Consider the following 114207-nt stretch of genomic DNA (forward strand, 5'->3'; position numbering starts at 1 on the left):
AGGCCAGCCAAGCCCCACGACTGCCTCAACACGCGAAAAGGCGCCACGGAAACCACTCCGTAGCGCCTACTCGGCGTGCCTGCCGGGCGCGCCTAACGGCTGGAAGGCGCCGGCACAGGGTCGGTCGCCTCCACGGCCGGGGTCTGGTCGGCCGCTGCCTGCCGGTTGGTGAGGGCGCGTTTACGCCCCCGCAGGGTTAGGGCCACTCCCCCGGCGGCCAACGCCAGGTAGAGGGCGACGGTGAGGGCGGTGGGCATCGTGAAGCCAAAGGCGTTCTCCGCCCCACCCACGATGGTGCCGACATTCAGCAGCACAATGGCGGTGCCCACGAACCCGCCCAGCAGGATCGGGTTGAGGCGGCTAATCAGCCACGCCGCGACCGGCGCGGTCAAGCTACCGCCGACCAGCAGCGCCACGACGGCGGCCGCGTTCGCGACCAAGTCGTCCCACAGACCCACCACGAAGCCGAGTGTCGCGCCGAGGGTGACCAGAAACTCCGCGGTGTTGACCGTGCCCACGATCCGCCGCGGCTGCTGCTTGCCCAACGACAACAGCGTGGACGTCGTGACGGGTCCCCAGCCACCGCCGCCGGTGGCATCGACGAAGCCGCCGACCGAGCCCAGCCCCAGCAGGAACGGGGTGGAATGCGGGGTCTCGGTGAGCTTACGCGTGACCCGGCCGCGGGAAAAGCGCCAGACCAAGTTCAGGCCGACGGCAAAGAGGATGGCCGAGGTAATCGGCGCCGCAACGTCCAGCGATAGGCTGGAGAGCACCGTCGCGCCGGCAAACGCCGCAATCGACCCCGACACCGCCAGGCGCACGACGGTCTTCCAGTCGATATTGCCGAAACGCCAGTGGCTAATCCCGGAGACCAACGTGGTGCCCAGTTCCGCGGTATGCACGACGGCCGAGGCCTGCGCCGGTCCGAGGCCGGCCAGGAAGATGAGGATGGTCGTCGAGGTCACGCCGAAGCCCATGCCGATACCGCCATCGACCAGCTGGGCAGCCGCACCTCCCACCGCAATCAAGAGCAATGCCGTCATCTAGACACCCGCCTTCAACAGTTCCCGTGCCGCCAGCTTGCCATGCTCCCAGTGCTGACCGTGCCCGTCGCACTTGCCGTGCTTGCCGTGCTTATACGCGGCACCGTACCGCGCCGCGACGATGCCCGCGAGCGCAGCGCCCAGCGGTGGTTGACAGGTCACGCTCGCGCCCGTCGCCGCCTCGATTTCCGGCACGGCCGCGGTCAGGCGGTCGAGCAGGAGGCCGTCGGTGACGAACATCGGCACCACGTGCAGGCGCGCGTGGTGCTGGGTGTGCTGCTGGGCGTGCTTTCTGCCCTGCTGGCGGGCTAGGTGCTGGACGGGCTGCTGGGCGTACTGCTGAGCCTGTTCCTCGGCGTGTTGGCGGGCTAGATGCTCCAGCCCGGTCACCCCGCGCGGGGCGTCCGGGGAGTCCTTCGTGGCAAAGAGCGTGGACCAGCCTAGCTCAGCCGCCAGGTCGGTCACGGCGGCGTTCGCCTCCGAGTCGGCAGAGCCCACCGCGTAGAGCACGCCGTGGTCATTTGCCGGGCAGCGCGGGGCCAGCACGTCGGCGAGATCCGCGCCCGTGCCGAGGCCGGTGGCGGCCTTGAGGGGCAGGCCGGTGGCTGCTTGGGCATCGGCGAGCACGGCCGGGTAGTCCACGCGCTGGTGGTAGCCGGGGGTAAACAGCAGCGGCACGACGACGGCATCGTCGGCCCCGCGGTCGCGCAGGCCGGCGGCGGCACCGGCTAGGTCGGGATCGTTGAACTCCAGGTGCGCGGCGGCGGACAGAGACACCCCGGCTCGGCGCGCGGCCGCGGCGGTAAGCCGCTCGATGCCGGCGGCCGCCCCCGCCCGGCGCGAACCGTGGGCGAGGGTGATGAGAGCGCGCTTAGGCATCGTTGGCCTCCTGCCGGGCCGTGGAGTGGCCACGCCGGCGCAGCGACTGCTGCAGCGCCTCCTGGGACGAGGGCGCAGGCGACGGGGCGACCGGCGAGTCGTCCTGGCCGTGGAAGCGCACCGAAAACACCCGGCGGCAGTCCTGGCAGTTCCAGGCAAACTCGTCCTCGGTGTCCGGGAAGAGCTGCGTGCCGGCGCAATAGGGGCAGTACGTCGGGTGGTTGCGGTTCGGGTTGGGCTGGCGGCGAAATCTCATTGCAGGTCCTCGTCCGGAGCGCGCAGCACCCACTGGCGGAACTGTTCGCCCTCGGTGCGCTGCTCCTTGAACTTGGTGACCAGGCGGATGACGTAGTCCGTGACCTCGTCGGCTAAGACCTTGTGCCCGCGCAGCTTGCGCCCGAAGTCTGGGTCCAAGCCCAGCGCACCGCCCAGGTGGACCTGGAAGCCCTCCACGCGGTTGCCGTCCTTATCGGTCAGGGTCTGGCCCTTGAAGCCGATGTCGGAGACCTGCGTGCGGGCGCAGGAATTCGGGCAGCCGTTGAGCGCGATGGAAATCGGCACGTCGAGATCATCGAGGGCGTCCTCGAGCTCGTCGACGAGCTGGATGGCGCGCGCCTTCGTGGTCACGTGCGCGAGCTTGCAGAACTCCAGGCCGGTGCAGGAGATGACGCCGCGGCGGAACTCGGAGGGGTGGGAGTAGAGGCCGGTGGCGTCGAGGGCATCGCTGAGCGCGGCGACCTGGTCCTCCGGCACGTCGAGGAAGAGCAGCTCCTTCATGGGCGTGGTGCGGATGCGGGTCAGCCCGAAGCGCTCGGCGACGTCAGCGATGGCGATGAGCTGCTCGCCGGTCGCGTGCCCCACGGTGGGCTTGACGCCGACGTAGTAGTTGCCGTCCTGCTGCTGGTGCACGCCCAGGTGGTCGCGGCTGCCCGGGTTGATGGGTGTGGGCACGCCGTCGGCTAGCGGGGCGTCCAGGTACTCGTCCTCGAGGACCTGCCGGAACTTCTCGACGCCCCACTGCGCCACCAGGAACTTCAGCCGCGCACGGTTGCGCAAGCGGCGGAAGCCGTAGTCGCGGAAGATGCCGACCACGCCGGCCCAGACCTCCGGCACGCGCTCCAGGGGCACGAAGGCGCCGAGCGAGCGGGAGAGCATCGGGTTGGTGGACAAGCCGCCGCCGACGAAGCAGTCGAAGCCCGGGCCGTAGTCCGGGTGGTTGGTGCCGATGAAGGCGACGTCCTGGATTTCGTGGGTGACGTCCTGGCGCGCGTTGCCGGAGATAGCGGTCTTGAACTTGCGGGGCAGGTTCTGGAATTCCTCGCGGAGGAGGTAGTCGTCGACGATTTCCTCGATGGCGGGGGTGGCGTCGATGATTTCGTCGGCCGCGACGCCGGCGACGGGCGAGCCGAGGATGACGCGGGGGACGTCGCCGCAGCCCATGAGCGTGGACAGGCCGACGGCGTCGAGGCGGTCCCAGATTTCGGGGACATCCTCGATGCGAATCCAGTGCAGCTGGATGTTCTGCCGGTCGGTGAAGTCCGCCGTGGAGCGGGCGAAGTCGCGGGAGATTTCGCCGACGACGCGCAGCTGCTGCGGGGTGGCGCGGCCGCCGTCGAAGCGGATGCGCATCATGAAATATTCGTCCTGCAGCTCGGAGTTGTCGAGCTGGCTGGTCAGCTCCCCGCCCAGGTTCTGCTTGCGCTGCGTGTAGAGGCCGAGCCACTTGAAGCGCGGGGCGAGGTCGTCGGCCGGAATGGAGGAGAAACCTTGTTTAGAATAGATGTCGATGACGCGCTGGCGCGCCGACATGCCCCCGTCTTCCTGCTTGATGACCTCGTCGTTGTTGAGGGGGTCCTGGCCGTCGATTTTCCATTGGCCCTCGGGCTTTTTCGGCCGGGCGGATCGCTTTCGCTCTTTGACGTCGGTTGCCATAGTCGTGTGCCTTTCCGTGTGGCGCGGGGCGGGAAAATTGTGCGACCAAAGTCTAGCGAACAAACAGGTACGGTCTAGCTAGACCGCTCGGTCTTAGATGGAGGCGGTGGATATATATGCCTTGCGCTGGGGTTTGGCAGGTGCTTTGGCTAGAAAATAATTAGCACGGCGGGGCCACCTGAATTCGGTTAGCCAAAAGTTACGCGGACCACAATAGCAAAAACCCGCCCTGCGCTGGGTTTATCAACGCCGGGGCGGGTTGGTCTAGACGGCTTGGTACGCCGCGGGGTGGGTGGTTAGCGCGGCAGGTGAATGCCGAACTTGTCCAGCTGGGCGGCGATGGTCCGCCAGTTGAATGCCAGGCCGATGCCCGCCGCCAGAGCGGCGATAATCGCGACGATGGGGCCGGCCTTGCTGGAGCTAGAGCTGGAGTCGGAGCCGTTGCTGGAGTCGGCATCGGTGGCATCGCCGGCGTTGTGGGCGCGGGCGGTCAGCCACTCTTCCTCGTCGAGGACGCTGTTGACCAGACGGGTCTCCCCGATCCAGCCGTACCACGGATCCTGTGGGCGCTTGTTGTCCATGCCCGCGCCCATGACCCAGCGCAGCTCGCGCGGCAGCAGGCCCTGCGCGCCGGCGGCGTTGCGTAGGATGGGAGCGCCGTTGATGAACATCTCGACGGTGTCGCGGTCCGGGTCGTTGACGACGGAGACATGCATCCACTCGTCGGTGGGCACCTCGTGGGACCAGACGGTGCTGCCGCTGCCCTCCTCCGGCTCGGCCCACCAGCGCAGCTCGCGCAGGTTGGACACGCCCATCATGACGGTCGGGTCGGTGTCGGTGGAGCCGTCGACCAGGTCGGCGATGGAGGAATCGCGCGCGATTGCGTTGCCCCAGCCGTGCTTCTCGCCGTCGAAGTCGGCCGGTAGCTTCACGAAGGACTCGAAGGTGTAGCCGCGGGAGGTGTCGACGTTGTTGATGGCGGCATCGGGGGCGGACTTGAACCAGGCCACGGCGGGCTTGCCGGCCGGGTCGGACCAGTAGAGGGAGCCGGTGTCAGCGGACAGCGGGTGGCGCTCGGTGCTGTAGGTAACGCGGTCGGCCAGGCCGGACTCGCGGGTGAGATCGCCGTCGCCGTGGATGTCCGGGATGATCGCACCGCGGCCAGCGGCCTCGCCCTCAGCCAGCTGCTTGCCGTCCAAGGTGGTCTGGCCCGGGCGCCAGTGGAAGACGGTGTCCTCAGCCTTAACGTAGTCCTGATCATCAATGGGCAGCTCGTCGTCGGTGATTTCATAGGGCTTGTAGCCCTCGGCGACGATCTCCTTGGCCTTGCCGGCCAGGTCGCCTTCCTGGCCTTCGCCGGCCTCCCACTCGGGGGCGAAGCCGGCGAAGCGCTCCTTGAAGTTCAGCGGGACGCGGTAGCTATCGCCCTCCCCTTCCAGGATGAGCTTGTCGAACTGGGTCAGCTCCTCGTGCGGCTTCTTGGCCACCCACGGCGACAGCGCGGCCATCTCCAGCTCGTTGCCGGACAGGTCGAATTCCAACACACCTAGCAGGCCGTTACCGCCCTGGTAGGCCATCTGGTAGTCCTGCAGGATGGAGACGACCTCGTGGCCGGCGTCGTTGGTGTCCACGCGGTAGCCGGCGCCGTGGTGGTGGCCGCCCATGGTCAAAAAGATCTGGTCGTTTTTGCGGATGAACTTGTCCCACAGGCCCTGGCCGTAATCGTCGGAGTAGAAGACCTGGCCCTGGCCGTCGATGTTGAGCGCCTCGTGGGTGGTCAGGATGACCGGCAGGTCGGGGTGGGCGTCGATGACGCCTTGGGCCCAGTCCAGGGTGACATCGTTAGCACGCCAGGCCAGCGCCAGGACCAGGTACTGCTGGCCCTCGGCCTCGAAGATGTGGTATTCGGACTCCTGGTTGGGCACCTCGTGGCGCTCGCCGAAGGTGTCGTTGCCGGCGGCGCGGGAGGCCGGGAAGTGGGTGCCAAACGGGTCATCGTCGGCCATGTCGTGGTTGCCGGGCAGGATGGAGTAGTTCAGATCGGAGTCGTCCAACACACGCATGGCCTTGTCGGCGACGTCCCACTCGCCGGCAACGTCGGCCTGGTCGACCACGTCGCCCAGGTGGGTGGCGAATTCCATGTTGAGCGCGTCCTGGTTGTCGGCCAGCCACTCCATCTGGGACTGGTAGGGCTCGCTGCCGTAGCGCTCGCTGGCCAGGTTGCCGGTCTCCGGGGTGGAATAGCGGGAGTAGAACTGGGTGTCCGGGATGACGCCCAGGGTGAACCGGGAGCCGGCATCCTCGGCGGCGGTAGCAGGGGCGATGACGACCAAAGAAGAAGCCACCGCGGTAGAAACCACGGTGGCGGTGAAACGACGGTTCGGCATGACGGCCTTTCCTTTTACTAGAACGATTCAATACGCGATGAATATTAAAACCGCCTAGTAAACGGCTGGGGACACCCGCGTGAACAGGAGCTTATGCACGGATGAAGCTTAAGACGTCCTGGACGATGCCGTCTACCTCGTCCTTGCTCGGTGCCTCCACGTTCAGGCGCAGCAGCGGCTCCGTGTTGGAGGCGCGCACGTTGAACCAGGCCGGGGTGCCCTTGAGATCCACGGTCACGCCGTCCAGGCGATCGACGCCGGCGATCTTGTCGGCCATGCCGGCCAGCACGGCCTGGGTGGCGGCGTCCTGGTCGTCGACGGTGGAGTTGATTTCGCCGGAGGCCTCGTACTTAAGGTAGTCGGCCATGAGCTCACTGAGCGGCTTGTCGCTAGCGCCCAGGGCGGCCAGCACGTGCATGGCGGCCAGCATGCCGGAGTCGGCGTTCCAGAACTCCTGGAAGTAGTAATGGGCGGAGTGCTCGCCGCCGAAGACGGCGTCGTGCTCGGCCATCTGGGCCTTGATGAAGGAGTGGCCCACGCGGGTGCGCACCGGAGTGCCACCGTTGGCCTCGACCAGCTCCGGCACGGCGCGGGAGGTGATCAGGTTGTGGATGATGGTCGCGCCCGGGAACTTGTCCAGGTAGCGCTCGGCGACCAGCGCGCAGATGGCCGACGGGGAGACCGGCTGGCCCAGCTCGTCCACGACGAAGCAGCGGTCGGCGTCGCCGTCGAAGGCCAGGCCGATGTCCGCGCCTTGGTCCTTGACGAAGGCCTGTAGGTCCACCAGGTTCTTCGGATCCAGCGGGTTGGCCTCGTGGTTGGGGAAGGTGCCGTCCAGCTCGAAATAGAGCGGGCGGATGTCCAGGTTCAGCCCCTCCAGGACGGCGGGGACGGTGTGGCCGCCCATGCCGTTGGCGGCATCGACAGCGACGACAAGGGGACGGGTGGCGGACAGGTCGACGAGCTTGTTGAGGTAGGCCGCGTAGTCGTCCAGGACCTCGCGGGCAGTGGCCGCGCCCGGCTCGCCGTCGAAGTCGGGCACGCCGGCGGCCAGCATGTCCTTGATGTCGGCCAAGCCCGTGGCCTCGCCCACCGGCTTCGCGCCGGCGCGGCAGAGCTTGATGCCGTTGTACTTGGCCGGGTTGTGGGAAGCGGTAAACATCGCGCCGGCGCAGTCCAGGTCGCCGGAGGCGAAATAGAGCTCGTCGGTGGAGGTCAGCCCCAGCATGACCACGTTGAGGCCCTGGGCGTTGACGCCCTCGCCGAAGGCGGCGGCCAGCTCGGGGGAAGACGGGCGCATGTCGTGGCCGATGGCGACGACGTGCTCACTCTCGGAGCGCATCAATGCCGCAAACGCCGCACCGACCTCGCGCACGAAGTCGACGTCGATGTCCTCGCCCACCACGCCGCGCACGTCATAGGCCTTGATTACTTGGTCCAGCTTTTCACGGTCTCGCATAAATACCCAGTCTAGTCCGCCGCCGCGGCGGTTGAGTCACGGGCCGGGCTCCCCATGGGTTACTGGTAGCTAACTCACAGGCAACGGGAGGCTAGCTATTGCTGCCCGGGTCTGGGACCACGGACAGGTGGGCGCGGCGCTGCTGCTTGGCGGTGGCCACGCGGCGGGTGCGGAAGACCGGGTGGTTGGAGCGGGCCGGATCGGCGCCGTCGAAGGTGGGCGCGTAGTCGATGGGATCCGCGCCGGAGCCGGGCTCGCCGCCTTCGACCAGCCCGGTGGTCACGCGCCCGCCCTCGCGGACGGCCTCGGCTAGGGCCAGGAGATCGTCGTCGTCCTCGATGTCTACCTGGTCGACGCGCAGCATCTCCCAGCCCTGCGGGGCGGTGATGCGCTCGGCGTGCTCGGCGCACAGATCCCAGGAGTGTGGGTCTTCTTCTTCCACGAGCGGGCCGACCACGGCGGTCTGCTCGGCGTAGGCGTAAGTCAACGTAGCCACGGCTTCACGGCCGCAGCCGGGGCGGGAACAACGTCGAAATTCAGTCACAGCCACACAGTCTAGACCTCAAGTAGTCATTTAGACAGTCCCCTACCGGCGCGCCCCGAAAAAATCCGCCGCGCGGCATCCTAGAGTAAGCCTCATGCCCGCTACCCCGCCGCTTTCCGTCCGCCGCGACCGCCACGGCCGCGGCCAGCGCGGCCCACTGTTACCGCAGCAGACGCCGCGCTTCCGCACGCGCGCCCAGAGCTTCGACATGGCCGTGCTGGAGGCCTACGCACCCATCCAGAACGCCTTCGCCGACCAGCTGACCACCCTGGACCTGGCCGTCGATACCGTCCCGCGGATGCGCCTCCGCGCCGACATGACGGTGCTGCCCGACGAAATCGTCGCGGACGGACCCGTACCCCTGGGGCGGATCGTGCCGGCCGGCGTGGATGCCAAGGGCCGGCCGACGCGCTCGCGGCTGGTGATTTTCCGCATGCCCATCGAGGCCCGCTGCGCTACCCGCGAGGAGCGCAGCGAACTCCTGTCCACCGTGCTGACCCCCCTGGTGGCCAACTACTTGAACCTCAGCCCGCAGGACATCGACCCGCGGTTTAGCTGGTAGCCGGCACGGGCGCGCACCGGCCTAAAAAGCGCCCCAAAATCTCAAAAATCCCAGCCCGGCAGGCTGGGAGCGGGCAGCTACCCGCGACGGACAGGCCAGGTTAGTTAGCTGATTTCTCGCTTCAGGCGGCGGCGTTCGCGGTCGGAGAGGCCACCCCAGATGCCAAAGCGCTCGTCGTGTTCGAGCGCGTATTCCAAGCATTCATCCCGTACGGCGCAGGCCTGGCAGATTCGCTTCGCTTCCCGAGTGGAGCCTCCCTTTTCCGGGAAGAATGCCTCCGGATCGGTTTGCGCGCACAGCGCCTGGTCTTGCCATTCTTGCTCGACCGCCCCGAAAAGCTCGTCGATGGACATCTCTGCAGCAGCACCGCCACGGGGAATGGCGCCGTTAGCCATGTCTTTCACGCCTCGTCCTTCCTCCGTAGTTTGCAGTAGTTAAAAGTTCAGTCAGTTCAGTCAGCCTTAGCCAGCCCGGGGGGCCGCGCCAAGTGGTTTCTTACACTGTTGTTATTTCACACTGTATCACTAAATATCGTCAACCCATCGGGAGCTAAATTAGCGAAAAGATCCCGAAACCCCACGTCACTATTCACATTCTTCACACAGATCACAGACGGGACTTCCCCGGGGGAGATGGCGGGGGTACTACATATAGGGGCCACCCCGATCCCTGTTCACAATTCACAGGAATCCCCGGCGTGTCGCTACCCTTTTGCCAGGTTTTGATCCTGGCGGCCACGGACGAGGCAGTCCTGGCTGCTCAGCTCGCCCAACCGGCCCGGGCAGCCCGGCAACCTAGCCGCCTGGGCGGCCCAGACAATACAGGGAGCGCCGCCAGCGCAGGTGGCATCGGCAGTCCGAGGCGACCGCGGTGATGGGGGCTGCGGGGTGGAAGCAGGTGGCATCGGCAGCACGAAGCGGGCCACCAGCCGGTGGCCCGCCAGGCAGGTTTAGGCGTCGGAGGAGAAACGGACGCCGCGGTCCGGGATGACAACGCCCGGGAAGATGCGCATGCCGCCTTCCAGCTCGCAGCGGGCGCCAATCTGGGCGCCCTCGCCGATGACGCAGCCGTCGATGTGCGTGTTGGCGCCGATGTGCGCGCCGGAGGCGATGATGGAGTTCGTAATCACTGCGCCCGGTTCGATGGTCACGCCGTCGAAGACCACGGTGCCGTCTAGGCGGGAGCCGGCGCCAACCTCGGAGCCGCGGCCCACGGAGGTGCCGGACAAAAGGAGCGCTCCCCCAGCCACGCCGGCGGAATCATCCACGATGGCCTCGCCGGTGCGGCCTGCCAGCAGCGGCGACGGCGCGATCCCGCGGACCAGGTCGGAGGAACCGCGCACGAAGTCCTCCGGGCGGCCCATGTCGCGCCAGTAGGAGTTGTCCACATGCCCAATGACCTTGCGTCCAGCCTCGAGGACCTGCGGGAAGGTCTCGCGCTCGACGGAGACCACACGGCCGGCTGGGATGGTGGCGATAAGCTCCTTGTCGAAAACGTAGCAGCCAGCGTTGATCTGGTTGGTGGGCGGATCCTCAGTCTTTTCCAGGAAGGCGGTGACCTGGTCGTCGGCGTCGGTGGGCACGCAGCCGAAGGCGCGCGGGTCGGCGACCTTGAGCAGGTGCATGGTCAGATCCGCTCCCTTGGAATGATGGGTTTCCAGAATGGAGTTGAGATCCATGCCGGAGAGCACGTCGCCGTTGAAGACCATGGCGGTGTCGTGCCGCAGGTGGTCGTAGACGTTGCGGATGCCGCCGCCGGTGCCCAGGGCTTCTTCCTCGACGACGTATTCGATCTCCAGGCCCAGCTCAGAACCGTCGCCGAAGTATTCCTCGAAGACCTCGGCCTTGTAGGAGGTCGACATGATGACGTGGGTGATGCCGGCGGCCTGGATGCGCGCCAGCAGGTGCTGCAGGAAGGGATAGTTGGCCGTCGACAGCATGGGCTTGGGCGTGCCGATGGTCAAGGGGCGCAGGCGGGTGCCGCGTCCACCGACGAGGATCACGGCATCAGTAACCGCGCCCAGATTGTCTGCTGCGGCAGTCTCGTGGTCGGCCATAGAATCCATCTTTCTTTGGTTTAGTTAATAATATTCTCGCCCGATTGTAGAGCCCGGGCCCCAGCCGCCGCGCCTCGCCACGCGCGTGCCACCGCCATTTTTCTCGGCCGCCGACACCGCTCTCTGGGGTGTGACCACGACCTAGCAGGCACAACGCCGATAAAGGCGGGCGCTAAACTTTGTCTGTACCTTTCGCCACAGCCAGCCCGGCGCGCAGGCGCAGCCCCGCCCGCAGCAGCCAGCGCAGGGGCGCTTGCCACGCCGCTGGATGCCGGTCCGCCTGGAAGCGATAAGCGGAGTCGTGATGAGCGCGCAGCATGGCCGCCGAGTGCGCCTTGGTGGAATGCCCCTGGGCGTGCGTGATGACCGCCTCCGGGCAGAAGACGTTACGGTAGCCGGCGCGCGCCAGGCGGTCGCCCAGGTCCACGTCCTCCAGGTACATGAAGTAGCGCTCGTCGAAGCCGCCGACGGCTGCGAAGGCCTCCCAGCTGACTAGGAGGCAGGAACCGGACAGCCAGCCGGCCTCGCGCTGGCGGGCCATGTCCTCGCCCGCCCGGTAGCGCGCCGACCACGGGTTGGACGGCCAGATATCGGAAAAGACCGCGTGGCCAACCCCGGTCAGCAGGTCCGGCACCGCGCGCGCCGAGGGGTAGTTGCTGCCGTCTGGCTCAACGATGCGCGGTCCCACCGCCCCCACCCGGTCCCAGGCCCGGGCACAGGCTAGGAGGGCATCGAGGGAGCCGGGCGAAAAGGCCACGTCCGGGTTGGACAGCAGCACCCAGTCCGGGTCGATCTCACCGGCCGCACGCAGCTTCTCCAGCGCCTTGACGCCGGCGTTCATGCCGCCGCCGTAGCCCAGGTTGCCGCTGGTCGGCACGAAGTCGACGTCGTCGCGCTCGCGCGCGGCCGCCTCCGGCACACCGTCGGTGGAGCCGTTGTCAGCCAACACGACGTGGGTGGGCCGGCGGCAGGCCCCGGCCAGCGAATCCAGGAAGTCCGCCAGGAAAGCGCCGGGCGAGTACGTCACAGTCACCACGGCCAGCGGGGTTTGGTTCTGAGTAGTCACAATGGCTTCCACACTACCGACCCCGCCTGGCCAGCTCGCACGCGACACGACCCGGCGCGCCCAGCTCCGACCGCCAGGCCTGGGAAGCTTCGGCCCCGCCACAACGCCGGCAAGAAAGCGTAAAGGGCGCTGAAGGCGCGGCCGGCTTTCGGGGATTTACCCGCTCTCGCCTAAACTGAGTGCTATCATTTCCCAGTTCCAGTACCCCTCGCTACCAGCAGTCCAACGGAAGTCGAACTTGTGAACAAAGAACCCGCCCGTCCCGTGCGCGATATTCAGCCCGCCCCCACGCGCGGTCCGCAGACCGCCCAGACCGGGTCCACAGCGCTGAAGACCGTGCTGACCATCCTGTCGGTGGTAGTGCTGGTTATCAGCGGCATCGGTTATGCCACCATTGGCCGCCTGGGCGGGGACCTGTCTTCGGTGTCCAACCTGCAGCTCGGCGGCGGGGGCGGCTTTAAGGATAAGGACGCCGCGGACGGCGCCGTCGACATCCTGCTGGTCGGCTCCGATTCGCGCTCGGACGCCCACGGCAACCGCTTGAGCGACGAGGAGCTGGAAAAGCTCCACGCCGGCGTCGACGAGGGCGAAGAAAACACCGACACCATCATGGTCATCCGCGTGCCCAACGACGGCTCGCGAGCCTCCGCCGTGTCCATCCCGCGCGATACTTATATCTCCGACGACGAGCACGGCAACATGAAGATCAACGGCGTCTACGCCGCACACAAGGGTGCGATGACGGACCAGCTGCAGGCCGAAAACGACGAGGCCGAGGCCGCCGGCAAGTCCGCCCCGCACGACGCCAAGGAGATCGAGCAAAAGGGCATCGAGGCCGGCCGCGCCGCCCTGCTAGAGGAGGTCCGGGATCTCACCGGCATCGAGATCGATCACTACGCGGAGATCGGCCTGCTGGGCTTCGTCCTGCTGACCGAGGCCGTCGGCGGCGTGGACGTCTGCCTGAACGAGCCGGTCGATGATGAGATGTCCGGCGCCAAGTTCCCCGCCGGCGAGCAGACCCTGCACGGGGCCGACGCCCTGGCCTTTGTCCGCCAGCGCTACGGCCTGCCCCGCGGCGACCTGGACCGGATCACCCGCCAGCAGGCCTTCATGGCCTCCCTGGTCAACAAGCTGCTGGACGCCGGCACCCTGACCAACCCGTCCAAGCTGGGCAAGATTTCCGAGGCGGTGGAGCGCTCCGTCGTCATCGATGAAAACTGGGACGTGATGAGCTTCGCCACGCAGCTGGCCGATCTGGCCGGCGGCAACGTCACCTTCAACACCATCCCGGTCACTTCCGTGGACGGCACGGGCGACTACGGCGAGTCGATTGTCACCATCGACGTGGCCGAGGTCCACAAGTTCATGGACGATCTGGCGCGCAGCCAGGAGGAAAAGGGCAAGGAAGAGGCCCCGACCAAGGACTCCGGCGACGCCGCGGACGCCGGCGATACCCCTGCCCACGTCGACGGCGTCGAGGTCCACGTCCTTAATGCCGGCTCGGTATCCGGCCTGGCCGGCGGCGTGGGCTCCTTCCTGGAGGGCGAGGGCTACACCGTGGCGCGCACCGCGAACGCGCAGCCGGGGGTCTACGCCGAGTCCCAGGTGGTCGCCGCCGATGCCAATGATGAGAAGGCCAAGGCCCTGGCGGAGAAGCTCGGCGGCCTGCCCATCACCGTCAACGAGAGCTTGGATGATTCCACCCTCATCGTGGTCACCGCCGACGAGTACTCCGGCCCCTCCGATGAGGAGGCCCAGGGCCCGGCCGGCGAGGCCGACGCGAACGCCGATGCCCCCGTCGGCACCCCGGGCGGCGATTTCGGCACCGCCGAGGTCTCCCCGGAGATCGACGCCGGCGGCAACGGCCCGCGCTGCGTGAACTAGCCACACAACCACATCGCCGACGCACAGCCGGCACCGCCGCCTGCCACCGCCCCAGCGCCGTGGCGGGCGGCTTTTGCCTACCATGGGGTGCCATGGATTTCCTCAAAGCTTTGCTGGACCAGGATCCGGCCGCCCCGCGCATTACCGTCTACACGGAGGCCACCGGCGCCCGCCTCGACTTTTCCGCCCAGACCCTGCAGAACTGGGTGGCGAAGATCGCCAATATGCTGGCCGAGGAGCTAGACTTGGAACCCGGCGACACCATCGCCGTGAACCTGCCGGTCAGCTGGCAGGCCGCCGTCATCTGCCTGGGCGCCTTGGCCCGCGACATCGACGTCCAGCTGTCCACCAGCGCTAGCGCCGGCTCCGAGACCGCGCAGGTGGTCTTCACCAGCCCGGAGCGCTTCGAGGATTACCCGGGCCGCGACGTCGTCCTGGTCACCGAGGATCCTTTCGGCCGCGGCGTGGTCGAATCCGGCGGCACGCTGCCGCTGGGCGCCATCGACTTCGGCCCCACGGTGCGTTTCTACGGCGACCAGTACTTCGAGCCGACCACTCCCCTGTCCGAGCTCGTGCTAACTGACGCGGCCGCAGCCAACCCTGACAGCCCCGCGGGCCACGCCGGCGAGGCTCACAGCGGCCACGGCGGCCCCCGTGTGCTAAGCACCGGCTGGCACGATTGGGCCAGCTTCCGCGCGAACGTCTTGGAGCCGTTGGCACTGGGCGGGTCCGCGGTAGTGGTCTCGGGCCTAGCAGATGACCACCGTTTAGAGGAAATCCGGGCCAACGAAAAGGCCACTGAGCTGCGATAACAAAATAGTTTTTACTTTGGGCGTGCATTCTTTGCCGACCTACGTTAGTATCGTAATCGCGAGGCAGCGTGGCGCCGGAACATCACCCCCCGAGCGTTCCGGCCGCCCCACCTCGCACCCGTTGCCCCTCTGCCTATCACCCCCCCCGAGCAGGCAGAGGGGCAACTTCATGCCTTCAGCCCTCAGGCAGCGAACTCCCGCTTGCAAAGCAGTGATATATACCACCGGCACGGGCTTTTATTCTCCGGCGCACAGCGTATATTTCCTTCTCATAGCAATGCATCTTCCCCGCCCGCACAAGCCAGTGCGGAGGGACAATTTTTCCTCGCAACCTATTCCTGAGCGCACCTACCCGTGGTGGCAGGTGATGTGCCTGTCCGGAGTGGACTATTTCTCCACGCTGGGATACCAGCCCGGCATTGCGGTGCTGGCCGCCGGCGCACTCGCCCCGGCCGCGACCCTCATCCTCGTGGTCGTCACCCTGGCCGGTGCGGTGCCGGTCTACCGGCGCGTGGCGGCGCGCTCGCCGCACGGGCTGGGATCTATCGCGATGATGGAGGCCCTCACCCACGGCTGGTGGGGCAAGCTGCTTGTGCTGGTGCTGCTGGGGTTTGCCGCCACGGACTTCATGGTCACCATCACGCTATCGGCCTCCGATGCCTCCGCACACCTGCTCGGCGCCGCCGACAGCCCGCACCAGCTTCCCGTGACCATCGCGCTGGTGTGCGTCCTGGCCCTGGTCTTCCTGGTCGGCTTCCGTGAGGCCGTCGGTGTGGCCGTGGCCCTGGTCGTCACCTACCTCTCGCTAACCCTGGTGGTAGTGTCCGCCGGCCTGTGGCAGCTGGCCACCCACCCGGCCCTCCTGGGCGACTGGGCCGCTACCCTCCACGCCCAGCACGCGCACCCGGTGGGCATGGCCGTGCTATGCCTGATTGTCTTTCCGAAGCTCGCCCTGGGGCTGTTCGGTTTTGAGACGGGCGTGTCCGTCATGCCGCTTATCCGCTCGCAGTCCCTGCCGCAGCGCATCAGGCGGGCCCGCCGGCTGGTGACCACCAGCGCGGTGATTATGAGCCTTCTACCTGCTGGCCTCCTCCCTGCTGGTGACCACGCTGATCCCCGCCGACCAGTTCGGCGCCGGCGGCAGCGCCGACGGGCGGGCGCTGGCCTGGCTGGCCGAGCACTACCTCGGGGCCTCCTTCGGGCAGTTCTATGGATACGTCACCACGACCATCCTGTGGTTCGCCGGTGCGTCGGCGATGTCGGGCCTGCTCGCTTTGATCCCGAAGTACCTGCCGCGGTTCGGCATGGCCCCGGAGTGGGCCAAGCGCTCCCGGCCGATGGTACTGTTGCTCAGCGTTATCGCCATCGGCATTACGTACCTCTTCGACGCGGACGTGGACAAGCAGTCGGGGGCCTATACCACCGGCGTGCTGGTGGTGATTTTCTCCGGCGCCGTGGCGGTTACCTGCACGGCGCGCGCCAAGGCCTGGTTCGCCACCATCGCGGTGGTTCTGGGGCTGACCCTGGCCGCCAACCTCGTGGAGCGCCCCGACGGCCTGCGCGTGGCCGGCTTCTTCATCGTGGCCATTGTCTTGAGCTCGCTGGCCTCCCGCACTGTGCGCTCCTACGAGCTGCGTGACAACGGTACCTCCTGGGACGCAGCCGCCCTAGAGTTGCTCGAGGTCCCGGGCCCCAGCATCCAGCTGATACCGGCAGCCCCCTGCCCCGACCTGAGTACTAAGAAGCAGCGCGTTTGCCGCGCCCACCACCTGGCCGGCACCGCGGACATCGTGGCGCTGGAGATTTCCGTGCGCGATCCCAGCGCCTTCGCCGAGCCCTATACCGTGCGCGGTGTGGACGGCGCCCTGGTGGCCGAGGCCGCCTCGGTCTCCAACGCGGTGGCCGTTATCGCCCTGGACATCCAGCGGCGCACCGGCAAGCCGGTGGAGGTCTACTTCGAGTGGGCCGACGACGGCCCGCTCAAGGCCGCCCTGCGCACCGTCCTTCCTGGGCCGTGGCCAGGTCGCCACCGTCACCCGGGAGATCCTGCGCCGGACAAGCCTGGACACCGGCCAGACCAGTCCCAGCGTGCACGTGGCTTAAGCAGGCGGCACACAGCCGACTTCACCGCCCCCCAAACCCCGTCCCCCACCCGCACAGGGTCGCGCATGGCAGTAAAGCCGCATAACTCACGGCAGCCTGCCGCCTGCGACGGGCGAAACACCCCGAAACAACTGTCCCAGTGCCCAGCTAGCCCTATGATTGCACATTTTTTATCACTTCCCACCCATCAATGGAGGCCAGCCTAACCGGAGTGATGCAGTTAACCTCTAGTTAACTTGACGCGTAAACAAAAACCAGATCCATTCTCCCTACGTCAGGCGAGCTCCAGCTCAATAACGCTTTTAACACTGTTTACCGGCCGGCGGCGCCTGAGAATTTCCTGATTTTTCACCCCCCATTTCACCCCCACCCAAAGGTGTCAGATCTTGCTCGTAGTTTTTGTTGTATACACTTTTTAGCCCTAAGTGGATAATGATTTATCCCGCCGTAGCCAGCAAATCTGTAGAAAAAACTCAACAAAGGATGGGCCGGATGTCCGAGCCTCAAAAACAATACTTTGTCTAGACATCTGACTATTGCGGTTCTTTGCAGCGGCCTTTACGTTGGATTGCATCACGCCATGAGGAATGCGTGTCGTACTGTCAAAACCCATCCCCTACTTCAGGAGATTTTCCTTATGAATATCCGTCGTCGTTTCGCCGGCCTGACCGCTGGCATCATCGTTGCGGGTACCGCCCTGACCGCCCCGGTCGCCGGTGCCGCTACCCAGACCGAGTCCTACCCGGAGACCCCGGCGCTGAACCCGAAGCTGCCGATCATCCACACCACCCACGGCTCCGACCACATGAAGGCCAACGTGCTGAACCCGCGCCCGGTCTGCAACCCGTGGGAAGACCACCGCACCGTAGTCTACAAGGCCACCGACACCTTCATGCCGGCCGGCACCATCTCCACCACCAACCAGACCAAGAAGGACATCCCGCTCAGCCAGGACCTGTCCAAGTCTCAGTCCATCAACGTGGAGATCAACGGTGACCGCACCTCCACCACCTCCATGAACCTGGGTGGCGGCTACTCCAAGGATGGCGGCGAGTCCTCCGTGGGTATCTCCCAGTCCATCGCCACTAAGATCGGTGCTTCCGCTTCCTACTCCCTGTCCTGGGACGCTGGCCAGACCATTGGCCCGTACGACGTTCCGCCGAACCACACCGGTGAGGCCACCTACGGCTTCCGCGTCCTGAACATGACCGGTACCCAGCAGTACTGCAAGCCGAACGGCACCTGGTCCACCCCGACCTTCTGGTCCGCTCTGCAGCCGGTCAAGAACGAGGTCCGCGTCAAGCTGTACGACGACCTGGCTGACTCCTTCGCTCCGAACAAGGACGCTCAGAACACCACCGACGTCAACGACCCGAAGGTTGTTGAGGAAGACAAGGACCCGAAGGCTGACGCCGAGGTTATCGCCGAGAACGAGAAGCCGGTTGAGGAAGAGGTTGCTTCCGAGGCTGAGGGCGACAAGGAAGAGGCTGCTGACAAGAAGAAGCAGGAAGAGGTCGACAAGGGCGAGGCCGCCGAGGAAGGCTCCGAGCTGGACCTGAAGCCGTTCATCAAGACCTCCGGCGCTAAGCACGCTGGCTTCGCCGGCACCGTCGCCGTCGGCGCTGAGAACGTTGGTTCCAAGCGCTACTACGGTGATTTCCCGGCCGTTCAGTTCCGCGTCGATGTCAAGACCGATGAGGGCCCGGAGGGCGTTGACCGCCTGATCACCCCGCGCTCCACCAACGGTGCCCACATCCGCGACCTGGGCTTCGATGAGAAGACCTCCACCCGCTCCTTCGAGGTCAACCTGTCCAACCCGATCAACAAGGGTGACAAGCAGGAGCTGGCGTTCTTGGACTTCGGCGACGGAGACACCAAGGAAGGCCGCCTGAAGAACTACATCACCGTTACCCAGACCTCCCGCCTAGACGGTGACAACTCCAAGGGCAACGACCAGAACGTTGACTCCCGCAAGGTTGGCACCAACGACTTCGGCAAGAAGCACAGCGGCCTGTACTAAAGACCACTAAGTTCCTTCGGGCCGAAGGAACTACATGGGACTAACTGCTCATCGGCTAAAGCGGTGATGCTATAAACTCCCTTGGCAGCGCATTGGGAATGTGATTCCTTCTAGCGCAACCAAGGGAGTTTTCTTTTTGGGACAAGATTGAATTGAAGGTCGAGATAGCTAATGGAGATCCCAATTCTTTATGACCTTTTGTGGATTGTCATCCCCCTCATTTGTATCGTCCTTACTGTTGTCGTCTTCCTTTGGGAGAGACGACAAGGAAGTCCTAGCGTTCGGATTATTCTTTGGTGCCTTGTCCAGTTCGGGTTACCGCTGCTGGGCTTCTTGCTGTGGCTAGTCCTCCGCCGTTTTCCCCGAGGTCACTCAGCCGGCCCGCAACGCTAATTTAGACCCACTGCCCGGTCTGCCTGACATCTCACTGAGGTGTCGCAGACTGGGCGGCGCCTTTTTGTTTTCTTCCCAATTGTCTTGGCCCGGCTCGCCTGGGGCCATAAAATTGGTTCCATGTCCGATAACACTAAGAACCCGCCGCGCATCCTGGCGATCACCGCCTGCCCCACGGGCATCGCGCACACGTATATGGCGGCCGAAAACCTCACCGCGGCCGCGCAAGAATTAGGTTTCGATCTCCAGGTCGAAACGCACGGTTCCATCGGCGTCGAGGGTGCATTTACCCCCGCTGATATTGAGGCTGCCGATGCCATCCTCATCGGCGCCGATACCGTCATCAACAAGGAGCGCTTCGTAGGCAAGCGCCTGCTGGCCGCCGGCGTCGACGACGCCATCAAGCGCCCGAAGGAGCTGCTGCGACAGTCCCTGGAGGCCAACACCTTCACCGACCGCCAGCTGCAAAAGCAGCAGGCCGACCAGCCCGGCCCGGACGCAGGCGCCACGTCCTCATCCTCCGGCATCGCCGGCGTGGGCCAGACTATGTACAAGGCCCTGATGAACGGTGTCAGCCACATGATCCCGTTCGTGGTCACGGGCGGTCTGCTGCTGGCTGTGGCCCTGTCGGTCGGCGGCACGCCCACCCCGGAGGGCCTGGCCATCCCGGAGGATTCCTTCTGGTTCACCATCTCTGAGCTGGGCACCCTAGCGTTTTCCCTGATGGTACCGGTGCTTTCCGGCTATATCGCCGTCGGCATCGCAGACCGGCCAGGGCTTGCTCCGGGCCTGATTACGGGCTTTATCGCCACCACCGGTTCTCTCTACGGCTCGGAGGCCGGCGCCGGCTTCCTGGGCGGCATCGTCACCGGTATCTTGTCCGGCTACGTGGCCCTGGGAATTAGGAAGATCCCGGTCCACAAGTTCATCGCGCCCATCTGGCCCATCATCGTCATCCCGATCCTGACCACGCTCATCGTGGGTCTGGCCTTCATCTGGCTCATCGGCGCCCCGATTGCCAGCGTCTTCGCCGCGTTGACCGAGTACCTCGCGGGCATGCAAGGTGCCTCGGTGCTGGTGCTGGGTGCCATCATCGGCGCCATGATGGCCTTCGACATGGGCGGGCCCTTCAACAAGACCGCCTTCCTCTTCGGCGGCGGCATGATCGCCTCCGGTAACGCGCTGCCGATGGGCATGGCCGCGGCCGCCATCGCCGTCCCGCCGCTGGCCGTGGGGCTGGCCACGCTTATCCGCCGCACCTGGTTTACCAAGGCGGAGCGCGACTCCGGCATCGCCGCACTGTTCATGGGCTTCTTCGGTATCACCGAAGGCGCCATCCCGCTAGCCGCGGCCCGCCCGCTGCAGGTCATACCGGCCAATGTCGTCGGCGGCGCCATCGCCGGCGCCCTGGCCGGTGCCTTCGGCGCGGCCGACCACGTCATGCACGGCGGCCCCATCGTCGCCCTGCTGGGGGCGGTGGACAACGTCGTCGGCTTCTTCATCGCCATGGCTACCGGCGTGGCCGCCACGACCATCCTCATCCTGGTCTTGGTGGGCCTCACCCAGAAGAAAAACCCCGCCGCCGAAGAGGCACAGAACACCGACGCCGACACCGCCAACACCGCCGATGCCACCGCCACCCAGCCCGGCACCGACACCACGGCTGCCGCGGTCCCGGCCGGCGCCGCGGGTACCGCCACTGCCGCCCCGAGCGCCACGGCGACCGCCACGACTCCCAGCACGCTCATCGACCCTTCGGTGGTGCTGCTGGATCCGGATACCGTCTCCAGCCGCGACGACGTCATCCGTGAGCTCGTCGCCGCCGCAGCCACAAGCGGGCGCATCACCGACGCGGATGCCGTAGTGGACGCCGCCGTCGCCCGGGAGGCCAAGCACTCGACCTCCGTGGGCAACGCCGTGGCCATCCCGCACGCCCGCGTGGCCGGCGTGGCCGCCCCGACCCTGGCCTTTGCCCGCCTGGACGAGCCCGGCATCCCCTGGGCCGCGGACGAAGACCCCTCCCGCCTAGTCTTCCTCATCGCCGTGCCCGACGATGCCGGCAAGCAGCACCTCAAGCTACTGTCCAAGCTGGCCCGCAGCCTGATGAAGCAGGACTTCCGCGATAAGCTCTACGCCGCCGCGGACCGCCGCGCCGTCGTCGCCCTCGTCGAAGAGGCAGTGACCTAACCACCGCACGACCCTGCCGGGCGCAGAAAAGCGGCCGAGGACCGGATCCACCATCCAGCCCTCGGCCGCTTTTGTCATTCCTGAGCCCGCCCCTGCCAGACATCCGTCGGGTCGCACGCCGCAGTCACGTTCAGCGCCGCCGCAAAGCGCCCACCTGGCAACCCGATCATGGCCTGCAGCGCCGGCTCATCGATACCCGCCCGCCGCAGGTTCTCCGCAATCCCCGCCGCAGCGGCCTAGCGTTCCTTGTTATTCAAACTCATGGGAGAAAGGCCACTCCGGTTTAGGGGGCTCCATTCCCTGTCGAACCGAGTGACGCCGCTGCCGGCGCGGTACGCGAACGAAGACGAGCTTGCGCGGGTGCACACCCGCGAGCACATCGCGGAGATGAAGCGGCAGTCGCAGCTGCTGCGCGGGGGTGACGCCGGCGACGACGCCAGTCCGTTCGGCCGGGGTGGGTTCGACATCGCGCGCCTAGCCGCCGGCGGGGCCATCCGTACGGTGGAGGCCGTGGTCACCGGCGAGGTGGGTACGGCCTACGGGTTGGTCAACCCGCCGGGTCATCACGCCGAGCGCGCCCGCGGCATGGGCTTTTGCCTGTTCGGGAACGCCTCCGTGGCGATCGCGCACGCGCGACAGACGCTGGGTGTTAAACGCGTGGCGGTGGTGGACTGGGACGTCCACCACGGCAACGGCACCCAGGACATCTGGTGGGCGGACCCGGAGGTGCTGACCATCTCCATCCACCAGCACAACAACTTCCCGCCGCGCTCCGGGCACCGCGAGCACAACGGCACCGGCGCAGGTCAGGGCGCGGCGTTGAATATTCCCCTGCCGCCGGGCAGCGGCAACGCGGTCTACGATCTAGCGTTCGCCGACGTGGTGGTGCCCGCGCTCGAGCGCTTTAGGCCGGAACTTATCGTGGTGGCCAGCGGCTTTGATGCCGCCATCATGGATCCCATGGCGCAGATGATGGTCACCCAGCGCGGTTTCAAGGCGCTTACCCGCCGGCTGCTGGCGGCTGCCGATGCCCTCTGCGGCGGCCGGATCGCCTTCCTCCAGGAGGGCGGCTACAGCCCGTACTACCTGCCCATCTGCGGGCTGGGGGTTATCGAGGAGTTGACCGGCCGCGAGTCCGGCTTCGGGGACCCGCACGCGGCGAACCTGGACACCAAGGGCGTGGACGAGCTCTACGAGCACCAGCGCGCCGAGATCGCCCGCGCCGCCGCGCTCGTCGAGCAGGTACCGGCCGGCTAGCACCTGACGGTTGTCTCCGGGGCTTTCCCTGGGCGCGCCCCGGGCGCGGGGTGCGCCCGCGAGAGTTAACGCGAAGTTTCCTTTACTGTCATCGTCCCGAGATGTTTGGAGTTTAGAGTTTCTTCACGTGCGGCTGTGAACGCCCTGTCAAAACCATAACGCCGCCCTTGGCGCAGCATGGGGATGAAGGCCACCACCGCCCGTACGCTGTCTCATCTTGTCTCTCTATCTCGTCTAAGTGAAGGACCCTTCTCATGCGTTTTTCTCTGCGCGCCGGCTCCGTGGCCGTTGCTGCTTCCCTGATCGCCGCGGGCGTTGCCCCGGCCACCGCCCAGGAATCCAACGGCCCGAAGAACATCATCTACATGATCGGTGACGGCATGGGCTACGGCCACGTCGCCTACAACAACCTGTATGAAACCGGCCAGTCCAAGTACCTGGTCGACGGCGAATTCAGTGAGGCCGGCCCGCAGGAGCTGGACGGCGAGCCCGTCCAGTCCTACGAGGACTTCAACCGTCTGTCCATGTCCACCTACTCCCAGGGCGGATCCTACGACCCGTCCCAGGCCTGGGCCACCCACGAGTACGTGCAGAAAGGCATCATCACCGACTCGGCCGCGGCAGGTACCGCCATGGCCACTGGCATGAAGGTCGAAAACGGCATCCTGGGTATGTCCAACTACGGTATGGCCCAGAAGAACTTCCAGGAGACCGCCATCGAGCAGGGCAAGTCCGCCGGCGTGGTGTCCTCCGTGCCGTTTTCCCACGCCACCCCGGCCGCCTTCGCCGCCCACAACCAGGACCGCAACGCCTACGGCGAAATCGCCGAGGACATGATCGACTCGGACCTGTCCGTGGTCATGGGCGCTGGACACCCGTTCTTCACCGATGACAACCAGCCGACGCAGACCGGTTCCTTCGGCTACATCGACGAAGCCGACTACAACCGCCTGGCCGAGGGTGAGAGCGACTGGGAGTACTTCGACTCCAACGACGGCTTCGCCAGCCTGGCCGAGGGCAACGTGGAAGAGGGGAAGAAGTACTGGGGCCTGGCTCCGGTCCACTCCACCCTGCAGCAGTCCCGCTCCGGCGAAGGCACCACCCCGTACTCCGATCCGCAAAACGACGTGGTTGACCTGCCGACCATGACCACCGGCGCCCTGAACGCCCTGGGTCAGGACGCCGACGGCTTCTCCGTGATGATTGAGGGCGGCGCCATCGACTGGACCGGCCACGCCAACCAGTCCGCCCGTGAGATCGAGGAGATGCAGGACTTCAACGCCTCCGTCGACGCCGCCATCAAGTGGGTCGAGGAGAATTCCAACTGGGAAGAGACCCTGCTGATCGTCACCGCTGACCACGAGACCGGCTACCTGTCCGGTGAGAACGAGCCGGACGAGGGCCGCTTCAACAAGATGGCCGGCGACGCCGAGTCCCTGCCGAGCCACCAGTGGTACTCCGACGAGCACACCAACCAGCTGGTTCCGTTCTTCTTCAAGGGCGCTGGCTCCGAGGACATCATGTCCCGCGTCAAGGGCACCGACCCGGTCCGCGGCGACTACATCGATAACACCGACGTCGCCCAGCTGGCCATGAAGACCTGGTGGTCGAATGGCTCCGAGCAGCCGGATGATGACAACCGGGACGACAACGCTGGTTCCTCCCAGGGCAGTTCCGACGCCGCCTCCGGCCTGGCGGGCGCGGGCATAGTGGCCGCCATCTTCGGCGCCATCTTCGCCGCCGCCCAGGCAGCCGGCATCCTGAAGTTCGACTTCTCCCCCATCCAGAAGCTGCTGCGCCAGATCGGGCTGGCTTAAGTTTTTTTTAAAATTCCCATCGCCTCGTTGGAGGTGATGGGAATTTTTATGCGCTTTTGCGTGCTTAAGTGCTGAGCTTAGCGCAGCGGGTCGAACGGATCCAGGATGGGATCGATAACACCAGTGGCGATCTGCTTGGCCAGCAGCTTGCCGGAAATCGGCCCCAACACTACGCCCCACATGCCGTGGCCGCCGCAGGTGTAGACGTTGGGCACCTGGGTCTGGCCGATAAGCGGCAGGCCGTCCGGGGTGACGGGCCGGGAGCCGACCCACTCGTCCTGGATGTCGTCCCAGTCGATGCCCTTGAACATCGGAGCGGTGACCTTGATCATCGACTCGATGCGGCCGGGCTGGAAGGCCTCGTCGGGGCCGCGGAATTCCATGGTGCCGGCGATCTGGAAGCGGCCGCGGGTAGGTGCCGGGGTGCAGGCCACGCGGGTCTCCGGGAGGTAGACCGAGTGCTTGGCCTCCTGCTCCGGCTTGACGGTGAAGGAATAGCCGCGGCCGGCCTGGACCATGGTGCGCACGCCCAGGGACTTGGCCAGCTTCGGCAGCCAGGCCCCGGTGGCGATGACCACCACGTCGGCGGGCTTCCACTCGCCGGTGGCCAGCTGGATGGCCGGCTTGCGGGTGGACTGGACGTCGGTGACCTCCGCGCCGGTGGTGATGGTGCCGCCGCGGGCGACGAAGGACTCTGCGATGGCCTCGCAGAAGTACTGCGGCTCGATGTAGCGCTGGCCGCCCAGCTTGTAGACGGTCTGGACGCGCTCCGAGAGCATCGGGGCGTAGTCCAGAGCCTCGGCGTGGCGGAGATTTTCGAAGGGGATCTCCTGGCCGTGGCGGATAGCGCCCTCGACCTCGTCCAAAAAGCCCTTGGCCTGGTTGCCGTTTTCGAAGCCGACGATGAACGGGCCTTCGTGGGTCACGGCGTCGACGCCGCCGTCGATGAGCTCGTCGTAAGCGCCCAGGGCGGCCTTGTCGATGGGGGTCAGGGCCGCCATGGTCTTGTCCCAGGAGCGTTGGTTGGCCCGGGCCATGAACTGGGCGACGAACGCCCACAGCTTCGGGTCGATGCGGGTGGGCACGCTCAGCGCCGCATCCTTATCGAACAGCGCGGTGGGGCCGTAGCCCCACAGGCTGGAATTGGACAGCGGGATGGTCTTACCGGGCGCCAGCCAGCCGGCGTTGCCCCAGGACGCGCCGGCGGCGACCCCGATCTTGTCCATGATTTCCACGTCGTAGCCGTGTTCCTGCAGGTACCACGCCGTCGACAGGCCGGTCATACCGGCGCCCACCACAATAGCCTTAGTCATGTGCTCCTCCTCACAGATGATTTGAATACCTATATCATCTACGGAGGATAGAGTGGGCGGGTACACATTGGCGGGATCCCCCAGAATCCGCCTCATTTTGCAAGCATCCCCCACCGTGGAGAACGAACACCCCCATGCAGCTGGATCAGATTGAGGCGGCCATCTGCCGCGAATTGGCTTCCGATGCCCGCCTGCCCATCTCCGAACTCGCCCACCGCATCAACGTCAGCGAGTCCACCGCCCACCGCCGGCTGAACTCGCTCATCGCCCGCGGGGTCATCACCGGCTTTTCCGCACACGTGGACCCGTCGGCCCTGGGACTGGGCACGGAAGCGCTCATCCACATCCGCCTCCACCCCGGCGCCCGCGCCGCCCTGCGAGACTTCTACCACTACCTGCTGGAGCTAGAGCCGGTGCGCCACGTCTATTTCGTGGCCGGTAACCAGGACTTTGTGGCGCACGTACAGCTGGCCAGCGCGGCCGGCCTGCGGGATTTCATCTCGGACGTGGTCAGCGCGCGCCCCGAGGTGGCCTCCACCAACACCTCCCTGGTCTTCGACCACCGGGCGGGCTAGCCGTCCTCGCGCTTCGGCTTCTTGAGATCCTCCAGCGTGGGCAGACCCAGCGCCTCGAGGATGCCGGCTAGGGCCGTAATATCGGCCTCCAGCTGGTCCAGGCGCGCGGCCTGGTTCTCGCTGAGCTTGCCGCGCAGGGCCTTCAACCGCGGGTAGCGGCCGGCCAGCAGGGTGCCCCAGTAGATGCGCAGGTCCAGGATCTCCTGGTTACCCGGCACCGGTTCGCCGTTGTGGAAGGCGACGATGTCGCGCAACTGTTCCTCCAGCATGGACAGGTCCATGTCGGCGCCGGGCAGGCCGGCATCGTGAGCATAGGCGTTGACACCGGTGGGCCGCGGCGGGTCCTCGGCGCGGTAGAAACGGTCCAGAGTCATGGCCTCGCGCGCCAGGACCGGGTCGTTGACGGGCAGGCGCGGGGCATCGTCCTCGCCCAGGAGCTGGCCGCGGCTTAGCCGTATGAACGTGCGCCGGTCCTCCATGCCAGGGCGGGTGCACTGCAGGCCCACGCCGAAGGACTCAAGATCCTCGGCCTGGAACATATATCCCAGGTAGCGGGCGCGCGAGTTGATCTCGAAGTCGTCCGGGGTCGCGCTCGGCAGGTGGAAGTCGACCTCGTGGAGGTAGTCGCGCACGCGCTGCTGCTGCTCGGGGCTTAGGAAAATGTCTTGGTATAACGCTCGTGACATGGTGTGTCCTCCTTAGAGCATCTGCAGGCGGTCGTAGGAATCGGTGTCCTCAAAGAAGCCGCCCATCCCGTTGCCGATGATGTCGAAGCGGTTGACCACCTCGATCCGGTCCAGCCACTTCGCCGAGCGGAAACCTGTGGAGGTCTCCAGGCGCAGGCGCATAGGCGCGCCGTTCTTGATGGGGATCTCGTCGCCGTCGTAGCCAATGGCGATCAGCGACTGCGGCTGGCGAGCCTCTTCCATCGGCATGGACTCATAGTAGTAGGAACCGTTGTAGTTGTCGTCGTCGCGGGTCATGTTCTGGAAGCTGTGGACCACCACGTCGCTGGCCCCGTCCAGCGGGCCGGCCAGGTCGAGCAGCTTGTACAGCGGCACGCCGTCCCACTTGCCCACCGAGGAAAAGCCCTGCACGCAGTGATGGACCGTGTTCTGCGAGTGCCCGTGGGCGATTTTGCGGATATCCGCCATGGTCAGGCGCATGGGCTTTTCGACGAACCCGCCGATTTCCAGCACGTAGTCGTCCTCGTAGTCGTTGCAGACCAGGGACATATAGGCCTCCGTTGACGGCGGCATGCCCGAGGCGCGGTGGTGCGGTGCCTTGGTGATCTCGGCATCACTGTAGCTGTTCTGGCGCGAGGGTAGCTTGCGCAGCGCGCGGGTCAACGGGCGGACCACTACGTTGTGCAGGCGCTCGATGACCTTCGGGCGCTCCAGGGAGGTCTTCGTGGCCCAGACGTGGAAGGCGATGATGCCGAACAGGCCCAGGGTGAAGATGACTCCGCCGGCGATCGGGTTCTCCGAGTGGCCGAAGACCATCTTGGAGACCTCGTGGCCGTAGCCGTGCAGCACCACCATCGCGACGTGGATGACAATGAAGACGACGTAGGCGATAAGGCCCCAGAAGTGCAGGGTGCGGATGACCTGGCGCCCGCCCATCAGCTTGGAAATGCGCGGGAAGTGGTTGTTGATGGCCGGCGACTGGAAGGCGCCGGTGATAATCATCCACAGCGGCAGGATGAGCACCACGAAACCGTAGGACAGCTGCTGGATGGCGTTGAAGGGGTAGCCGTCCATCGCGGGCGGGATCTGGAAGGCCAGGTAGTGGATGAGGTCGTCCCAGGCCTGCGCGAAAACGCCCCAGTCCTCCGGCCAGTAGCGGCGCCACTGCCCGGTGCCCAGCAGCAGGCCCCAGTAGATGATCATCAGCAACACCCAGCCCATCACGCTGATGAAGTGCCAGTAGCGGCCCTGGCCCAGAGCGCCGTGGCCCGGCAGGGAGATGATGGGCGAATAGTCGTCGTACTCGCCGGAGACCGGGAAGTACTTGCGCTTGCGCTTTTGCTTAATGGAAAACTGCGCCCACTGCCCGCCCAGCGGGGTGTGCACGGAGCGGTGCAGCTTGGGGAAGGTGCCCAGGATTTCGATACCGCTGCGGATAAACAGCGTCACGAACAAGATGTTGACGAAATGCTCGACGCGGAGCCAGACCGGAAATTCTTCTAGCATGATTAATCCTCAAATCCTTGGGTATCCGGGTATGCCACCAGAACGCCGTAGTTCAGCGCCCAGTAGATAACGCAGTAGGCCAGGCTGGCCAAGAACATGGTGTTCCAGCCGGCCGCGAGGTAGACGCCCGCGCCGTTGCCCACGAACGGCGCGTGCCCGAACAGGCCGCCGAGGTAAACTAGGATGCCGGCGGCCGCCACCACGGTGCCAAAGCCCCAAATGCGCCACTTGGTCACCAGGCCCAGCACTAAGAAGACAGCGCCCAGGACGATGACCAGGCCGAGTGCGATGTCACTGCCGGCAAAAATGTCGAAGCCGCTGGACAGCACGGCCCAGGCGCAGCCGCCGATAAGCGCCACGATCACCAGGATGGCGGCCTTGGTCAGGCGCGGCAGGTTGATGCGGATATAGCGGAAAAACGGCGCCCGCGTCTTCCCGGGTTTGACGTGGAGCTTGATGTCCTCGGTGTCCGGGTTCGGTTGCTGTGACACGGCTCGGCTCCTTTTCTGTTCAGATTGTTCTTTATTGACTTCGTCTGGCGGCGCTTCGCGTGTGCGCCGGCCGGTAACGTCGTCCGTTAGGTTAAAGTTCCGTTCGGATTGTGCGGGAGGTGTTGAGTCCTTCCCCACGGGCGCGAGGGAGGCTATGTTTGGTCTCCGTGCCCATAACCCCAAGGTAGTTTAAGCTGGGCAAACGCGCTGAATTGATCGTACGTTCAAGGGCGGGGCTATCCCATTTACCTGCGGTTTAGATCAAGCGTTCAAAACCGTATGCTCGTTCGACTTCCCATGGATTAAAAACCCAGCTTAGAGTCTATAAATGTAGCGCCCGCGGGGCGCTCCTGCGCGCGGCTAGTCGCGCTCCCATATCGCACACATTCTGAAAGGACCGTCGAACAATGTCAGCAATGGTCATCTTCGGGCTGATCGCCTCGGTCGCCCTGCTCTTCGCCTTCGCGATGCTCAACTTGGGCAAGTGGACGCCGGACGATTACCCCTACCAGATCCTGAACTTCGTCGGCGCCGGCTTCCTGACCGCCTCTGCCGCCAACCCGTTCAACGCGGGCGTGTTCTGGACCGAGCTCATCTGGTCCCTACTAGGCCTCTACGGCATCATCAAGATCTTCCTGAATCGCCGGAAGAACCAGTCCCAGTCCGCCACCGCCTAGTCCGCAACGAACGAAAGGAATACCCTCATGGCACTCTCCTACGAAATTGGCATCATCGCCGGCATCTGCTTCGTCGTTGCCTTCGGCCTGCTCAACTTCAAGGTCCTGACCGCTACCTCCCCCATCTACCAGACCCTGAACTTCTTGGGCGCGATGGGCTTCGTCTACACCGCCCTGTCCCCGTTCAACCCGGGCCTGTTCATCACCGAGGCGGTCTGGGCGATTGTCGCCCTCTTCGGCCTGTGGAAGATTTTCACCTCCTCCAGCAAGCGCAAGGCCGCCGAGGCCGTGCCGGATACCCGCCGCAACGAGGCCTAATTTCAACGCCACCACCCCCGACCCCTGCTTGCCGGCCCGGGGTGGGCAACTATAATTTTCCTAGCACACGGATTACTGCCGCGGCCGCCTGTTTCATTGTTGGCCGCGTTTCGGCTGCATTGAGGAGCGATGGTTGCCCAAGAATAACCCCCAGTACGGCCCCCGATTGCGCATTATCGATGCCGCCCTAGACTCCATCGTGCACAACGGAGTGGCCGGCACCACCATGCGCGTCGTCGCCGACAAGGCAGACGTGTCCTTGGGCTCCATCGCCTATTATTTCAACGACAAGGACGGCCTGCTGGCGGCCACCTTTTCCGTCTTCGCGGAGCGCTCCGTGGCGGATTTCGGGTCCTATTTCACGGGCATTCACAGCCTTGACGATGCCCGCGCCGCCCTGTCCCAGATGCTCATCGCGTCCGCGGCCTCCCGCAAGACGCTGATCCTGGGCACCGAGCTCTACACCCTGTCCCTGCGGCGCCCCCTGCACCGCATGAACCTGCTGGAGTGGACGCAGGGCTGCCGCAACGTGATGGGCCAGTACTTCGATGCCCACACCACCTACCTGCTCGACGCCTTCTACGAGGGCTTGCTGCTACACCGCAGCATGTCGCTGGGCGAGTTCACCGAGGACCGCATCAACCTGGCGATCACCCGGCTGACCCCGCCCGAAAGCTATATCGGGCCGGGTGCTTAAGGCGCTAGCCTTTCTCGCTTTTCTGGCCTCTTAGCCTTCCAGCTTGTCACTGACGGCGAAGTCCGCCGCGGTGACCTCGCGCACCGTCTCAACGGTCTCGCCCTCCGCGACCTCGATGAGGGTCAGCCCCTCCTGCAGGTCCACGTGGAAGACCGCGTAGTCGGTGATAATCAGGTCCACGCACTGCGCGCCGGTCAGCGGCAGATCGCAGGTATTGAGCACCTTGGACGCGCCATGCTTGTTGGTGTGCAACATCATCACCACGATCCGCTGGGCGCCGTGGACCAAGTCCATCGCCCCGCCCATGCCGCGGACCATCTTGCCCGGGATCATCCAGTTGGCCAGGTCGCCGTAGCGCGAGACCTCCATCGCACCCAGGATGGCCACGTTCACCGCCCGCGAGCGGATCATCCCGAAGGAATCCGAGGAGGAGAAAAACGCCGCCCCCGGGTTGACCGTGATGGTCTCCTTGCCGGCGTTGATAAGCTCCGGGTCCACCTCGTCCTCGGTCGGGTACGGGCCCACGCCCAGCACGCCGTTCTCCGAGTGCAGGATGACCTCCGAGTCCTCGGACAGAAAGCCCGGCACCAGCGTGGGCATGCCGATGCCTAAGTTCACGTACTGCCCGTCGGTCAGCTCCTTCGCCGCGCGTGCGGCCATCTGTTCCCTAGTCCAGGTCATTTACCTCACCGTCCTGTTTTCGATGCCCGTTTCCTGCGGTCCTACTTCCACCACCCGGTCGACGTGGATGCCGGGCAGGTGGACTGCGTCCGGGTCGAGCCGGTCGACCACGTGCTCGGCCTGCACGATGGTGGTCCGCGCGCACTGCGCGGCGTCCGGGTTGAAGTTGCGGGCGGTCTTGGAAAAGACCAGGTTGCCCCAGCGGTCGGCGGTGTGCGCGTGAACTAGGGCGAAATCGGCCACGATGGCCTCCTCCAGCACGTAGGTCCGGCCGTCGAAGACGCGGGTCTCCTTCGGCTCGGAAACCTCGGCGATGGTCCCGTCCGGGTGGTAGCGCATGGGCAGGCCGCCCTCGGCGACCTGGGTGCCCACGCCCGCGGTGGTGTAGAAGGCGGGAATGCCCGCGCCCCCGGCGCGCATCTTCTCCGCCAGGGTGCCCTGCGGGGTGAATTCCACGGTCAGCTCGCCGGCCAGGTACTGGCGGGCGTATTCCTTATTGGAGCCGATATAGGAGCCGATGGTCCGGGAGATCCGGCCGTCGGCCAGCAGGAGGCCCAGGCCGAAGCCGTCAGTGCCGCAGTTGTTGGAGATAATCGTCAGATCGCTAGCGCCCTGGTCGCGGAGCGCGTCAATGAGTCGGGCGGGGATGCCTACCAGGCCAAACCCGCCGACGGCCACCGATGCGCAATCCGGGATATCGGCCACCGCCGCGGAGATTTCGAGAAATGTCTTGTCAAACATGCCCCACAATGTACACTGAAGTTCGTACAGAGCACAAGGGTTCATCATGCGAACACACAGCGTACACGCTTAGGAGCAACCATCATGTCCACCCCGACCCCTCAGCCGGTCCAGTCGCTGGTCCGCGGGCTGCAGGTCATCCGGTCTTTCGGGCCGAACGCGCCCCGACAATCCCTCTCCGAGGTCGCCACCGCCACCGGCCTGGCCCGCGCCACCGCCCGGCGCTTCCTCCACACCCTGGTGGGGGAAGGATACGCCGCCACGAACGGCTCCGAGTTCTGGCTCACGCCGAAGGTTCTGGAGCTCGGCTACAGCTTCGTCTCCGGCCTGGGCCTTCCCGCGCTGGCCCAGCCCCACCTGGAGTCACTCTCCCAGACCATCGACGAGTCCAGCTCCCTGTCCGTCCTCGACGGCACGGACGTGGTCTACGTCTGCCGCGTGCCCGTGCGCCGCATCATGACGGTCAACATCACCGTCGGCACCCGCTTCCCCGCCCACGCGACCTCCATGGGCCGCGTCTTGCTGGCCGGGCTTGACGATGCCTCCTTGGCCCAGCACCTCGACCACGCCACTCTCGAACCGCTCACCCCACGAACGATTACCTCCCCGGCGCAGCTGCGCGAGATCCTGCACGAGGTCCGCCTGCAGGGCTACTGCCTGGTCGACCAGGAGCTCGAGCTGGGCCTGCGGTCCATCGCCGCGCCCGTGACCGACCCGGAAGGCAAGGTCGTCGCCGCGGTCAATATCTCCACCCAGACCGCCTCCTACGACCTCGAGCACCTGGAGACCACCCTCATCCCCGCGCTGCTGCGCACCACGCAAGCCATCAGCGCCGATATCACCCACGCGAAGGAGCCTTACCATGCCTAAGTTCACCGCCCACGACGCTAACGATGCCGACATCGTCATCTGCTCGCCCCTACGCACCCCGGTCGGCCGTTTCGGCGGCGCCCTGGCCGCCGTGCCGGTCCAGGATCTCGCCTCCACCGTCGTGCGCGCCCTGGTCGAGCGCACCGGGCTGCGCGCCGCCGACGCAGACGACCTCATCCTGGGCCAGGCCGCCCCGAACGGCGCCGCCCCGGCCCTGGGCCGCGTCGTGGCGCTGGACTCCGGCCTGGGCGAGGGCATGCCCGGCATGCAGTTGGACCGCCGCTGCGGCTCCGGCCTGCAGGCGGTGACCACCGCCGCCGCGCACGTGGCCACGGGGGCGGCCGACCTCATTATCGCCGGCGGGGCCGAGTCCATGTCCCAGACCGAATACACCGTCGACGCGGACATCCGCACCGGCGTGAAGGCCGGCAATATGGTCCTGCGCGACCGCCTGCAGCAGGCCCGCGAGACCGCCGGCGGCAAACACCACCCTATCCCCGGCGGCATGGTTGAGACCGCCGAGAACCTCCGCCGCGAGGCGGGGCTCAGCCGCACCGCCCAGGACGAGCTGGCCGCCGCCTCCCAGCAGCGCGCCGTCGCCGCCCAGGAAGGCGGGCTCTTCGACGCCGAAATCGTGCCGGTGACCGTGCCGGGCCGGCGCCGCAAGGACCCGGACGTCGTAGTCGACCGTGACGAGCACCCGCGGCCGGGCACCACCGCCGACAAGCTCGCCGGCCTGCGCCCGGTCATGGGCGCCCAAGACCCGGAGGCCACCGTCACCGCCGGCAACGCCTCCGGACAAAACGACGGCGCGGCCGCCATGATCGTCACCAGCCGCGCCCGCGCCCGGGAGCTGAGCCTGACCCCGGCCGCCTGCCTGCGCGGCTGGGCCGTCGCCGGCGTCGAGCCGGAGCGCATGGGTATTGGCCCGGTGCCCGCCACCGCTCGCGTCCTCGAGCGCTTAGGCCTGGACTTCGACGACCTGGACCTCATCGAACTCAACGAGGCCTTCGCCGCCCAGGCCCTGGCCTGCCTGCGCGAATGGGGCATTTCCGCCGACGACAAGCGCCTGAACCCGCTAGGCTCCGGTATCTCGCTGGGCCACCCCGTCGGCGCCACCGGCGCGCGCATGCTGGTTACCGCCGCCCACACCCTACAACGCCAGGACCTGCACACCGCGCTGGTGACCATGTGCATCGGCGGCGGCCAGGGCCTGGCCGCCATCCTCACCCGCGACTAGCTCCCCCGAAAGGATAAAACCATGACCGTATTGCACTACCACCACTTCCCCGCCGCCCAAGACACCTCCGCCCCGGTGGTCCTGCTAGGCTCTATCGCTTCTACCACCGCGATGTGGGCGCCGGTGGCCGACGAGCTAGCCGGGGCTCACCGCGTCATCGCCATCGACCACCGCGGCCACGGGCGCTCGCCGGATATCACCGAGCCGGCCAGCATGGAGGCTCTTGCCGCCGACGTACTGGAGACGCTGGATGAAGCCGGCATCGCTAGCTTTAGCGTGGTGGGCCTGTCCCTGGGCGGGGCGATGGCCCAGTACCTGGCCGCGACCTCGGAGCGCGTGGAGCGCGCCGCCTTCCTGTGCACCGCCTCCTACTTCGGCGGCCCGGACAAGTGGCTGCCCCGCGTGGAGCTAACCAGCCGCGAGGGCCTTGCCCCCATGGCCGAGTCCGTGGTGGGGCTCTGGCTGACCGATAAGTTCCGCCGCACCCACCCGGCCACCGCGGCCGCCTGCCTCGACATGGTCCTTGCCACCCGCGGATCTGGCTACGCCAGCTGCGCCCACGCCCTGGCCGGCTGGGACTTCACCGAGTGCTTAACCGACATCGCCTGCCCCGTGCTCACCCTCGCCGGGACCGACGACGCCTCCACCCCACCCGCCACCGTCCACTCCATCGCCGAGCGCGTTAGCGGGCCGGCCACCACCGTGACCGTGCCCGGCGCGCACGTGCCGACCCTGGAATCCCCCGCTGACGTGACGAAGTCGCTGGCAGACTTCCTGTCCGCCTAGTCGCGGGTGAAGAAGTCCACCTTGTCCCAGTCCGGCTCGAGCCCCAGGCCTGGGCCTTCGGGCAGCTCGACCTTACCGTCGCGGTAGACTAGGTCCTCGGTGGTGTAGGACTCGCGCAGCAGCAGCGGCCCGAACAGCTCGGAGCCGAAGTTAATCTCCGGCGTGGAGCACGCGAAGTGCAGCGAGGCCGCCGTGCCGAACGGGCCCTCCAGGCTGGTCGCGCCGTGGCAGGCCAGCCCCGCGGCCGCCGCGACGGCCACGGTCTTCTTCGACTCCTGCAGCCCGCCCAGCTTGGTGGTCTTAATAGCCACCACGTCGGCGGCCTGCTCGCGCACGACGCGCAGGGCATCGGCCGGCGAGCACACCGACTCGTCCGCCATGACCGGCACGCCCACCCGGGTGGTGATTTCCCGCAGCGTGGCCAGGCCGTCGGCCGGGGTGGGCTGCTCGAAAAGTTCCACGCCCGCCTCCGCCAGCCGCGGCAGGTAGCGCAAGGCGGTGAGCCGGTCCCAGCGCGCGTTGACGTCGATGCGCAGGCCCACCTCACCGCCCAGGGCCTCGGCAAGCTCAGCGATGCGCCCGGTATCCCGGTCCGGATCGCCTGCGCCCATCTTCAGCTTGAACGAGGTGTGCCCGAAGCGCTCGCGGCGGTCGCCAATCTCCTCCAGAGCCTCCTCCAGCGGCAGCACGCCGAGCGCCCAGGTCACGTCGATAGCCTCGCGCACGCGCCCGCCCAACAGGTCCGTGACCGGCACGTCCAGCGCGCGGGCCCAGGCGTCATGCATGGCGACGTCGCAGGCCGCCTTCGCAAAACGCATATTCGCCACGGAGCGCTCGAAATCCGCCACGATACCCGCCAGCTCATTGACCAGCCGGCCCTCCATGTGCGGGCGCAGGTGGCCGTCGATGATGACCTTCATTGTCTCCGCCGACTCCCCGCCCCACCAAGGACCGCCGGGCACCACGCCCTCGCCGTAGCCGACGATGCCACCTTTTAGCCGCACCATCACCAGCAGGATGGGCTGCGCCGTCGTCGTGTAGGTGGCAAAGCCGTGCGGGCGAAACAGCGGCACGTCCAGCAGGCGGGTTTCTACCTTGTCGATTAACAAATCACTCATTGCTCAATCCTCGCTTCTATTCCTAGGTTTAACGCACCAAAAGCCCCGCCGCTACTTCATGCGGCTGGGGCCAGGTGTGGTGGGGTGCTAATCCCTTAGGCTTCTTCCTTGTCGAGTGCGAACGGGTAGGTCACCACGTCGATGCCGCCCTCGCCCGGCTGCGGGTCCAGGATGAGCTCTGGCTTGACGGCGGTGGCGACGTCGTTGTCGACCCAGTCGCCGCCCTGGAAGTACAGCTGCGTGGTGATCTCGCGGTAGCCGGGGTGCTTGACGCGCAGGTGCAGGTGCGCCGGGCGCCACGGGTGGCCGCCGTAGGACTCAACGAACCAGCCGGTCGGTCCGTCGGTCGGAATCTGGTACGGGGCCGGCTTGACGGTGGTGATTTCGTACTCGCCGTTCTCGTTGGTCACGATGGTCCCGCGCAGGTTCCACTCCGGGATGCCCGGGGCGTACTGGGAGTAGTAGCCGTCCTCATCGGCGTGCCAGAGCTCGACGGTCGCACCGGCCAGGCCGTTGCCGTCCAGGTCGGTGACCTGGCCCTTGAAGACCAGCTGCTCGGAGTCATTGTCCTTGTCGCGCATGGGCATCTCGGTCTTCCACGGCAGCTTCGGGGCGTTGGGCACGTAGTACGGGCCCTCGATGGAACCCTTGGTGCCGGTGAAGTTGTTGCGGTTGTAGTTGATTTCCTCAATCTCGTGCTCGACGAAGACGTCCAGCCACAGCGGCCACTCGCCGTACTCGCCGACCTTGATCATCCAGTCCTTGAGCACGCGGTACTCGTCGTAGGTGACCTGGTGCTTGTGGGCGACCTCGGCGATGGCGGCCAGCAGGTCCTTGTAGATTTCCCCGGCGCGTTCCTTCGAGGTGTCGGCCTTGACGATGGTGTTCTTGAACGCGTCGGTCGCGGCGTTGCCGGAACCCTTGGCGGACAGTTCCTCGTCGTGGGCGTTTGCCAGCTTAGACATGGGGTGCTCCTTCGTTGTCGGTGTTTCGGTCTTGCGGTGTGCCAAGCGCCCGACCCGTGATATGGGCGACTTGATGAGCATAAGTGTGTTTCAACTCACCAAGGTGCGCAAGCCCCTTTTTTGGAGCGTGTTTTTTGGTTACGCTACCCTAATACTCCCCTATAGCATGGCCTAACAGCACTTTCCCCGCGCTCCGCCGCCACGCGAACGCGGCACCCCTAACAACCACTAGGCCCCACCCTGAGCCTTGGGGGTGACGGTACACCCGGCGGCGCGAAAAATACTTATCTCAGCAAATAAAGGCTTACCTAACCGGGTTTGCACTGCGCGTTTTCGTCCCGCGAACCGCCTGGCGGCCTTGTGAACGTGCAACCCTTAAATCACCCTAGAGCTTTCCCTAATGCGACTCGCGTCACGTTCGACCCATTATTGTCACACCTTCACCGAAAACGTGAGGGCGAACACATGACGTTGCTTGAAGTGCACAACGAGGAAAGGTTTTCCCATGACTGCCCCCACCTCTTCCGCCCGCGAGATCCTCTCCCGGGCGCTGGACAACCGCCCGGACGAGGGCATCGTTCGCGTGAACCGCGAGGTCTTCACCGACCAGGAGATCTACGACCTAGAGATGAAATACATCTTCGAGGGCAACTGGCTGTTTCTGGCCCACGATTCCCAGATCCCCAACCCCGGCGACTACTTCACTACGAATATCGGCCGCCAACCCGTCGTCATTACCCGCTCCAAAGACGGCGAGCTGAACTGCCTCATCAACGCCTGCTCCCACCGCGGCGCCATGCTCTGCCGTAAGAAGGTGGACAACCGCACCACCATCACCTGCCCCTTCCACGGCTGGACCTTCTCCAACGACGGCCAGCTCATCAAGGTCAAGGACGAAAAGGACGGCGGCTACCCGGACAACTTCAACACCGACGGCTCCCACAACCTGCGCCGCGTTCCCAAGTTCGCCTCCTACCGCGGCTTCCTGTTCGGTTCCCTGAACCCGGATGTCGTCGACCTGACCGAGCACCTGGGCGATGCCCGTGTCTTCCTCGACATGCTCATCGACCAGTCCCCCGAGGGCCTCGAGGTGCTCAAGGGCGCGTCCACCTACACCTTCGACGGCAACTGGAAGCTGCAGGCCGAAAACGGCGCCGACGGCTACCACGTCTCCTCCACCCACTGGAACTACGCCGCGACCACCTCCCGCCGCGGGTCCGGGGAGTCCAAGAACGACACCAAGGCCATGGACGCCGGCAAGTGGGGCCAGCAGGGCGGCGGCTACTTCTCCTTCCCGAACGGCCACCTGGCGCTCTGGTCCACCTGGGCCAACCCGGAGGATCGCCCGCTCTACGACCGCCTGGACGCTCTCAAGGACCTGCACGGCGAGGAACGCGCCAACTTCATGGTCGGCGCCTCCCGCAACCTGTGTCTGTACCCGAACGTCTACATCATGGACCAGTTCTCCACCCAGATCCGCCGCCTGGAGCCGAAAGGCGTGGACAAGACCGAGGTGACCATCTACTGCATCGCCCCGAAGGGCGAGTCCGCCGAGTCCCGCGCCGCGCGCATCCGCCAGTACGAGGACTTCTTCAACGCCACCGGCATGGCCACCCCGGACGACCTGGAGGAGTTCCGCAGCTGCCAGAAGACCTACCAGGCCTCCGCCTTCCCGTGGAACGACATGACCCGCGGCCAGCAGCAGCAATCCGAAGGCCCTAACGACAAGGCTCAGGAGCTGGGTATGAACGAGGTGCTCTCCTCCGGCGCCCGCACCGAGGACGAAGGCCTCTACCCGGTCCAGCACGGCTACTGGGAGCAGGTGATGCAAAAGGCCCTCGACCACGAGGAATCCGGCGCTATCAAGCAGCGGGAAGACAATGAGGCATCGCAGGCCGCGACCGTCGACTACGCCAAGCAGAAGGCCGCCGCCAAGGCCGAAGCCGCCGAAAACGCCCCTGCTCGCCGCCGTCGCCGCCGCCGCTAAAAACAACTCCAAAGGAGAAACGCCATGTCACAGACCATCACGCGCACGGAAATCGAAGACTTCCTCTACTACGAGGCCCGCCTGCTCGACGACCGCGACTTCGAAAATTGGCTGAACTGCTACCGCGAAGACGCCGAGTACTGGATGCCGGCCTGGGACGTCGACGACGAACTGACCCAGGACCCGCAGCAAGAAATCTCGCTCATCTACTACCCCAGCCGCGCCGGCCTCGAAGACCGTGTCTTCCGCATCCGTACCGAGCGCTCGTCCGCGACCTCGATCCCGGAGCCGCGCCACAACCACAACATCACCAACGTCGAAATCCTGGAGCGCCGCAACGACGCCGTGGACATCCGCTTCAACTGGATTTCCTACTACTTCCGCTACAACACCACCGACCACTACTTCGGCACCACGTTCATCACCCTGGATACCTCCCAGGACAGCCTCCAGATTGCCAAGAAGAAGATCGTGCTCAAAAACGACTACATCCACCACGTCGTGGACATCTACCAGGTCTAAACCACCGCTGACACTAGGAAAGGTGAGAAATCATGACTGCACCGCATAAGGTCGCGCTGGCCTTCGAGGACGGCGTCACGCGCTTCATCGACTGCGCGGAAAACGAAACCATCGCTGATGCTGCCTACCAGGCCCGCATCAACATCCCCTTCGACTGCCGCGACGGCGCCTGCGGGACCTGCAAGTCCTTCTGCGACGCCGGCGACTTCACCGAGGGCGACTACGTCGACGAGGCGCTCTCCCCCGACGAGGCCGCGGAAGGCTACATCCTGGCCTGCCAGACCAAGCCGCTGACCGACATGGTCGTGCAAATCGCCTCCACCTCGGAGATGGCCAAGACCGGCGTCAGCGAGTTTGCCGGCGAGGTCGCCGCCTTGGACCGCCTGTCGGACTCGACCTTCAAGCTGTCCGTCAAGCTCGACGACCCGTCCGCCCTGCACTTTCTGGCCGGCCAGTACATCAACATCACCGTGCCGGGCAGCTCCGAGCACCGCTCCTATTCCTTCTCCTCCGACGTCTCCGACGAGCTGGCGACGTTCCTCATCAAGCACACCCCTGGCGGGCTGATGTCGACCTACCTGGACGAGCGCGCCGCCGTCGGCGATCGGCTGACGATGGCCGGCCCCGTCGGTTCCTTCTTCCTCCGCGAGCCGCTGGATCCCATCCTGCTGCTGGCCGGCGGCACAGGCCTGGCCCCCATCATGGCCATTCTGGAAAAGCTCTCCCGCGACGAGCTGCTGGACGTGCCCGTCCGCCTCATCTACGGCGCCACCTTCGACCACGACCTGGTGGAGCTGGAGCGCCTCGATGCCTTCCGCGACAAGCTGCCGGACTTCGACTACACCACCGTCGTGGCGGACCCGGAGTCCTCCCACGAGCGCCGCGGCTACGTCACCGACCACATGGACATCAGCGAGCACCTGCACGACGGCGACGCCGACGTCTATCTGTGTGGCCCGCCGCCGATGGTCGAGGCCGTCCGCAAGTACCTGGACGGCCAGGAAACCCCGCCGCGCAACTTCTACTTTGAGAAGTTCAACCCGTCCACCACGGCGGAAAAGGCTAAAGAAACGGCAAAGGAGTCCGCCTAAACCATGTCTTCCACGCAATCCAGCCCCGGCGAGGTCCCCGTCGGCGGCGAGGAGACGTCGCAGCTGTATACCCCCGACCGCTTCCGGGGCCGCAGGGTCGTGGTCACTGGGGCCGCACAGGGGATTGGCCGGGCGGTAGCGAGGCGCATCGCGCGCGAGAACGGCTCCGTGTTCCTAGTCGACCGCTCACCCCTCGTGCACGAGGTCGCCGAGTCCCTGTGCGAGCTGACCTTGGGCGCGGTCGGCTCCGCCACAGCCGACCTGGAGACCTTCAGCGGGGCCCAGGACGCGCTCGTTAAGGCCGCAGAGGCACTCGGCGGGGTGGATACCGCCGTCAACAACGTCGGCGGCACCATCTGGGCTAAGCCTTACCAGCACTACACCGAGGACGAGATCGCGCAGGAGATCCAGCGCTCGCTGTTTACCACCCTGTGGTCCGTGCGCGCGGAGCTGCCCCTGCTTATCGATGCCGGCGGCGGCACCATCGTCAACGTCTCCTCCGTGGCCACCGCCGGAATCAACCGCGTTCCTTACGCCGCCGCCAAGGGCGGGGTCAACGCCCTGACCTCCGCCCTGGCGAAGGAGGCGGCCGGCCACAACGTGCGGGTCGTCGCGGCCGCGCCCGGCGGCACGCTGGCGCCGAAGCGGCAGGTCCCCCGCGGGCCGGGCCCCGGCACGGAGCAGGAGAAGGCCTGGTACCAGGAGATCGTCGACCAGACCATCGAGTCCTCGCTGGCCAAGCGCTACGGGACCCTGGACGAGCAGGCCGCCCCGATCGCCTTCCTCGCCTCGCCGGAGGCCTCCTATATCAACGGCTCGGTCCTGCCGGTCGCCGGCGGGGATCAGGGCTAGTGCACTCTTCGATCACGGCCCCGAGCAGAATCGGTAGACTCAGAACACATGCCCCACCCCACTAGTGATTCCCGTCACTCACGCCGGCACCTGTTTTCAGCCCTGGGCCAGTTGGGTCCAGGCGAAAGCCTCATTGCCAGCATTTCTGGCCCGGCCGGTGCGGGCAAGACGGAGCTGACCCGCCGCATCCTCCAGTCACTGTCTGGCTGGTCCACGGTGCAGGCCGCCGCGCTGGACTGGGACGACACCCCGCTGCTGGACCTCATCCGCGCCCGCCTGCTGGCCCGCTCCCGCCACCCGCACGCCAGCCTGAAAAGCGTGCTGGATACCCCCGATGCCGCCACGCTCATCATCATCGACGACGCCCACTGGGCCGACCCAGAGTCTCTCGAGCAGCTGGTCACCCTGGCCCGCCGCCTCACGGTGGGCACGATGTGCCTGGTCTTTACCATCGATGCCACCCACTCCGGCACCAACCGCCTCCCGATGCCGCGGCTGCGCGCCATCTCCGACGTCGTCGTCGACATCCCGCCGCTAGGTGCGGAGGAGATCCAGTCCCTGGCGCTGACCCACCTGGGCGTGCACCTGTCACCGCTGTCCGCGCTGAGCCTGCAGCACGTCTCCGGCGGGCGCCCCTCGCTGGTCCGCCAGCTCCTCGACGTCGCCGCGCCGGACCACTGGCGCGATCCGAACCCGCTCATCCGCCTGCCGGAGGCGTGGCACGGGGCGCTGGCGGCGCGCATCGACGGCCGTAACCTGGGCGACCTGCTGCCGATTGCCGCCCTCGAGCACCTGCACCGCTCCAGCCTCGACCTGGGCCTGATCGAGCGCCTCGATCCGCAGGCCGCCGCCAACCTGGAACCCGCCCTGGAGGCGGGCATCCTCGCGCTGGCCACCGACGACCACCAGCACAGCGTCTACTTCCGCCACCCCACCGACCGCGCCGTTGTCCGCTCCACCACGGATCCCGCCCGCGCACGCCGCCTCCACGCCCGCGCCGCGGACTACTACGCCGCCCGCGACGACATCGACGCCGCCACCTTCCACCGCGCCCTCAGCCAATCGGCCGGCTCCACCGCCCCGCAGGATCTGGCCGAACGCGGCGCCGCCCTGGGGCAGGCGGGGCGCTGGCGGGCGGCCGCGGACTCCTACCGGCTGGCGGCGCACCTGGCGGACGGCGAGGAAGCATCGACAAGCTATACGCTGTTGGCTATCGAGGCGCTCATCGCCGGCTCCGATATCCGACAAGCCAAGCTGTATACGGCGCTGCTCAACTCCGCGGGCGCGGACCCGCGGGTGGACTCGGTGCGCGGCTACCTCGCCCTGCACGAGGGCCGGCGGACCGAGGCCCGCGGCGTCCTCGACCGCGCGTGGGCGAAGCTCGAGCGCGACGACACCCCGGACCGCTCCCTGCGCGCCACCGTCGCGGCCCGCCACACCTTGTACTACCTCCACGAATGGCGCCCCGCGCAGGTCCTCGACTGGGCCCAGACCACCGCCCAGTGGTCCCCCGCCGACGATGCCCCCAGCGCCGAAGCCCGCTACCTATCCTCCTTCGCCCACGCCATCCAGACCGGCACCGACCACGCCGGACCCGCCCTGCCGCACGAAACCCCGGCCCTGGCCCACCGGCGCGCGATGACGCAGGGCTGGCTGTCCGTCGTCCACGACGACCCCGTCACCGCCAGCCAGCTGCTGCGCACGACCTACCACGTGGAAGGCTCCGAACGCATCGCGCTGTGGATGGATGCCTGGCACGCCCGCGCGCTGCTGCTGATGGGGGACCTGGACGGAGCGCTGGGCATCGTCGAACGGGGCCTGTCCCGGGCCGAGCAGTTCGGCATTAGGGTGCTGGAGCCGGTGCTACTGTGGACCGGGTCCATCGTCGCGCACTACCGCGGCGACCGGGAGCTGGGGCGCGACTACACCAACCGGCTGACGCTGAGCCAGGACGCGTTTCTGATTCAGCGCATCCCCTCCGCGATGACGCAGATGCACTCGGCCGCCATGAACAAGGACTTCCCCGCCGCGGTGCGCTTCGGGCGCTCGCTGTACGAGATGGGACGGCTGGTCGACATCGGCCAGCCCGGGTTCTGGCCCTGGGAGGACATCTGGGCCCAGCAGCTCCTCCACGCCGGCGATGCCACCCTCGCCGAAGAGGTCACCTCCCGCGCCGAAGAACGCGCCGCCGGCAGCGACATCCTCTCCGTTACCGCCAAACTGGCCGTCCCGCGCGCGGGCTTGCTCATCCAGCGCGGCGAGACCTCCGCCGGGCTGAAAAAGCTCGCCGATGCCGTCGAGATGATCGAGTCGCGCCCCCTGCCCTTTTACCAGTCGCGCATCCTGTTCGAGTACGGGCGCATCCTGCGCCGCCTGGGCCGGAGGCGCCACGCCGATGAGATCTTCAGCCGCGCCGGCGAGGTCTACGCTGCGATGGGCGCGCCCGAATTCGTCGAGCGCTGCAACCAGGAGCGCCGCGCCAGCGGCCTGGGGCGGCGCACCACCGGCGCCGGCGGGCTGACCCCGCAGGAGGAGGAGATCGCCAAGGCCGTCGCCGACGGCGCCAGCAACCGCGAGGTCGCCGAGGAGCTTTACCTGTCGACCAAGACCGTCGAGTACCACCTGACGCGGGTCTACCGGAAGCTCGGGATCCGCTCTCGCAACGAACTTCCGCGTGCCCTCGCGCACGCGGGCCCCGACAATTAAATAGACCATCCGCAACCTACCCCTGAACTACCCACTGGACCTACCCGCTGAACCTACAAGGAAAGGACTTTCTACCATGCTGTTTCTTGCCCGAATGGACGTCACCTTCCCCGATCACCTAAGCCCCGAAGAGGTCGCCGATTTCCAAGCTCGCGAAAAGGAGTACTCCGGCTCGCTCCAGGCCGCCGGCAAAATGAAGGGCATCTGGCGCGTGGTCGGCGAGTACTCCAACTACTCCATCTACGACGCCCCGGACAACGATGCCCTCCACGACATCTTCGCCGGTTTCCCCATGTACAAGTACATGAAGATCCACGTCACCCCGCTGGCGAAGCACCCCAACTCCACCGACGCCGTCGCCTACTGATTCCCGGGCGCACCACCTAGGCGCGCCCCCCTAGCTGCACCATCCAACCGCGCGACCCATACGCGCAACCTGGGTGCCTGGGTGGCGCAAACAAAGCGCGCCGAGTAGGCACGCTGAATGGGCGTTCACGGTCTTCAACCGTGGACGCCTACTCGCGTGTTCCTGGTGTTTGCTGCGCGTCTGCCACCAGATCAGCCGCCGGCGGACTAGGCCGGCACGCGTTCGGGTGGTATCCACACCACCCGGCCGCCGACCCTAGCCATCCGGCCCCTAGCCTGCGCTGGGCCCGGCCCATCCTCATTGGCACCGTTATGGTGCGGGCACAACGTCGCCAGGTTCGCCGCGTTCGTCGGACCACCCGAGTCCCACGACTCCAAATGATGAACCTGGCACTCATCCGCACCAGCCAAACACTCCGGCCACGCACACACCGGATGCTCCATCAACGCCAAGCGCCGCTGCTTCCACGAGGCCAAACGCACATCCCGGTAACAATTAACCGGGCCGACCACCGGATCGAAAACCCCAACGTAGCCAACCTGCTCAAACGCCCGAGTCACCAACTCCGCACCACTGATCACCGCGCCGTTGGTCAGCTGCACGGTAATATCCGCGGCATCCTTGCCACCAACCAAGTGCCCGAAATCCTTGAGATTAACCACCACATTAGTGGTAACCGACGCGCGTACCCCGCCGCGGCACCTACCGCCGGCACCGACCCCATCACCGGCCCCGGCAGCTTCCCCGTCGCCGCTGGTGAAAACCGCGCGCGCATCCTCGACGGTGCGGACTTGAGCTTTGATATCGGCGACGAGGCCAGCATCGGCGATAAGACGCATCGACCACAACCCCTCCGCCGAACGCCGGTAGATCACCCCCGGCTGCGGCGTCAGGGCAGGCCGGGCCTCCTGAATTTTGCGGCGGGCCGTGGCGGCCATTGCCTTGGCATCAACCGGCTGGGCAGATAACTCCTCCATGATGCGCCAGGCATCGTTTGTGTTTTTCACCCGCCGCAGTACCCCACGCAACACGTCGAGCACGGGCAGGCAGTGGCCGTGGCGGGCGGCATTCGCGCGCACCCGACGCTGGCGGCGGGCCTGCCTGACCGGACCGAAAAACACGCCAGCCAAGTCGAAGAGACGCTCCAGCTCGTCACGACCAGAGCCAGCGGCCGCGCGCTCGGCATCCCAATCGGCGTGCCAAGCACCCTCCACGATCTCAATGCCAGGCTGGGTCACGGCAGCCACGAACCTAGAAAAACAATCCCCCGATCTCATGCCCCACACACTAAGGCAGACCCCACAACCCCGCAACCGCGGCGGGGCAACTACTTGCCCAACCAGGCGTAAGCGGCGGTGATAAGGGCCTCGGTGCCGGTCTGCAGCGTCGGCTGCTGGACAGGCGCGAAGAACGGGCTGTGGTTCGGCAGCTCCTCGCCCTCCTTGCCGCCGCCGAAAACCCAGTAGCAGTACGGGGTGCCGAAGGCGTCGGCGACCACGGAGAAGTCCTCAGAGGCGGTAAACCGGTCGGCGTCCTGGACGCGGTCGCTGCCCAGGTGTTCCTCGAAGGCCTCGCGCACGCGGGCGGTGACGTCGGCGTCGTTGTCGGTAAGCGGGTAACGGTCGGAGAAGCTGAACTCCGGCTCCTTCGGCGAGCGCGCGGCCTCGCACTCGGCCTTCACGATCCGCTCGATGGCGGCGATGATCTTGTCGCGCACGTCCTCGTCGTAGGCGCGGATGTTGATCTTCAGGGTGGCATCAAACGGGATGACGTTGGCCTTGGAACCGGCCTGAACGGAGCCGACGGTAACCACGCCGAACTCGCTCGGGTTGAGCTCGCGGGAGACGATGGTCTGCAGGCGCATGACGATCGAGCTAGCCAGCACCACCGGGTCGACGCTCAGGTGCGGCATGGACCCGTGAGAGCCGGCGCCGAAGACCTTGACGGTCACGCTGGTGGCCGTCGAGAGCACCGGGCCCGGCTTGATGGCCACGCTGCCGGCGGGCACCACGCTGCAGAAAACGTGCTGGCCCAGCATGACGTCCGGCTTGGCGACCTTGTCCACCACGCCGGCGTCCACCATGGACTGCGCTCCCTCGGCGGTTTCCTCGCCGGGCTGGAAGAGGACTTCCAGGGTGCCGGACCAGGCATCGGTGGCGTCCTTCATGAGGGCGGCCACGCCCATGAGCGCGGCGACGTGGGAGTCGTGGCCGCAGGCGTGCATGACGCCGTCGACGGTGGAGGCATAGTCGAGGCCGGTGTCCTCCTGGATGGGCAGGGCATCGAAGTCGGCGCGCAGCATCACGGTGGGACCGTCGCCGTTTTCTAGGACACCGACGACACCGCCGCCGACCTCCACGACGTCGTAGTCGAATTCGCGCAGCTTGTCCGCGATGATCCCGCGGGTGCGCTCCTCTTCCATGCTGAGCTCGGGGTGCTGGTGCAGGTCAACGTACAGCGTCTCCTGCTTCTCACGGATCCCGTCGTAGCCGCTAACGATGTCCCCTACTGCCATGGGCTGGCTCCTTCCGGTTCACTAAAGCGTACGGGAGCCAGCCTACGCCGAAACCAACGCCTAGCAGCTGGCCTTGTCCAACAGCTCCAGAATGTGGTGATAGTCGGAGCCGGTCGCACGTGTCAGCCCCAGCTCGCAGGTGCGGTTGGTCGACGCGTGGTATTGGGCGCCGAGTTCCTTGGCCTGGGCGGCCTCGGCGCGGGTGGCGGACGCGGTCAGCTCGGGGTGGAGCATGCCGCGGTCGCCGGCGTAGCCGCAGCAGTTCCAGGCGGTAGGCACGTTGACCTCGCGCGCGGCGGCACCGGCCACCTTTTCCAGGTCGGGCATAATCCCCAGCTGGAAGGCGGAGCAGGTCGGGTGCAGCGTGACGGACTCGGCGGGGTGCGCAACATCTAGGGCCGGGAGGATGTGCTCGGCGGTGAAGGCGATGGCATCGATAACGGTGACACCGTGGGATTCCAGCAGGTCGCGGAAGCCGGCGGTACAGCTGGAGGCGTCGACGATAACGGGCAGCTTCCCGCCGTCGGTCAGCGGCACGACGGTGTCTACAACGCGCTTTTCCATCACGTCGTGGCCCTCGCTTAAGCCCTTGGACGACCACGGGGTGCCGCAGCAGAGCTTGTCGATGCCACCGGGCACCTCCAGCGCCAGCCCGGCGCGCTCCAGGAGGTTGACGAAAGCATCGGTGGCGCCGGGGCCGTCGCCCTGCGGGCCGAACATGGTGTTCACGCAGGCGGGCAGGAAGATGCCGGTCACGGCGGCGCGGTTGTTGCCGACGCGGCGGCCCAGGCGGGCGCGGGGTTTGCCACCCTTGGACAGCTCGGGCTGGTACTGCGGCATGACGTCGGAGCCGACCAGGCGGCGGCCGACGTCGGTGACGGCCTTGACCAGGGAGGTCGGCAGGAAGTGGGCGCCGGTCAGCGCTACCGATGCGCCTTCGCTGACCACCGGCCAGCCCTTCGCCGCGGCCTTCCACCCGGCCTGCAGGACCGGCTGGGCCTGCTCGCGGCGAAGGCGCTTGATGAACTTGCCGGTGTCGATGCCCACCGGGCAGGCGGTGCGGCACATGGAGTCGACGGCGCAGGTCTCGATGCCCTCGTACTGGTAGGCCTCGTCAAGCTCGGCGACGGTGGCATTATCACCGGCCTCCTCGGCGCGCTTGCGGGCGCGGCGGACCACGATGCGCTGGCGCGGGGTGAGCGTGAGATCCCGCGACGGGCACACCGGCTCGCAGTAGCCGCACTCCACGCAGCGGTCGATCTCTTCCTCGACGGTCGGGTTGAGCTTGATGTTTTTGACGTGGGCGTCTGGGTCGTCGTCGAGGATGACGCCCGGGTTCATGGTATTGCCCGGGTCGCAGGCACGCTTGAGCTCCTGCATGACGGCGTAGAGCTCGTCGCCGTACTGGCGACGCACATACGGCGCCATCGCGCGGCCGGTGCCGTGCTCGGCCTTGAGGTTGCCCTCGGCCTCCAGCACCAGGGAGACCATGTCCTCGTTGAAGTTGTTGAAGCGGCCGATGGCCTCGTCGCCCTCGAAGCGGTCGGTGAGCAGAAAGTGGATGTTGCCGTCCTTGGCGTGGCCGAAGATGACGGCGTCGTCGTAGGAGTAGCGGGCGAAGATGTCCTGCAGGCCGGCGCAGGCGTCCGCCAGGTCGGCGACCGGCACGACGATGTCCTCCAGCAGCGCCGTGGTGCCCGACGGACGGGCCTCCGCGACCTGGGCGTAGAGGCCCTTGCGGAAGTTCCAGGCGGCGGTGCGGGTGGCGGCATCGGCGGAAAATTGCGCCGGGGACTGGAGGTTGAGCTCGGCCAGCAGCTTCGATCCGGCCTGCTCCTTGGCGTTGATTTCGTCCTCGCTGTCGGCGTGGTACTCGATGAGCAGGGCGGCCTGGGAGTCGACGTCGAAGCCGGTGATGGCCTCCGGGACCTTGTCGAAGGTGCGGCCCACGCGGATGGAGGCCGAGTCCATCAGCTCCAGGGTGGCCGCGCCGGTATCTAGCAGATCCGGCAGGCTGCGGGTAGCGGCGTCCACGTCTGGGAAGACGGCCACGGAGGTGGTGGTCAGGCGGGCGATCGGCACGGTGCGGAAGACGGCCTCGGCGATAAAGGCCAGGGTGCCCTCCGAGCCGATGATGAGGTGCTCCAGGATCTTCGCTGGGGTCTCATAGTCCAGGAAGGAGTTCAGGCCGTAGCCCATGGTGTTTTTCAGGCTGAAGTGCTTGGTGATTTTCTCCACCGACGCCGGGTTGTCCACCACACGGCGGCGCAGGCGCTGGAGGGTCTCGAAAAGCTCGGGCTCCTGCTGGGCCAGCTGCTGGTCGGCGTCTGGGCAGGCGGTATCCAGGACGGTACCGGACGGCAGGACCAGGGTCATCGATTCCAGGGTGCGGTAGGTGTTCAGCTCGGTGCCGCAGGCCATGCCGGAGGAGTTGTTGGCGATCACACCGCCCATCGTGGCAGCGGACTCGCTGGCCGGGTCCGGGCCCAGCTTGCGGCCGTAGAGCCCCAGGCGGGCGTTGACCTGGCGGACCGTGGCGCCCGGCTGGACGCGCACGCGCTCGCCGCCATCGAGGACCTCGATGCCGCGGAAGTGCTTGCGCACGTCCACTAGGTAGCCGTCGCCGGCGGACTGGCCGGCCAGGGAGGTGCCGCCGGAGCGCAGGGTCACGGGGATGTTGTTAGCGCGCCCGGCGCGGAAGGCGGCGGCGACGTCATCGGCGTTTCTGGCTTCGATGACGGCTTGCGGGGTGAACAGGAAGTGGGAGGCATCGCTGGCCGCGGCCACGCGATCGATCAGGGCGGTGTTGACGTCGAGGCTCATGCCTTTAATTGCACGCCCGTCGGCACACCCCCGCAAGTAAGGAGGGGGTTAGAACGGGGTTAGTTCCGGGGTGCGGGCGGCGTCGGCGCTCCCGCGGGCGGAGTGATACGCGGGTAGTGCCGCCAGGTGCCGCGGCGGGCGTCGGCCCCGGCATCGGTAGCTGCCTCGTCGTGCACGGTCGGCGCGGGCCGGTGCGGGGTGGGATCCCAGTGGCCATCGACGAGCCGGACCTGGCAGAACCAGCCAAGGGCCAGCACGGCCAAACCGACGAGGCCGACCAGGACAAGGCCCACTACCCCGCCGGCCTCGGACGCCCAGCCGATGAGCATGCCGAACCAGCCGAAATCGGCGTCGCCGAAGGTGGTGTTCGCCGAGCCGAAGGATCCCAAAACGCCCAGCAGGAAGGCCGGCAGGAAGGTGATGAGCAGGCCGTTGACGAAGCCGCCGGCGGCCGCGCCGCGCCGCCCACCGGTGGCGTTGCCGTACACACCCGCGGCGCCGCCGGTGAAAAAGTGCGGGACGAGACCGGGCAGGATGAGTGCGGCCCCGAAGGCCGGGCCCAGCCACAGCGACAGGACCGCCAGGCCGACCAGCCCGCCGGCGAACGAAGTCAGGAATCCGACTAGGACGGCATTTTGGGCGTACGGAAAGACGATGGGGGCATCGAGGGCCGGGATGGCGCCGGGCACGACCTTGGCGGCAATACCCTGGAAGGCGGGCACGAGCTCGCCCAGGATGGTGCGCACGCCAAACAGGATGACGGCGACGGCCACGCCGAACTGCAGGCCCTGGGTCAGCGACTGCATGAGGTAGTTGCCCACCCCGGTCGCGCCGTTCTCGAAGGCGGCGAAGGCCGCGTCGCCGGCGCGGGCCAGAAACAGCAGGGCGAGCACGATGTACATCAGGGCCATCGACAGCGCCGTTGCGACCATGGAGTCGCGCAGGAAGCGCAGGCCCTCCGGCAGGTGGAGCTGCTCGGTGGAGGCGGACGGGCGACGCTTGCCGCCGACCAGCTTGCCCACCGCGCCCGCGGCCACGTAGCCGGCGGTGCCGAAGTGGCCAATTGCTACGGAGTCGTCGCCGGTGATGCGCCGGGTCCACGGGTGCGCGATGGCCGGCAGGGAGACCATCAGGATGCCCAGGAGGGCGGCGCCGAAGACGATGACCACCCAGGCGGGGTAGCCGGCGGGGGCGAAGACCATCGTTAGCAGGGTGGCCATGAACAGCACGTGGTGGCCGGTCAGGAAAACGTACCGCAGCGGCGTCAACCGGGCCAGCAGCAGGGAGACCACGAAGCCCAGGATCATCACCCAGGCGACCTGGCTGCCGAACTGCTGCTGGGCGATGCCCACGATGGCCTCGTTAGTCGGCACCACCCCGTGCGCGCCGGTCGCGCCGGTAATCATGACGCCGAGCGGCTCCAGGGAGGCGGTGACCAGCCCGGCGCCGGCGTCGATAAGCAGGAAGCCGAGCGTGGCCTTAATCGCCCCGCCCAGCACCTGGCCGATGCCCCGGCCCAGCGCGCTAAGCCCAATGGCGGTGATGATGCCGATGAGGAACGCCGGCACGGCCAGGATCTCATTGACCACGAAGTTAGCGGCGTCTACCAGGATGTTCATGTGCTTCTACCGGCCTTCCTGTGCGGCGGGGATGTCATAGATTTCGCGGAGCGCGCGGTCGAGCTCCGCGGCGGAGGTGAAATTGTCGATGACGTAGACCGGCACCCCCACATCGCCTAAGCCAGCGGCGATTTCGCCGGAGGTCAGCAGGACGTCGGCCTCGCTGGCGCGCCCCTTCGCGGAGATGGTGTCGGTGGCCTCGACGGTGAAATACGGCGACCAGCCCCACTCGCCCAACACGCCGTCCAGAGTGTTCTTCAAAAACAGCGAGGTGCCCAGCCCGTTGCCGCAGACGGTAAGTATCTTGCCCTTGCTCTCGACGGCGCCGTCGGGGCGCGTGGCGGGGCCGCCGGTTGCGGCGGCTGAGCCCGCCGTGCCGGGCGCGGCGGCCGCAGCGGCTTCTTGGGACTCTCGCTCCTCGCGCTCGCGGCGCATGGCGATGGCGTTCGCAGCGGCGGTGGGCACGTAACCGTCCAAGACGTTGCGCAGCTGCCCTTCGGAGGTGACGACGTCGAGGAGTTCGCGCTTGTCGGCATCGCCGAGCACGCGGGCCAGTTCCTTCATGGCGCGGGTGTGGGCGAAGTCGTCGCGGGCGGCCAGGGCCACGACCAGGGTGACCGGGTCGTTGGTGCCGTGGCCGAAGCGGACGGGCTCGGCCAGGCGCACCCAGCTAATCGCGGTGTGGCGGACCGCCTCCGAGGGGCGGGCGTGGGCGAAGGCGAAGCCGGGCGCGACGACGATATAGGGCCCGTTGTTGTCCACGGTCTCGATCATCGCTTGGGTGTAGTCGGCGGTGGCGGAACCGCTGGCCTCCAGCAGGCGGCCGGCGCGGGTCACCGCGGCGCGCCAGTCCGCGGCGGGCGCGTCCAGTTCCACGGCCCCGGGCGCGAGTAGGGCTCCTAGTTTGGACATGTTCTCTCCTTGCACTCTTCGATTGCGTCAGCGTCAACTAGAGATCAACTAGGGCGCCGCCCTGCGGTAGATACACCTGAATTTAGCAACCCGCACGCCGCGGACTCAAAAAGCAAATCCCGCCGGTGTGTTGTTTCCCAAACGCACCGACACCCTGAACGCGGGGGTGTGCGTGTTAACTTGAGTTATTGGCCCCGCGCCCGCCCACAGCGAGCGGAGCCTTCCCCCTAACGACACAAACCACAGAGGAAAAGAGGTTTGTCCCTATGGAGACAATGGAGACGTGGGAGCCGACGCTGGGCGCGGGCCCGCTGTTGGGCATCGCGGTGGCGGCCATCGCGCTGATTCTGGTGATGGTCATCTATTTCCGCGTGCACGCTTTCGTCACGCTGGTAACGGTGTCGGCGCTGACCGCCTTGGCGGCGGGGCTGCCCATCGCCGGGGTGGTCGAGACGATGACGGATGGCTTCGGGAGCACGCTGGCGTCGGTGGCGCTTCTGGTCGGCCTGGGCGCGATGATAGGGCGGCTGGTGGAGGCCTCCGGCGGCGCGAAATCGCTTGCCGATGCCCTAGTGGCCCGGTTCGGCGAAGACCGCGCGCCGTTGGCGCTGGGGATCGCCTCGCTGATCATGGGCTTCCCCATCTTCTTCGACGCGGGCCTGGTGGTCATGCTGCCGGTCATCTTCGCGGTGGCGCGCCGGCTCAACGGCCCGGTGCTCGCCTACGGGATCCCGGCCGCCGGCGCTTTCTCTGTCACCCACGTCTTCCTGCCGCCGCACCCGGGCCCGGTCGCGGCCACGGAGTTTTTCAACGCGGACATCGGGCTCATTTTGGCGCTCGGCCTGCTGATCGCTATCCCGACGTGGTACTTCTCCGGCTACCGCCTGGGCCTGTTTCTGGGTAAGAAATTCCCCTTCGACGTGACAGAAATGCTCACCGGACCGGCCGTGAAGGAAGCCGAGATGCCCAACCGCCCGGTCTCCCCAGCGGCGGTGATTTCGGTGCTGCTCATCCCGCTGGTGCTGATCTTCTGCAACACGGGGCTGAGCACGCTGGCGGCGGCCGGCACCATCGATGCCGAGGCCACCTGGGCGCAGGTGCTCATCATGGTGGGCCAGACCCCCATCGCGCTGCTGATTACCACCTTCGCCGCGATGGCAATCCTGGGCCTGCGCCGCGGGGTGGACAAGAACGTCATCGAAAAGACCATGGAGTCCTCGCTGGGGCCCATCTGCTCGGTGGTGCTCATTACCGGTGCGGGCGGCATGTTCGGCGGGGTGCTGCGCACCTCCGGTATCGGGGATGCGCTGGCGGATTCACTGTCGGGTATCGGCATCCCGGTGATTCTGGCCTGCTACCTCATCGCCGTGGCACTGCGCCTGGTGCAGGGCTCGGCGACGGTCGCGCTGACCACCGCCGCCGCGCTGATGGTCCCGGCGGTCGAGGCCGGCGGTTTCAACGAGGTCCAGCTCGCGCTCATCGTGCTGGCGACGGCGGCCGGCTCGGTCTTCGGCAGCCACGTCAACGACTCGGGCTTCTGGCTGGTCGGTCGCCTGATGGGCATGGACGTGGCCACCACGCTGCGCACCTGGACCGTCAACCAGATGCTCATCAGCGTGATCGGCTTCGTCCTCGCGCTAGTGCTCTTCGGAGTTGCCGCGGCGTTCTAACACATCGGGGAAATCCCGCGGTGTTTCACCTAGCGGGGAAATCCCACGATGTGTGGCTGGCTGCGTTTAACTGGCTACGTTCAAGCAGCCAGGTAGTCCGCCACCTGGCGGGCGATTTCTTCTTCCGGCTGGTCGACGTCGAAGACGGCACCGACCTCGTCGGCTTCTAGGGGCTCGAGCGTGTCGAACTGCGACTGCAACAGCGAGGCCGGCATGAAGTGGCCGGCGCGGTGCTGCATGCGCTCGGCCAGCACGCCGAATTCCCCGGCCACGTGCACGAACACGACATCGGGGCAGTGCTCGCGCAACAGGTCTCGGTAGGACCGCTTGAGCGCGGAGCAGCCGATCATGGTGCCGCTAGGCTGCTCGGCCAGCCAGGTGCCGATGGCGGTGAGCCAGGGCCAGCGGTCGGCATCGTTGAGCGGGATGCCCGCGGACATCTTGGCGATGTTTTCGGCTGGGTGCATGTCGTCGCCGTCGCGGTAGGCGTTACCGGTCAGCGCGGCGACGTTGTGGCCGACGGTGGTCTTGCCGGAGCCGGAGACGCCCATGATGACGACGTGGTAGGAACTGCTAGTCATTCTCCCAAGTTTAGTGGCGCGACCTGCGCCAGCGGCAAAAGGCGAGCGGGAGCACTTGACGGGGCAAGGCCTGACGCCATAAATTTAGCCACACAGCCCAATGCAAACGTTTGCAGCAATCGTTTGCACCCCTCCTCTCCGACCGGGAAGAAGGTCCGCCCCTACCATGCCTGCCCACAGCGCCAACCTGAAAGACGTCGCCTTAGCCGCGGGGGTCTCGGTGTCCACGGCCTCCCGCGCGCTGGCTGGCAAGGACTCCATCTCCGCGGCCACACGCCAGCGCGTGGAGCGGGCGGCCCAGGCGCTCAACTACCACCCGAATATCCAGGCTCGCGGGCTGCGCACCGCGCGCACCTACACGCTGGGCCTGGTCATCCCGACGCTGCTCAACCCCTACTTCGCCACCATGGCCGACGCGGTCCAGGCCCGCGCGACCGCCAACGGCCTCGCCACCATCATCACCTCCTACTCGGAGGACTCGAGCCGGCTGCGCGACGCGGTGACCACACTGTCGCAGCAGAACGTGGACGGCATGCTGGTCGTCCCCACCGCGGACGCTCTCTCCCTGCTCGACATGGTCAAGGCGGCGGGCACGCCGGTCGTGCTCATCGACCGCTCCCTTGCCGGATCCGACCTGCCGACGGTGGTCTCCGACCCGGAGCCCGGCATCACGGCGGCGGTGGAGCTGCTCTACGTGCGCGGGCACCGGCGCGTCGGCTACCTGGCCGGCCCGGAGGAGCTGTCCACCGGCGCGGAGCGGCGGGCGGCCTTTAGTGCGGCGGCAGAGCGCGTGGGCATCGGCAGCGAGCATGTTTTCCAGGGCGGCTTCGAGGTCTCGCAGGGCATTACCGGCACGCGGGAGCTGCGGGAGGTCGGGTGCACGGCGGTCATCGCGGGCGATTCCATGATGACCCTCGGCGCGCTGGAGTACTGCCACCGAGAGAAGGTGCTCATCGGCAAGCAGCTGGCGCTGGTGGGCTTCGACGACCTGGACTACATGCGGGTCCAGCCCACGCCGCTTTCTGTCATCGACCAGGACGTGACCCAACTGGGCTACCGCGCCGCCGATGCCCTGGTCGCCGCCCTGTCCGGCATGTCCCCGCCAGACGTGACCCTGCCAACCCGGCTTATCACCCGTCAATCCACCGAACACTATCTCCAGGAGGTGCCGCGATGAACCACCCGGTCATCATGCGGCTAGAAGGAATCAACAAATCCTTCGGACCCGTCAACGTCATCCGCGACGTCAGCCTTGACGTGCGCGCGGGCCACGTGCACGCGCTGCTGGGCGAAAACGGCGCCGGCAAGTCGACGCTTATCAAGATGATGTCGGGCGTCTACCAGCCGGATACCGGCCGCGTCCTCGTCGACGGCGCGGAGGTCCAGCTGCCGAACACGAAGGCGGCGGAGGCGCTGGGCATTGCCACCATCCACCAGGAGCTCAACCTGGTGCCGACGATGTCCGTGGCCGAAAACATCATGCTGGGCCGCACGCCGTCGCGCTTCGGGCTGGTCAACAAGAAGTACCTGCGCAACGAGGCGGCGGCCGCCCTGCGGCTCATCGGCCTGGACGTTAACCTGGACACGCCCGTCGGCGAGCTGGGCATCGCCCGCCAGCAGCTGGTGGAAATCGCCAAGGCGCTGTCGATGAACGCGCGCCTGCTCATCCTAGACGAGCCCACCGCCGCACTGACCGGCAAGGAAGTCGACCAGCTCTTCGCCGTGGTCGAGGATCTGCGCGCCAAGGGCGTCGGGATGGTCTTCATCTCCCACCACCTGGAGGAGCTGGCCCGGATCGCGGATTCCATCTCCGTGCTGCGCGACGGCAACGTCGTCGCCGAGGTCGGCCCGGGCACCCCGGAGGCCGAGCTGGTCCGCCTGATGGTTGGCCGCGACATCGACAACCAGTACCCGCGCGAGGCGGAAACACCCGGCGAGGCCCTGCTCAGCGTGCGGGGGCTTTCCACGCAGGGCAGCTTCGCAGACGTCAGCTTCGACGTCCACGCCGGCGAGGTCGTCGGCCTAGCCGGGCTGGTCGGCGCCGGCCGCACGGAGATCATCCGGGCCATCGCCGGCGCGGACAAGGTGGATTCCGGCGAGGTCCGCGTGGCCGGCAGCCCGCTCAAGTTGGGCGATATCGCCGCCGCCATCCGCGCCGGCATCGGGCACGTGCCCGAGGACCGCAAGTCCCAGGCGCTCATCTTGGACGCCACCATCGGCGAGAACCTCGGCCTGGCGACGCTGAATAAGACCAGCAAGGCCGGGCTCGCCGACCGGCGCGGCCAGAAGGCCCGCGCCCGCGAGGTGGCCGAGAAGCTGCGCATCCGCATGGCCGACATCGACCAGCCCATCCGGGACCTGTCCGGCGGCAACCAGCAAAAAGCCGTCTTCGGCCGCTGGGTGCTGGCCGGCTCCCGCGTGCTGCTGCTGGACGAGCCCACCCGCGGCGTCGACGTCGGCGCGAAGGTGGAAATCTACCGCATCATCAACGAGGTCACCGCCGCCGGCGGAGCCGTCCTGATGGCCTCCTCCGACCTGCCGGAGGTGCTGGGCATGTCCGACCGGGTGCTGGTGGCCTCCGGCGGAAAAATCGCCGGCGAGCTACCGCCGACCGCGACCCAGGACGAGGTCATGACCCTCGCCGTATCCAACGTCACCAGCACGATTACCGAAAACCCCCACGACTTTGAGGAGATCGCCTCATGACCACCACCGCTACCGCCGCCAGCGCGCCCACCGGCACCCCGACGGGCCCGAGCCGCTGGCACCGGGTATCCAACTGGATGATGAACAACGGCGCGCTCGTCGGACTCATCGTCCTGTGCGTGGCGCTTTTCATCGCCACCCCGCACTTCCTAACCGTTAACAACCTGGTCAACATCGGCATCCAGGCCGCCACCGTGGCCATCCTGGCTTTCGGCATGACGTTTGTCATCATCACCGCCGGCATCGACCTGTCGGTGGGCTCCGTCGCCGCCCTGGGCGCGATGGTCTCGGCCTCCTTCTTCGTCAACACCGGCCTGCCGGGCTTGGTCACGCTGATCCTCGGCCTGCTCACCGGCCTGCTGGCCGGTGTCATCTGCGGCATGGCGACGGCCTGGGGCAAGATCCCGTCGTTCATCGCCACCCTGGCCATGATGTCGATCGCCCGCGGCGCCACCCTGGTCATCTCTCAAGGCTCGCCGATGCCCACCGCCGACGCCGTCAACTGGATGGGCTCGACCGTGGCCGGGGTGCCCATCCCGATCGTGATGATGGTCATCGCCGGCCTGGTGTGCTGGTTCATCCTGGAGCGCACCGTGCTGGGGCGCTCCATGTACGCCATCGGCGGCAACCTGGAGGCCGCGCGCCTGTCCGGCCTGCCGGTCCGAAAGCTCCAGGTCGCCGTCTTCGGCCTATCCGGCCTCTTCGCCGCGCTGTCCGGCCTGGTCATGGCCGGCCGTCTGACCTCGGCGCAGCCGCAAGCGGGCGTGGGCTACGAGCTGGACGCGATTGCGGCGGTGGTCATCGGTGGGGCATCGCTTGCCGGCGGCGCCGGCAAGGCCACCGGCACCCTGGTCGGCGCGCTGCTGCTAGCCGTCATCCGCAACGGGCTGAACCTGCTCAACGTCTCCTCCTTCTGGCAGCAGATTGTCATCGGCCTGGTCATCGCGCTGGCCGTGGGCTTCGACGTCATCCGTAACAAGACCGCTAACTAAATACCCTCCCCCTCCCCCCGGCGGCGCGCGAAAACTACCCCGCCGCCGCACGAAAAGTAAAGGAAAACTCATGTCTGCATCCCGGACCCGCACCCTTGTCCGCAAGTCTCTGGCCGTGGCCTCCGTCGCCGCGCTGACGCTGTCGGTTGCCGCCTGCAACCGCGGCGAGGCCGCCAGCGACAACGTCACTCTGGCGCTGTCGACCCAGACCAACCCCTTCTTCGTCGAGCTGCGCGACGGCGCCCAAGAAAAGGCCGACGAGCTGGGCATCAACCTGGATATCCAGGACGCCTCCGACGACGCGTCCACCCAGACCAACCAGCTGAAGAACGCGGAGACCTCCGGCGCCGGCGTGGTGATTGTCAACCCGACGGACTCCGACGCTGTGGGCTCGGCCGTCCAGTCGCTCAACGCCGCGGACATCCCGGTCGTGGCGGTGGACCGCTCCTCCAGCGCCGGCGAGGTTGCCTCGTTTGTGGCCTCCGATAACGTCGCCGGCGGCGAGCAGGCCGCCGATGCCCTGGCTGAATCCATCGGCGAGGAAGGCGAGATCCTCGTCCTGCAGGGTATTTCCGGCTCCTCGGCCTCCCGCGACCGCGGCGAGGGCTTCGAGAAGGGCTTAAAGAAGTACCCGAAGATTAAGGTCGCGGCCAAGCAGACCGCGAACTTCGACCGCACCGAGGGCCTGAACGTGACCACCAACCTGCTGCAGGCCCACCCGAACGTCAAGGCCGTCTTCGCCGAGAACGACGAGATGGCCCTCGGCGCCATCGAGGCCCTGGGTGCTAAGGCCGGCAAGGAGGTCAAGGTCTTCGGCTTCGACGGCACCGAGGACGGAATCAAGGCCATCGAGGACGGCACGTTGGCAGGCACCATCGCCCAGCTGCCGGACGAGCTCGGCGCCAAGGCCGTGGAGCAGGCCGCTGCTATCCTGAACGGCGAGGACCCGGAAACCGAAATCCCGGTCGAAGTTGTCACCGTCACCAAGCAGAACGTAGCGGAATACAAATAATGACTGAACCGACCAGCACCCCGTCCACCGCTGCCGCCCAGCCCGGCCGCCTGGCCGTCGTGGGCTCCATCAACGCCGACCTCATGGTGGGCGTAGACCGCCACCCACACCCGGGCGAGACCCTCCTGGGCAGCGGCGGCAGCATCCTGGCCGGAGGCAAGGGTGCTAACCAGGCCGTGGCCGCGGCGTTGCAGGGCGCGCAGGTGGACTTCGTCGGCGCGGTGGGCGACGACCCTTACTCCGCCCCAGCGATGAGCCACCTGAAAAGCAGCGGCGTAAACCTGGTGCATGTAGCAACCTGTTCCTCCACGACGACGGGGCTGGCGGTTATCACGGTCAGCGCGGACGGGGAGAACACCATCGTGGTCATCCCCGGCGCGAACACCACCGTGGACGGCGGCTACGTCGACGCGCACTCGGCGGCGGTGGCGGCAGCCGACATCGTCTTGCTCCAAGGCGAAATTCCCGCCGAAGGCTTCGCCGCCGCCGCCCGCCACGCCCACCGCCTGGTGGTCAACCTGGCGCCGGTCATTGAGGTCGACCGGGACAGCCTGCTGCGCGCGGACCCGCTGGTGGTCAACGAACACGAGGCCGACCTGGTGCTGGCCCAGCTGGGCGCGCCGGTGGCCTCGGCGGACCCGCACGACTTGGTCCAGGCGCTGCTGGGCGTCGGCTTCACCAGCGTCGTGCTGACGCTGGGCGCCCAGGGCGCCCTGGTGGGCGATGGTTCCGGTCTGACGGACATCCCCACCCCGCGCATCCACGCGGTGGATACCACCGGCGCCGGCGACGCCTTCACGGGCGCGCTGGTAGCCCGCCTGCTGGCCGGGGCATCGCTTACCGATGCCGCCCGGCACGCCGCCCGCGTCGGCGCTTTTGCCGCCCTGTCCGCTGGCGCCCAGCCGTCCTACCCCGGCTTGGACGCGGAACTACCAGAGGTATAAAAACATGCGTAAACAAGGAATTCTAAACCCCGAGCTGACCCGGGCGATTAGCCGCCTGGGCCACACCGACACCTTCGCCATCGGCGACTGCGGCCTGCCGCTTCCGGACGGCGTGAAGGTCATCGATTTGAGCCTCGTCTTCGGCGTGCCGAGCTTCGCGGACGTCGCCCGCGCCATCCTCAACGAGGTGGTGGTGGAGGCCGTCGCGATTGCGGACAGCACCCCACGCGAAATCCGCGAGCTACTCCCGAACGTGCCCGTCCGGGAGACCACTCACGAAACACTGAAGAACCGGCTCGCGGAGTGCCGGTTCATCGTGCGCACTGGGGAGACTACTCCGTTTGCTAATGCGATTTTCCGCAGTGGCGTGGCCTTTTAATGGAAGACCATGCCGCCGTCGACCACTAGGGTCTGGCCGGTGACGTAGTCCGAGTCCTCGCCGGCCAGGAAGGAAATCGCCTTGGCGACGTCCTCGACCTCGGACAGGCGCTTGAGAGTGATGTTCTTAGTGAACTGCTCCCAGCCCCACTCCTCCGGCTGGTTGTTGCTGCGCGCCAGGTCCTGGGCGAGCTTCTTCATCAGCGGGGTGCGGACGATGCCCGGGGCGTAGGCGTTGACGGTGATGCCGTCGTCAGCCAGGTCCTGGGCCGTGGTCTGGGTCAGGCCACGGATGGCGAACTTGGTGGAGGTGTACAGCGGGATACCCGGGTTGCCCTTCACACCGGCCTGGGACGTGGCATTGATGATCTTGCCGCCGTGGCCCAGCTCGCGCAGCTTCTTGGCTGCCGCCTGGATGCCCCAGATAACACCCTTGACGTTGATGTCGTAGATGGTGTCGATGTCCTTTTCGGTCACGTCGAGAATATCGATCTGCGGCGCGATGCCGGCGTTGTTGATGATGACGTCAAAGCCGCCGAGCTTTTCCACCGTCTGGTCCACCGCCGCGTAGACCGAGTCCCGGTCCGCCGCGTTGACCTCGATGGCGATGGCACCTGCGGCCTCACCGCCCAGATCTTCCGCGACCTTCTGCGCGGTGTCCAGGTTCAGGTCCCCCACCGCAACGCGGAAGCCATCCCGGTGCAGGCGCTTGATAGCCGCCTCACCGATTCCCTGACCGCCACCGATCATCAGGGCGACCTTGCCGTTTTCTACGCGTTCCGTAGCTTGAGCAGACATTGGTTTCTCCTTAAGTCCAGCACGTTGGAATCCAACGTAAACTTCTGAATGTGCTCACTGGCAAGCCTACTCCGCACCAGCAAACACGGCAGTCCAACCAACAACTAGCTGACCCTTCGCGTGAAAATAACCGATGTCCGATTGTTTTTGGGTGTTTTTGTGTCGATTCCACGACGGCGCTCGCGCTGGTCATCGCTTTCATTCTCGAACGCAACTCCAAGGACGGCCGGGGGTAGCAAAAACTCCGCAGTACCCAGCGGATTTACCACTAACCCACCTGCGTGTCCGGCAGATGTTCATAATGTAGGAATGAGCTTTGTCATACGAGTTGTGGGCGCGGTCTTCCGCGCCGAGGACAGGATCTTGGCGTGCCGCAAAGCCCCCGGCAAGTCGCTTGCCGGCTACTGGGAGTTCCCCGGCGGCAAGATCGAGGCCGGCGAGTCCCCAGAGCAGGCACTCGCGCGCGAAATCCGCGAGGAGCTGTCCATTACCGCCGAGGTGGGCTCAAAAGTCACCACCACGACGCACGAGTATGACTTTGCCACCATCGAACTAACCACGTTCTGGTGCACGATCTCCTCGGGCAGCCCGCAGCTCAGCGATCATGACGAGGCCCGGTGGGTAACCGCCGCCGAGGCCACCGAGCTGACCTGGACCCCGGCCGACGTCCCGGCGCTGAAGCTGGTGGTGGACGCCCTGTGAGCCACCACCCCGACGACTCCACGCTGCCCTTCGGCTACTACGAGACTCCCCTATCTGCCCGGGTGCGCGACGAGCTGCGCCGGAAAGAAGCCGCCTACCCGACCGCCGGCTTCCAGATTGCCGACGGCGCGAGCGAGGAAGTCTCCCACCGCTACCAGGCTGCGGTCTCCCACGGCATCGCCAGTATCCTCGAGCAAAGGCTCCGCGAGATGTCGAAGCCGGCCGACCGGCTGGCCTTGATCAACCGGCTGACTTCGGCCCTGGGCGCTGAGGAGGCCATCGACAGCGAAGAACTGTTGTACGCCATCTTCGACACCAAGCTGGCCAGCCCTCCCCAGATGCCGGAGATTCCGTTCCATTCGAGTGCCCTTTTTACCAACGCGCCCGAGGAATCGAACCTCTGGACCGAACTCGACCGCGAGTTAAAGACCGCCGACGAGGTGCACCTCCTGTGCGCTTTCGTGAAGAACACCGGCGTCTCCGCGCTTACGGAGCAGCTCGAATACCTCCGCGATAAAGGCATCCCGCTGCGGGTGTTGACCTCTACCTACTGTGGCGCAACCGACGCCCTGGCAGTCAAGACCCTGGTGGAACGCTACGGCGCGCAGGTGCGCGTGTGCTACGAGCACAAGAGCACTCGCTTGCACGCCAAGGCCTGGCTGTTTAAGCGTAATTCGGGCTTCGATACCGCCTTCATCGGCAGCTCCAACCTCTCCCGGTCCGCGCTGGTCGACGGCTGGGAATGGAACGTGCGCGGTTCCAGCAAAACCACGCCGGAAGTCATCGACAAGTTCATCAAGACTTTCGATACCTACTGGCACGATCCCCACTTCGTCGATTTCCGTCCCGAACGCGACTTCGACAAGCTCGATAAGGCCCTGCTCCTTGCCCGCGGCGGAGAGCGCAAGAACGACTCCCTGGAAATCTCCGGCTTACGGGTCGAGCCTTTGAGTTCTCAGCGGCCGATGCTCGAGGCTTTGGAATCCGAGCGCACCGAGCACGACCGGCACCGGAACCTCCTGGTGGCGGCCACCGGTACCGGCAAGACCGTCGTGGCGGCCCTGGACTACCGCCACCTGTGCGAAAAATTCGGCCGCCGGCCGCGCCTGCTGTTCGTAGCTCACCAGAAGAGGCTCCTCCTCCAGGCGCAACGCACGTACCGCGAGGTGCTTTCCGATGCCACCTTCGGCGAGCTCCTAGTCGACGGCCAGCGCCCCGGCAAGTGGGACTACGTCTTCGCGAGCGTCCAATCCCTCAAGCCCGCCATCCTCGACCAATTGGCTCCCGATCATTTCGACGTCGTTGTCATTGACGAATTCCACCACGCCGAGGCGAAGAGCTACCGCCGCATCCTGGACCACTTCGCCCCGCAAGAATTGCTAGGACTCACGGCCACCCCGGAGCGCGCGGATGGCGAGAACGTACAGAAGTTCTTCGATTACCGCGTCGCCTACGAGCTACGGCTTTGGGACGCCTTGCGCATGCAACGGTTGACTCCCATGCACTACTACGGCATCGCCGACGGCACGGATCTCACCGGGATAACTTGGAACCGCCGGAGCAATGGATACGACGTGGACGAGCTCAGCGAGCTCTACGTCAGGGCTGGGCAGAAGCGCACGCGGTTTATCATCCAAGAGATCGAAAAGCGCGTCCTCGATCTGTCCAAGCTCAAAGCTCTGGGCTTTTGCGTGTCTGTTTCCCACGCCCAGTTCATGGCCCAGCAGTTCACCGAGTTCGGAATCCCGGCCAAGGCCATCGACGGCAACACTCCCACAAACCAACGCGAAGCGATCATCCGCCAGCTCCAGGCCGGCGACATCAAGGTGATTTTCGCCGTCGACCTCTTCAACGAGGGCGTGGACATCCCCCAGGTCAACACGTTGCTACTCCTGCGCCCCACGCAGTCCCCGGTGGTCTTCATCCAGCAGCTGGGACGCGGCCTGCGCCTGTCCGAGGGCAAGGACTCTTGCCTGATCCTTGACTTTATCGGGCAGCAACACCGAAACTTCGACTTCACGGAGCGCTACCAGGCGCTGACCAAGAAGCGCGGGCAAAACCTGATCAAGGAAGTGGAAAAGGGCTTTTATTCCATGCCAGCCGGCTCCAATGTCAGCCTGGACCGGGTGAGCCAAGAGCAAATTCTAAGGAGCATCAAGAAGGCCGCCAGCAGCTCGCTGAAGAAGATCAAATCCTTGGTCGCGGAGATCCGAACGACCGATTTGTCGCAGTTTCTGGCCGAGTCCGGTATCGATATCAGCGATATTTACAAGACCCGACCCAACCAGTACTCGTGGACCAGGTTCCTGCGGGAGGCTAACCTCCTGCCAGGAAGCGACGCCGAGACAGAGACCTTCCTCCTCAAGCGGCTGCGCACCATGCTGCACATCAACGATCAGGACCGCGCGAATGCCTACCTGCGCTTGCTGGCCCCGGACGGCCCCGACCCGGAGAAGCTGGAAGGCGACGACCGTGCGTACGCACGCATGCTGGTCTTGTCGTTCTGGGGCGGGCAGTCGACCGTCACTCCGCCTGACGACTTCGCCGCGGCGCTCTGCCTGCTACGTAACTACCCCGCCGTGCGCACCGAACTAGGCCAAATCATGGACTACGCCGTCAGCTCCTCCCGCGTCATCCCGCGCCCGACCGGCGTCTCGCTGCTCAAGAGCCACGCCGAGTATTCACTGTCCGAGCTCGTCGCCGCCATGGAAGAACGTCCGCTGCCCAAGATGGTTAGCCTGCCGCGCGAGGGCGTGCGCTACTTCCCCAACCAGAACACGGACCTGTTCCTAGTGACCTTAAAGAAGCGCGAAGATATCAGCGCCTCGACGGATTACCACGACTACCCGGTCTCCCCGGAGCTTATGCGCTGGGAATCCCAGAACAGCACCACGCTTAAGAGCAAGACCGGGCAGCGTTATATTCACCATCAGGAACTCGGCGGTTCCATCGCCATGGCGACCCGGTTCCTCAGTAGCAACGAGGTGGGCACCGCCTCTGCCTACACCTTCCTGGGCAAGATCGATTACGTCTCCCACCAGGGCGAAAAGCCCATCAAATTCGAGTGGGCCCTAGAGCGGCCCATGCCGGAGAAGCTCTTCGTCGAAGGCCGCACCGTGGCCTAGAACAGCCGGGCAGCCCTCAGATCGGACGACGTCGACAACTTTCTTCCAAAAACTAACGTGATGCACGGCACATCGGGGTACAGTGACTTCCATCACTTCTCCCCCTAGTGTCGCCTGTGAAGGAGTGCGTCATGAAATCTGACCCTGCTGCTCGTCCGGTTGGTGCGTCCGGTAGCTCGCCGGTTGCTGGTGCCGCCGCTGATGAGAGACAACAGAAGGTTCGCTGGACCCTGGTGGGGCCTGGCCTGGTGGCGGCGGCCACTGGCGTGGGCGCGGCGGACATGGTGGCCACGATGATTGCAGGCCAGCGCTACGGCTTCGCCCTGCTGTGGGCGGTCATTCTGGGCACGTTCATGAAGATCGTGCTCGTGGAAGGGGTAGGCCGTTACAGCCTGGCCACGGGGAATACTATCTTCCACGGCTGGCGGGAGCTGGGGCCGTGGACAGCCTGGTATTTCGCCCCCTACATCGTGATCTGGGGGCTGGTCTACGGGGCCGCGGCGATGTCGGGTACCGGCTTGGCCTTGTCCGCCCTCTTCCCCGGCACGAGCCTGAACATGTGGGCCATCGGCACCGGGCTGGTCTGTTTCGCGCTGACGTGGCTGGGCCGCTACCAGCTCTTTGAGAGGATCTCCGCGGTGCTGGTGGGCATCATGTTCGTCACCGTCGTGGGCGTTGCCGCGATTACCGCGCCCAACCTGCCCGGGATCATTACCGGGCTGGTGCCCACGGTCCCGGACGGATCGTTCGTCTACGTGCTCTCCATCGCCGGCGGCGTGGGCGGCACTATTACCCTGGCCGCCTACGGCTACTGGCTGCGGGAGAAGAAGTGGTACACACCGAAGTGGATGAAGGTCATGCGCCTAGACAACTCGGTGGCCTACCTCGTCACCGGTATTTTCGTGCTGGCCATGTTGGTGCTCGGCGCGGAACTTCTCTACAGCGCCAATGTGGCGGTAACGGACAATGACGAGGGCCTGGTCGACATGGCCGACGTGCTGGAGGCCCGCTACGGGACCGTGCTGTCCAAGGGCTTCATCGTCGGCTTCTTCGCCGCCGCGTTCTCGTCTTGCCTGGGTGTGTGGAACGGGGTGTCCCTGATGTTCGCCGACTACATCGGCCACCTCAAGAAGCTGCCGCAGGATGATCCTTCCACCAAGACCGGCGGCAAATACTACCGCGTCTACCTGGTCTGGCTGACCTTCCCGCCCATGCTGCTTTTACTGCTAGGCAAGCCCACCGGCCTCATCATCACCTACGGGGTCCTCGGCGCGTTATTCATGCCGTTTTTGGGGCTGACCCTCCTAGTGCTGCTCAACACGAAACTCACGCCGAAGCGCTGGCGCAACGGCTGGATTGTCAACGCCCTGATGGCTGTCATCTCCGTCGCGTTCGTCTACCTGTGCATCACCCAGGTCGCCGGTCTCTTTACCTAGAAGCCCCTAGCCAATCTGCACCTTGGTCGAGCAATCGATCCTGGCGTACGGCCGACCCTGATTGTCCACAGAGGTCAGCGCGTAGTTTCCGCCGTAGGCGCGGCAGCCGGTGTAGGTATCCGGCGCGGGCGCGGCGGGAGCTGGTGCGGCGGGGGCATCGTTAGCCGGGTTGGGGTTAGCCGGGGCAGGGTTAGCCGGCGCGGGGTAATCGGCGCTGTCGGGGCGTGCGGGGCCACCGGTCGGGCGGCTGGCCTCTTCCTGCCGTTTTTTGTCGCGCTCGGCTTCCTCGACCGCATCGGCACGCTCGTCGTGGAGGCGCTCCTCGGCCTCGTCGAGTTCGGCGCGGCGTTCGGCCAGTATGGCGTTGAGGCGATCGACCAGGTAGGTGCCGTAGAAGGCATTGCGGGCGCCGCCCTCGATGGCGTCCAGATCCGCACGGCGGGCGGCGGTGCCGGCCAGTAGCTTGTCGATGGCAGCCACCTCATCACTGGAACCATAGGTCGTGGTCGGGGACGAGCTCAGCGCGGTGGCCGCGGGGCCACCGTCGGTGGCGAAGCACTCGGGACCCACGTCGAAGATGCCGCGGCGGGCCCGCTGGGCGGCATCGACTGCCTCCTGGACCGGCGGGTAGAACTTCCGGTTCTCACCGACCACCATGGCCGCGGCCAGGCCCTCCTCCGCGATGCGCGCGTTGACCAGCTCGTCGTCCAGAAAGACGCCGGCCAGATCACGGCCGTACTTGTCTTGGTGCTCGACATCGTATTCGAGGCGCACGGCGGTGCCGGCGGGCAGGAGATCGGCCAGGAAATCCCGGGCGGCCTCGGCCAGGCAGTCGGCGGGGCGGCCGTCACGGGCGAGCTCCGGGGTGTCGATGTTGAGCAGCCGCACGCGCTTGTCGCCGTCGGCGGTGTGCACGTCGATGGTGTCGCCGTCGATGACGCGGTTGACGGTGGTCTGTTCCTCCCCGCCGCCCATGATGGCCACTCCGGCGACCGCGGCGATGGCCACCCCGCCTATGCCCAGAAGCGCTTTCCCAAAACCCATTGCGCAGGTCCTTCCTCTAAGAACAAAATCTTTCCGATCTTAGCCCGCCGCGGCTGTGGGGGTGGCCGGGGAATCCACCAAACGTAACCCTATTCACAAATCGACGTGACGCGCGCTACACTGGATCCATCAGATTGTTCAACAATTTTAGGGATGGTGTTGATGTCTTCGCTTGCTATTGATCTCAACGCAGATTTGGGTGAGACGACCGCCGGCAACCCCGTGGCCGATGACGCGGCCATGCTGGAGCTGGTCTCCTCCGCCAACGTGGCCACCGGCTTCCACGCCGGGGACCCGCACTCAATCGCGCAGACGGTCCAGGCCGCGGCCCGCGCCGACGTGGTCATTGGCGCGCACGTGGGCTATAACGATGCCGCCGGTTTCGGCCGCCGCTTCATCGACTACGCCCCGGCGGAGCTGGCCGATGAGATTACCTACCAGATCGGCGCGCTGGAGGCCCTGGCGCGTGCGGCCGGCACCCGGGTGCGCTACGTCAAGCCGCACGGGGCGCTCTACAACACCATCGTGCACGATCAGGCCCAGGCCCAGGCGGTCATCGACGGCGTACGCGCCTTCGGCGACCTGCCGCTGATGCTGCTGCCCGGCGGCGTGGCCGTGGACATGGCCGAGGACCAGGGACTGAGGGTGGTGCGCGAGGCCTTTGCCGACCGCAACTACAACGCCGACGGCACGCTGGTCTCCCGGCGCGAGTCCCACGCGGTCATGCACGACCCGCAGGCCGTAGCCGACCGCGTCCTGCAGGTAGCTCGCACCGGCTCTATCACCGCCTACGACGGCACCGAGCTGGCCGTCGATGCCCAGTCCGTGTGCACCCACGGCGACTCCCCCGGCGCCGTCGAGCTGCTGCGCGGCGTGGTGGACCTGCTGGGCCGCGAAGGCGTGGAGATTCGGAGCTTCCTCGATGTCTAACCCCACCATCCACCCGGTCGGCACGCGCGCGATGCTCATCGACTTGGACGGGCTCGACCAGGTCATGAGCTGGCACGCGGAGCTGTCCGCGCACCCGCTGCCGCACCAGGTCGACTGTATCGCCGCCGCCACCACCTTGCTGGTCACCTTCGACGCCCCGCGCGCGGCCGAGCTCGCCGCCGAGCAGCTGGCCGAGTTCCAGCCCACGAAGGCGGGCCGGCGCGAGCCGCGCACCGTGGACATCGACGTGCGCTACGACGGCGAGGACCTGGCCGATGCCGCGGAGTTGCTCGGTATGTCGGAGCAAGCGCTCATCGACTGGCACACTTCCACCACCTGGACCGCCGCCTTCGGCGGCTTCGCGCCCGGGTTCACCTACTGCGCGCCGGAGGACCCGGCCCAGGCCAAGGCCATGCCGCGCCGCCCCGACCCGCGTACGGCCGTGCCGGCGGGCGCGGTGGGCATCGCAGGCGATTTCTCCGCGGTCTACCCGCGCGTCTCCCCCGGCGGCTGGCAGCTCATCGGCACCACGAACACCCCGATGTGGGAGTCTCACGCGGAGCCGCCGGCGCTGGTCCAGCCCGGCGACCGGGTGCGCTACAACGCGGTGCGCGAGCTGCCCGAGCTGACCCGCGACCACGACGGAGCCAAGAAATCCCCGGCGCGCCTGCCCCGCATGGAAGTCGAGGACGCCGGCCTGCTGACCCTGTACCAGGACCTCGGCCGGCCGGGCCGCGGCGACCTGGGCGTTACCCCCTCCGGCGCGGCGGACCGCGCGGCGGCCGCCACCGCCAACATCGCGGTGGGCAACCCACGCAATGCGACGGTGCTGGAAAACATCGGCGGCATCAAGCTCAAGGCGCTGACCGACACGGTCATCTGTGTGACCGGCGCAACCGCCGTGGTGCGCGTGGGCGAACACCCGCTGCAGCTGGCCCGCCCCATCCTGGTCACCGCCGGCACCACCCTGACCGTTAGCCCGGCGATTACCGGCATGCGCTCCTACATCGCCATCCGCGGCGGCATCATCGCTGACACGGAGCTGGGCTCGTCCGCCACGGACGTGCTCTCCGGGCTGGGCCCGGACCCGGTGCGTGCCGGCGAGGTCATCGGCGTGCTGCCGCGCTCGAACGCCATGACGGACGCCCAGCTGGCCAACCCGCTGCGCGTGTGCGATGACAACGGCACCACCACCGGCGTGCTGCGCTGCGCGCTGGGACCGCGCGACGACTGGTTCGGCGAGAACGTCCAGCAGTTCTTGGACACCGAGTGGACCGTCACCTCGGATTCGAACCGTGTCGGCCTGCGTCTGGCTGGAGATGCCACCATCGAACGCGTCGTCGACGGCGAGCTGCCCTCAGAGGGCATGGTGGCCGGCAGCGTGCAGATCCCGCCCAACGGCAAGCCCGTGGTCTTCCTGCGGGACCACGCCGTGACCGGCGGCTACCCCGTCGTCGCCACCGTCTTGGAAGAAGATATTGATATTGCCGCCCAGCTCCCGCCCGGGGCCCGGGTCCGCTTCGAACTAGTCTCAGGAGTCAACTAACCATGGCCATTTCTGCTGTACTTATTGCTAACCGCGGCGAGATCGCCGTGCGCATCGCCCGCGTCGCCCGCGACCTGGGGATCCGCTCCATCGCCGTCTACTCCGAGGCCGACGCCGGCGCCCTGCACACCGTGGTGGCCGACGAGGCCTACGCCCTGCCGGGTAACTCCGCCGGCGAGACCTACATGAACATCCCGGCGCTGCTGGACATCGCCGTGCGCGCTGGCGCGGACGCCATCCACCCGGGCTACGGCTTCCTGTCGGAAAACTCCGAGTTCGCCCGCACCGTCAGCGCCGCCGGCCTGACCTGGATCGGCCCGGACCCGGACGCCATCGACCTGCTGGGCGACAAGATCGCCGCCCGCCGCGTGGCCGAGGAGGTCGGCGCCCCGCTGGCCCCGGGCACCTCCGATCCCATCGGCGACTGGCAGGAGGCCCGCGCCTTCGCCGAGGAGCACGGCCTGCCGATCGCCATCAAGGCCGCCTACGGTGGCGGCGGGCGCGGCCTGAAGGTCGTGGACACCATGGAAGAGATCGAGGGCGCGTTCAACTCCGCCGGCCGCGAGGCCATGGAGGCCTTCGGCCGAGCCGAGTGCTTCGTGGAGAAGTTCTTGGTCCACCCGCGCCACGTGGAGGCCCAGGTGCTAGCGGATACCCACGGCAACGTGCGCGTGCTGGGCACCCGCGACTGCTCCACGCAGCGCCGCTTCCAGAAGCTCATCGAAGAGGCCCCGGCCCCGAACCTGACCGAGAAGCAGTACCAGGGCATCATCGAAGGCTCCCGAGCCATCTGCCAAAAGGTCGGCTACACCGGCGCTGGCACCGTGGAGTTCATCGTCTCCGAGGACGGCACCATATCCTTCCTGGAGGTCAACACCCGCGTCCAGGTCGAGCACCCCGTCACCGAGGCCGTGACCGGCGTGGACATCATCGCCGAACAGTTCCGGATCGCCGCCGGCGAGAAGATCTCCATCGCAGAGGATCCGGAATCCCACGGCCACGCCTTCGAATTCCGCATCAACGCCGAGGACATCCTCAACGGCTTTGCCCCCTGCCCGGGCACCATCGTGGCCTTCGAGCCGCCGACAGGCCCCGGCATCCGCGTCGACGCCGCCGTGCGCACCGGGTCCATCGTGCCGCCGTACTACGACTCCCTGATTGCCAAGCTGGTGGTCTGGGGGCCTAACCGCCAGGTGGCCCTGCGCCGCGCCCAGCAGGCGCTACAGGAGTTTACGGTCTCCGGCGTGCGCACCGTGCTGCCCTTCCACCGCGACATGGTCAACAACCCGGCGCTGACCGGCGACGAGCTGGGGCTCTACACCGACTGGGTGGACCACAACTACCGCCCGTCCGCCGGGCACCAGACCGAGCAGGTGGAAGCCATCTACACGCAGCGCCGCACCGTGGCCATCGAGGTCGACGGCAAGCTGATGAACATCGGCCTGCCCGTCGAGTTCTTCCAGGCGTCCGCCGGGGCCACTAGCTCCGCCGCCCCCGCCGGCGGCGAGGCCAAGGCCGGCTCCGCCGGGGCCGTGACCGCCCCGTTCGAGGCCAACCTGGTCGAGTGGAAGGTCGAGGACGGCGCCGAGGTCGCCGAGGGAGACGCTATCGCTACCATCGAAGCCATGAAGATGGAATCCGCCGTCAAGGCGCCCAACGCCGGCACGATCTCCATCAAGGTCGACGCCGGCGAGCGCGTTAGCCCCGACGACGTCATCGCCACCATCAACTAACCGCCTACCCCGCCGCGTTACCCCGGCGCGCGCAGGTGCTGCTTTCGTCTCGGAGGCGGCACCGGCAAGCTGGTTTGGCCAAAGTGCCCTGTAAGCCGGGGCGCGGCACTAGAGTGTTACGCATGCTTTCTCAGACCGTCGCGGCGGGCCTTCGGGACGCCATCTCCCGGGGCGAGTACCAGCCGGGCCAGCAGCTTAGCGAGGTCAAGGTGGCCGCGTGCTTCGAGTGCTCCCGCAATACCCTGCGCGAGGCCTTCGCCCGGCTGACCGCGGAGCGGCTGGTGGATCGCATCCCCAACCGCGGGGTCTTCATCGCCACCCCGGATCGCGCTTATATCCAGGATCTTTTCCGCGCCCGCGCCGCCATCGAGCCCTCCGGAGTGCTCTGGGGCGACTTTTCCGACGCCGCGGCGCTGGTCGAGCTAACCGAGTCCGCCCGCGCTTTCGCCGCCAGCGGCGAGCACCAAGAGGTCTCCAACATCAACCAGCGCTTCCACAGGGCGCTGGTGGCCGCGCTCGGCTCGCCGACGCTGGACGAGCAGATGGGCAACCTGCTCGCGCGCATGCGCCTGACCTTCCTGTTGGTCATCCCCCGCTACCCGCTGCTGCACGCCGATCACATCGACGGCAACGTGGAGCTCGCAGGCCTTATCGCCCGCGGCGAGCGCCGCGCGGCCGCCGATCTCTCCCACGCGACGCTGCGCGCGACCTGCGACAAGATTTTAGCTGTGGTTTAAAGCCGCGATTTAGGGCACCTGGTAGCCCAGATCGCGGGCGTCGGTGACCAGCATCTGCCCCGGCGCGTGGGTAATGGCCAGGCTGGGCGCAGAGTTCATCACCACCGCCTGCGGCGTGACCCCGCAGGCCCAGAAGACCGGGATGTAGCCGGCCGGCAGGTTGATGGCCTCGCCGAAATCGGGATCTCCCAGGCTATCGATGCCAATCGCCGCCGGATCCCCCACGTGCACCGGCGCCCCGTGGACGCCGGGATAGCGCGAGGTAATCCGCACGGCATCGGCTACCTGGGAGGCCTTGATGGGCCGCATGGAGACCACCAGCGGCCCGCTAAAGATCCCGGCCGGCGTGGTGGCGATATTCGTGCGGTACATGGCCACGTTCTTGCCCTGGGCGATGTGGGGGATTTCTACGCCGTTGTCCAGCAGTGCGGTCTCGAAGGTGAAGGAACAGCCGATGAGGAAGCTAACCATGTCCGGGGTGTAGAAGGAGGTGGCATCGGCAGTCTCCTGCGTCAGCTCGCCGTTCACAAAGACGCGGTAGCCCGGGATGTCGGTGCGGATGTCCCCGCCGGCAAGCAGGTCCGAGGAGTGCTGGCCGGCCTCCAGCACGCCCACGATGGGGCACGCCTTGGGGTTGCGCTGAGCAAACAGCAGGAAATCGAAGGCGTATTCTTGGGGCACAGCCAGCAGGTTGGCCTGCATATAGCCGCGGGCCAGCCCCGAGGTCGTCGGCAGCGGGTGGTGTCGGGCGAAGGCGCGCACCTCCGCCGGGGTCGAGTTCGGGTTGAGGTTCTGGGTGCGATCCGATGCCATGGGGCGGCCTTCCTAAGTTGTTTTCCTTGACGCTGGTTGTTGCGGTCCGGAGTTCCCTGTTCTGAGGTCTAGGACCAGAGGGCGGCGATGCCGCTGAAGGCCATCACGCCGATGAAGATGGTCAGGAACCAGGCGAGGACGCCCAGGACCAGCAGCCAGGTCGGGTACTTGTAACCCTGCAGCAGGTCGCGGCGGCGCCAGGCCACCCACATCACGATGGCGAAGCCAATGGGCAGGATGAGACCATTGATGGCGCCGGCGAAGATCAGCAGGGTCTGCGGGGCGGAATTCAGGACTACGAAGGCCACGGCGCACACGGCGATGAAAGCAACGGTGGCGAAGTTACGGGTTTTGTCGCTGGACTGCTGGGAGGTCACGAAGGACACGGAGGTATAGGCCGCGCCGATGACCGAGGACAGACCGGCCGCGAATAGGACCACACCGAAGGCGCGGAGGCCGAATTCGCCGGCGGCGTGCTGGAAGGTATCGGCAGCAGTGTTGTCCTCAGACAGGGTCACGCCGGTGGCCACCACGCCCAGGACGGCCAGGAAGAGCAGCACGCGCATGATGCCGGTGATGATGATGCCGGAGACCGAGGTGTAGGTGATGCTCTTGACGTTCTCCACGCCAGAGTAGCCGGTGTCAATCAGGCGGTGCGCGCCGGCGAAGGTGATGTAGCCGCCCACGGTGCCGCCGATGATGGTGGTGATGACAAACGGGTCGATGGTCTCCGGGGCCACGGTGTTTTTGAGGGCCTCGCCCAGCGGGGGCTGGGAGACGATCGCGACATAGAGCATGAGCAGGATCATGATGGCACCAAGCGCGGCCACCAGCCGGTCCAGGGCCATGCCGGCGCGCTTGGACAGGAAGATGAAGATGGCGATGGCGGAGGCGATGAGGCCGCCCCAGCGGGCGTCCAGGCCCAGCATGGCGTTCATGCCCAAGCCGGCGCCGGCGATATTGCCGATGTTAAAGACCAAGCCGCCGAAGAAGACGAAGGCGGCCAGCACCCAGCCGAGCCCCGGCAGGACCGTGTTGGCCAAGGTGTTGGCGCGCATGCCGGACACGCACAGCACGCGCCAGACGTTGAGCTGGATAGCGATGTCCACGAGGATCGACACCGCAATAGCGAACGCGAAGGCCGCGCCCATCTGGACGGTGAAGACAGAGGTCTGGGTCAAAAAGCCCGGGCCGATGGCGGAGGTCGCCATGAGGAACATGGCGCCGGCCATGGCGCCGATCCCCTTCGAGGCCGGAGACTTCTTCTTGGCGCCCGAGGGGGAAGCTGCGGCATCGGCAGCCGGTTGGATGGTGCCGGTGGCCTGGGCGGGGCTCTGGTTGTCGGCCGGGCTGGCGCTCTGATTGCTGTGGGCGGGCCCCTGGTTGGAGTCCCGGCCTGGGTCAGAGCCGGCATGAGAAGTGGATTCGGGTGTCTGTGCACTCATTGCTTTCCCTCCGCGATATAGGTCACACGGGTTTGTGATGCACATCATCTTAGGGGGTTGTTGAACAATATGTAAAGGCGAACCCCACCCTCCTAGCCCCGTGGGCATCGTGGGTACCCCGGGGAACGGTCCCGGATGCCGGTACGGTTTACTATTAGGCATGGAACCCGTCGATCTCGCCACACTGGTAGGTACAGAATCACGTACTTACCGATCGCGAAAGGTCACCCCGCAAATGCACAACGCGCCGGTGCACGTGGCCATCGCCATGTGGGACGTCCCCTGGAAGTCCGCCGCGGAGGGCAAGCTCAACGGGTGGGTCATCGCCGTGGACGCCAAACCCGGCCCGCGCTTCGTGCGCACCGGGCGGACCACGGAGGAAGACACCGTGGGGCCGGTGATGCGCGACCTCAACGACGCCATCAGCGGCATCCGCAGCTTCAACGGCGCCAAGAAGAAGGTCTGGTGCAACGTCGGCCGCCGCCGCGGGGCGTTGCGCCTGGAGCTGGAGAAGCAAGGCTACCTGGTCACGGGCAGTTTCTCCGAATACAACCGCGCCTGCCCGCGGGCCAGCAAGCTGCGCACCGTCGAGGAGACCAAGGCCAAGCGCGAGGGCAAGCGCAACGGCCAGTCCCCCAAGCGCAAGCCCACTCCCCCGCCCGCCACGGAGGCCCACTGGTGGCCGCAGTTCTCCGACTTTTCTCACGCTAAGGATGCCACCCCCACCCGCATCGCCACCGATGCCTCCTCCGACACCAACATCAAGGGCGCGTCCTGTTTCGTCGCCAGCAACGGCGACTACCAGCTGCTCACCCGCCGGACGAAGGCCTCCACGGATGAGCTAGAGCTCGAGGCCCTCACCCTCGCTCTGAAGTACCTCGCGCACACCGATGCCACCGACGTCCTCATCGAAAGCGACAGCCAGGCCGCCCTGCGCGCCGTCGATTACATCACCGGCCAGGGCAAGCTCGGCAAGCGCTGGCGCGGCATCCATCCGGGCGCACTCTCCCGCTTCCAACAGGCCTGGAAGGACAACCAGGGGCAGCGCAGCATCACCTTCCGGCGCGTCATGGGCCACTCCGGCGACCCGCTCAACCGCGCCTCCGACAAGATCGCCATCATGGGGCTGCGCGCCATCGCCTACCGCCAGAAGGAGGTCCGGAACACCCTGGCGGAGGGCATCGAAAAGGCCCTGCAGGAAGCCGCGAAGGACGCCCACAAGCGGGCGGCGTCGCGCCTGCCCGAGTCGGTCACGCGGGGTACTGGTGGCTCTGGCGCAGGTTCTAGGTCTGGGTCTCGGTCTGGAGCTGGCTCAGGCTCCGGTGCTGGGTCTGGCTCTGGCGCGCGAATTAAGCGGCGTCGGGGCGGGCGCCGCGGGGGCCGTCGTCGCGGTGGGCGCCGGCGCGGAAGTCCGGACTCGGGTTCTGGCGCCTAGTTTTTTGGGGGCTGGTTCTGGGGCCTAGTTTTTGGGAGCCAGGTTTTGGGGGACTGCTTGGACCCGTTCGGGGTTAGTCGGGGCGGCCCTCGAGGCGGTGCCGGAGACGTCGCCAAGCGATGCGCAGCGCGGAATGCGGCGTCGCGGCGAGCTCGCGGGCATAGTTATGTAGTTTGTGGCCGTGCGGGGTCGGGGCGGCGACCGTGTGGATGGGGATTTTGAGGTGCCAGGCCCAGAGTCGGGTGCGCAAGATGTGGAAGTTGCTGGTGACGACGGTCATCGTTGAGCCCGGGGGCAGCAAGCGTGCGGAGTTTTCGAGGTTTTCGTTCGTGCTGGTTGCCAGGGGCTCCAGGAGGATGCGCTCTGGATTGATGCCTCGAGCGGTGAGGTAGTTGTGCATCGGTAGCGCTTCCCCGTGCCCGCTGACCACGATGGGGGCGTCAGGGTGCGCTTGAGCGAGGCGGGCAGCGGTGGCGAGGCGGGCGCGCAGCAGCGGTTCGGGGCGGCCGGCGGTGGTGCGCGAGCCAAGGACGACGATGGGGGCCGTCGGATCAAGCGTTGGTCGCCGGGAGGCTTTTCCGCCATCGTCTCTGAACATAAGAATAAGGATACTTGATAGTATTGACCGCCCTGTTCGACGCCGGAGATGCCTATTTCTGTCAGAGGTTACCCCCGTTTTGCTAACAATGTAACCATCTAGAACAAAGTTTTGCTTGAGGGGTTGCGTGGGGTGGTTGGTTAAATAGGATTGAAGTCGTCAGGAACAAAGGTTCGAGCACCTCAAGGGGGTGAAGATCATGACCGAAGCAACTCAATCCATTGCCGAATGCGTAGCCGAAATCGAACAGGCATACTCCCGCCTGCACGCCGCTGTCACGGAGGTGGACTCGGTGTACTTTGGTGAGATCTACCCTTATTTCGAGAAGCTCGCTGCCCTCTCCGGCACCATCACTACTATCGATGCCGCCTTTGCGTTCATCGCCGAACGCGACGACGCTGGCCGCCACGTCAACTCCACGCGGGTGATGGACTACCTTATGAACCGGCTGGGGCTGTCCTACGGGGAGGCGAAGGACCGGCTCCGCAACGGGCAGACCATCTTCGGGACCGCTCCCCTATCGGAGCCGCCGCTACAGGATCCGCTGGAGGATGCTGCAGATTCTGGGGAAACTGGGGATTCCACGGAGGATGCTCACGCAGCAGAAGAACGCCGGAAGCAGGCCGAGGAGCGCCGCAGGAAGGCCGAGGAAGAGGCGCGTCTCCGCAGGGAGCGCGAGGAACAGGCCCGCACTGAGGCGCAGCGCAAGCTGCGGGAGAAGGAAGCTCTCCGTGGCCGCTACCTGGCCATCATTGACCGCGAGCTCAAGCACCTCAACGCCCACGCCACCCCGGGGCCGAACGAACTGCGTAACAAGGCCATCGACGAGGCGAAGAAGCGGAACCTCAAGGACTTCGCCCAGTGGCTGCGCCGCGAGGTCCGTGCGGCGAATGCTCGCAGCCGGGATCCCTTCGGCAACCGGGACCGGTTTGCCGCCACCCGCAAGCGTCATTTGGAGTTCAGCCCCGCGGACGCCGACGGTGGCGTGCACGTGAGCGGTTACCTGGACGGCGCCACCGCGGCGCTGATGAGCCAGGCGTTTGCGCCCGCCACGCGTCCGGGCACCCCGGACCTGCCGCCGGAGGAAGACAAGCGTAACTACCGCCAGCGGATGGCGGACCAGTTCACCGCAATTCTGCAGGAGTACCTCGGCTCGCGCGAGAAGGCGCACCCCGGCTTGGGCTCGATCATCATCTCCGGCACGGTCGATGACTTCGAGAACCTCAAGGCGGATTCCCTGCTGCCGACCAACACCGGGCACTCGCTGACCCCGCTGGACATTATCCGGCTCGGGGCCGCGGCTAGTGATTACCTCTGCATCATGGACTGCGAGGACTTCCAGCCGCTGGCGTTGGGGCGCTCGAAGCGCACGGCGAGCTTCATGCAGAAGCTGGCGCTGATTGCCTCCGAGCTGGTGTGTTCCCACCCCGGGTGCGACCGAGCCGCCAATGCTTGCGATGTCCACCATCTGCAGGCCTGGTACTACGGCGGGGTCACAGACATACACAATCTGACGTTGTTATGCCGCTCCCATCACGTCAATAACAACGACAGACAAGATGGCAGAGGAAACATGGGCCACGCGGCCAGGGATCCGAGAAGTGGAAGGGTCGGGTTCGTCAGACCTGGAAGTAGCGACGTCGAATGCAATGAATCAGTCGCCGCCCAAGAGGCCGCCGGATATAAGCTCCGACGGCAAACCGCGGCCGCTAGTTAAAGCGGCCTAGTTAAAACTAGGTAGTGAATGCCGGTAGCGGATACTGGTAGTGCATACCAGCTGTGAATATCGGTAGTGGATCCTGCCCGCGGCTAGGTCAGTGAGATCCGTGCTAGTCACCCAGCAGTTTCCGGCGGAGGTTTGTGTCCTTTTCCTCCACGGAATCTGCCATGTCCTGCTGGTATTTGCTCATCTTCTCGATCAGCTGGGGATCGCCCGCGCCCAGGATCCGAACCGCCAAGAGGCCGGCGTTCTTGGCACCCCCGATGGAGACGGTGGCGACCGGGACCCCGCCCGGCATCTGGACGATGGACAGCAAGGAATCCAGCCCGTCGAGCTCCTTCAAGGCCCGCGGGATACCGATGACCGGCAGCGGGGTGGCTGCAGCGACCATGCCCGGCAAGTGGGCCGCCCCGCCGGCACAGGCGATGATGGCCTGCAAGCCGCGGGCGTGAGCCTGCTTGGCGTAAGCGAGCATCTTTTCCGGAGTGCGGTGGGCGGAGACGACGCCGACTTCGAAGGGGACACCAAATTCGGCCAGCACCTGGGCGGCCGGTTCGACGGTGGGCCAGTCGGAATCGGATCCCATGATGATGCCGACGCGGGCCTGGGTGTTCTCTGGGGTAGCAGTCATGCTGTGGGGCACTCCTTCGGTGGGTTTCGGGTTCTGGGTCTGGGGCTGGGTTCTGGAGTCAGGTCCTGGGCTGGGGTGAAGATACGCGGGGCCCGAGGAAGCTGCCGGGCCCCGGTGGGCTAGTCGTCCCAGCGGGCGTTGACCAGGAAACCAGCCGCCAGGCGGGCTTCGTGCCGGGTCTGCTCCGCGTCCTGGCCGGTCAGGTTGACGTGGCCAATCTTGCGGCCCGGACGGTGGCCCTTACCGTAGAGGTGGATCTTGGCCTGCGGGAAGCGGCGGTGGACCTCGACGGCGCGCTGGGCCATCGGCATCTCCGGTTCCTCCTCGGCGCCCAGGACGTTGGCCATCACGGTGACCGGGGCAGTCGGGGTGGTCGACCCGAGCGGGTAGTCGAGGACGGCCCGCAGGTGCTGCTCGAACTGGGAGGTCACGCAGCCATCCTGGGTCCAGTGGCCGGTGTTGTGGGGGCGCATCGCCAGTTCGTTGATGGCGACATCCTCCTCGCCGGCATCGTTGGTAAAGGCGAAGAGCTCGACCGCCAGGACGCCGGTGACGCCGAGCGACTCGGCGACCAAGACTCCGAGCTGGGAGGCGCGGGACTCGAGGGCGGAGCTTAGCCCGGGGGCCGGGGCGACCGCCTCGGAACAGATGCCGTCGCGCTGGACCGACTCGGTGATCGGCCAGGAGGCGGTCTGCCCCGACGGGGTGCGCGCCACCAGGGCGGAAAGCTCGCGGGTCAGGGCGACCTTCTTTTCCGCCATCAGCGGGGTGCCGGCGTCGAGGAGCTCGCTGACCAGGTTGACCAGCTCCTCCTCGGTGGAAGGAAACCAAACCCCCTTGCCGTCGTAGCCGCCGCGGCGGGCCTTCAGACAGACCTGGCCGGAGGTGGCGGACCAGAAGGAGGTGGCATCGTCGGTGCTGGTGATCTCGGCGAACTCCGGGACCGGGGCGCCGAGCTCCCGCAGGCGGCGGCGCATGACGAGCTTATCCTGCGCGTTGACCAGGGCGGACGGCACCGGCTGCACGTTGTAGCCGGCCTCGATGAGGGCCTCCAAGTGCTTGTTCGGGACGTGCTCGTGGTCGAAGGTGACCGCGTCCGCGCCCTCGACGGCCCGCAACAGGTCGTCGTAATCGGTGTAGTCGCCCACCACCACGTCGGCGCAGACCTGCGCGGCCGACGAATCAGGGCTGCCCGCCAGCAGGCGCAGCGACTGCCCCAGCTCGATGGCGGCGGTCTGCATCATCCGCGCCAGCTGACCGTCACCGATGACGGTGACCACTGGCATACCGGGGGCATGGGCTTGGGGATTTCCAGCTTGTTCACTCACGTTTTCAATCCTAGCGCGGCGCCGGCGGCTCGCGCGTCACCCCAGGAAACCGGGCATGACGGTACCCCAATTTTCTAGTAGCGGGCTGGGGTTGCTCCGGCCTGGGGTTGCTCCGGGCGGGGGTTAGTTCCCGGAAGGGGTTGGCTGCTGGCCACTAGCGCCAGATAGGAGACCGCAGCGCTCGCAGCTGATCCCCGATGGCCGCCTCGACCTTCTTGGTCTTCGGCACGTCCGGGAAGTACAGCGCCTGGTCGTAGCCGCGGATCGCCAGCGAAATCCCGCCCCGGCGACGCCGCGCCCCCACGATGTCGCGCAGCGGAATCGAATCCGGCCGGCCACCCAGCCGGGCCGCCCGGGCGATAACCCGCCGGTCCGTGACGATGAAACGCTTCCGGCGAGAACGGATGACCGGCAGCACGAAGCGCCACACGCTGAGCACGCCCCACAGCACGACCAGCGCGTTGCGCAGGCGCAGATCCGCCCCCTGCGCGTCCAGCCAGCCGATGGCTATCCAGCACACCCCTGTAATCAGGATGAGCTCCAGCAGCGGGAAGACGAGCGTGCGGAAAGGCGCGGTCACGTCGACCCGCTTGGCCTCACCGGGCCCCATCGTCATATATCCCATAGCGCCCTAAAGCTTACCCGGGATGCCATCGGCGGCGAAGGGGCGGTGGAGGTTTCTAGCGCTGCGGCCGCAGGTGGGTCACGTCGCCGGCCGAGTAGTACTCGCCGCCGACGTTGATGCGGCCGTCGTCGGCTACTCCCTCGACGATGCCCTCCACATCACCCGTCGGCGCCTCCAAGCGCACCTCCTGCCCAATCGACGAGCACACCGCGCGGTAGTCCCGCATCAGCTGCGGATCCTGGTTCTGCCACTGCGCGATGCGGCGGCGCAGGTTGGTCAGCAGGTCAATCGCCAGCTGGGTGCGGTCCGTATCGCGGCCCTCCAGCGCTAGCGATGTCGCCTTCTCAATCGGCAGCTCCTCCCGGGTCAGGGTGAGATTCAGGCCTATGCCCAGCACGACGCGGGCGCTCGGGGAGGCACCGGCCTCGGGTTTGGGGGCTGCTTCGGCCTTAGGGGCGACCTCGGCCTTGTTCAGCTCGGCCTTGTTGATCTCAGCCTTATACAGCTCAGCCTTATTCAGCTCAGCCTTGTTCAGCTCACCGGTGGCCTTGCCGGACTTGAACTCGCCGCCCTTGAACTCGCCGGGCTTGAAACCGCCCGACTTGAAGGCAGCGCCGACCGGGCCGGCCTCGGCGAGGATTCCGCAGAGCTTGTTGCCGTCGATGTGGACATCGTTCGGCCACTTCAGGACGGATCCCTCGACGGTGTCGGTCACCGCCAGGCCGCCCGCCAGGGGTAGGGAGCCCAGGTGCTCGAGGGAATCCGGGAGCAGCAAGACCGAGAAGATGAGCTGCTTGCCGGCCGGGGCGACCCACTTGCGGCCCAGACGGCCCTTGCCGCTGACCTGCTCGTTGGCGAGGAGGACGGTGCCGTCGGCGACATCGTTAGCCCCCATCAGATCCGTGTTCGTGGATCCCGTCTGTTCCTTGTAGTCAACGGTGCTGTAAAGGCCGGACAGTGCGGCGCGGACGCGGTCCAGGTCCAGTTCGTTGCTGTTTCGCTCAGTCATAACCCGAACAATACCCGCCGGGCCCACCTGCCCTGTGGGTGCGAGTGGTGCCGGGCCCGCTACCCCCGGCGTGGGGCAAGAACCCAAAAAACTATTTTTCCGGACGTTGGTGAATATAACCTGGAATACACCTACTGTTTCCCGAAAGGTAAATCACTATGATGCAGTCACCTTCCCGGCGCGCCGTGCGCAACGGCGTCATCGCCAGCACCGCCGCCCTCGCCCTGGCGCTTTCCGCGTGCAGCTCCGACTCCGGCAGCTCCAACGCCGACGGCTCCGCCACCGAGAATACCGAAGGCCGTGGCCCCATCACCTTCGCCATGGGCAAGAACGACACGGACAAGATCCAGCCCATCATCGAGAAGTGGAACGAGGAGCACCCCGAGGAGAAAGTCACCCTCGAAGAGCTCGCCGGTGAGGCCGACGCCCAGCGGGAGACCCTCGTACAGTCCCTGCAGGCCGGCAACTCCGACTACGACGTGATGGCCCTCGACGTCGTCTGGACCGCCGACTTCGCCGCCAACCAGTGGCTGGCCCCACTGACCGAGGACTTGGCCGTCAACACCGACGGCCTGCTGCCGGCCACCGTCGAGTCCGCCACCTACAACGACACCCTCTACGCCCTGCCGCAGAACACCAACGGCCAGCTGCTCTACCGCAACACGGAGCTCGCCCCCGAGGAGGTCTCCATCTTCGACGATGTCAAGTCCGCCTGCGAGGCGCTCAAGGACGACACCGACTGCCTGACCACCCAGCTCAAGCAGTACGAGGGTCTGACCGTCAACACCGTCGGATTCATCGAGGGCTGGGGCGGCAAGGTCATGGCCGACGACGGCACCATCACCGTCGACTCCGCCGAGGCCAAGGAGGGCCTGCAGGCCCTGGTCGACGCCTACGCGGACGGCACCATCTCCCCGGACTCGACCGCCGCCACCGAGGAGGAGACCAACCTGGCGTTCACCGAGGGCAAGTCTGCCTTCGCCATCAACTGGCCGTACATGTACACCAACGCCGAGGAATCCCCGGAGACCCAGGGCAAGTTCGAGGTCCAGCCGCTGGTCGCCAAGGACGGCGTGGGCGTGTCCACCCTGGGCGGCTACAACAACGGCATCAACATCAACTCCGAGTACAAGGCCACGGCCCGCGACTTCATCGAGTACATCATCAACGAAGAAAACCAGACCTCCTTCGCGGAAGCCTCCTTCCCGCCGGTGCTGGCCGCCATCTACGATGACCCGGAGCTCATCGAGAAGTTCCCCTACCTGCCGGCCCTGAAGGAGTCCCTGGAGGCCGCCTCCCCGCGTCCGGTCTCCCCGTTCTACTCCGCCATCTCCAAGGCAATCCAGGACAACGCCTACGCCGCCATCACCGACGGCAAGAGCGTTGACGACGCCACCAAGGACATGAAGGCCGCCATCGAGTCAGCCTCCCAGGCCTAGAACGTCCCGACCTAAGGCCCACCCCGGTCCGGCCCGACACCGACCTAGCGAACGATGCCCTTCCCGTGCGGCGAGGTGGCATCGTTCGCTTTTGTATGAACACGGTGAGTTTCGAGGCTGCATCGGGGCCGTGCGTTATGATCAGTGCCATCCTCGGTGCAAACCATCGCACGCCGCACAGCAGCGGTAAGCACATAACACCACAGCAAGCATCAGAAAGGCCATGCGCGTGACCGAGAAAACCGCCCACTGGCGCCACCCCGCGCCCAAGTCTCGGGCCTGGGTGCCCGCCGGGCTCATCGCGCCCGCGATCATCGTGCTGGCGATCGTGATCGGCTACCCGGTCATCCGGGCCATCATCCTGTCGTTCAAGGGTAACCGGCAGCTCGACCCGACCACCGGACTCTTCGTCGAGGGCCAGTTCGCCGGGCTGGACAACTACCTGTACTGGATCACCAACCAGTGCATGTCACCGTCCGGCGTGGCTGCCACCTGCCCGCCCGGGGTTATCGCGACCGACTTCTGGCCGGCCGTGCAGATCACGCTGTTTTTCACCGTCGTGACCGTGACCTTGGAGACCATCCTGGGCATGGCCATGGCACTTATCATGAACGGCAACTACCGCGGCCGCGGCTTCGTGCGCGCCGCCGTCCTCATCCCCTGGGCCATCCCCACCGCCGTGACCGCCAAGCTGTGGCAGTTCATGTTCGCCCCGCAGGGCGTGGTCAACTCGCTGCTCGGCACCGACATCGCCTGGACTACCGACCCCTTCTACGCCCGCCTGGCCGTCATCATCGCCGATGTGTGGAAGACCTCCCCGTTCATGGCCCTGCTCATCCTCGCCGGCCTGCAGATGATCCCGAAGGACGTCTACGAGGCCGCCCGCATGGACGGCGCCAGCCGCCTCCAGATTTTTACCCGGATCACCCTGCCGCTGGTCCGGCCGGCCCTGATGGTGGCCATCCTCTTCCGCACCCTCGACGCGCTGCGCATGTACGACCTGCCAGTCATCATGATTTCCAGCTCCTCGAACTCGCCTACCGCCACCATCTCCCAGCTGGTCGTCGAGGACATGCGCCAGGGCAATTTCAACTCCGCCTCCGCGCTGTCGACCCTGATCTTCCTGCTCATCTTCTTCGTCGCCTTCATCCTCATCCGCTTCCTGGGCGCCAACATCGCCGGCACCGCCCGGGAGCCCCGCAAACGTCGGGCACGGCGCGGGCTGTCTCGGGGCGAGAAAGGCCCGAGTGAGTCCGCGGGCGAGGAAGCCGGGGCATCAGCAGTGCCTGCTTCTGCTTTACCCGCCTCTGCTGTGCCTGCCTCTGCCAAGTCCACGAAGGAGGCCAAGTAATGAAATCGCGCATCTCCTGGGGAGCCGTGGGCCACTTCGCCGGCATCCTCTTCATCACCTTCTGGGGGCTGGCCCCCTTCTACTGGATGGTCGTGACCGCCCTGAGGCATAAGGACCACACCTTTGACACGACCCCGTGGCCGACCCACCTGACCCTGGACAACTTCCGGGACGCCCTGGCCACCGATAAGGGCAACGACTTCCTCGGCGCCCTGACCAACTCGCTGGTCATTTCCCTGGTCACCACCGCCCTGGCCGTGCTGGTGGGCGTGTTCACCGCCTACGCCCTGGCGCGCTACGAGTTCCCGGGCAAGGGGATCGTCACCGGCGTCATCCTGGCGGCCTCCATGTTCCCGGCCATCGCGCTGGTCACCCCGCTCTTCCAGCTCTTCGGGGACCTGGACTGGATCGGTACCTACCGGGCCATGATCATCCCGAACATCTCCTTCGCCCTCCCGCTGACCATCTACACCCTGCTCAGCTTTTTTAGGCAGCTGCCCTGGGAGCTGGAGGAGGCCGCCCGCGTCGACGGCGCCACCAAGGCGCAGGCCTTCCGCAAGATCCTGCTGCCCCTGGCCGCCCCGGCCCTGTTCACCACGGCCATCATCGCGTTCATCACCACCTGGAACGAGTTCATGCTGGCCCGCCAGCTCTCCTCCACCGACACCGAACCGGTCACCGTGGCCATCGCACGCTTCTCCGGGCCCTCGGCCTTCGAGTACCCGTACGCGGCCACCATGGCCGCCGGCGCCCTGGTGACCATCCCGCTCATCATCATGGTCCTAATCTTCCAGCACCGGATCGTCGCCGGCCTGACCGCCGGCGGAGTCAAAGGCTAGACGCCGCATGCGCTACGCCCTCCTCTGGGACACGGCCCTAGGGTTTTGCGGCTTCTTCGCCGCCCTGGCTCTCATCCAGGCCGTGGTCAACCTCTTCCGCCCCGAACCGGTCCTCTGGCCCGGCCTTCTGGCCGGGGTGTTGTGCCTGGCGCTGTACGGGATCTACCGTGCCAAGCGCGCGCACCTGGCCCGGATCGGACCGAGCGGGCAGCCGCGCACCCCTGCCCACAACACGGCGCCCCAAAACGCCGCGCCCCGTAACACCCTTCCCCAAAAGAAAGACCGAGCATGAGCTGGTACCACAACGCCGTTTTCTATCAAGCCCTGGTGCACGCCTTTAAAGACGGCAAGGGAGATGGCATCGGCACGCTGAGTGGCGTGACGGAAAAGCTGGACTACCTGCAGTGGCTGGGCATCGATTGCTTGTGGCTGCCACCCTTCTACGCCTCCCCGCTGCGCGACGACGGCTACGACATCGCCGACTACTACGAGGTCAACCCGGTCTACGGCAGCATGGTCGACGTCGAGGAGCTCATCGCCGCCATCCACGCCCGCGGCATGCGTATCATCACCGACTTGGCGCTGAACCACACCTCCTCCGATCACCGCTGGTTCCAGGCCTCCCGGCAGGACGCAGACGGGCCCTACGGCGACTACTACGTCTGGGGCAACGACCCGAACCGCTACCCGGAAATCCGCGTCATCTTCACCGACGTCGAGGAGTCCAACTGGGCGTGGGATCCGGTGCGCGAACAGTACTACTTCCACCGCTTCTACTCCCACCAGCCGGATCTCAACTACGACAACCCGGCGGTGCGCGAGGAGGTCAAAAACGTCATCCGCTTCTGGCTGGGCAAGGGCATCGACGGCTTCCGTCTGGACGCCATCCCCTACCTTTACGAGCGCGACGGGCTGGGCGGCGAGTCCCTGCCGGAGACCATCGCCTTCATCGAGGAGATCCGCGCGCTTATCGATGCCGAGTTCCCCGGCGCCGTCATGATCGCCGAGGCCAACCAGCCGCCGGCCGAAACGCGCGAGTTCTTCGGCGCCGGCAACCGCTTCCACATGGTCTTCAACTTCCCCGTCATGCCGCACCTCTACCAGGCGCTGGCGTTGAACTCGGCCACCCCGGTCTACGAGATCATGGACGAGCTCGGTTCCCTGCCTGCCAGCTGCCAGTGGGGCACTTTCCTGCGCAACCACGACGAGCTGACCCTGGAGATGGTCGACGAGTCCGTGCGCGAACAGATGTACGCGGCCTACCTGCCGGACGATGCCATGCGGGCCCACCTGGGCATCGCCCGCCGGCTGATGCCGCTGATGGGCGGCGACCGCCGCAAGGTGGAGCTGATGTTTTCGCTCCTGTTCACCCTGCCCGGCGCCCCATTTATCTACTACGGCGACGAGATCGGGATGCTGGACAACCCGGCCCTGCCCGACCGCCACGCCGTGCGCACCCCGATGCAGTGGGACGAGACCGAGCACGCCGGCTTCAGCACCCGCGCCCCGCAGCGCTGGGCCGTAGTCGGCGGGGCCTCCGTGGCCGCGCAGGCCAACAACGAGGACTCGCTGCTGCACACGGTGCGCCGCATGATCGCCGCCCGGCACGCCCACCCCGAGCTGGGCACGGCTGAGTTCGAAGCAGTCGAGACCGGCCACGAGGCGGTCCTGGGCTTCCAGCGCGGCGGGCTGCTGTGCCTGCACAACTTCTCCGCCGATCCGGTGGATCTGGGACCGGTCGATCTGGGCCCCTACGGCTACAGCTGGCTGCCGGTCGAAGACTTGAGCTAGCGCTAGCCCCAGTCCGGGGCATCGCCTAGCCGCAGCTCGGAGTACTTCGCCTCCGGGGCGCTGGCCTGGTAGGGCTTGCCGGTCGGCTCCCAGACCTGGTCGGCGCTGCAGCGCACGTCTTGGGCGTCGACGTCGAGCATCGTAAAGCCCCAGACCAGCTGGCCCTGCGACTGCGGCGGCAGGGTGTACGGGCCGACCTTCTGCTTCAGCTTCCAGTGCTGCTCAGAGACGTAGTTGAAGCCGTAGGTCTGGGTCAGCACCTTGGCCAGCTCGCCCTCGCCGGTAACCCCGGCGCTGACCTCGATGGTCTGGGTACGCGCCTGGGTCACAGTGTGGCTGACCGGCACGGGGCCATCGGTGTTGTTGGCCACGCTGGTGGCATCGGTCTGCTTGAACCAGCGCCGCTGCGCCGTGACGTAGGTGCCCGTGAAGCCGGGCGTCGCGCAGTGCGACCCCGGGGCGTAGTCATCGTTCCAGCGCTGCGGCAGCTCGAAATCCGCCGCCGGGGAGAGCGCGCTTGCAGATGCCGGGTAGCCCAGCGCCACCACCACCGGCAGGCACAGCGCCGCGAGTCCGGCGCGCCGCTTTCCCGCCATGCTTACTCGCCCCAATCAGTGTTGTCGCGGGTGGAGACCTGGACGTGGCGCTCCTTCGGCAGGGTGGCGGTGAACTTGCCGCCATTGGCCTGCCAGGTGTGGTCGGAACCGCAGACGGTCTTCTGGCCCTCGAAGTCGGAGACGACCCAGCCGGCCTTGAGCACCGCGGTCTTGCCCGGGGCGATGTTGTACGGGCCGACCTGCTCGCCGACCTCGTAAGACTGGCTGTCGGTGTAGCTGGAGGAGAAGCTGATGTTGATGAGATCCAGCAGCTTGAAGTCGATGCCGGCCGAGACGTTCCAGGTCTTGGTCTTGGTCTCCTTGATGGAGCGGGTCACCGGCAGCGGCTCGTCGTTATAGTTGGACACGGTCCAGGTGCCGGCGGAGCCGTCGAAGTAGGTGCGCTTGATGTCGACGGTCTGGCCGGTATCGCCCGGGTTGGCGCACTGCTGGCCGATGACGGTCGGGTTGGCCGGGCCCAGGTCGCGGGCCGGCAGGGCCTGGGCGGCCGGGGTGGCAGACGCGGCGGCGACGATGCCGCCGGCCAGGGCCAGGCCGGTCAGGCCGGCGAGGGCGCGGGAAGAGATTGCGTTCAATGCGTGCATGAGGGAACTCCTTGAAGTATGTGGTTGGGGGCAGCCTGGGCGTTAGCAGGCGGCCTGGGTGCTAGTAGGTGGACTGGGTGGGCACCGGCAGCGACCGGTACTCCTCCGGGGTGACGTCGACGGTGCGCTTGGCCCCGCCCGGGCTGGTGATGGTGGCCTCGGCCCAGAAACCGCTGGGCGCCGAGGTCTGCTTGTAGTTCGAGGTCAGGCTGTACTTGCCGTCCTTGCCACAGGTGATTTCGCGGTAATTGATGCGGGTCATTGTCGTGCCGTACTCGACGCGCACGCGCTCTCCAGCGGCCAGATCCACGTGGCCCAGCTCCGTGCCGACCGACATATAGGCGCGCTTGACGGCGCCGACGGACTCGAGCCAGCCGCGCGGGATGTCGCCGCGGTTGCCCTGCCAGTTGGTGTACGGGTGGTGCTCGGCGCCGACCACAAAGTCGGTGACCGGGGCGTACTCGTAATCTTTCTTCGACCAGTTGAGAAAGTCGGTGGAATAGCCCGGCTTGCGGTAGGTCGGCTGGACGGCGGTTATATCCAGCGGGTACCAGGTGCGGGTGCCGGCCTGGCAGGTATCTCCCACGTTGGGCCAGTCGGCCTCGCGCTGCGGCTCGGTGGTCGGTTCGACGACCTCGTCGCGGCCCGGATCGGCGATTTTTTCCAGGCTGGGACCGGACACGGAGGTGTAGGTGCCGTCGATGGGCTTGCTGTTCGCGCCCGGGGAACGCGAGGGGATCTCCATGGCCAGATCGGAGACCGTGCCGTCCGCCCGGATGATGTAGGCGAACGCGTAACGCTCGGCCGGGCCGGTGCCGCGCACGACGTTGGCGCCCGGGGTGTTTTCCAGGCGACCGTCGTTGCAGCTGACGAACATGGAGATGAAGTCTTTCTCGATGACGCCGTATTCGACGCGGAAGGATTCACCCGGGGCCAGCTTGACCGGGCCGAAGGTCTCGGTGTCGCGCCAGCCGTTGGTCATCTTCAGGCCGATGTCGGACTTGGCGGTCGTGTCCCAGCCGTTGGGCAGCTTGGCCTTGGAGTTGGCATCGATCTCGTGGTTGGTGCCCGTCTCCACCTCGGCGGTGTAGGGAACCTCCTGATCGGTGGTGTTGGTGAATTGCAGCGTGCCGTCGCTTAAGTAGCGACGCCCGGTCTCGCCGAAGCGCCACTCGGGCTCCGGGGTGTTCTTGCCGGCGGCATCGCAGGACTTGTAGAGGTTGGCAATAGGGTAGCCCTGCGGCATGGGCGGAACAGCCCGTGCCGGAACTGCGGGGCTGGCCACCAGCGGGACCAGTGCCGCCGCGACGATGGCGACGGCTGCTCGTGCCCAGCCCTTCTTCCCTACGGTTAGCGCCTTGGGTGCGTGCACTTTAAGGGTTCCTTGTCTTGAGAGTGCGGCCCAAGACCCCTTCACTGAACTATACGGAGATTTTAAGCTTCCAGGAAGCTCCTGCGCAAGGCCAGGCGGAAACCACGTGCTGAAACGGAGCGATCCGGCGGCAGGCAGCGGGCAGCGGGCCAGGAAAGCGGCGGGGCGGCATCGGCAGCGGCGGCACGCCCCCCTAATGGGGGCAGCCCGGCCACCCTAGGTAAACGTGAGGAAAATCTCATCTTTAACGCGCGAGCTGCGAATTTCGTTTCTCATGCAAAATTATCGGCCCTTGGGTCTAGAATGGAGGGGACTTTGCGCACTACCATCCCTAAACATGACCATTTCCTCACATTTGACGGAACTAGACAGCTTGAACGACGCCAACACCACCGCCGGCAAGATCGCCGAGCTCAAACGCCGCCGCGCCGAGGCCGAGGCTCCCCTGGGCCAGAAGGCCTTCGAGAAGGTCCACTCCCAGCAGCGCCTGACCGCCCGCGAGCGCCTGGACTACCTGCTGGACGAGGGGTCCTTCGTCGAGACCGACATGCTGGCCAAACACCGCACCACTGACTTCGGAATGGACGCCAAGCGGCCGACCACAGACGGCATCGTTACCGGCTGGGGCACCATCGACGGACGCGAGGTGTGCATCTTCAGCCAGGACGGCACCGTCTTTGGCGGCGCCCTGGGCGAGGTCTACGGCGAGAAGATGGTCAAGATCATGGAGCTAGCCGTAACCACCGGGCGCCCGCTCATCGGCCTCTACGAAGGCGCGGGCGCGCGCATCCAGGACGGGGCAGTCTCCCTCGACTGGATCTCGCAGACCTTTTACCAAAACGTCAAGGCCTCCGGCGTCGTGCCTCAGATTTCCGTCATCATGGGCGCCTGCGCCGGCGGCAACGCCTACTCCCCCGCCCTGACCGACTTCGTGGTCATGGTGGACAAGAAGTCCAAGATGTTCGTCACCGGCCCCGACGTCATCAAGACCGTCACCGGCGAGGAAATCACGCAGGAAGAGCTCGGCGGCGCCGGGGTCCACATGGTCTCCGCGGGCAACTCCCACTACACCGCGGCCACCGAAGAGGAGGCCCTCGACTGGGTCCACGATCTGCTTGGCTACCTGCCGTCCAATAACCAGCAGCGCAGCCCCGTCGAACCCTTCGAGCCGGTCACCGAGACCAGCGTCGACGACCTGGCCCTGGACGAAATCATCCCGGACTCACCCACCCAGCCCTACGACGTCAAGGACGTCATCGCCGCCCTGACCGACGACGCCGAGTACTTGGAGATCCAGGCCGAGCGCGCCGAGAACGTCGTCATCGCCTTCGGGCGCATCGAGGGCCGGACCGTCGGGTTCGTAGCCAACCAGCCGCAGGTCTTCGCCGGCTGCTTGGACATCGACTCCTCTGAGAAGGCCGCCCGGTTCGTGCGCACCTGCGACGCCTATAACATCCCGATCGTCATGCTCGTCGACGTCCCCGGCTTCCTGCCGGGAGCGTCCCAGGAGCACGACGGCATCCTGCGCCACGGCGCCAAGCTGCTCTACGCCTACGGCGAGGCCACCGTCCCGAAGATCACGGTGACCATGCGCAAGGCCTACGGCGGTGCTTACTGCGTCATGGGCTCCAAGGGTTTGGGCGCCGACGTCAACCTCGCCTGGCCGACGGCCCAAATCGCCGTCATGGGCGCGGCCGGCGCCGTGGGCTTCATCTACCGCAAGGAGCTCAAGGCCGCCCGCGAGAAGGGCGTCGACGAGCAGGCCTTGGCCAAGTCCTTCGAGCGCGAGTACGAAGACCACATGCTCAACCCGTACAAGGCCGCCGAGCGCGGGCTTATCGATGCTGTCATCCTGCCGTCCGAAACCCGCGCCATGGTGGCTAAAAACCTACGTCTCTACGCGGACAAATCCGTACCGCGGCCCAGCCGCAAGCACGGCAACATGCCGCTCTAGCCCGCCCCGCGCTGGGAAGGGCTAGGGCTGCGGCCGTTGCGGGAACTGCGGGGGTTTGCGGGGCGGGACTCTTGCCTAGGCCGGCGGCACGTTACCGGCCATCTCAATTTCTTCCGTTACCGGGTTCCAAGCGAACGACGCGAACGAGCTGCCCGTCGGGTTGGCGTTGGCATCGCCGTCCTGCGGCCAGCGGTAGATGACATCCATCTGCCGGCCCGAGGCCCGGCTAATCTCCGGAGCGAAGCCGTAGGGCTGCGCGGTCGCGGTGCCCAAAAACTCGCCCTTGTGAAAGAGCATGATATGGTACGGCGACGAGGCCGTCGCCCCGGTGACGGTGACGGCCGCCCAGGACAGATCCGCGCACGGATCGTAATCCGCGATGGCGGTGTCCGGGTTCCACTCCAGATCGGGTGCGAGCTGCCCCACGTTGGCCGCGACCGCGGCGTGGGCGTCGGGCTCGCCGCACTGGCCTCTGGCCTGCGGGTCGGGCGCCGGCGCGCCCGCCTCCCCTGCGGCGCCGTCGGCGCCCGCAGCGTTGTTCGCGTTCTTGCCGCCCGCGGCGGCCTGACCCTGCTGTGCCTGGTCTTGCTCTGTCTTGTCGTGCTGTCCCTTGTCCTGCTGTTCGTTGGCCTTGGCCGCGTCAGTCTCCGCGATGGAGGCTACGGAGGCCTCGCTGGCGGGGGCGGACTCGTTATCGGCGTTGTCTGCGTTCAGGCCCGAGCATCCGGCCAGCGCAAACACGGCGCCGGCGATACCGGTGACTAGTATTCCGCGCATGGTGGACATTGCTACTCCTAGACTTGTCTAGACTCCTGGATACGCCCCCATTATGACATGGGTCACCAGAATTCCAGATAACGTTTCCGTTTCAATGCCATGGCAAAAAGCTGTCCGAAAACTGTCCCTACGGTGCCTTTTAGGTGTGCCTGCGCGGTACGAGTTGGAGGCCGGCGCAGTGCCGCTTGGGCGTCGCCGAGTCGTCACGGTGCGTTACGAGGTGTTAACAGAAACGGGGCGGGCGCCGACTAAAAGGGAGTACCCAGGCAGCCGGGCAGGCCGAGGGCGCCTGCGGCGCCGCCCGCAGACCACAGGCTGCGAGTTTGTTTTATTTTTAGAGGTTGTAGACTAAGCGATTATGACAGATAAACCGGATCTGAAAACGACTGCCGGCAAGATCACCGATCTGGACAACCGCCTGAACGAGTCCCGCCAGCCCACCGGCGCTGAGGGCCCGACCGACGCCCGCCAACGGGTACTCGACCTGCTGGACGAGGGATCTTTCGTCGAGACGGACGCCTTGGCCCGCCACCGCTCCACCGCCTTCGGGCGCGAGCACGACCACCCCTACACCGACGGCGTGGTGACCGGCTACGGCACCATCGACGGCCGCCGCGTCTGCGTCTTCAGCCAGGACGCCTCCGTCTTCGAGGGCACCCTGGGCGAGGTCACCGGGGAAAAGATCTGCAAGCTCTACGACTTGGCGTTGAAGACCGGCGTGCCCATGGTGGGCATCCACGAGTCGGCGGGCCCGCGCGTGCAGGAGGGTATCGTCAGCCTGAGCATGCACGCGCGCATCATGGCCGCCGTCACGCGCGCCTCCGGCCTCATCCCGCAGGTGGCCGTCGTGGTCGGCGACAACGAGGGCATGGCCGCCTTCGCCCCGGCCCTGGCCGATCTGGTCATCGTGGCCCGCGGCGGCGCGCTCCACCAGGCGGCCCCGGCCGTGGTCCAGGAGGTCGCCGGCGCCGAGATGACCGCCGAGGAGTTGGGCGGCGCGGACGCTCTGGCCACTAACGGCACCGCCCACCTCATCGCGGAGACCGACGCCCAAGCCCTAGACTTGGCGCGCAGCGCCCTGGCCTACCTGCCGGTCAACAACCGCGCCGAGGCCCCGCGCACAGACGCGGAGATCTCCCACGGGTCCATCGCGGACAACGTCGACGAGACCGCCCGCGCCCTGGATTCCATCGTGCCCGACGAGGAGACCGGCGCCTTCGACATCACCGAGGTCATCGCGGCCGTGGTGGACCCGGATTCCTTCTTCGAAATCCAGGCCGACTTCGCCGGCAACGTCGTGACCGGCTTCGCGCGCATCGAGGGCCGCGCCGTAGGGCTCGTGGCCAACCAGCCGCTCGCCCTGGCCGGCACCCTGGACGGGGCGGCCTGCGACAAGGCGGCCCGGTTCATCCGCACCTGCGACGCGTTTAATACCCCCATCGTCGAGTTCGTCGACTCGCCCGGCTTCCTGCCCCAGCCAACCGAGGAGCAGGCCGGCCTGCTGCGCCGCGCCAACAAGCTGGCCTTCGCGTTTGCCGAGGCCAGCGTCGGCAAGCTGACCGTTATCACCCGCAAGGCCATCGGCCCGGCCTACGTGTTCATGGGCTCCAAGGACCTGGGCGCCGACCTGGCTTATGCCTGGCCCACCGCCCAGATCGCGGTCACCCAGGCCTCCCAGGCGGCCCGCGCCATCTACGGCGACGCGGCCACGCCCGAGCAGGAGGCCGAGCTGGCCGAGCAGTTCCTGCACCCCTACGCCGCAGCCGAGCGCGGGCTGGTCGACGCCGTCATCGAGCCGGCCACCACCCGCGGCCACCTGGTTGAGGGGCTGCGGCTGCTGGAGCGCAAGATTTCCCAGCCCGCCATGAAAAAGCACGGTAATATAACGCTCTAATGCCCGCCCCGCCCGTGCCAGTTACCACCCACCGTGAGGAGCCACCCGCAGTGTCCGATACCGTGTCCGAATCCAAGCCCCTGTTCCAGGTAGTCAAGGGCCAGCCCAACGACACCGAGATCGCGGCCCTGACCGCCGTGTTCACCCAGCTCGCCGCCCAGGCCCGCGCGGCCGCCGCCGGCGCCGGCACGGGTGAGCGCAACCTGTGGGGCGCGCCCGGCTACGGCCGGCGCGGCCTGCCGGGCCGGGTGGAATACAACCCGAACGCCTTCCGCAACGTGCGTTATTACTAACGATGCCCACTGCTAACAACGCGGCGGCGAAGAACACCGCCGCGAAGAACTCTGCGGCGGGGCGCCGGCCGCGCATCGTCCTGGCCTCCCAGTCACCGTCGCGGGCTGGGATCCTGCGCTCGGGCGGGATCGACCCTTTCCTCGCGCCCGCCGGGGTGGACGAGGAGGCCATCCGGGCTAGCCTGCCGGACGCCTCCCCCGCCGAGGTCGTCGCCGCCCTGGCGCGCGCCAAGGCCCAGGCCGTGGCCGGGCAGCACACCGCAGACTACGCCGGCAACGTCGTCATCGGCGGCGACAGCATGCTCCTGCTGGACGGGCAGCTGCAGGGCAAGCCACACACCCACGAGGCCACCGTGGAGCGCTGGCGCGCCCAGGCCGGGCGCACCGCACACCTATTGACCGGACACTGCGTGATTTTCGGAGGGGAAGAATTCGTGGAGACCGCCAGCACGACGGTCCACTTCGCCGCGGCCGAGGAGGCCGACATTGAGGCCTACGCCGCAACCGGCGAGCCGCTCGAGTGCGCCGGCGCGTTCACCCTGGAGGCCCTGGGCGGCTGGTTCATCGACGGCATCGAGGGCGATCCCTCCTCTGTTATCGGACTGTCCCTGCCGGTGGTGCGCCGGGCGCTGTACTCCTTCGGGCTACGGGTGGCGGATTTCTGGGACTAGCCTTAAGGACCCCAAACGCCGCAGACAGGACCGGGTGGGCGCGACTATACTGGCATGCCATGGAGATGAAAGACATGCTTGCCCCTAACCCGATTAAACTGCCGGCAGATCCCGGTGCGGAGTCCACGCAGGACCTGCCCGCCGGCATCGTCGAGCACCCCGACTCGCCGCTGCTGTGGGCCACCCTGGCCGAGCAAGAGCTGGCCCGGCTGCGCGCCGACGAGGCCCCGCCGACCGCGTACATCACCGCCTACGCCTACGCGCGCACCGGCTACCACCGCAGCCTGGACCGCCTGCGCGGCAACGGCTGGAAGGGCTGGGGCCCGGTCCCCTATTCCCACGAGCCGAACCAGGGCGTGCTGCGCGCCATCGCGGCCCTGGCGCACGCAGCCCAGGCCATCGGCGAGCAGGACGAGTACGACCGCCTGCGCCAGATGCTCAGCGACGCCGACCCGGAGTCGGTCGCTGCCCTGCTGGACTAGTTGGGCTGGCTGGGCTGGCTAAGGCTGGCGGATAGACCACAACCGCCTCGAGACTCTTGTTCAGTCCCGGGGCGGTTTTTCTCTGCCGGTTTTGCGTTTCGGTCTTAGGCGGCGCTGTGCTTGGCCTCGACCCGGGAGATAGCCTCAGCGGCCACCCTCTGCTGGATGCCCATGTCCAGCTGGGAGGTGAAGCCCACGCAGGAGCAGTTGATTTCGCCCAGGACGTAGGTGTCCTCGCCGTTCTCGCCGTCGGCGAGCATGAAGTCGGCGGTCCAGATCAGCGGGATGTTGTCGCCGCCGAGCTTCTCCGCGATGACCGGGCGGACCTCGGCGAACATGTCGACCAGATCCTGCCAGGATTCCGGGGAGTCGTAGGTGTACTTCGCGCCGGAAAACAGTGTGGCGGAGAAGTTGTCGCCGCCCTCGGCCGGCTTCTTGTGGACCACGAAGACCGGATCCGCGCCGACCAGGAGGATGCGGATTTCGCCCTCGACGATGCGCGGCATGAAGCGCATGTCCACCAGCATGCCGTTGTCGCCCTCAATGTACTGGTCGCAGAAGTCCATGTATTCGCCCAGCTGGCGCTCCTCGGTGTGGTTGTCCACGGCCTCGGTGCACTTAAGCTCTGTATCCAGCGGCAGCATGGTGCCCGGCTCGACGCTGGCGGCCAGCTCCTTGTCCTTGAGCTGCACGCGCCAGATGCCGGAGCCCGTGGACCCGCGGTTCTGCTTGAGGACGCGCTCGCCGTAGGACAGGGTCTGTGGGAAGGTCTCGTGGAAGCTCTCGACGTCGTAGTAGGCCTGGGTGTCCTCCGGGACCAGGTCGGTCTGGTTCAGCTTAACCAGGGCGTCCTTGGCGCCGTAGGCCATCATCTCCTCCGGGGTGGACATGCCCACCAGGCCGGCCTCGGACAGCTTGGTCAGAAGGTCGAAGTAGCCCTTCTCCCCACCCGGGATGTTGCCCGGGTTAACGCGGGAGATGTAGGCGTCGAAGTTGTTGGAGACGTAGTCGAAGAGATCCTCGGACCACTCCGGGCGGAAGTAGACGACCTCGGAGTGCCAGCCGGCCTCCTGCAGAGACTCGACGATGGGCATGGTGTCCTTGCGGTGGCCGTTGAACTGCTTGTCGGATCCGCCTTCAACCTCGAAGACAACGATGGCTTTGTGCATGGGTGAAACCTTTCGGGAAAGGGGGCATCGGTCTCGTCTGGGGCACCGGATTTCTAGCGGCTCCCACACCCTATAATTTATCGGACTTCCCGCCGCCGCGCGCGCCGGGAATTACCCCTTCTATCCCACCTTTAATCGGGGTTTTTGGGGGTTTATTCGGCCCAGCGTAAAGCTCGCGGCCACCCTACCAGCATACTTGTTATAACCAGCGCCCGGGCGGGGCGGCACGGGCCCAAGAGAGGGGGCATCGCCGGGCCTTGGAATGTATTGAACACCACACCCGTCGCGGGGAAGTGACCAATCGCTTTCCGCGCGGTAGAGTATGGGGCAGTAAAAGCTATACGAAGACTCAACCGTGATTCAGCCGCGCCGGCCCCGACCCCGGCGGCTGGGTCAACGCTTTCAGACCGCGCCGCACAAACCCTACCCGCCTTGAAGTACGGCGCGCACCGCATCCCGACGAAAGGTTTCAAAGAGCATGACCGAATTCGACCCGCACCCGCCCTTCCAGGACTTCGCCCAGCCCGGCCGCTTGGTCTCCGCGCCGTGGCTGTCCGCACGGCTCGGGGTGAAAGGTCTACGAGTCATCGAGGTCGACGAGGACTCCCTGCTCTACGACATCGGGCACATCCCCACCGCCAGCCGCATCAACTTCCCGAAGGAACTACTGGATCCGACCACCCGCGACATCATCGACGGCGCGGCTTTCCAGCAGCTCATGCAGGACAAGGGCATTAACCGCGAGGACACCGTAGTCTTCTACGGCGACAAGTCCAACTGGTGGGCCGCCTACGCCCTGTGGGTCTTCGAGCTCTACGGGCACCCGGACACGCGGCTGCTCGACGGCGGGCGCGACGCCTGGATGGCCGAGGAGCGCGACACCTCCTTCGCCGTGCCGGAATTTCCGGCCTCCGATTACCCGGCCGTCGAACGCGACGACGCCCCGCACCGCGCCTTCGTCGACGAGCTGCGCACCACGGACGCCGTCATCGTGGACACCCGCAGCCCCGAGGAATTCGCCGGCCAGCCGACCAGCGCCTCCCCGCAGGGCAACTCCGCCTACGGCACCACCATCCGCCACGGCCACATCCCGGGCGCGACCAACCTGGAGTGGGATCGCGCGATGTACCCGAACGGCACCTTCCGCTCCCTGGAGGAGCTGCGGGTCAACTACGGCAACCTGAACGCCGGGGATCCCACCATCCTCTATTCGCACGTCGGCGCGCAGGCCGCGCACACCTGGTTCGTCCTCAAATTCCTGCTGGGAGTCGAGAACGTCCGCACCTACGACGGCTCCTGGGCCGAGTGGGGAAATATGGTTCGAATGCCCATCGAGCGCTAGAATCCTAGTGTCTAAGCCGAGCTGGGTGTAACACGCCGGAGAAATTCCCGTATCTAACCTGGTACGGGATTATTTTTTGCATGATTTTTAGAACCTGACGGTTTTCTCATGTTTTGATGTGCAAGAATAGTAAGCGATCCAATACTAGTTTTTCAGGAGGATTCCTGCTGTGGCAGTTGAACAAAAGAAGATCACCAAGGTGCTCATCGCCAACCGTGGTGAGATCGCAGTTCGCGTCATCCGCGCTGCGCGCGATGCCGGCATCAGCTCCGTAGCGGTCTACGCCGAGCCCGATGCCACCGCCCCCTTCGTCGAGCTTGCCGACGAGGCCTTCGCACTGGGCGGGACCACCTCTGCCGAGTCCTATTTGGTCTTCGACAAGATCCTCGACGCCGCCGCCAAGTCCGGCGCCGACGCCATCCACCCCGGCTACGGCTTCCTGTCCGAGAACGCCGACTTCGCCCAGGGCGTCCTCGACGCCGGCCTCATCTGGATCGGCCCCTCCCCGGAGGCCATCGCGGCCCTGGGCGACAAGGTCACCGCCCGGCGCATCGCGGAGCGCGCCGACGCCCCCATGGCCCCGGGCACCAAGGACCCGGTGGCGGAATCCTCCGAAATCGAGGCCTTCGCGCAGGAAAACGGCCTGCCGGTGGCCATCAAGGCGGCCTTCGGCGGCGGCGGCCGCGGCATGAAGGTCGCCTACACGCACGAGGAGATCCCGGAGCTCTTCGAATCCGCCACCCGCGAGGCCGTGACCGCCTTCGGCCGCGGCGAGTGCTTTGTGGAGCGCTACCTGGACAAGGCCCGCCACGTCGAGGCCCAGGTCCTGGCCGACATGCACGGCAACGTCGTGGTGGTCGGCACCCGCGACTGCTCCCTGCAGCGCCGCTTCCAGAAGCTGGTCGAGGAGGCGCCGGCCCCCTTCCTGACCGACGAGCAGCGCGCCACCATCCACGACTCGGCCAAGCGCATCTGCCGCGAGGCCGGCTACTACGGCGCCGGCACCGTGGAATACCTGGTCGGTTCCGACGGGCTCATCTCCTTCCTCGAGGTCAACACCCGCCTGCAGGTCGAGCACCCGGTCTCCGAGGAGACCACCGGCCTGGACCTGGTGCGCGAGCAGTTCCGTATCGCCCAGGGCGAGAAGCTGCCCTTTAGCGAGGACCCGACCCCGCGCGGCCACGCCTTCGAGTTCCGCATCAACGGCGAGGACGCCGCCGCTGGCTTCATGCCGGCCCCAGGCACCGTGGTGGACTACCGCGAGCCGACCGGCCCGGGCGTGCGCGTCGACTCCGGCGTGCGCGCCGGCAGCGTCATCGGCGGCCAGTTCGACTCCATGCTGGGCAAGCTCATCGTCTGGGGCCCGGACCGCGAGACCGCCCTGCAGCGCTCCGCCCGCGCACTGGGAGAATTCACCGTCACCGGCCTGCCGACGGTCATCCCCTTCCACCAGGCCATCGTGGCCGACCCCGCCTTCCGCGGCGACGGCGAGTCCTTCGACGTCTACACCAAGTGGATCGAGGAAGAGTGGTCCGGCGACCTGCCGGCCTACCAGGACCCGGAGGCCGCCGAGGCCGAGGATGCCGAGGCCCTGCCGGCTCAGAAGTACGTCGTGGAGGTCAACGGCCGCCGCGTCGAGGTGGCCCTGCCGGGCGACTTGGTCCTGGGCGCCGGCGCGGGGGCGCCGAAGAAGAAATCCAAGAAGCGCCGCGGCGGCGGATCCAAGGCGGCCGTGTCCGGCGACGCGGTGGTCGCGCCCATGCAGGGCACCGTCATCAAGGTCGCCGTCGAGGAGGGCCAAGAGGTCGCCGAGGGCGACGTGCTGATCGTCCTCGAGGCCATGAAGATGGAAAACCCGGTCAAGGCCCACAAGGCCGGCGTGGTAACAGGCCTGGTTGTGGAGCCCGGCGCCCAGATCAACAAGGGCAACCCCATGCTGGAGATCAAGTAGCTAGGCTGGTGGGCATGACTGATAATGCCCACTCCCCCGCTGAGCGCCGCACCCCCTTGCACCCCGACGTCAACGACACGGGGATCAGGCTGCGGCTGGCTCAGGATGATGACCGCACCTACTTGTCGCGCCTGTTCTACCTGACCGACGTCTTAGGCGATGAGACGGCCGCGCTGGGCGAGGAGCACCTGCGCGACATCGGCGCTTACGTGGGCGAATGGTCCCCGCGCGTGGACGGCGGGGTCATCGCCATCTCCGAGTACGAGGTCCCAGCCGGCGGGGCCTGGCTGCGCTATTTCACCGGCGAGCACAAGGGCGTGGCCTACACCGGCCGCCCGGACGCCGATCCGCACGATGACAGCCAGTGGGCCACGGAATTCGACCCGGAAGAAATCCCCGAGCTGTGCATCGCCGTCGAGCGGCGCTACGCCGGCCTAGGCCTGGGTAAGCGCCTGCTGCGCAACGTCTGCGATCTCGCCCGGGAGCAGACCGCACCGGCGGTCTCCCTGTGGGTCGATCCCCGCAACGAGCGGGCCCGCCGGCTCTACGATGCCGCCGGTTTTACCCCGCTGGAGGTCCCCGGCGGCGAACCGGGGACCATGATTTACTACTTCTAGCCTTTGTAAGCTAGCTGACCACCACGATGAGGTCGCCGCCTTCGACCTTGGTGGCCTGACCGATGGCCAGGCGCTCCACCGTGCCGGACTGGGTGGCGGAGATGGACGCCTCCATCTTCATGGCCTCGATGACGGCGACCTGATCGCCCTCTTCGACCTCGTCGCCGACCTTGACGGTCGGGTTGACCACGCCCGCGAACGGGGCGGCCACGTGGCCCGGGTTGGCCGGGTCGGCCTTCTCCACCGTCGCGACGGTGGACTCGGCGGAGTGGTCGCGCACCTTCATCGGGCGTATCTGGCCGTTGACGTTGAGGATGACTGAGCGCATGCCCTTCTCATCCGGCTCGCCGACCGCGTCCAGCCGCACGACCATGGCGTTGAGCGACTCGCGCTCCGTGCTGTTTTCCGGGAAGAAGTGGACGATCTTCTCCTCGCCCTCGGTCAGGCCATAGAAGAACTCGGCATCGTTGAGCGCCTCGGTGTTGCCGTACTGGCGGCGGAACTCCTTGAACTCCTCAAACTGCTTCGGGAAGAGCAGGTGGTTGAGCGCCTCGCGGCGCTCGGTGGAATCCTCCGAGTCCAGGTGGCGAGCCTGGTCGGCCGGGACCTCAGAAATCTGCGGCCCCTCCTTCTCGCCCGCGCGGCCGGACAGAATCTTGTCGCGCAGCGGCGGCCAGCCGCTGGACGGGGTGCCCAGCTCGCCGCGCAGGAAGGCGATAACGGAGTCCGGGATGTCGTACTTGGTCGGCTCCTTGGCAAAGTCCGCCGGGTCGACGCCGGCGCCCACCAGGTGCAGCGCCAGGTCGCCGACGACCTTCGAGGAGGGGGTGACCTTGGTCGGCCGACCCAGCATCTCATTGACGGCGGCGTAGGTGTCCTCGATGACCTCGAAGCGGTCGGCCAGGCCCAGCGCGGAGGCCTGGGCGCGCAGGTTGGACAGCTGGCCGCCCGGGATCTCGTGCTTGTAGACCCGGCCCGTCGGGCCCGGGATGCCGTTCTCGAACGGGGCGTAGACCTGGCGCACGGCCTCCCAGTAGGGCTCCAGGTCGGAGACGGCCTGCAGGTCGATGCCCGTGTCCCGGCTGGTGCTCGCCAGGGCCGCGACGATGGCCGACAGGGACGGCTGCGAGGTGGTGCCCGCCAACGGGGCCGAAGCGCCATCGACGGCGTCGGCGCCGGACAGAGCCGCCGCGTAGTAGGTGGCCAGCTGGCCACCCGCGGTGTCGTGGGTGTGCACGTGCACCGGCAGGTCGAAGTTCTTGCGCAGGGCCATGACCAGCTTGCTGGCCGCGTCCGGGCGCAGCAGGCCGGCCATGTCCTTGATGGCCAGCACGTGGGCGCCGGATTCGACAATCTGCTCGGCCAGGCGCAGGTAGTAGTCCAGCGTGTAGATGTCTTCCTTCGGCGAGGTCATGTCCCCGGAGTAGGCCATGGCGACCTCGGCGACGGTGGTGCCGGTCTCAAGGACGGCATCGATAGCCGGGCGCATCTGGCTGACGTCGTTCAGGGCGTCGAAGATGCGGAAGACGTCCACGCCGGAGCGGGCGGCTTCCTCCACGAAGGAGTGGCAGACCTTGTCCGGGTACGGGGTGTAGCCGACGGTGTTGCGGCCGCGAAGCAGCATCTGGATGTTGACGTTCGGCATGGCCTCGCGCAGCATGTCCAAGCGGACCCAGGGGTCCTCGTGGAGGAAGCGCATGGCCACGTCGAAGGTGGCCCCGCCCCAGGCCTCCACGGAGTACAGGTTCGGGGTCAGGCGCGCGACGTGCTCGGCGGCAGACACCAGGGTGGTGCCGCGCACGCGGGTGGCCAGCAGCGACTGGTGCGCGTCGCGGAAAGTGGTGTCCGTAACGGCCAGGGCGTCCTGGGCGCGCAGCTTCTCGGCGAAGCCCTTTGGGCCCAGCTCGCGCAGTTCGTCGCGGGAGCCGCGCGGCAGGTCGGAGTCGCGGTGGGAGTGCTCCGGCAGCTTGTCGAACGGGCGGAGCGGCGTCGGGCGCTCGCCGTTGGGGCGGTTGACGGTGGTCTCGGCCAGGTAGTCCAGGATGCGGCCCGGCTCGTCGCTGGCCGGCGGTGCCTTGAGCAGGTCCGGGTGGTTGGCAATGAAGCCGGTGTCAATACGGTGCGTGGTGAAGTCCGGCTCCCGCAGCAGGGCTCGCAGGAAGCCGATGTTGGTGGAGACGCCGGAGACCGTGAACTCGTTGAGCGCGCGGATGGCGCGGGCCACCGCCTGCTGGAAGTCCTTGCCGCGGCAGGTCATCTTCACCAGCAGGGAGTCGAAGTTCGGGGAGATCTCCGCGCCGACCGCGGTCGCGCCGTCCAGGCGCACGCCGGCGCCGCCCGGCGAGCGGTACGCCGTCAGCGTGCCCGTGTCCGGGCGAAAACCGTTGTTCGGGTCCTCGGTGGTGATACGGCACTGCAGCGCCGAGCCGGTCAGGTGGATGGCCTCCTGGTTAAGACCCAGGTCCTCCAGGCTGGCGCCGGCGGCGATCTGCATCTGGGACTTCACAATGTCCACGCCGGTGACCTCCTCGGTCACGGTGTGCTCGACCTGCACGCGCGGGTTCATCTCGATGAAGACGTGGTTGCCGCGCTCGTCGACGAGGAACTCGACTGTGCCGGCGCCCTCGTAGTTGATGTGGCGGCAGAACTTCACCGCGTCCTGGCAGATGCGGTCGCGCAGTTCGGCGTGCAGGAACGGCGCCGGGGCGATCTCCACGACCTTTTGGTGGCGGCGCTGCACGGAGCAGTCCCGCTCGAAGAGGTGGATGACGTTGCCCTGGGAATCCGCCAGGATCTGGACCTCGATGTGCTGCGGGTTAATCACGGCGGTCTCCAGGTAGACGCTGCCGTCGCCAAAGGCCGCCTCCGCCTCGCGGGAGGCCTCCGCCGCCTTTTCCTTAAGCTCCCCCGGCGTCTCGACGAAGCGCATGCCGCGCCCGCCGCCGCCGGCCACGGCCTTGACGAAGACCGGGAACTGGAAGTCCTCGGCGTAAGAAACCAGCTGGTCGACGTCAGTGGACGGCGCGGAGTCCTTCAAGGTCGGCAGCCCGGCCTCCTCGGCCGCGTGCACGGCGGCCGCCTTGTCGCCGGTCAGATCCAGCGTCTCCGGGGTCGGGCCGATGAATTTGATGCCGGCGTCCTGGCACGCCCGCGCGAGATCCGCGCGCTCGGACAGGAAGCCGTAGCCCGGGTAGACGGCGTCCGCGCCGGACTTCTTCGCCGCCCGGATGATTTCCTCGATATCCAGGTAGGCCTTCACCGGCTGGCCTTCGGTGCCGATTCGCACGGCCTCGTCCGCGAAAGCCCGGTGGAAGGAGTTTCGGTCCTCCCGGGGGTAGACAGCAACGGTGGTGGCCCCAGTCTCGAAGGCCGCGCGGAAAGCACGCACGGCAATCTCGCCGCGGTTAGCGACGAGCACCTTCGAGAACGAGGCGGGAGCAGTCTGAACCACGAGTTTTCCTTTCAGTTCAGTGAGTGATGCACCTTACATCTTAGTTCGTCCCCAACCGTTTTAGGGACAATTTCCAGTGCAAAGATTCACACAGTTGCAATGGCCTCTTTGTTAAGGCTGTAAATCGGAAAAACCCCAGCACACGCACCCTTGAGCAGGAGCAGGAACGGATGAGTGTGCTGGGAGAATTTTGGCGACCGGACCCCGGCCGGGGGTGGGGCTTAGTAGGACTTCGGCGGGACCGAGCGCTGCTCCTCGCCGACGTAGGCGGACAGCGGGCGGATGAGCGAGTTGTTCTCGTTTTGCTCCACGATGTGGGCGGTCCAGCCGGTGATGCGGGACATCACGAAGATGGGCGTGAAGAACTCAATGTCAAAGCCCAGGATGTGGTAGGCAGGGCCGGCCGGAAAGTCCAGGTTCGGGCGGATCTTAATGGAGGTGTTTTCGTACATGGTCTTAGCCATGGTGTCGTACATCTCGACCCACTGCTCCTGGCCGTGTTCCTTGGCCAGCTCCTTGAAGGCGGCCTCCATGGTGGGAACACGGGAGTCGCCGTTCTTGTAGACTCGGTGGCCAAAGCCCATGACCAGCTCCTTGTTGGCCAGCTTGTTCTTGGTCCACTCCTCCGCCTTGGCCGGATCTGCAACCTCCAGGAAGTTCTTCATCACGGCCTCGTTGGCGCCGCCGTGCAGCGGGCCCTTGAGCGCGCCGATGGCGGCCACGATGGCGGAGTAGGTGTCCGACATTGTGGAGGTGACCACGCGGGCGGAAAAGGTGGAGGCGTTGAAGGAGTGCTCCGCGTAGAGGATGAGCGACTTGTCGAAGGCCTCGATATCAGCGCGGTTGTTGGCCGGGGATCCATCCTCTTCGCCGAAGACCATCCACAGGAAGTTCTCGGCGAAGCCCTTCTTGCGGGACGGCTGGATGTAGTCCTCGCCGCGGCGGCGGCGGATGTCCAGGGCGATGATCGTCGGGATCTTGGCCATCAGCTCTAAGGCGGTGCGGCGGATGTGCTCGGAGTCGCGGGTGTAGGCCTCCGGGTCCTGGGCGCCGATATAAGAGATGGCGGTGCGCAAAACGTCCATCGGGTGGCAGGACAGCGGCATCGACTTGATGAGGTCGATGAGGTGGCGGTCCAGGTGGCGCAGGGCCTTTTCGCGGGCAGAGAAGCGGATGAGGGATTCCTGGCCGGGCAGCTTGCCGTTCCACAGCAGGTAGGCGACCTCCTCGAAGCAGCAGTAGCGGGCCAGTTCCTGGACCGGGTAGCCGCGGTAGGTCAGGGAGTTGGTCTCCGGGACGACCTTGGAGATGGCGGTCTCGTCGACGACGACGCCGTAGAGGCCCTTGCGGATCTCCGGTTCCTGGTTCTTGGTATCAGCTGCGGTATCAGACATGATGAATGCTTCTTTCTTTCAACGAAGGTGGGAAGGTGGGAAGGTGGGGGCTAGAAGGTGGGACGGTAGGAGTCCTTGGAGTAGGTGAACACCGAGTTGTCGAAGGCGTTGTACTCGTCGTAGCGGACCAACTCGTAGAGGCGGGAGCGGTGTTGCATGCGCTCGAGCCATTCGGCCTGCAGGCCGATATTCGCCATGTCGCGGAGGAAATCCTCGGTCGCGCCCATGGCCACGCGGAAGGTGGAGACCGGCCAGATGACGGCGTTGTAGCCCAGATCCTGCAGTTGCTGGGCGCTGAGCAGCTCGGTCTTGCCGAACTCCGTCATGTTGGCCAGCAGCGGGATGTCCACCGCGGCGCGGAATTTCTCGAAGTCCGCGGGGCTGTAGAGGGCCTCGGTGAAGATCAGGTCGGCGCCGGCGTCGGCGTAGGCCTTGGCGCGCTCGATGGCCTCGTCGATGCCGTGGATGCCGGCAGCGTCCGTGCGCGCACAGATGACGAAGTGCTCGTCGCGGCGCTCGTTGACGGCGGAGGTAATCCGGCGCACCATCACGTCGGTCTCCACGACCTCCTTGCCGTCCAGGTGGCCGCAGCGCTTCGGGTTGACCTGGTCCTCCAAGTGGCAGCCGGCCAGGCCGGCGTCCTCCAGCGCGGCGATGGTGCGGGCGGCGGACATAGGCTCGCCGAAGCCAGTGTCGGCATCGACCAGCACGGGCAGGTCGGTCACGCGGGCTATCTGCCCGGCGCGCTGGGCCACCTCGGTCAGGGTGGTCAGGCCGATATCCGGTAGGCCTAAGTCGTTGGCCAGCACGGCGCCGGAGATATAGACGCCGCCAAAGCCGCCGATGTCCTGGATGAGCCGCGCGGTCAGCGGGTTGAACGCGCCGGGCAGCGTGGTGATGTTCTCGTCCGCCAGGGCCTGGCGCAGCGCCTGGCGCTTCTCAGTGTCAGTAACGGTGGATCCAAACAGACCAGCCATTAGAAGAGTCCTTCCGGGGTATTGGGGGCTTGGGCGAGGGCGGCATCGTTAAGCCGGACGTTGAGCTCACTCAAATCGGTGAGTTCGCGCAGGTTCTGGGCGGCAGCCAGGAAGCGGTCCTGCTCGGCCGGGTCGACCTGGCCCTCGGCGAGGGTGCGGAACTTGGCGATGTAGTTGTCGCGCTCGAACGGGCGCGCGCCCAGCGGGTGGGCATTAGCCACGGCCATCTCGTCCTCGACTACGGTGCCGTCGTTAAAAGTGATGACCGCCTTGGCGCCGAAGGCCTTCTCATTCGGGTCGTGGGAGTGGTAGCGGCGGGTCCACTCGGGGTCTTCCACGGTGGAGATCTTGTGCCACAGCTCCACGGTGTCCGGGCGGGCGGCGCGCTCCGGGAGGTAGGAGTGCACGTGGTGCCAGCCGCCGTCCTGCAGGGCCACGGCGAAGATGTACATGATGGAGTGATCCAGGGTCTCGCGGGAGGCCTGCGGGTCCATCTTCTGCGGGTCGTTCGCACCGGTGCCGATGACGTAGTGGGTGTGGTGGGAGGTGTGCAGGACGATGGACTCGATGTCCGCGGTGTCCAGGCCCTTGCCCGCCAGGGTCTGCTTCATGCGGATGGCCAGGTCGATGGGCGCCTGGGACTGGTATTCCGCGGAGTGCTCCTTGGTGTAGGTGTCCAGGATGGCGCGTTTGGCCTCGCCGGGGGCCGGCAGCGGCACGGTGTAGGTGCGCTCCGGGGAGTGCAGCATCCAGGCGATGAAGCCGTCCTCGCCCTCCCAGATGGGCGCCGGCGCGCCTTCGCCGCGCATGGTGCGGTCGACGGCCTCGATGGCCATCTTGCCGGCGAAGGCCGGGGCGTAGGCCTTCCAGGAGGAAATCAGGCCCTTGCGGGACTGGCGGGTGGCGGTGGTCGTGTGCAGCGCCTGGCCCACGGCCTGGTAGATGGTCTCGGTGTCCAGCTCGAGCAGGGTGCCCAGCCCGGCGGCCACGGACGGGCCGAGGTGGGCGACGTGATCGATCTTGTGCTCGTGGAGGCAGATGCCCTTGACCAGGTTGACCTGGATCTCGTAGCCGCTAGCCACCGCGCGGATGAGCTCCTTGCCGCCCAGGCCTTTGTGCTGGGCGACGGCCAGCAGCGGCGGGATATTGTCGCCGGGGTGGGAGTATTCGGCGGCCAGGAAGGTGTCGTGGAAGTCCAGCTCGCGCACGGCGGTGCCGTTGGCCAGGGCGGCCCACTCGGCGGAGTAGGTGCCGTCGATGCCGAAGACGCTGGCGCCGCCTTCGGTGACCGGGTGACCTTCGGCCATGGTGCGCGCGGAGGTGACCGGGCGGCGGGTGACGGAGGCAACCGCCACGGCCGCGTTATCGATGATGCGGTTGATGATCATGTCCGCGACCTCGTCATCGACGGCCACGGGGTCCGCGGCGACCTGCGCCACCTTGTAGGCCAGGTGCTCTTCCAGCGGGAAGTCCTCCGCGGACTTGTGGGTGCGTACTTGGTGCTCGATCATGGTCTGCCGTGCCTGCCTTTCTAGGCCCCGTTGTGAGGACCGTAACACTTGTTTGCGTTTCACATCACACTAGGCGGTTGCCGCGGTCCTAGACCACAAGTAAAGTTTGCGGAATAGAGTGGAATATAACGGCAATTCCTGCAAAAGCTGTAAAACCCGCAGCACAAGGGCGCCAAAGGAAGATTGATTACGATGAGCAAGCACTACGCGGGGGCAAGGATCCACGCGCTCCGCAAGTCCCGCGGCCTCACCCAGGTGGCCATGGCCAAGGAGCTGGACCTGTCCACTAGCTACCTCAACCAGCTGGAAAACGACCAGCGCCCGCTGACCGTGACGGTGCTGATGCAGCTGACCCAGCGCTTCGGCGTGGACCCGACCTATTTCTCGCCGGTCAAGGACGTGCGCACCATCTCCGATCTGCGCGCCATCTTCCCCCAGGCGCCCGAGTCCACGCTCTCCGAAATCGCCGCCCGCTACCCCGAGCTCATGCCGGAGCTCGTCGACATCGCCCGGCGCGTGCCCGAGTCCCGACCCGCCGGCTCCTACGAGGTCGTGCGCGATTTCTTCTACGACGCCAACAACTACATCCACGAGCTCGACGTCCTGGCCGAGGAGCTCTCCGACCGGCTGGGCGACAGCCTGTTCCGGCTGACCCAGCTGTCCACGCTGCTCGACCGCGAGCTCGGCGTGCAGGTCCGCTTCCGCGCGGCCGGCCCCCACCTGCGCCGCCACTACGACCCTGAGACCCGGCAGCTGGACCTGCAGGACGGGCTGACGGATGCCCAGCTGTGCTTCCAGATGGCCCTCCAGTACTGCCTGCTGGCCTACCGCGACGTGCTCGACAACCTGGTCTCCGAGCTGGCCGATGCCGACTCCCGCGACCTGGCCACCTACGGTCTGGCCCAGTACTTCGCCGCCGCCGTGACCATGCCGTACACCGCCTTCCTCGAGCAAGCCGAGGACTTCCGCTACGACGTCGAGCGCCTCGGCACCGCCTTCGGCACCAGCTTCGAAGCCACCGCCCAGCGGCTAGCCACCCTCCAACGCCCCGGCGCCCAGGGCGTGCCGTTCTTTTTCATCCGCACCGACCGCGCGGGCAATATCTCCAAGCGCCAGTCCGCCACCAGCTTCCACTTCTCCCGCTCCGGCGGCTCCTGCCCGCTGTGGGTGGTCCACCGGGCCTTCGAGACCCCCAACCGCATCACCCGCCAGGTCGCCACCATGCCCGACGGGCACAGCTACCTGTGGATCGCCCGCCACATCCAGGGCCAGGTCCAGCCCTTTGGCACCCCGCGCAAGGAGTTCTCCGTCGGCCTGGGCTGCGACATCTCCCAGGCCCACCGGCTCATCTACTCCGACGCCCTCAACCTCAACCCGACCGCCGCCACCCCCATCGGGCCCGGGTGCACCACCTGCCCGCGCAGCGCCTGCCCCCAGCGCGCCTTCCCGCAGTCCGGCGTCGAGGCGCACCACGATCTCAACGCCAGCCCCAACGGCCCGCACATATAGACAAAAAGACATCTGCATCTAAGAAAACACTAATTCGGCTTGAATAGTAACAGCCACACAGGCACCATACTGAACGGTGTTCACTATTGAACATTGTTCACTTATACCCGCAAGCTTGACCGCCGAAGGGATTCACTCGCATGAAAAATCCGATCATCTGGACTGGAATTGCGCTGCTAGCCACTGCATACGCCTCGGCACCAGCAGCAACTGCCGCGCCCGACAGGGATCAACCCAATCTGACAAATACGGCTAAGGAAATGGGCCTCTCCTTTGACGAAACGACGGGCCAAGTCAGAGTTTCTGATGCCGCTCGCTCCCTCGACATGCAGACGATTGAGAATGTGACTGAACGCGATACCCCGCTCTCAGCTGAACACGATATTGCATCAAACTCCTCATTCATCGAAACTACTGACGCCGATTCAGTTAACTTAGTAGATACGTCCGGAGAACTTCTAGGAGTCGTCGAGATTGCAAAAGCGGTCGACGCGAGCGGTGCATTATCGGAAGCACGGCTCTCGTCATCCGACAGCGAAATCTCACTCCAAAACTCTGATTCTGCGGATTCCGTAGACCTCGTATTCATTCCAGCCAGGGACCTTGGCCAAGACTCTAATGTCAACTATGAGAACGTGATTGGGGTTCCCGGAAATTACCTATTCGATCCAAACCATCCTCAGAAGCGCCTTCACGACTATTGCTCCAATTCCCCCGACGAGTTTCCGAACCCGATCGGGCCAAATGCCCCATTCCACGGACCTTGCGCAATTCACGATATGTGCATTGAAGCCGCTGGTCACCACGATCACGCGTGCGACGGCCCCTTGCGTGACAACATGAAAAACAACTGCCGTGCGACTTACGGCCCCGGAGCCACCCGGGGCTCCTGTGAAGCCACCGCCGATGTTTATTATGGTGCGGTCACTTCCGCTTCTTATTTCGACTAGCCTCTTGAGCACCGGATTGGAGATAATTTAGGTGACAAATGCAAGAGTTTTATGCTTTCTCTCGCTCGTATCAATTGTTGTCGCGATCGCTTGCATGTCCATGGAGTTTGGTACAGCTTTTCGAGTAATGGAATGGGTAGCGTTGGTAGTCACGGTGGCAGCACTCGTGGCCATCCTAGCGCGCCCACAGGCGCCGCGGATGCCGAAAATTGTGGGCGGCCTCGGCGCCGCGCTCATCATCGCGGGAGTGGGGTCCTTCATCGCGCTGACCGGCACCGCGTCCGTTAACCTGGCGGGCCTGGCGGCCCTGGCCGTGGGCTTTATCGCACTGCTGACCTACCTCTTCCTGCCCCGGGCCTAGGCCGCGGGGGCGGCGGAAGCCCGGAGGAAGCGCAGCAAAAAAGGCAGCTGGTCTGACCAGCTGCCTTTAATTTGTGCCGTCGGGGCCGCCCTCGGGGGCTTTTGAGCAGTGCCTACTCCAGATCGTCGTGGGCAACCAGACGGCGGGCAGCCTCGGTGATGGTGCCGGACAGGGACGGGTAGACCGCGAAGGAATCCGCCAACTGGTTTACGGTGAGCTGGTTGGTCACGGCGACCGCAATCGGCAGGATGAGCTCGGAGGCAGTTGGGGCGACGACCACGCCGCCGATGACGCGGCCGGAGGTCTGGCGACAAAACAGCTTGACGAAGCCGTGGCGCAGCGAGCGCATCTTGGCGCGCGGGTTGGTGCTCAGCGGCATGGTGATGGTGCGGGCGGCGACGTCGCCGTTTTCGATCTCGGCCTGGGTGAAGCCGACTGCCGCGATCTCCGGGCGGGTGAACACGGCGGTGGCGACGGTCTTCAGGCGCAGCGGGGACACGCCCTCGCCTAGGGCGTGGTACATGGCAATGCGGCCCTGCATAGCGGCCACGGAGGCCAGCGGGAAGAGATCGGAGCAGTCACCGGCGGCGTAGATGCCAGCCACGCTGGTGCGCGAGACACGGTCAACCTCGATGTGGCCGGACTTGGTGGTGGCCACGCCGACGTTTTCCAGGCCCAAGTTCTCCGTCTTCGGGATGGAACCAATCGACATCAGGGCGTGGGAGCCGAAGATCTCGCGGCCGTCGGAGGTCTTGACGCACACTCCACCGTCCTCGGCGCGGGTGATGGTGTCGACGCGAGCGTGCTTTTCCAGCTCGACGCCGCGCTCGGACAGGACGGTCTCCAGCACGTCGGCCGCGTCGGCGTCGTCGTGCGGGAGGATGCGGTCACGGGAGGCGACCATGGTGACCTTCACGCCCAGCTCCGCGAAGGCGGAGACGAACTCCGCGCCGGTAACACCGGAACCGACCACCACCAGGTGCTCGGGCAGGTCCTGCAGGTTGTAGACCTGCTGCCAGGTCAGGATGCGTTCGCCGTCCGGCTGGGCGCCCGGCAGGATGCGCGGGGTCGCGCCGGTGGCAATCAGCACCAGGTCCGCCTCCAGGACCTCTTCCTCGCCGCCGTCGTTGTGTACCGCGGTGACCTTGTGGCACGCGCTGGCGCTGGCAGTCTGGTCCTCGCCGAAGTAGCCGCGGCCGTTGATGACGCGCACGCCGGCGCGCTCCATGTCGTTTTGGATATCGCCCGACTGGTTGGCGGCCAGGGCCTGCACGCGCTCGTTCAGTGCCTGCAGCGCCAGCGGCATGTGCCCCAGGTGCTCGTTGAGCCCCATGGCCTCCGCACGCCGCAGGTCGGTCTTAATGTTGGCGCCCGCGATGAAGGACTTCGACGGCACGCAGTCCAGCAGGATGCCTGAGCCACCCATGCCTTGATCTTCAATCAGGGTAATGTCGGCGCCATACTTGGCACCGGCCAAGGCTGCTTCATAACCTGCGGGGCCGCCGCCGATGATGACAATTCGCTGCGACTGGTGAGACACGTAGAAAAGCTCCTTTAATAAACTTCAGGCGATTAGGTCACGGGGAAATAGAGACAAGACAAGTGTCAGAAAGATACTTCCCCGCCTACTCTACCGCCCTAGCCTAGGTCTACGCCCTCCGAGTTCGCGAATTGCTCCACCACGGAGCCAAAGAGCTTGATGCCTACGCCGATGGCGCGCTCGTCCACCACGAGATCACCCATGTGCAGATCGAACTGCTCGCCGTCGCCGGACCAGCAGCCCAGGCGCGCCATGGAGCCGGGAACGTGCTCGAGGTACCAGGAGAAATCCTCCCCGCCGGAGGACTGCGGGGCTTCCACCACGGCCTGCGGGTCGATGTGGCTGGCAGCGCTGGCCAGCAGGGCGGTGGCCACGTCGTCGTTGAGCACCGGCGGCACGCCGCGGTGATAGGACAGGACGTGCTCGACGCCAACGGGGGCCAAGATCTGCTCGATGAGCTCGGCGACCAGCCCCTGGATCTTGCGCCAGACCCCGATATCGGCGGTGCGCACCGTGCCCGAGGCCGTGCCGGTCTCCGGGATGGCGTTCGGCGCGTAGCCGGAGTTGACCTGGCCGAAGACGGCGACCGTGCCGGTGCGCGGATCCACGCGGCGCGACAGCAGCGCCGGCAGCTCCGTTATCACCTTACCCAGCGCGTAGACCACATCCGCCGACAGGTGCGGGCGGGAGGTGTGCCCGCCCGGCCCGTTGATGGTCAGCTCGACAATATCCGTGGCCGAGGTGATAGCGCCGGTGCGCACGCCGATGCGCCCGACGCGCAGCTTGGGCTCCACGTGCACCGCGAAGATGGAGTGCACGCCCTTGAGCGCACCCCACTCGATGACGTCGGTGGCCCCGCCCACCCAGACCTCCTCGGCGGGCTGGAAGATGACTCGTACGCCGCCCGGCAGGCCGAAGGCCCGGTCGTAGTCGGCGATGGCACAGGCCAGGCCCAGCACCACGGTGGTGTGCAC

97 protein-coding genes and 1 pseudogene (1 of these 98 only partly in view) are annotated in these 114207 nt (G+C 66.4%); 53 read left to right on the top strand and 45 right to left on the bottom strand.

Going from position 1 to position 114207, the window contains the following annotated elements:
* Nucleotides 1–92 precede the first annotated feature (92 nt).
* From QQS52_RS01570 to QQS52_RS01600, 7 genes are all read right to left on the bottom strand, one after another.
* Nucleotides 93–1043, bottom strand: coding sequence for a sulfite exporter TauE/SafE family protein (locus tag QQS52_RS01570; RefSeq protein ID WP_472772280.1), 951 nt, complete (start codon nucleotides 1041–1043; stop codon nucleotides 93–95).
* Nucleotides 1044–1922: a sirohydrochlorin chelatase gene (locus tag QQS52_RS01575; protein WP_472772281.1), complete on the bottom strand. Its 879-nt coding sequence runs from the start codon at nucleotides 1920–1922 to the stop codon at nucleotides 1044–1046.
* Nucleotides 1915–2178 (bottom strand): hypothetical protein, encoded by a 264-nt coding sequence (locus tag QQS52_RS01580; protein WP_472772282.1) that lies wholly within the window; start codon nucleotides 2176–2178, stop codon nucleotides 1915–1917. Before QQS52_RS01580 ends, QQS52_RS01575 begins: the two co-directional genes overlap by 8 nt.
* Complete coding sequence (locus QQS52_RS01585; protein ID WP_472772283.1) at nucleotides 2175–3854, bottom strand: nitrite/sulfite reductase; 1680 nt, start codon at nucleotides 3852–3854, stop codon at nucleotides 2175–2177. Before QQS52_RS01585 ends, QQS52_RS01580 begins: the two co-directional genes overlap by 4 nt.
* Before the next feature lie 296 nt (nucleotides 3855–4150).
* Nucleotides 4151–6241 (bottom strand): LamG-like jellyroll fold domain-containing protein, encoded by a 2091-nt coding sequence (locus tag QQS52_RS01590; protein ID WP_472772284.1) that lies wholly within the window; start codon nucleotides 6239–6241, stop codon nucleotides 4151–4153.
* A 91-nt stretch (nucleotides 6242–6332) separates the two neighbouring features.
* Nucleotides 6333–7700, bottom strand: a complete 1368-nt coding sequence (locus tag QQS52_RS01595) for a phosphomannomutase/phosphoglucomutase (protein WP_472772285.1) — start codon at nucleotides 7698–7700, stop codon at nucleotides 6333–6335.
* Between the two features lie 91 nt (nucleotides 7701–7791).
* A complete protein-coding gene (locus QQS52_RS01600) occupies nucleotides 7792–8244 on the bottom strand; it encodes a DUF3499 domain-containing protein (protein ID WP_083319157.1) in 453 nt (150 codons plus the stop codon).
* A gap of 94 nt (nucleotides 8245–8338) precedes the next feature.
* Here QQS52_RS01600 and QQS52_RS01605 point away from each other — a divergent pair, with 94 nt between their 5' ends.
* On the top strand, nucleotides 8339–8806 hold the full coding sequence (locus tag QQS52_RS01605) for a metallopeptidase family protein (RefSeq protein ID WP_472772286.1): 468 nt from the start codon (nucleotides 8339–8341) through the stop codon (nucleotides 8804–8806).
* Nucleotides 8807–8910: 104 nt separating this feature from the next.
* Here the strand turns inward: QQS52_RS01605 and QQS52_RS01610 are convergent, their stop codons facing one another.
* The 3 genes from QQS52_RS01610 to QQS52_RS01620 form a co-directional block, all read right to left on the bottom strand.
* A complete protein-coding gene (locus QQS52_RS01610; RefSeq protein WP_210400090.1) occupies nucleotides 8911–9159 on the bottom strand; it encodes a WhiB family transcriptional regulator in 249 nt (82 codons plus the stop codon).
* A 596-nt stretch (nucleotides 9160–9755) separates the two neighbouring features.
* Nucleotides 9756–10862 carry a mannose-1-phosphate guanylyltransferase gene (gene manB, locus QQS52_RS01615; RefSeq protein WP_472772537.1) on the bottom strand — a complete coding sequence of 369 codons (1107 nt, stop codon included), beginning with the start codon at nucleotides 10860–10862 and terminating at the stop codon, nucleotides 9756–9758.
* A 172-nt stretch (nucleotides 10863–11034) separates the two neighbouring features.
* The gene (locus QQS52_RS01620; RefSeq protein WP_472772287.1) at nucleotides 11035–11928 is read right to left on the bottom strand and encodes a glycosyltransferase family 2 protein; all 894 of its coding nucleotides are present in this window, start codon (nucleotides 11926–11928) and stop codon (nucleotides 11035–11037) included.
* Nucleotides 11929–12168: 240 nt separating this feature from the next.
* Between QQS52_RS01620 and QQS52_RS01625 the strand changes: the two genes are divergently transcribed.
* Together QQS52_RS01625 and QQS52_RS01630 are read left to right on the top strand one after the other, a co-directional pair.
* Nucleotides 12169–13812 carry an LCP family protein gene (locus QQS52_RS01625; RefSeq protein ID WP_472772288.1) on the top strand — a complete coding sequence of 548 codons (1644 nt, stop codon included), beginning with the start codon at nucleotides 12169–12171 and terminating at the stop codon, nucleotides 13810–13812.
* Nucleotides 13813–13904: 92 nt separating this feature from the next.
* A complete protein-coding gene (locus QQS52_RS01630; RefSeq protein WP_472772289.1) occupies nucleotides 13905–14624 on the top strand; it encodes a TIGR03089 family protein in 720 nt (239 codons plus the stop codon).
* A 501-nt stretch (nucleotides 14625–15125) separates the two neighbouring features.
* On the opposite strand, the gene QQS52_RS01635 is transcribed toward QQS52_RS01630, so the two are convergent.
* The gene (locus QQS52_RS01635; RefSeq protein ID WP_472772290.1) at nucleotides 15126–15338 is read right to left on the bottom strand and encodes a hypothetical protein; all 213 of its coding nucleotides are present in this window, start codon (nucleotides 15336–15338) and stop codon (nucleotides 15126–15128) included.
* 386 nt (nucleotides 15339–15724) lie between these two features.
* On the opposite strand from QQS52_RS01635, the gene QQS52_RS01640 reads away from it, so the two are divergent.
* The 5 genes from QQS52_RS01640 (at nucleotide 15725) to QQS52_RS01660 (ending at nucleotide 24401) form a co-directional block, all read left to right on the top strand.
* Nucleotides 15725–16933: a hypothetical protein gene (locus QQS52_RS01640; RefSeq protein ID WP_472772291.1), complete on the top strand. Its 1209-nt coding sequence runs from the start codon at nucleotides 15725–15727 to the stop codon at nucleotides 16931–16933.
* A gap of 431 nt (nucleotides 16934–17364) precedes the next feature.
* Nucleotides 17365–18747, top strand: coding sequence for a hypothetical protein (locus QQS52_RS01645; RefSeq protein ID WP_472772292.1), 1383 nt, complete (start codon nucleotides 17365–17367; stop codon nucleotides 18745–18747).
* A 513-nt stretch (nucleotides 18748–19260) separates the two neighbouring features.
* Entirely contained in the window at nucleotides 19261–21327 is a 2067-nt protein-coding gene (locus QQS52_RS01650; protein WP_472772293.1) for a fructose-specific PTS transporter subunit EIIC, read from the top strand.
* Between the two features lie 312 nt (nucleotides 21328–21639).
* Entirely contained in the window at nucleotides 21640–22584 is a 945-nt protein-coding gene (locus QQS52_RS01655) for a class II histone deacetylase (RefSeq protein ID WP_472772294.1), read from the top strand.
* Nucleotides 22585–22838: 254 nt separating this feature from the next.
* Nucleotides 22839–24401 carry an alkaline phosphatase gene (locus QQS52_RS01660; RefSeq protein WP_472772295.1) on the top strand — a complete coding sequence of 521 codons (1563 nt, stop codon included), beginning with the start codon at nucleotides 22839–22841 and terminating at the stop codon, nucleotides 24399–24401.
* A 77-nt stretch (nucleotides 24402–24478) separates the two neighbouring features.
* Here the strand turns inward: QQS52_RS01660 and QQS52_RS01665 are convergent, their stop codons facing one another.
* On the bottom strand, nucleotides 24479–25714 hold the full coding sequence (locus QQS52_RS01665) for an NAD(P)/FAD-dependent oxidoreductase (RefSeq protein WP_472772296.1): 1236 nt from the start codon (nucleotides 25712–25714) through the stop codon (nucleotides 24479–24481).
* 134 nt (nucleotides 25715–25848) lie between these two features.
* On the opposite strand from QQS52_RS01665, the gene QQS52_RS01670 reads away from it, so the two are divergent.
* Nucleotides 25849–26289, top strand: coding sequence for an Lrp/AsnC family transcriptional regulator (locus QQS52_RS01670; protein ID WP_472772297.1), 441 nt, complete (start codon nucleotides 25849–25851; stop codon nucleotides 26287–26289).
* Here the strand turns inward: QQS52_RS01670 and QQS52_RS01675 are convergent.
* From QQS52_RS01675 to QQS52_RS01685, 3 genes are read right to left on the bottom strand one after another with little or no spacing between them, the layout of a single operon-like run.
* On the bottom strand, nucleotides 26286–26975 hold the full coding sequence (locus QQS52_RS01675) for a hypothetical protein (protein WP_472772298.1): 690 nt from the start codon (nucleotides 26973–26975) through the stop codon (nucleotides 26286–26288). The two genes, QQS52_RS01670 and QQS52_RS01675, sit on opposite strands and share 4 nt — an antisense overlap.
* 12 nt (nucleotides 26976–26987) lie before the next feature.
* Nucleotides 26988–28481 (bottom strand): molybdopterin-dependent oxidoreductase, encoded by a 1494-nt coding sequence (locus QQS52_RS01680; RefSeq protein ID WP_472772299.1) that lies wholly within the window; start codon nucleotides 28479–28481, stop codon nucleotides 26988–26990.
* Nucleotides 28482–28483: 2 nt separating this feature from the next.
* Entirely contained in the window at nucleotides 28484–28972 is a 489-nt protein-coding gene (locus QQS52_RS01685) for a hypothetical protein (RefSeq protein WP_472772300.1), read from the bottom strand.
* A 407-nt stretch (nucleotides 28973–29379) separates the two neighbouring features.
* Here QQS52_RS01685 and QQS52_RS01690 point away from each other — a divergent pair, with 407 nt between their 5' ends.
* From QQS52_RS01690 to QQS52_RS01700, 3 genes are all read left to right on the top strand, one after another.
* Entirely contained in the window at nucleotides 29380–29649 is a 270-nt protein-coding gene (locus QQS52_RS01690; RefSeq protein WP_070768716.1) for a CBU_0592 family membrane protein, read from the top strand.
* Between the two features lie 27 nt (nucleotides 29650–29676).
* Nucleotides 29677–29967: a CBU_0592 family membrane protein gene (locus QQS52_RS01695; RefSeq protein ID WP_070768715.1), complete on the top strand. Its 291-nt coding sequence runs from the start codon at nucleotides 29677–29679 to the stop codon at nucleotides 29965–29967.
* Nucleotides 29968–30100: 133 nt separating this feature from the next.
* Nucleotides 30101–30664: a TetR/AcrR family transcriptional regulator gene (locus tag QQS52_RS01700; protein WP_472772301.1), complete on the top strand. Its 564-nt coding sequence runs from the start codon at nucleotides 30101–30103 to the stop codon at nucleotides 30662–30664.
* A 30-nt stretch (nucleotides 30665–30694) separates the two neighbouring features.
* Here the strand turns inward: QQS52_RS01700 and QQS52_RS01705 are convergent, their stop codons facing one another.
* Together QQS52_RS01705 and QQS52_RS01710 are read right to left on the bottom strand one after the other, a co-directional pair.
* Entirely contained in the window at nucleotides 30695–31345 is a 651-nt protein-coding gene (locus QQS52_RS01705; RefSeq protein ID WP_472772302.1) for a 3-oxoacid CoA-transferase subunit B, read from the bottom strand.
* Nucleotides 31346–32086 (bottom strand): CoA transferase subunit A, encoded by a 741-nt coding sequence (locus QQS52_RS01710; RefSeq protein WP_472772303.1) that lies wholly within the window; start codon nucleotides 32084–32086, stop codon nucleotides 31346–31348.
* An 84-nt stretch (nucleotides 32087–32170) separates the two neighbouring features.
* Here QQS52_RS01710 and QQS52_RS01715 point away from each other — a divergent pair, with 84 nt between their 5' ends.
* The 3 genes from QQS52_RS01715 to QQS52_RS01725 are packed head-to-tail and all read left to right on the top strand — an operon-like array spanning nucleotide 32171 to nucleotide 34982.
* The gene (locus QQS52_RS01715; RefSeq protein WP_472772304.1) at nucleotides 32171–32956 is read left to right on the top strand and encodes an IclR family transcriptional regulator domain-containing protein; all 786 of its coding nucleotides are present in this window, start codon (nucleotides 32171–32173) and stop codon (nucleotides 32954–32956) included.
* Entirely contained in the window at nucleotides 32949–34196 is a 1248-nt protein-coding gene (locus QQS52_RS01720) for an acetyl-CoA C-acetyltransferase (RefSeq protein ID WP_472772305.1), read from the top strand. Before QQS52_RS01715 ends, QQS52_RS01720 begins: the two co-directional genes overlap by 8 nt.
* Nucleotides 34197–34217: 21 nt before the next feature.
* The gene (locus QQS52_RS01725; protein WP_472772306.1) at nucleotides 34218–34982 is read left to right on the top strand and encodes an alpha/beta fold hydrolase; all 765 of its coding nucleotides are present in this window, start codon (nucleotides 34218–34220) and stop codon (nucleotides 34980–34982) included.
* Here the strand turns inward: QQS52_RS01725 and QQS52_RS01730 are convergent.
* On the bottom strand, nucleotides 34979–36100 hold the full coding sequence (locus QQS52_RS01730) for a muconate/chloromuconate family cycloisomerase (RefSeq protein WP_472772307.1): 1122 nt from the start codon (nucleotides 36098–36100) through the stop codon (nucleotides 34979–34981). The genes QQS52_RS01725 and QQS52_RS01730 overlap by 4 nt on opposite strands.
* A gap of 95 nt (nucleotides 36101–36195) precedes the next feature.
* The gene (catA, locus tag QQS52_RS01735; protein WP_472772308.1) at nucleotides 36196–37065 is read right to left on the bottom strand and encodes a catechol 1,2-dioxygenase; all 870 of its coding nucleotides are present in this window, start codon (nucleotides 37063–37065) and stop codon (nucleotides 36196–36198) included.
* A 505-nt stretch (nucleotides 37066–37570) separates the two neighbouring features.
* On the opposite strand from catA, the gene benA reads away from it, so the two are divergent.
* The 6 genes and pseudogenes from benA (at nucleotide 37571) to QQS52_RS01765 (ending at nucleotide 44590) form a co-directional block, all read left to right on the top strand.
* A complete protein-coding gene (gene benA / locus QQS52_RS01740) occupies nucleotides 37571–39052 on the top strand; it encodes a benzoate 1,2-dioxygenase large subunit (protein ID WP_472772309.1) in 1482 nt (493 codons plus the stop codon).
* A gap of 24 nt (nucleotides 39053–39076) precedes the next feature.
* The gene (benB, locus tag QQS52_RS01745; RefSeq protein WP_472772310.1) at nucleotides 39077–39574 is read left to right on the top strand and encodes a benzoate 1,2-dioxygenase small subunit; all 498 of its coding nucleotides are present in this window, start codon (nucleotides 39077–39079) and stop codon (nucleotides 39572–39574) included.
* Nucleotides 39575–39606: 32 nt separating this feature from the next.
* Nucleotides 39607–40641: pseudogene (gene benC / locus QQS52_RS01750) on the top strand (benzoate 1,2-dioxygenase electron transfer component BenC); the annotation flags it as partial.
* Nucleotides 40642–40668: 27 nt separating this feature from the next.
* Nucleotides 40669–41517, top strand: a complete 849-nt coding sequence (locus tag QQS52_RS01755; protein WP_472772311.1) for a 1,6-dihydroxycyclohexa-2,4-diene-1-carboxylate dehydrogenase — start codon at nucleotides 40669–40671, stop codon at nucleotides 41515–41517.
* Between the two features lie 48 nt (nucleotides 41518–41565).
* The gene (locus tag QQS52_RS01760; RefSeq protein ID WP_472772312.1) at nucleotides 41566–44223 is read left to right on the top strand and encodes a helix-turn-helix transcriptional regulator; all 2658 of its coding nucleotides are present in this window, start codon (nucleotides 41566–41568) and stop codon (nucleotides 44221–44223) included.
* A gap of 76 nt (nucleotides 44224–44299) precedes the next feature.
* Entirely contained in the window at nucleotides 44300–44590 is a 291-nt protein-coding gene (locus tag QQS52_RS01765; protein ID WP_290225087.1) for a muconolactone Delta-isomerase family protein, read from the top strand.
* 206 nt (nucleotides 44591–44796) lie between these two features.
* On the opposite strand, the gene QQS52_RS01770 is transcribed toward QQS52_RS01765, so the two are convergent.
* The 5 genes from QQS52_RS01770 to QQS52_RS01790 form a co-directional block, all read right to left on the bottom strand.
* Entirely contained in the window at nucleotides 44797–45828 is a 1032-nt protein-coding gene (locus QQS52_RS01770) for an HNH endonuclease signature motif containing protein (protein ID WP_472772313.1), read from the bottom strand.
* Nucleotides 45829–45917: 89 nt separating this feature from the next.
* Nucleotides 45918–47105, bottom strand: coding sequence for an amidohydrolase (locus QQS52_RS01775; protein ID WP_472772314.1), 1188 nt, complete (start codon nucleotides 47103–47105; stop codon nucleotides 45918–45920).
* Nucleotides 47106–47165: 60 nt separating this feature from the next.
* On the bottom strand, nucleotides 47166–49928 hold the full coding sequence (locus QQS52_RS01780) for an FAD-binding and (Fe-S)-binding domain-containing protein (protein WP_472772315.1): 2763 nt from the start codon (nucleotides 49926–49928) through the stop codon (nucleotides 47166–47168).
* Between the two features lie 59 nt (nucleotides 49929–49987).
* Nucleotides 49988–51547, bottom strand: a complete 1560-nt coding sequence (locus QQS52_RS01785; protein WP_472772316.1) for a PTS ascorbate transporter subunit IIC — start codon at nucleotides 51545–51547, stop codon at nucleotides 49988–49990.
* 6 nt (nucleotides 51548–51553) lie between these two features.
* Complete coding sequence (locus tag QQS52_RS01790; RefSeq protein WP_472772317.1) at nucleotides 51554–52459, bottom strand: PTS sugar transporter subunit IIAB; 906 nt, start codon at nucleotides 52457–52459, stop codon at nucleotides 51554–51556.
* 275 nt (nucleotides 52460–52734) lie between these two features.
* On the opposite strand from QQS52_RS01790, the gene QQS52_RS01795 reads away from it, so the two are divergent.
* Nucleotides 52735–54129, top strand: coding sequence for a GntP family permease (locus tag QQS52_RS01795; RefSeq protein WP_472772538.1), 1395 nt, complete (start codon nucleotides 52735–52737; stop codon nucleotides 54127–54129).
* 80 nt (nucleotides 54130–54209) lie between these two features.
* On the opposite strand, the gene QQS52_RS01800 is transcribed toward QQS52_RS01795, so the two are convergent.
* Nucleotides 54210–54710 carry a gluconokinase gene (locus QQS52_RS01800; RefSeq protein WP_472772318.1) on the bottom strand — a complete coding sequence of 167 codons (501 nt, stop codon included), beginning with the start codon at nucleotides 54708–54710 and terminating at the stop codon, nucleotides 54210–54212.
* A gap of 166 nt (nucleotides 54711–54876) precedes the next feature.
* On the opposite strand from QQS52_RS01800, the gene QQS52_RS01805 reads away from it, so the two are divergent.
* The 6 genes from QQS52_RS01805 (at nucleotide 54877) to rbsD (ending at nucleotide 60743) form a co-directional block, all read left to right on the top strand.
* Nucleotides 54877–55887 carry a LacI family DNA-binding transcriptional regulator gene (locus QQS52_RS01805; RefSeq protein ID WP_472772319.1) on the top strand — a complete coding sequence of 337 codons (1011 nt, stop codon included), beginning with the start codon at nucleotides 54877–54879 and terminating at the stop codon, nucleotides 55885–55887.
* Complete coding sequence (locus QQS52_RS01810; protein WP_472772320.1) at nucleotides 55884–57416, top strand: sugar ABC transporter ATP-binding protein; 1533 nt, start codon at nucleotides 55884–55886, stop codon at nucleotides 57414–57416. The genes QQS52_RS01805 and QQS52_RS01810 overlap by 4 nt, the downstream gene beginning before the upstream one ends.
* 77 nt (nucleotides 57417–57493) lie before the next feature.
* Complete coding sequence (locus tag QQS52_RS01815) at nucleotides 57494–58408, top strand: ABC transporter permease (RefSeq protein ID WP_472772539.1); 915 nt, start codon at nucleotides 57494–57496, stop codon at nucleotides 58406–58408.
* Nucleotides 58409–58478: 70 nt separating this feature from the next.
* Complete coding sequence (locus QQS52_RS01820; RefSeq protein WP_472772321.1) at nucleotides 58479–59420, top strand: D-ribose ABC transporter substrate-binding protein; 942 nt, start codon at nucleotides 58479–58481, stop codon at nucleotides 59418–59420.
* Nucleotides 59420–60364, top strand: coding sequence for a ribokinase (locus QQS52_RS01825; RefSeq protein ID WP_472772322.1), 945 nt, complete (start codon nucleotides 59420–59422; stop codon nucleotides 60362–60364). The genes QQS52_RS01820 and QQS52_RS01825 overlap by 1 nt, the downstream gene beginning before the upstream one ends.
* A gap of 4 nt (nucleotides 60365–60368) precedes the next feature.
* Complete coding sequence (gene rbsD, locus QQS52_RS01830) at nucleotides 60369–60743, top strand: D-ribose pyranase (RefSeq protein WP_472772323.1); 375 nt, start codon at nucleotides 60369–60371, stop codon at nucleotides 60741–60743.
* Here the strand turns inward: rbsD and QQS52_RS01835 are convergent.
* Nucleotides 60740–61540 carry a (S)-acetoin forming diacetyl reductase gene (locus QQS52_RS01835; RefSeq protein WP_472772324.1) on the bottom strand — a complete coding sequence of 267 codons (801 nt, stop codon included), beginning with the start codon at nucleotides 61538–61540 and terminating at the stop codon, nucleotides 60740–60742. The two genes, rbsD and QQS52_RS01835, sit on opposite strands and share 4 nt — an antisense overlap.
* Before the next feature lie 309 nt (nucleotides 61541–61849).
* Here QQS52_RS01835 and QQS52_RS01840 point away from each other — a divergent pair, with 309 nt between their 5' ends.
* The 3 genes from QQS52_RS01840 to QQS52_RS01850 all read left to right on the top strand — a co-directional run bounded on the left by QQS52_RS01840 (nucleotide 61850) and on the right by QQS52_RS01850 (nucleotide 66803).
* Complete coding sequence (locus QQS52_RS01840; protein ID WP_472772325.1) at nucleotides 61850–62242, top strand: (deoxy)nucleoside triphosphate pyrophosphohydrolase; 393 nt, start codon at nucleotides 61850–61852, stop codon at nucleotides 62240–62242.
* Nucleotides 62239–65367: a DUF3427 domain-containing protein gene (locus QQS52_RS01845; RefSeq protein ID WP_472772326.1), complete on the top strand. Its 3129-nt coding sequence runs from the start codon at nucleotides 62239–62241 to the stop codon at nucleotides 65365–65367. Before QQS52_RS01840 ends, QQS52_RS01845 begins: the two co-directional genes overlap by 4 nt.
* A 131-nt stretch (nucleotides 65368–65498) precedes the next feature.
* Nucleotides 65499–66803: an Nramp family divalent metal transporter gene (locus tag QQS52_RS01850; RefSeq protein WP_472772327.1), complete on the top strand. Its 1305-nt coding sequence runs from the start codon at nucleotides 65499–65501 to the stop codon at nucleotides 66801–66803.
* A gap of 6 nt (nucleotides 66804–66809) precedes the next feature.
* Here QQS52_RS01850 and QQS52_RS01855 read toward each other — a convergent pair whose 3' ends face one another.
* Nucleotides 66810–67847, bottom strand: a complete 1038-nt coding sequence (locus tag QQS52_RS01855; RefSeq protein WP_472772328.1) for a thermonuclease family protein — start codon at nucleotides 67845–67847, stop codon at nucleotides 66810–66812.
* Nucleotides 67848–68009: 162 nt separating this feature from the next.
* On the opposite strand from QQS52_RS01855, the gene QQS52_RS01860 reads away from it, so the two are divergent.
* The 4 genes from QQS52_RS01860 to QQS52_RS01875 all read left to right on the top strand — a co-directional run bounded on the left by QQS52_RS01860 (nucleotide 68010) and on the right by QQS52_RS01875 (nucleotide 72793).
* Complete coding sequence (locus QQS52_RS01860; RefSeq protein WP_472772329.1) at nucleotides 68010–68777, top strand: LamB/YcsF family protein; 768 nt, start codon at nucleotides 68010–68012, stop codon at nucleotides 68775–68777.
* Nucleotides 68770–70323, top strand: a complete 1554-nt coding sequence (locus QQS52_RS01865; protein WP_472772330.1) for a 5-oxoprolinase subunit B/C family protein — start codon at nucleotides 68770–68772, stop codon at nucleotides 70321–70323. Before QQS52_RS01860 ends, QQS52_RS01865 begins: the two co-directional genes overlap by 8 nt.
* A gap of 2 nt (nucleotides 70324–70325) precedes the next feature.
* Nucleotides 70326–72056, top strand: a complete 1731-nt coding sequence (locus tag QQS52_RS01870) for an acetyl/propionyl/methylcrotonyl-CoA carboxylase subunit alpha (RefSeq protein ID WP_472772331.1) — start codon at nucleotides 70326–70328, stop codon at nucleotides 72054–72056.
* Between the two features lie 122 nt (nucleotides 72057–72178).
* Nucleotides 72179–72793 (top strand): GntR family transcriptional regulator, encoded by a 615-nt coding sequence (locus QQS52_RS01875; protein ID WP_472772332.1) that lies wholly within the window; start codon nucleotides 72179–72181, stop codon nucleotides 72791–72793.
* Nucleotides 72794–72802: 9 nt separating this feature from the next.
* Here the strand turns inward: QQS52_RS01875 and QQS52_RS01880 are convergent, their stop codons facing one another.
* Together QQS52_RS01880 and QQS52_RS01885 are read right to left on the bottom strand one after the other, a co-directional pair.
* Nucleotides 72803–73606: a putative hydro-lyase gene (locus QQS52_RS01880; RefSeq protein ID WP_472772333.1), complete on the bottom strand. Its 804-nt coding sequence runs from the start codon at nucleotides 73604–73606 to the stop codon at nucleotides 72803–72805.
* A 68-nt stretch (nucleotides 73607–73674) separates the two neighbouring features.
* The gene (locus QQS52_RS01885; RefSeq protein ID WP_472772540.1) at nucleotides 73675–74838 is read right to left on the bottom strand and encodes an NRAMP family divalent metal transporter; all 1164 of its coding nucleotides are present in this window, start codon (nucleotides 74836–74838) and stop codon (nucleotides 73675–73677) included.
* Between the two features lie 448 nt (nucleotides 74839–75286).
* Between QQS52_RS01885 and QQS52_RS01890 the strand changes: the two genes are divergently transcribed.
* Nucleotides 75287–76486, top strand: coding sequence for an RNase H family protein (locus tag QQS52_RS01890; protein WP_472772334.1), 1200 nt, complete (start codon nucleotides 75287–75289; stop codon nucleotides 76484–76486).
* Nucleotides 76487–76559: 73 nt separating this feature from the next.
* Here QQS52_RS01890 and QQS52_RS01895 read toward each other — a convergent pair whose 3' ends face one another.
* Complete coding sequence (locus QQS52_RS01895) at nucleotides 76560–77084, bottom strand: YdcF family protein (protein ID WP_472772335.1); 525 nt, start codon at nucleotides 77082–77084, stop codon at nucleotides 76560–76562.
* 199 nt (nucleotides 77085–77283) lie between these two features.
* Here QQS52_RS01895 and QQS52_RS01900 point away from each other — a divergent pair, with 199 nt between their 5' ends.
* Nucleotides 77284–78801 (top strand): HNH endonuclease signature motif containing protein, encoded by a 1518-nt coding sequence (locus tag QQS52_RS01900; RefSeq protein ID WP_472772336.1) that lies wholly within the window; start codon nucleotides 77284–77286, stop codon nucleotides 78799–78801.
* A gap of 112 nt (nucleotides 78802–78913) precedes the next feature.
* Here QQS52_RS01900 and purE read toward each other — a convergent pair whose 3' ends face one another.
* The 4 genes from purE to QQS52_RS01920 all read right to left on the bottom strand — a co-directional run bounded on the left by purE (nucleotide 78914) and on the right by QQS52_RS01920 (nucleotide 82397).
* On the bottom strand, nucleotides 78914–79435 hold the full coding sequence (purE, locus tag QQS52_RS01905) for a 5-(carboxyamino)imidazole ribonucleotide mutase (protein ID WP_472772337.1): 522 nt from the start codon (nucleotides 79433–79435) through the stop codon (nucleotides 78914–78916).
* 119 nt (nucleotides 79436–79554) lie between these two features.
* The gene (locus tag QQS52_RS01910) at nucleotides 79555–80763 is read right to left on the bottom strand and encodes a 5-(carboxyamino)imidazole ribonucleotide synthase (RefSeq protein WP_472772338.1); all 1209 of its coding nucleotides are present in this window, start codon (nucleotides 80761–80763) and stop codon (nucleotides 79555–79557) included.
* A gap of 154 nt (nucleotides 80764–80917) precedes the next feature.
* Nucleotides 80918–81388 (bottom strand): hypothetical protein, encoded by a 471-nt coding sequence (locus tag QQS52_RS01915; RefSeq protein WP_472772339.1) that lies wholly within the window; start codon nucleotides 81386–81388, stop codon nucleotides 80918–80920.
* Nucleotides 81389–81443: 55 nt separating this feature from the next.
* Complete coding sequence (locus QQS52_RS01920; RefSeq protein ID WP_472772340.1) at nucleotides 81444–82397, bottom strand: biotin--[acetyl-CoA-carboxylase] ligase; 954 nt, start codon at nucleotides 82395–82397, stop codon at nucleotides 81444–81446.
* A gap of 161 nt (nucleotides 82398–82558) precedes the next feature.
* Between QQS52_RS01920 and QQS52_RS01925 the strand changes: the two genes are divergently transcribed.
* The 5 genes from QQS52_RS01925 to treS all read left to right on the top strand — a co-directional run bounded on the left by QQS52_RS01925 (nucleotide 82559) and on the right by treS (nucleotide 87817).
* The gene (locus QQS52_RS01925) at nucleotides 82559–83836 is read left to right on the top strand and encodes an ABC transporter substrate-binding protein (protein ID WP_472772541.1); all 1278 of its coding nucleotides are present in this window, start codon (nucleotides 82559–82561) and stop codon (nucleotides 83834–83836) included.
* A gap of 223 nt (nucleotides 83837–84059) precedes the next feature.
* Nucleotides 84060–85187, top strand: coding sequence for a carbohydrate ABC transporter permease (locus QQS52_RS01930; protein ID WP_472772341.1), 1128 nt, complete (start codon nucleotides 84060–84062; stop codon nucleotides 85185–85187).
* Nucleotides 85187–86026, top strand: a complete 840-nt coding sequence (locus QQS52_RS01935) for a carbohydrate ABC transporter permease (protein WP_472772342.1) — start codon at nucleotides 85187–85189, stop codon at nucleotides 86024–86026. Before QQS52_RS01930 ends, QQS52_RS01935 begins: the two co-directional genes overlap by 1 nt.
* 7 nt (nucleotides 86027–86033) lie before the next feature.
* Nucleotides 86034–86318 carry a hypothetical protein gene (locus tag QQS52_RS01940; RefSeq protein WP_472772343.1) on the top strand — a complete coding sequence of 95 codons (285 nt, stop codon included), beginning with the start codon at nucleotides 86034–86036 and terminating at the stop codon, nucleotides 86316–86318.
* Nucleotides 86315–87817 carry a maltose alpha-D-glucosyltransferase gene (treS, locus tag QQS52_RS01945; RefSeq protein ID WP_472772344.1) on the top strand — a complete coding sequence of 501 codons (1503 nt, stop codon included), beginning with the start codon at nucleotides 86315–86317 and terminating at the stop codon, nucleotides 87815–87817. Before QQS52_RS01940 ends, treS begins: the two co-directional genes overlap by 4 nt.
* A 2-nt stretch (nucleotides 87818–87819) precedes the next feature.
* Here treS and QQS52_RS01950 read toward each other — a convergent pair whose 3' ends face one another.
* From QQS52_RS01950 to QQS52_RS01960, 3 genes are all read right to left on the bottom strand, one after another.
* Nucleotides 87820–88413, bottom strand: a complete 594-nt coding sequence (locus QQS52_RS01950) for a hypothetical protein (protein WP_472772345.1) — start codon at nucleotides 88411–88413, stop codon at nucleotides 87820–87822.
* Nucleotides 88414–88415: 2 nt separating this feature from the next.
* Nucleotides 88416–89018 carry a hypothetical protein gene (locus QQS52_RS01955; protein ID WP_070769253.1) on the bottom strand — a complete coding sequence of 201 codons (603 nt, stop codon included), beginning with the start codon at nucleotides 89016–89018 and terminating at the stop codon, nucleotides 88416–88418.
* Between the two features lie 61 nt (nucleotides 89019–89079).
* The gene (locus QQS52_RS01960; protein WP_472772542.1) at nucleotides 89080–90264 is read right to left on the bottom strand and encodes a hypothetical protein; all 1185 of its coding nucleotides are present in this window, start codon (nucleotides 90262–90264) and stop codon (nucleotides 89080–89082) included.
* A gap of 463 nt (nucleotides 90265–90727) precedes the next feature.
* Here QQS52_RS01960 and QQS52_RS01965 point away from each other — a divergent pair, with 463 nt between their 5' ends.
* Nucleotides 90728–92344 carry an acyl-CoA carboxylase subunit beta gene (locus tag QQS52_RS01965; RefSeq protein ID WP_472772346.1) on the top strand — a complete coding sequence of 539 codons (1617 nt, stop codon included), beginning with the start codon at nucleotides 90728–90730 and terminating at the stop codon, nucleotides 92342–92344.
* A gap of 75 nt (nucleotides 92345–92419) precedes the next feature.
* Here the strand turns inward: QQS52_RS01965 and QQS52_RS01970 are convergent, their stop codons facing one another.
* Nucleotides 92420–93130 carry an LppP/LprE family lipoprotein gene (locus tag QQS52_RS01970; RefSeq protein WP_472772347.1) on the bottom strand — a complete coding sequence of 237 codons (711 nt, stop codon included), beginning with the start codon at nucleotides 93128–93130 and terminating at the stop codon, nucleotides 92420–92422.
* Between the two features lie 349 nt (nucleotides 93131–93479).
* Between QQS52_RS01970 and QQS52_RS01975 the strand changes: the two genes are divergently transcribed.
* Genes QQS52_RS01975 through QQS52_RS01990 form a run of 4 tightly spaced genes read left to right on the top strand, consistent with a single transcriptional unit; the run spans nucleotide 93480 to nucleotide 96461 of the window.
* The gene (locus QQS52_RS01975) at nucleotides 93480–95015 is read left to right on the top strand and encodes an acyl-CoA carboxylase subunit beta (RefSeq protein WP_472772348.1); all 1536 of its coding nucleotides are present in this window, start codon (nucleotides 93480–93482) and stop codon (nucleotides 95013–95015) included.
* A gap of 50 nt (nucleotides 95016–95065) precedes the next feature.
* The gene (locus QQS52_RS01980; RefSeq protein WP_472772349.1) at nucleotides 95066–95308 is read left to right on the top strand and encodes an acyl-CoA carboxylase subunit epsilon; all 243 of its coding nucleotides are present in this window, start codon (nucleotides 95066–95068) and stop codon (nucleotides 95306–95308) included.
* Between the two features lie 2 nt (nucleotides 95309–95310).
* Nucleotides 95311–95979, top strand: coding sequence for a nucleoside triphosphate pyrophosphatase (locus QQS52_RS01985; RefSeq protein WP_472772350.1), 669 nt, complete (start codon nucleotides 95311–95313; stop codon nucleotides 95977–95979).
* A 59-nt stretch (nucleotides 95980–96038) separates the two neighbouring features.
* Nucleotides 96039–96461, top strand: coding sequence for a DUF3151 domain-containing protein (locus QQS52_RS01990; protein ID WP_472772351.1), 423 nt, complete (start codon nucleotides 96039–96041; stop codon nucleotides 96459–96461).
* A gap of 104 nt (nucleotides 96462–96565) precedes the next feature.
* Here the strand turns inward: QQS52_RS01990 and QQS52_RS01995 are convergent, their stop codons facing one another.
* A complete protein-coding gene (locus QQS52_RS01995; RefSeq protein ID WP_472772352.1) occupies nucleotides 96566–97630 on the bottom strand; it encodes a Cj0069 family protein in 1065 nt (354 codons plus the stop codon).
* Between the two features lie 478 nt (nucleotides 97631–98108).
* On the opposite strand from QQS52_RS01995, the gene QQS52_RS02000 reads away from it, so the two are divergent.
* The 3 genes from QQS52_RS02000 to QQS52_RS02010 all read left to right on the top strand — a co-directional run bounded on the left by QQS52_RS02000 (nucleotide 98109) and on the right by QQS52_RS02010 (nucleotide 101540).
* A complete protein-coding gene (locus QQS52_RS02000; protein WP_472772353.1) occupies nucleotides 98109–98972 on the top strand; it encodes a sulfurtransferase in 864 nt (287 codons plus the stop codon).
* Between the two features lie 169 nt (nucleotides 98973–99141).
* Nucleotides 99142–100923 carry an acetyl/propionyl/methylcrotonyl-CoA carboxylase subunit alpha gene (locus QQS52_RS02005; RefSeq protein WP_472772354.1) on the top strand — a complete coding sequence of 594 codons (1782 nt, stop codon included), beginning with the start codon at nucleotides 99142–99144 and terminating at the stop codon, nucleotides 100921–100923.
* A 14-nt stretch (nucleotides 100924–100937) separates the two neighbouring features.
* A complete protein-coding gene (locus tag QQS52_RS02010; protein ID WP_472772355.1) occupies nucleotides 100938–101540 on the top strand; it encodes a GNAT family N-acetyltransferase in 603 nt (200 codons plus the stop codon).
* Between the two features lie 10 nt (nucleotides 101541–101550).
* On the opposite strand, the gene QQS52_RS02015 is transcribed toward QQS52_RS02010, so the two are convergent.
* The 4 genes from QQS52_RS02015 to prpD form a co-directional block, all read right to left on the bottom strand.
* Entirely contained in the window at nucleotides 101551–104991 is a 3441-nt protein-coding gene (locus tag QQS52_RS02015) for a pyruvate carboxylase (RefSeq protein ID WP_472772356.1), read from the bottom strand.
* A gap of 221 nt (nucleotides 104992–105212) precedes the next feature.
* Nucleotides 105213–106385 carry a bifunctional 2-methylcitrate synthase/citrate synthase gene (locus QQS52_RS02020; RefSeq protein WP_472772357.1) on the bottom strand — a complete coding sequence of 391 codons (1173 nt, stop codon included), beginning with the start codon at nucleotides 106383–106385 and terminating at the stop codon, nucleotides 105213–105215.
* A gap of 50 nt (nucleotides 106386–106435) precedes the next feature.
* Nucleotides 106436–107362, bottom strand: a complete 927-nt coding sequence (gene prpB / locus QQS52_RS02025) for a methylisocitrate lyase (RefSeq protein WP_472772358.1) — start codon at nucleotides 107360–107362, stop codon at nucleotides 106436–106438.
* A complete protein-coding gene (gene prpD / locus QQS52_RS02030) occupies nucleotides 107362–108873 on the bottom strand; it encodes a 2-methylcitrate dehydratase PrpD (protein WP_472772359.1) in 1512 nt (503 codons plus the stop codon). The genes prpB and prpD overlap by 1 nt, the downstream gene beginning before the upstream one ends.
* A 192-nt stretch (nucleotides 108874–109065) precedes the next feature.
* On the opposite strand from prpD, the gene QQS52_RS02035 reads away from it, so the two are divergent.
* From QQS52_RS02035 to QQS52_RS02045, 3 genes are all read left to right on the top strand, one after another.
* Nucleotides 109066–110382, top strand: coding sequence for a short-chain fatty acyl-CoA regulator family protein (locus tag QQS52_RS02035; protein ID WP_472772360.1), 1317 nt, complete (start codon nucleotides 109066–109068; stop codon nucleotides 110380–110382).
* Between the two features lie 140 nt (nucleotides 110383–110522).
* Nucleotides 110523–111332, top strand: coding sequence for a hypothetical protein (locus QQS52_RS02040; RefSeq protein ID WP_472772361.1), 810 nt, complete (start codon nucleotides 110523–110525; stop codon nucleotides 111330–111332).
* A gap of 154 nt (nucleotides 111333–111486) precedes the next feature.
* The gene (locus QQS52_RS02045) at nucleotides 111487–111693 is read left to right on the top strand and encodes a hypothetical protein (RefSeq protein WP_472772362.1); all 207 of its coding nucleotides are present in this window, start codon (nucleotides 111487–111489) and stop codon (nucleotides 111691–111693) included.
* A gap of 112 nt (nucleotides 111694–111805) precedes the next feature.
* Here QQS52_RS02045 and QQS52_RS02050 read toward each other — a convergent pair whose 3' ends face one another.
* Together QQS52_RS02050 and QQS52_RS02055 are read right to left on the bottom strand one after the other, a co-directional pair.
* Nucleotides 111806–113233: an NAD(P)H-quinone dehydrogenase gene (locus QQS52_RS02050; RefSeq protein ID WP_472772363.1), complete on the bottom strand. Its 1428-nt coding sequence runs from the start codon at nucleotides 113231–113233 to the stop codon at nucleotides 111806–111808.
* Nucleotides 113234–113331: 98 nt separating this feature from the next.
* A protein-coding gene (locus QQS52_RS02055; RefSeq protein WP_472772364.1) for an amidohydrolase crosses the window boundary here: on the bottom strand, nucleotides 113332–114207 show its 3' portion. It continues 354 nt past the right edge of the window; 876 of the gene's 1230 nt are visible here — the last part of the coding sequence; its start codon lies off the right edge, out of view; its stop codon occupies nucleotides 113332–113334.

Source organism: Corynebacterium sp. 1103A (assembly GCF_055700955.1).

What these genes read in the sequence shown, in the direction of transcription:
- QQS52_RS01570 (WP_472772280.1), bottom strand. Translation starts at nt 1,043, where the DNA reads ATGACGGCATTGCTCTTGATTGCGGTGGGAGGTGCGGCTGCCCAGCTG.
- QQS52_RS01575 (WP_472772281.1), bottom strand. Translation starts at nt 1,922, where the DNA reads ATGCCTAAGCGCGCTCTCATCACCCTCGCCCACGGTTCGCGCCGGGCG.
- QQS52_RS01580 (WP_472772282.1), bottom strand. Translation starts at nt 2,178, where the DNA reads ATGAGATTTCGCCGCCAGCCCAACCCGAACCGCAACCACCCGACGTAC.
- QQS52_RS01585 (WP_472772283.1), bottom strand. Translation starts at nt 3,854, where the DNA reads ATGGCAACCGACGTCAAAGAGCGAAAGCGATCCGCCCGGCCGAAAAAG.
- QQS52_RS01590 (WP_472772284.1), bottom strand. Translation starts at nt 6,241, where the DNA reads ATGCCGAACCGTCGTTTCACCGCCACCGTGGTTTCTACCGCGGTGGCT.
- QQS52_RS01595 (WP_472772285.1), bottom strand. Translation starts at nt 7,700, where the DNA reads ATGCGAGACCGTGAAAAGCTGGACCAAGTAATCAAGGCCTATGACGTG.
- QQS52_RS01605 (WP_472772286.1), top strand. Translation starts at nt 8,339, where the DNA reads ATGCCCGCTACCCCGCCGCTTTCCGTCCGCCGCGACCGCCACGGCCGC.
- QQS52_RS01610 (WP_210400090.1), bottom strand. Translation starts at nt 9,159, where the DNA reads ATGTCCATCGACGAGCTTTTCGGGGCGGTCGAGCAAGAATGGCAAGAC.
- manB (WP_472772537.1), bottom strand. Translation starts at nt 10,862, where the DNA reads ATGGCCGACCACGAGACTGCCGCAGCAGACAATCTGGGCGCGGTTACT.
- QQS52_RS01630 (WP_472772289.1), top strand. Translation starts at nt 13,905, where the DNA reads ATGGATTTCCTCAAAGCTTTGCTGGACCAGGATCCGGCCGCCCCGCGC.
- QQS52_RS01635 (WP_472772290.1), bottom strand. Translation starts at nt 15,338, where the DNA reads ATGGTCACGGGAAGCTGGTGCGGGCTGTCGGCGGCGCCGAGCAGGTGT.
- QQS52_RS01645 (WP_472772292.1), top strand. Translation starts at nt 17,365, where the DNA reads ATGAATATCCGTCGTCGTTTCGCCGGCCTGACCGCTGGCATCATCGTT.
- QQS52_RS01650 (WP_472772293.1), top strand. Translation starts at nt 19,261, where the DNA reads ATGTCCGATAACACTAAGAACCCGCCGCGCATCCTGGCGATCACCGCC.
- QQS52_RS01660 (WP_472772295.1), top strand. Translation starts at nt 22,839, where the DNA reads ATGCGTTTTTCTCTGCGCGCCGGCTCCGTGGCCGTTGCTGCTTCCCTG.
- QQS52_RS01665 (WP_472772296.1), bottom strand. Translation starts at nt 25,714, where the DNA reads ATGACTAAGGCTATTGTGGTGGGCGCCGGTATGACCGGCCTGTCGACG.
- QQS52_RS01670 (WP_472772297.1), top strand. Translation starts at nt 25,849, where the DNA reads ATGCAGCTGGATCAGATTGAGGCGGCCATCTGCCGCGAATTGGCTTCC.
- QQS52_RS01675 (WP_472772298.1), bottom strand. Translation starts at nt 26,975, where the DNA reads ATGTCACGAGCGTTATACCAAGACATTTTCCTAAGCCCCGAGCAGCAG.
- QQS52_RS01680 (WP_472772299.1), bottom strand. Translation starts at nt 28,481, where the DNA reads ATGCTAGAAGAATTTCCGGTCTGGCTCCGCGTCGAGCATTTCGTCAAC.
- QQS52_RS01690 (WP_070768716.1), top strand. Translation starts at nt 29,380, where the DNA reads ATGTCAGCAATGGTCATCTTCGGGCTGATCGCCTCGGTCGCCCTGCTC.
- QQS52_RS01695 (WP_070768715.1), top strand. Translation starts at nt 29,677, where the DNA reads ATGGCACTCTCCTACGAAATTGGCATCATCGCCGGCATCTGCTTCGTC.
- QQS52_RS01705 (WP_472772302.1), bottom strand. Translation starts at nt 31,345, where the DNA reads ATGACCTGGACTAGGGAACAGATGGCCGCACGCGCGGCGAAGGAGCTG.
- QQS52_RS01710 (WP_472772303.1), bottom strand. Translation starts at nt 32,086, where the DNA reads ATGTTTGACAAGACATTTCTCGAAATCTCCGCGGCGGTGGCCGATATC.
- QQS52_RS01715 (WP_472772304.1), top strand. Translation starts at nt 32,171, where the DNA reads ATGTCCACCCCGACCCCTCAGCCGGTCCAGTCGCTGGTCCGCGGGCTG.
- QQS52_RS01720 (WP_472772305.1), top strand. Translation starts at nt 32,949, where the DNA reads ATGCCTAAGTTCACCGCCCACGACGCTAACGATGCCGACATCGTCATC.
- QQS52_RS01725 (WP_472772306.1), top strand. Translation starts at nt 34,218, where the DNA reads ATGACCGTATTGCACTACCACCACTTCCCCGCCGCCCAAGACACCTCC.
- QQS52_RS01730 (WP_472772307.1), bottom strand. Translation starts at nt 36,100, where the DNA reads ATGAGTGATTTGTTAATCGACAAGGTAGAAACCCGCCTGCTGGACGTG.
- catA (WP_472772308.1), bottom strand. Translation starts at nt 37,065, where the DNA reads ATGTCTAAGCTGGCAAACGCCCACGACGAGGAACTGTCCGCCAAGGGT.
- benA (WP_472772309.1), top strand. Translation starts at nt 37,571, where the DNA reads ATGACTGCCCCCACCTCTTCCGCCCGCGAGATCCTCTCCCGGGCGCTG.
- benB (WP_472772310.1), top strand. Translation starts at nt 39,077, where the DNA reads ATGTCACAGACCATCACGCGCACGGAAATCGAAGACTTCCTCTACTAC.
- QQS52_RS01755 (WP_472772311.1), top strand. Translation starts at nt 40,669, where the DNA reads ATGTCTTCCACGCAATCCAGCCCCGGCGAGGTCCCCGTCGGCGGCGAG.
- QQS52_RS01760 (WP_472772312.1), top strand. Translation starts at nt 41,566, where the DNA reads ATGCCCCACCCCACTAGTGATTCCCGTCACTCACGCCGGCACCTGTTT.
- QQS52_RS01765 (WP_290225087.1), top strand. Translation starts at nt 44,300, where the DNA reads ATGCTGTTTCTTGCCCGAATGGACGTCACCTTCCCCGATCACCTAAGC.
- QQS52_RS01775 (WP_472772314.1), bottom strand. Translation starts at nt 47,105, where the DNA reads ATGGCAGTAGGGGACATCGTTAGCGGCTACGACGGGATCCGTGAGAAG.
- QQS52_RS01780 (WP_472772315.1), bottom strand. Translation starts at nt 49,928, where the DNA reads ATGAGCCTCGACGTCAACACCGCCCTGATCGATCGCGTGGCCGCGGCC.
- QQS52_RS01785 (WP_472772316.1), bottom strand. Translation starts at nt 51,547, where the DNA reads ATGAACATCCTGGTAGACGCCGCTAACTTCGTGGTCAATGAGATCCTG.
- QQS52_RS01790 (WP_472772317.1), bottom strand. Translation starts at nt 52,459, where the DNA reads ATGTCCAAACTAGGAGCCCTACTCGCGCCCGGGGCCGTGGAACTGGAC.
- QQS52_RS01795 (WP_472772538.1), top strand. Translation starts at nt 52,735, where the DNA reads ATGGAGACGTGGGAGCCGACGCTGGGCGCGGGCCCGCTGTTGGGCATC.
- QQS52_RS01800 (WP_472772318.1), bottom strand. Translation starts at nt 54,710, where the DNA reads ATGACTAGCAGTTCCTACCACGTCGTCATCATGGGCGTCTCCGGCTCC.
- QQS52_RS01805 (WP_472772319.1), top strand. Translation starts at nt 54,877, where the DNA reads ATGCCTGCCCACAGCGCCAACCTGAAAGACGTCGCCTTAGCCGCGGGG.
- QQS52_RS01810 (WP_472772320.1), top strand. Translation starts at nt 55,884, where the DNA reads ATGAACCACCCGGTCATCATGCGGCTAGAAGGAATCAACAAATCCTTC.
- QQS52_RS01815 (WP_472772539.1), top strand. Translation starts at nt 57,494, where the DNA reads ATGATGAACAACGGCGCGCTCGTCGGACTCATCGTCCTGTGCGTGGCG.
- QQS52_RS01820 (WP_472772321.1), top strand. Translation starts at nt 58,479, where the DNA reads ATGTCTGCATCCCGGACCCGCACCCTTGTCCGCAAGTCTCTGGCCGTG.
- QQS52_RS01825 (WP_472772322.1), top strand. Translation starts at nt 59,420, where the DNA reads ATGACTGAACCGACCAGCACCCCGTCCACCGCTGCCGCCCAGCCCGGC.
- rbsD (WP_472772323.1), top strand. Translation starts at nt 60,369, where the DNA reads ATGCGTAAACAAGGAATTCTAAACCCCGAGCTGACCCGGGCGATTAGC.
- QQS52_RS01835 (WP_472772324.1), bottom strand. Translation starts at nt 61,540, where the DNA reads ATGTCTGCTCAAGCTACGGAACGCGTAGAAAACGGCAAGGTCGCCCTG.
- QQS52_RS01840 (WP_472772325.1), top strand. Translation starts at nt 61,850, where the DNA reads ATGAGCTTTGTCATACGAGTTGTGGGCGCGGTCTTCCGCGCCGAGGAC.
- QQS52_RS01850 (WP_472772327.1), top strand. Translation starts at nt 65,499, where the DNA reads ATGAAATCTGACCCTGCTGCTCGTCCGGTTGGTGCGTCCGGTAGCTCG.
- QQS52_RS01855 (WP_472772328.1), bottom strand. Translation starts at nt 67,847, where the DNA reads ATGGGTTTTGGGAAAGCGCTTCTGGGCATAGGCGGGGTGGCCATCGCC.
- QQS52_RS01860 (WP_472772329.1), top strand. Translation starts at nt 68,010, where the DNA reads ATGTCTTCGCTTGCTATTGATCTCAACGCAGATTTGGGTGAGACGACC.
- QQS52_RS01865 (WP_472772330.1), top strand. Translation starts at nt 68,770, where the DNA reads ATGTCTAACCCCACCATCCACCCGGTCGGCACGCGCGCGATGCTCATC.
- QQS52_RS01870 (WP_472772331.1), top strand. Translation starts at nt 70,326, where the DNA reads ATGGCCATTTCTGCTGTACTTATTGCTAACCGCGGCGAGATCGCCGTG.
- QQS52_RS01875 (WP_472772332.1), top strand. Translation starts at nt 72,179, where the DNA reads ATGCTTTCTCAGACCGTCGCGGCGGGCCTTCGGGACGCCATCTCCCGG.
- QQS52_RS01880 (WP_472772333.1), bottom strand. Translation starts at nt 73,606, where the DNA reads ATGGCATCGGATCGCACCCAGAACCTCAACCCGAACTCGACCCCGGCG.
- QQS52_RS01885 (WP_472772540.1), bottom strand. Translation starts at nt 74,838, where the DNA reads ATGGCCGGCGCCATGTTCCTCATGGCGACCTCCGCCATCGGCCCGGGC.
- QQS52_RS01890 (WP_472772334.1), top strand. Translation starts at nt 75,287, where the DNA reads ATGCACAACGCGCCGGTGCACGTGGCCATCGCCATGTGGGACGTCCCC.
- QQS52_RS01895 (WP_472772335.1), bottom strand. Translation starts at nt 77,084, where the DNA reads ATGTTCAGAGACGATGGCGGAAAAGCCTCCCGGCGACCAACGCTTGAT.
- QQS52_RS01900 (WP_472772336.1), top strand. Translation starts at nt 77,284, where the DNA reads ATGACCGAAGCAACTCAATCCATTGCCGAATGCGTAGCCGAAATCGAA.
- purE (WP_472772337.1), bottom strand. Translation starts at nt 79,435, where the DNA reads ATGACTGCTACCCCAGAGAACACCCAGGCCCGCGTCGGCATCATCATG.
- QQS52_RS01915 (WP_472772339.1), bottom strand. Translation starts at nt 81,388, where the DNA reads ATGGGATATATGACGATGGGGCCCGGTGAGGCCAAGCGGGTCGACGTG.
- QQS52_RS01920 (WP_472772340.1), bottom strand. Translation starts at nt 82,397, where the DNA reads ATGACTGAGCGAAACAGCAACGAACTGGACCTGGACCGCGTCCGCGCC.
- QQS52_RS01925 (WP_472772541.1), top strand. Translation starts at nt 82,559, where the DNA reads ATGCAGTCACCTTCCCGGCGCGCCGTGCGCAACGGCGTCATCGCCAGC.
- QQS52_RS01930 (WP_472772341.1), top strand. Translation starts at nt 84,060, where the DNA reads ATGCGCGTGACCGAGAAAACCGCCCACTGGCGCCACCCCGCGCCCAAG.
- QQS52_RS01935 (WP_472772342.1), top strand. Translation starts at nt 85,187, where the DNA reads ATGAAATCGCGCATCTCCTGGGGAGCCGTGGGCCACTTCGCCGGCATC.
- QQS52_RS01940 (WP_472772343.1), top strand. Translation starts at nt 86,034, where the DNA reads ATGCGCTACGCCCTCCTCTGGGACACGGCCCTAGGGTTTTGCGGCTTC.
- treS (WP_472772344.1), top strand. Translation starts at nt 86,315, where the DNA reads ATGAGCTGGTACCACAACGCCGTTTTCTATCAAGCCCTGGTGCACGCC.
- QQS52_RS01950 (WP_472772345.1), bottom strand. Translation starts at nt 88,413, where the DNA reads ATGGCGGGAAAGCGGCGCGCCGGACTCGCGGCGCTGTGCCTGCCGGTG.
- QQS52_RS01955 (WP_070769253.1), bottom strand. Translation starts at nt 89,018, where the DNA reads ATGCACGCATTGAACGCAATCTCTTCCCGCGCCCTCGCCGGCCTGACC.
- QQS52_RS01960 (WP_472772542.1), bottom strand. Translation starts at nt 90,264, where the DNA reads ATGCCGCAGGGCTACCCTATTGCCAACCTCTACAAGTCCTGCGATGCC.
- QQS52_RS01965 (WP_472772346.1), top strand. Translation starts at nt 90,728, where the DNA reads ATGACCATTTCCTCACATTTGACGGAACTAGACAGCTTGAACGACGCC.
- QQS52_RS01970 (WP_472772347.1), bottom strand. Translation starts at nt 93,130, where the DNA reads ATGTCCACCATGCGCGGAATACTAGTCACCGGTATCGCCGGCGCCGTG.
- QQS52_RS01975 (WP_472772348.1), top strand. Translation starts at nt 93,480, where the DNA reads ATGACAGATAAACCGGATCTGAAAACGACTGCCGGCAAGATCACCGAT.
- QQS52_RS01985 (WP_472772350.1), top strand. Translation starts at nt 95,311, where the DNA reads ATGCCCACTGCTAACAACGCGGCGGCGAAGAACACCGCCGCGAAGAAC.
- QQS52_RS01990 (WP_472772351.1), top strand. Translation starts at nt 96,039, where the DNA reads ATGGAGATGAAAGACATGCTTGCCCCTAACCCGATTAAACTGCCGGCA.
- QQS52_RS01995 (WP_472772352.1), bottom strand. Translation starts at nt 97,630, where the DNA reads ATGCACAAAGCCATCGTTGTCTTCGAGGTTGAAGGCGGATCCGACAAG.
- QQS52_RS02000 (WP_472772353.1), top strand. Translation starts at nt 98,109, where the DNA reads ATGACCGAATTCGACCCGCACCCGCCCTTCCAGGACTTCGCCCAGCCC.
- QQS52_RS02010 (WP_472772355.1), top strand. Translation starts at nt 100,938, where the DNA reads ATGACTGATAATGCCCACTCCCCCGCTGAGCGCCGCACCCCCTTGCAC.
- QQS52_RS02020 (WP_472772357.1), bottom strand. Translation starts at nt 106,385, where the DNA reads ATGTCTGATACCGCAGCTGATACCAAGAACCAGGAACCGGAGATCCGC.
- prpB (WP_472772358.1), bottom strand. Translation starts at nt 107,362, where the DNA reads ATGGCTGGTCTGTTTGGATCCACCGTTACTGACACTGAGAAGCGCCAG.
- prpD (WP_472772359.1), bottom strand. Translation starts at nt 108,873, where the DNA reads ATGATCGAGCACCAAGTACGCACCCACAAGTCCGCGGAGGACTTCCCG.
- QQS52_RS02035 (WP_472772360.1), top strand. Translation starts at nt 109,066, where the DNA reads ATGAGCAAGCACTACGCGGGGGCAAGGATCCACGCGCTCCGCAAGTCC.
- QQS52_RS02040 (WP_472772361.1), top strand. Translation starts at nt 110,523, where the DNA reads ATGAAAAATCCGATCATCTGGACTGGAATTGCGCTGCTAGCCACTGCA.